The organism is Fulvimarina thalattae (genome assembly GCF_040239565.1).
Taxonomy (GTDB): domain Bacteria; phylum Pseudomonadota; class Alphaproteobacteria; order Rhizobiales; family Rhizobiaceae; genus Fulvimarina.
Genome location: NZ_JBEHWS010000004.1, coordinates 110,957 through 223,824, shown reverse-complemented (window position 1 = coordinate 223,824; position 112,868 = coordinate 110,957). Strand labels below are relative to the sequence as shown.

Annotated in this window: 112 protein-coding genes and 1 tRNA gene (2 of these 113 running past the window's edge); 64 read left to right on the top strand and 49 right to left on the bottom strand. The window is 60.1% G+C overall.

The annotated features are described in order from the left end of the window. Together ABRA89_RS07485 and ABRA89_RS07480 are read left to right on the top strand one after the other, a co-directional pair. Positions 1 to 454, top strand: partial view of a leucyl aminopeptidase gene (locus ABRA89_RS07485; RefSeq protein ID WP_349940824.1) — the end only. Its footprint begins 1,049 nt before the window's first position; the window shows 454 of its 1,503 coding nt (coding positions 1,050-1,503); the start codon falls outside the window, past its left edge; its stop codon occupies positions 452 to 454. Positions 455 to 472: 18 nt separating this feature from the next. Then, positions 473 to 925, top strand: a complete 453-nt coding sequence (locus tag ABRA89_RS07480; RefSeq protein ID WP_349940823.1) for a DNA polymerase III subunit chi — start codon at positions 473 to 475, stop codon at positions 923 to 925. Positions 926 to 994: 69 nt separating this feature from the next. Here the strand turns inward: ABRA89_RS07480 and ABRA89_RS07475 are convergent, their stop codons facing one another. The 6 genes from ABRA89_RS07475 to ABRA89_RS07450 all read right to left on the bottom strand — a co-directional run bounded on the left by ABRA89_RS07475 (position 995) and on the right by ABRA89_RS07450 (position 6,382). Next, positions 995 to 1,681, bottom strand: coding sequence for a hypothetical protein (locus ABRA89_RS07475; RefSeq protein ID WP_349940822.1), 687 nt, complete (start codon positions 1,679 to 1,681; stop codon positions 995 to 997). A 201-nt stretch (positions 1,682 to 1,882) separates the two neighbouring features. Further along, the gene (locus tag ABRA89_RS07470) at positions 1,883 to 3,802 is read right to left on the bottom strand and encodes an ABC-F family ATP-binding cassette domain-containing protein (protein WP_349940821.1); all 1,920 of its coding nucleotides are present in this window, start codon (positions 3,800 to 3,802) and stop codon (positions 1,883 to 1,885) included. A gap of 170 nt (positions 3,803 to 3,972) precedes the next feature. Then, a complete protein-coding gene (locus ABRA89_RS07465; RefSeq protein WP_349940820.1) occupies positions 3,973 to 4,878 on the bottom strand; it encodes a hypothetical protein in 906 nt (301 codons plus the stop codon). A gap of 66 nt (positions 4,879 to 4,944) precedes the next feature. Further along, positions 4,945 to 5,205 (bottom strand): hypothetical protein, encoded by a 261-nt coding sequence (locus tag ABRA89_RS07460; protein WP_349940819.1) that lies wholly within the window; start codon positions 5,203 to 5,205, stop codon positions 4,945 to 4,947. A gap of 104 nt (positions 5,206 to 5,309) precedes the next feature. Continuing rightward, complete coding sequence (locus ABRA89_RS07455) at positions 5,310 to 5,771, bottom strand: TIGR02301 family protein (RefSeq protein WP_349940818.1); 462 nt, start codon at positions 5,769 to 5,771, stop codon at positions 5,310 to 5,312. Positions 5,772 to 5,818: 47 nt separating this feature from the next. Beyond that, positions 5,819 to 6,382, bottom strand: coding sequence for an NUDIX domain-containing protein (locus ABRA89_RS07450; protein ID WP_349940817.1), 564 nt, complete (start codon positions 6,380 to 6,382; stop codon positions 5,819 to 5,821). Here ABRA89_RS07450 and ABRA89_RS07445 point away from each other — a divergent pair. Next, positions 6,352 to 7,128, top strand: coding sequence for an SOS response-associated peptidase (locus ABRA89_RS07445; protein ID WP_349940816.1), 777 nt, complete (start codon positions 6,352 to 6,354; stop codon positions 7,126 to 7,128). The two genes, ABRA89_RS07450 and ABRA89_RS07445, sit on opposite strands and share 31 nt — an antisense overlap. 83 nt (positions 7,129 to 7,211) lie before the next feature. Here the strand turns inward: ABRA89_RS07445 and ABRA89_RS07440 are convergent, their stop codons facing one another. After that, the gene (locus tag ABRA89_RS07440; RefSeq protein WP_349940815.1) at positions 7,212 to 7,394 is read right to left on the bottom strand and encodes a hypothetical protein; all 183 of its coding nucleotides are present in this window, start codon (positions 7,392 to 7,394) and stop codon (positions 7,212 to 7,214) included. A gap of 309 nt (positions 7,395 to 7,703) precedes the next feature. Here ABRA89_RS07440 and cysS point away from each other — a divergent pair, with 309 nt between their 5' ends. The 4 genes from cysS (at position 7,704) to rarD (ending at position 11,907) form a co-directional block, all read left to right on the top strand. Continuing rightward, complete coding sequence (cysS, locus tag ABRA89_RS07435) at positions 7,704 to 9,146, top strand: cysteine--tRNA ligase (protein ID WP_349940814.1); 1,443 nt, start codon at positions 7,704 to 7,706, stop codon at positions 9,144 to 9,146. Between the two features lie 220 nt (positions 9,147 to 9,366). Next, positions 9,367 to 10,329, top strand: coding sequence for a prolyl aminopeptidase (gene pip, locus ABRA89_RS07430; RefSeq protein WP_349940813.1), 963 nt, complete (start codon positions 9,367 to 9,369; stop codon positions 10,327 to 10,329). Positions 10,330 to 10,375: 46 nt separating this feature from the next. Further along, a complete protein-coding gene (locus ABRA89_RS07425) occupies positions 10,376 to 10,846 on the top strand; it encodes a GFA family protein (protein ID WP_349940919.1) in 471 nt (156 codons plus the stop codon). 113 nt (positions 10,847 to 10,959) lie between these two features. Continuing rightward, positions 10,960 to 11,907: an EamA family transporter RarD gene (gene rarD / locus ABRA89_RS07420; RefSeq protein ID WP_349940812.1), complete on the top strand. Its 948-nt coding sequence runs from the start codon at positions 10,960 to 10,962 to the stop codon at positions 11,905 to 11,907. Positions 11,908 to 11,914: 7 nt separating this feature from the next. Here rarD and ABRA89_RS07415 read toward each other — a convergent pair whose 3' ends face one another. After that, complete coding sequence (locus ABRA89_RS07415; RefSeq protein ID WP_349940811.1) at positions 11,915 to 13,465, bottom strand: carbon-nitrogen hydrolase family protein; 1,551 nt, start codon at positions 13,463 to 13,465, stop codon at positions 11,915 to 11,917. A 135-nt stretch (positions 13,466 to 13,600) separates the two neighbouring features. Beyond that, positions 13,601 to 14,206, bottom strand: a complete 606-nt coding sequence (locus tag ABRA89_RS07410) for an LOG family protein (protein WP_349940810.1) — start codon at positions 14,204 to 14,206, stop codon at positions 13,601 to 13,603. 598 nt (positions 14,207 to 14,804) lie between these two features. Between ABRA89_RS07410 and ABRA89_RS07405 the strand changes: the two genes are divergently transcribed. Further along, the gene (locus ABRA89_RS07405) at positions 14,805 to 15,209 is read left to right on the top strand and encodes a YbaN family protein (protein WP_349940809.1); all 405 of its coding nucleotides are present in this window, start codon (positions 14,805 to 14,807) and stop codon (positions 15,207 to 15,209) included. 124 nt (positions 15,210 to 15,333) lie between these two features. On the opposite strand, the gene ABRA89_RS07400 is transcribed toward ABRA89_RS07405, so the two are convergent. Together ABRA89_RS07400 and hemF are read right to left on the bottom strand one after the other, a co-directional pair. Then, positions 15,334 to 15,531 (bottom strand): DUF1059 domain-containing protein, encoded by a 198-nt coding sequence (locus tag ABRA89_RS07400; protein ID WP_349940808.1) that lies wholly within the window; start codon positions 15,529 to 15,531, stop codon positions 15,334 to 15,336. Between the two features lie 89 nt (positions 15,532 to 15,620). Further along, entirely contained in the window at positions 15,621 to 16,529 is a 909-nt protein-coding gene (hemF, locus tag ABRA89_RS07395; RefSeq protein WP_349940807.1) for an oxygen-dependent coproporphyrinogen oxidase, read from the bottom strand. Between the two features lie 247 nt (positions 16,530 to 16,776). On the opposite strand from hemF, the gene ABRA89_RS07390 reads away from it, so the two are divergent. Beyond that, positions 16,777 to 17,034, top strand: a complete 258-nt coding sequence (locus tag ABRA89_RS07390; protein ID WP_349940806.1) for a hypothetical protein — start codon at positions 16,777 to 16,779, stop codon at positions 17,032 to 17,034. A gap of 39 nt (positions 17,035 to 17,073) precedes the next feature. On the opposite strand, the gene ABRA89_RS07385 is transcribed toward ABRA89_RS07390, so the two are convergent. Further along, positions 17,074 to 18,405: an MFS transporter gene (locus ABRA89_RS07385; RefSeq protein ID WP_349940805.1), complete on the bottom strand. Its 1,332-nt coding sequence runs from the start codon at positions 18,403 to 18,405 to the stop codon at positions 17,074 to 17,076. Positions 18,406 to 18,735: 330 nt separating this feature from the next. Here ABRA89_RS07385 and ABRA89_RS07380 point away from each other — a divergent pair, with 330 nt between their 5' ends. Then, positions 18,736 to 20,928: an anthranilate synthase gene (locus tag ABRA89_RS07380; RefSeq protein ID WP_349940804.1), complete on the top strand. Its 2,193-nt coding sequence runs from the start codon at positions 18,736 to 18,738 to the stop codon at positions 20,926 to 20,928. A gap of 2 nt (positions 20,929 to 20,930) precedes the next feature. Further along, on the top strand, positions 20,931 to 21,848 hold the full coding sequence (locus ABRA89_RS07375; RefSeq protein WP_349940803.1) for a cation diffusion facilitator family transporter: 918 nt from the start codon (positions 20,931 to 20,933) through the stop codon (positions 21,846 to 21,848). Between the two features lie 27 nt (positions 21,849 to 21,875). Here the strand turns inward: ABRA89_RS07375 and ABRA89_RS07370 are convergent, their stop codons facing one another. Both ABRA89_RS07370 and ABRA89_RS07365 read right to left on the bottom strand, forming a co-directional pair. Next, a complete protein-coding gene (locus ABRA89_RS07370) occupies positions 21,876 to 22,436 on the bottom strand; it encodes an HNH endonuclease (RefSeq protein WP_349940802.1) in 561 nt (186 codons plus the stop codon). 230 nt (positions 22,437 to 22,666) lie between these two features. Then, positions 22,667 to 23,323, bottom strand: coding sequence for a DNA-3-methyladenine glycosylase family protein (locus ABRA89_RS07365; RefSeq protein WP_349940918.1), 657 nt, complete (start codon positions 23,321 to 23,323; stop codon positions 22,667 to 22,669). 74 nt (positions 23,324 to 23,397) lie between these two features. On the opposite strand from ABRA89_RS07365, the gene gluQRS reads away from it, so the two are divergent. Next, on the top strand, positions 23,398 to 24,318 hold the full coding sequence (gene gluQRS / locus ABRA89_RS07360; RefSeq protein WP_349940801.1) for a tRNA glutamyl-Q(34) synthetase GluQRS: 921 nt from the start codon (positions 23,398 to 23,400) through the stop codon (positions 24,316 to 24,318). A gap of 148 nt (positions 24,319 to 24,466) precedes the next feature. Continuing rightward, positions 24,467 to 24,904 (top strand): large conductance mechanosensitive channel protein MscL, encoded by a 438-nt coding sequence (gene mscL / locus ABRA89_RS07355; RefSeq protein WP_349940800.1) that lies wholly within the window; start codon positions 24,467 to 24,469, stop codon positions 24,902 to 24,904. An 88-nt stretch (positions 24,905 to 24,992) separates the two neighbouring features. Here mscL and fumC read toward each other — a convergent pair whose 3' ends face one another. Further along, positions 24,993 to 26,381 (bottom strand): class II fumarate hydratase, encoded by a 1,389-nt coding sequence (gene fumC, locus ABRA89_RS07350; RefSeq protein WP_349940799.1) that lies wholly within the window; start codon positions 26,379 to 26,381, stop codon positions 24,993 to 24,995. Positions 26,382 to 26,597: 216 nt separating this feature from the next. Between fumC and ABRA89_RS07345 the strand changes: the two genes are divergently transcribed. The 4 genes from ABRA89_RS07345 (at position 26,598) to ABRA89_RS07330 (ending at position 32,473) form a co-directional block, all read left to right on the top strand. Beyond that, complete coding sequence (locus tag ABRA89_RS07345) at positions 26,598 to 27,113, top strand: MarR family winged helix-turn-helix transcriptional regulator (protein ID WP_349940798.1); 516 nt, start codon at positions 26,598 to 26,600, stop codon at positions 27,111 to 27,113. A 44-nt stretch (positions 27,114 to 27,157) separates the two neighbouring features. Continuing rightward, positions 27,158 to 27,565, top strand: a complete 408-nt coding sequence (locus ABRA89_RS07340) for a group I truncated hemoglobin (RefSeq protein ID WP_349940797.1) — start codon at positions 27,158 to 27,160, stop codon at positions 27,563 to 27,565. Between the two features lie 199 nt (positions 27,566 to 27,764). Beyond that, positions 27,765 to 29,252: an efflux RND transporter periplasmic adaptor subunit gene (locus ABRA89_RS07335; RefSeq protein WP_349940796.1), complete on the top strand. Its 1,488-nt coding sequence runs from the start codon at positions 27,765 to 27,767 to the stop codon at positions 29,250 to 29,252. After that, positions 29,249 to 32,473 carry an efflux RND transporter permease subunit gene (locus ABRA89_RS07330; RefSeq protein ID WP_349940795.1) on the top strand — a complete coding sequence of 1,075 codons (3,225 nt, stop codon included), beginning with the start codon at positions 29,249 to 29,251 and terminating at the stop codon, positions 32,471 to 32,473. Before ABRA89_RS07335 ends, ABRA89_RS07330 begins: the two co-directional genes overlap by 4 nt. Before the next feature lie 82 nt (positions 32,474 to 32,555). On the opposite strand, the gene ABRA89_RS07325 is transcribed toward ABRA89_RS07330, so the two are convergent. Further along, positions 32,556 to 33,509, bottom strand: a complete 954-nt coding sequence (locus ABRA89_RS07325; protein ID WP_349940794.1) for a formate/nitrite transporter family protein — start codon at positions 33,507 to 33,509, stop codon at positions 32,556 to 32,558. A gap of 211 nt (positions 33,510 to 33,720) precedes the next feature. Here ABRA89_RS07325 and ABRA89_RS07320 point away from each other — a divergent pair, with 211 nt between their 5' ends. From ABRA89_RS07320 to ABRA89_RS07275, 10 genes are all read left to right on the top strand, one after another. Then, complete coding sequence (locus tag ABRA89_RS07320; protein ID WP_349940793.1) at positions 33,721 to 34,029, top strand: FtsB family cell division protein; 309 nt, start codon at positions 33,721 to 33,723, stop codon at positions 34,027 to 34,029. A gap of 382 nt (positions 34,030 to 34,411) precedes the next feature. Continuing rightward, the gene (gene pdhA, locus ABRA89_RS07315) at positions 34,412 to 35,437 is read left to right on the top strand and encodes a pyruvate dehydrogenase (acetyl-transferring) E1 component subunit alpha (RefSeq protein WP_349940917.1); all 1,026 of its coding nucleotides are present in this window, start codon (positions 34,412 to 34,414) and stop codon (positions 35,435 to 35,437) included. 12 nt (positions 35,438 to 35,449) lie between these two features. After that, entirely contained in the window at positions 35,450 to 36,901 is a 1,452-nt protein-coding gene (locus ABRA89_RS07310) for a pyruvate dehydrogenase complex E1 component subunit beta (RefSeq protein WP_349940792.1), read from the top strand. 5 nt (positions 36,902 to 36,906) lie between these two features. Further along, on the top strand, positions 36,907 to 37,407 hold the full coding sequence (locus ABRA89_RS07305) for an SRPBCC family protein (protein ID WP_349940791.1): 501 nt from the start codon (positions 36,907 to 36,909) through the stop codon (positions 37,405 to 37,407). Between the two features lie 118 nt (positions 37,408 to 37,525). Then, positions 37,526 to 38,965: a pyruvate dehydrogenase complex dihydrolipoamide acetyltransferase gene (locus ABRA89_RS07300; RefSeq protein WP_349940790.1), complete on the top strand. Its 1,440-nt coding sequence runs from the start codon at positions 37,526 to 37,528 to the stop codon at positions 38,963 to 38,965. A gap of 10 nt (positions 38,966 to 38,975) precedes the next feature. After that, the gene (locus ABRA89_RS07295) at positions 38,976 to 39,623 is read left to right on the top strand and encodes an SGNH/GDSL hydrolase family protein (protein WP_349940789.1); all 648 of its coding nucleotides are present in this window, start codon (positions 38,976 to 38,978) and stop codon (positions 39,621 to 39,623) included. Between the two features lie 74 nt (positions 39,624 to 39,697). Beyond that, on the top strand, positions 39,698 to 41,152 hold the full coding sequence (lpdA, locus tag ABRA89_RS07290; RefSeq protein ID WP_349940788.1) for a dihydrolipoyl dehydrogenase: 1,455 nt from the start codon (positions 39,698 to 39,700) through the stop codon (positions 41,150 to 41,152). Positions 41,153 to 41,255: 103 nt separating this feature from the next. After that, complete coding sequence (locus ABRA89_RS07285) at positions 41,256 to 41,504, top strand: GlsB/YeaQ/YmgE family stress response membrane protein (RefSeq protein WP_349940787.1); 249 nt, start codon at positions 41,256 to 41,258, stop codon at positions 41,502 to 41,504. Positions 41,505 to 41,556: 52 nt separating this feature from the next. Next, complete coding sequence (gene lipA, locus ABRA89_RS07280) at positions 41,557 to 42,531, top strand: lipoyl synthase (protein WP_349940786.1); 975 nt, start codon at positions 41,557 to 41,559, stop codon at positions 42,529 to 42,531. Between the two features lie 9 nt (positions 42,532 to 42,540). Then, positions 42,541 to 42,999 (top strand): type II toxin-antitoxin system RatA family toxin, encoded by a 459-nt coding sequence (locus tag ABRA89_RS07275; RefSeq protein ID WP_349940785.1) that lies wholly within the window; start codon positions 42,541 to 42,543, stop codon positions 42,997 to 42,999. Positions 43,000 to 43,006: 7 nt separating this feature from the next. On the opposite strand, the gene ABRA89_RS07270 is transcribed toward ABRA89_RS07275, so the two are convergent. Together ABRA89_RS07270 and ABRA89_RS07265 are read right to left on the bottom strand one after the other, a co-directional pair. Next, a complete protein-coding gene (locus tag ABRA89_RS07270) occupies positions 43,007 to 43,519 on the bottom strand; it encodes a CinA family protein (RefSeq protein ID WP_463671263.1) in 513 nt (170 codons plus the stop codon). Next, positions 43,516 to 44,712, bottom strand: a complete 1,197-nt coding sequence (locus ABRA89_RS07265; protein ID WP_349940784.1) for a bifunctional 2-C-methyl-D-erythritol 4-phosphate cytidylyltransferase/2-C-methyl-D-erythritol 2,4-cyclodiphosphate synthase — start codon at positions 44,710 to 44,712, stop codon at positions 43,516 to 43,518. Before ABRA89_RS07265 ends, ABRA89_RS07270 begins: the two co-directional genes overlap by 4 nt. Positions 44,713 to 44,931: 219 nt before the next feature. Between ABRA89_RS07265 and dusB the strand changes: the two genes are divergently transcribed. The 8 genes from dusB to hflX all read left to right on the top strand — a co-directional run bounded on the left by dusB (position 44,932) and on the right by hflX (position 55,779). Continuing rightward, positions 44,932 to 45,966: a tRNA dihydrouridine synthase DusB gene (gene dusB / locus ABRA89_RS07260; RefSeq protein WP_349940783.1), complete on the top strand. Its 1,035-nt coding sequence runs from the start codon at positions 44,932 to 44,934 to the stop codon at positions 45,964 to 45,966. A gap of 12 nt (positions 45,967 to 45,978) precedes the next feature. Then, positions 45,979 to 47,139, top strand: coding sequence for a two-component system sensor histidine kinase NtrB (locus ABRA89_RS07255; RefSeq protein WP_349940915.1), 1,161 nt, complete (start codon positions 45,979 to 45,981; stop codon positions 47,137 to 47,139). Positions 47,140 to 47,143: 4 nt separating this feature from the next. Continuing rightward, positions 47,144 to 48,589, top strand: coding sequence for a nitrogen regulation protein NR(I) (gene ntrC, locus ABRA89_RS07250; RefSeq protein ID WP_349940782.1), 1,446 nt, complete (start codon positions 47,144 to 47,146; stop codon positions 48,587 to 48,589). A gap of 237 nt (positions 48,590 to 48,826) precedes the next feature. Continuing rightward, positions 48,827 to 51,034, top strand: coding sequence for a sensor histidine kinase NtrY-like (locus tag ABRA89_RS07245; protein ID WP_349940781.1), 2,208 nt, complete (start codon positions 48,827 to 48,829; stop codon positions 51,032 to 51,034). Between the two features lie 16 nt (positions 51,035 to 51,050). After that, positions 51,051 to 52,415 (top strand): nitrogen assimilation response regulator NtrX, encoded by a 1,365-nt coding sequence (ntrX, locus tag ABRA89_RS07240; RefSeq protein WP_349940780.1) that lies wholly within the window; start codon positions 51,051 to 51,053, stop codon positions 52,413 to 52,415. A 103-nt stretch (positions 52,416 to 52,518) separates the two neighbouring features. Beyond that, a complete protein-coding gene (trkA, locus tag ABRA89_RS07235) occupies positions 52,519 to 53,895 on the top strand; it encodes a Trk system potassium transporter TrkA (protein ID WP_349940779.1) in 1,377 nt (458 codons plus the stop codon). Between the two features lie 261 nt (positions 53,896 to 54,156). Continuing rightward, positions 54,157 to 54,399 (top strand): RNA chaperone Hfq, encoded by a 243-nt coding sequence (gene hfq / locus ABRA89_RS07230; protein ID WP_349940778.1) that lies wholly within the window; start codon positions 54,157 to 54,159, stop codon positions 54,397 to 54,399. Continuing rightward, positions 54,400 to 55,779, top strand: coding sequence for a GTPase HflX (hflX, locus tag ABRA89_RS07225; RefSeq protein WP_349940777.1), 1,380 nt, complete (start codon positions 54,400 to 54,402; stop codon positions 55,777 to 55,779). A gap of 141 nt (positions 55,780 to 55,920) precedes the next feature. Here hflX and ABRA89_RS07220 read toward each other — a convergent pair whose 3' ends face one another. The 4 genes from ABRA89_RS07220 to ABRA89_RS07205 all read right to left on the bottom strand — a co-directional run bounded on the left by ABRA89_RS07220 (position 55,921) and on the right by ABRA89_RS07205 (position 60,909). After that, on the bottom strand, positions 55,921 to 57,450 hold the full coding sequence (locus ABRA89_RS07220) for a DEAD/DEAH box helicase (protein WP_349940776.1): 1,530 nt from the start codon (positions 57,448 to 57,450) through the stop codon (positions 55,921 to 55,923). A gap of 216 nt (positions 57,451 to 57,666) precedes the next feature. After that, complete coding sequence (locus tag ABRA89_RS07215; protein ID WP_349940775.1) at positions 57,667 to 58,296, bottom strand: hypothetical protein; 630 nt, start codon at positions 58,294 to 58,296, stop codon at positions 57,667 to 57,669. A gap of 93 nt (positions 58,297 to 58,389) precedes the next feature. Beyond that, positions 58,390 to 60,420, bottom strand: coding sequence for a DNA topoisomerase IV subunit B (gene parE / locus ABRA89_RS07210; protein WP_349940774.1), 2,031 nt, complete (start codon positions 60,418 to 60,420; stop codon positions 58,390 to 58,392). A gap of 297 nt (positions 60,421 to 60,717) precedes the next feature. Then, a complete protein-coding gene (locus ABRA89_RS07205) occupies positions 60,718 to 60,909 on the bottom strand; it encodes a DUF2735 domain-containing protein (RefSeq protein WP_349940773.1) in 192 nt (63 codons plus the stop codon). Positions 60,910 to 61,296: 387 nt separating this feature from the next. Between ABRA89_RS07205 and ABRA89_RS07200 the strand changes: the two genes are divergently transcribed. Beyond that, positions 61,297 to 62,343, top strand: coding sequence for a glutamine synthetase beta-grasp domain-containing protein (locus tag ABRA89_RS07200; RefSeq protein WP_349940772.1), 1,047 nt, complete (start codon positions 61,297 to 61,299; stop codon positions 62,341 to 62,343). 82 nt (positions 62,344 to 62,425) lie between these two features. Here ABRA89_RS07200 and ABRA89_RS07195 read toward each other — a convergent pair whose 3' ends face one another. The 3 genes from ABRA89_RS07195 to ABRA89_RS07185 form a co-directional block, all read right to left on the bottom strand. After that, positions 62,426 to 63,130: a DUF4760 domain-containing protein gene (locus tag ABRA89_RS07195; protein WP_349940771.1), complete on the bottom strand. Its 705-nt coding sequence runs from the start codon at positions 63,128 to 63,130 to the stop codon at positions 62,426 to 62,428. Positions 63,131 to 63,664: 534 nt separating this feature from the next. Further along, positions 63,665 to 65,074, bottom strand: coding sequence for a type I glutamate--ammonia ligase (gene glnA / locus ABRA89_RS07190; protein WP_349940770.1), 1,410 nt, complete (start codon positions 65,072 to 65,074; stop codon positions 63,665 to 63,667). Between the two features lie 64 nt (positions 65,075 to 65,138). Beyond that, on the bottom strand, positions 65,139 to 65,477 hold the full coding sequence (locus ABRA89_RS07185; RefSeq protein ID WP_349940769.1) for a P-II family nitrogen regulator: 339 nt from the start codon (positions 65,475 to 65,477) through the stop codon (positions 65,139 to 65,141). Between the two features lie 274 nt (positions 65,478 to 65,751). Between ABRA89_RS07185 and ABRA89_RS07180 the strand changes: the two genes are divergently transcribed. Both ABRA89_RS07180 and ABRA89_RS07175 read left to right on the top strand, forming a co-directional pair. Then, complete coding sequence (locus ABRA89_RS07180; RefSeq protein WP_349940768.1) at positions 65,752 to 67,296, top strand: NAD(P)H-hydrate dehydratase; 1,545 nt, start codon at positions 65,752 to 65,754, stop codon at positions 67,294 to 67,296. 108 nt (positions 67,297 to 67,404) lie between these two features. Beyond that, positions 67,405 to 68,589 carry a transporter substrate-binding domain-containing protein gene (locus tag ABRA89_RS07175; protein WP_349940767.1) on the top strand — a complete coding sequence of 395 codons (1,185 nt, stop codon included), beginning with the start codon at positions 67,405 to 67,407 and terminating at the stop codon, positions 68,587 to 68,589. A 28-nt stretch (positions 68,590 to 68,617) separates the two neighbouring features. Here ABRA89_RS07175 and ABRA89_RS07170 read toward each other — a convergent pair whose 3' ends face one another. Next, positions 68,618 to 68,890: a DUF7218 family protein gene (locus ABRA89_RS07170; RefSeq protein WP_349940766.1), complete on the bottom strand. Its 273-nt coding sequence runs from the start codon at positions 68,888 to 68,890 to the stop codon at positions 68,618 to 68,620. Between the two features lie 36 nt (positions 68,891 to 68,926). After that, a complete protein-coding gene (locus tag ABRA89_RS07165; RefSeq protein ID WP_349940765.1) occupies positions 68,927 to 69,325 on the bottom strand; it encodes a hypothetical protein in 399 nt (132 codons plus the stop codon). A gap of 58 nt (positions 69,326 to 69,383) precedes the next feature. Between ABRA89_RS07165 and ABRA89_RS07160 the strand changes: the two genes are divergently transcribed. After that, entirely contained in the window at positions 69,384 to 69,506 is a 123-nt protein-coding gene (locus ABRA89_RS07160; protein ID WP_349940764.1) for a hypothetical protein, read from the top strand. Between the two features lie 200 nt (positions 69,507 to 69,706). On the opposite strand, the gene ABRA89_RS07155 is transcribed toward ABRA89_RS07160, so the two are convergent. The 5 genes from ABRA89_RS07155 to ABRA89_RS07135 form a co-directional block, all read right to left on the bottom strand. After that, positions 69,707 to 70,159, bottom strand: coding sequence for a host attachment family protein (locus ABRA89_RS07155; RefSeq protein ID WP_349940763.1), 453 nt, complete (start codon positions 70,157 to 70,159; stop codon positions 69,707 to 69,709). 71 nt (positions 70,160 to 70,230) lie between these two features. Then, the gene (locus ABRA89_RS07150; RefSeq protein ID WP_349940762.1) at positions 70,231 to 70,596 is read right to left on the bottom strand and encodes a hypothetical protein; all 366 of its coding nucleotides are present in this window, start codon (positions 70,594 to 70,596) and stop codon (positions 70,231 to 70,233) included. 75 nt (positions 70,597 to 70,671) lie between these two features. Beyond that, a complete protein-coding gene (locus ABRA89_RS07145) occupies positions 70,672 to 71,085 on the bottom strand; it encodes an ElaB/YgaM/YqjD family protein (RefSeq protein ID WP_349940761.1) in 414 nt (137 codons plus the stop codon). Positions 71,086 to 71,336: 251 nt separating this feature from the next. Then, complete coding sequence (locus ABRA89_RS07140; protein WP_349940760.1) at positions 71,337 to 71,888, bottom strand: sigma-70 family RNA polymerase sigma factor; 552 nt, start codon at positions 71,886 to 71,888, stop codon at positions 71,337 to 71,339. Further along, a complete protein-coding gene (locus ABRA89_RS07135) occupies positions 71,885 to 72,118 on the bottom strand; it encodes a NepR family anti-sigma factor (RefSeq protein ID WP_349940759.1) in 234 nt (77 codons plus the stop codon). Before ABRA89_RS07135 ends, ABRA89_RS07140 begins: the two co-directional genes overlap by 4 nt. A gap of 379 nt (positions 72,119 to 72,497) precedes the next feature. Here ABRA89_RS07135 and ABRA89_RS07130 point away from each other — a divergent pair, with 379 nt between their 5' ends. The 4 genes from ABRA89_RS07130 to ABRA89_RS07115 all read left to right on the top strand — a co-directional run bounded on the left by ABRA89_RS07130 (position 72,498) and on the right by ABRA89_RS07115 (position 75,520). Beyond that, a complete protein-coding gene (locus ABRA89_RS07130; protein ID WP_349940758.1) occupies positions 72,498 to 73,292 on the top strand; it encodes a response regulator in 795 nt (264 codons plus the stop codon). Positions 73,293 to 73,409: 117 nt separating this feature from the next. Continuing rightward, on the top strand, positions 73,410 to 74,369 hold the full coding sequence (locus tag ABRA89_RS07125; RefSeq protein ID WP_349940757.1) for a PAS domain-containing sensor histidine kinase: 960 nt from the start codon (positions 73,410 to 73,412) through the stop codon (positions 74,367 to 74,369). Positions 74,370 to 74,716: 347 nt separating this feature from the next. Next, complete coding sequence (locus ABRA89_RS07120) at positions 74,717 to 75,007, top strand: hypothetical protein (RefSeq protein WP_349940756.1); 291 nt, start codon at positions 74,717 to 74,719, stop codon at positions 75,005 to 75,007. Positions 75,008 to 75,238: 231 nt separating this feature from the next. After that, positions 75,239 to 75,520, top strand: coding sequence for a YMGG-like glycine zipper-containing protein (locus ABRA89_RS07115; protein ID WP_349940755.1), 282 nt, complete (start codon positions 75,239 to 75,241; stop codon positions 75,518 to 75,520). Between the two features lie 486 nt (positions 75,521 to 76,006). On the opposite strand, the gene ABRA89_RS07110 is transcribed toward ABRA89_RS07115, so the two are convergent. After that, a complete protein-coding gene (locus tag ABRA89_RS07110) occupies positions 76,007 to 76,798 on the bottom strand; it encodes a HugZ family pyridoxamine 5'-phosphate oxidase (RefSeq protein ID WP_349940754.1) in 792 nt (263 codons plus the stop codon). A gap of 76 nt (positions 76,799 to 76,874) precedes the next feature. On the opposite strand from ABRA89_RS07110, the gene ABRA89_RS07105 reads away from it, so the two are divergent. From ABRA89_RS07105 to ABRA89_RS07070, 8 genes are all read left to right on the top strand, one after another. After that, positions 76,875 to 78,023: an Mrp/NBP35 family ATP-binding protein gene (locus ABRA89_RS07105; protein WP_349940753.1), complete on the top strand. Its 1,149-nt coding sequence runs from the start codon at positions 76,875 to 76,877 to the stop codon at positions 78,021 to 78,023. A 106-nt stretch (positions 78,024 to 78,129) separates the two neighbouring features. Next, complete coding sequence (locus ABRA89_RS07100) at positions 78,130 to 79,725, top strand: ABC transporter substrate-binding protein (RefSeq protein WP_349940752.1); 1,596 nt, start codon at positions 78,130 to 78,132, stop codon at positions 79,723 to 79,725. A 153-nt stretch (positions 79,726 to 79,878) separates the two neighbouring features. Then, on the top strand, positions 79,879 to 80,886 hold the full coding sequence (locus tag ABRA89_RS07095) for an ABC transporter permease subunit (protein ID WP_349940751.1): 1,008 nt from the start codon (positions 79,879 to 79,881) through the stop codon (positions 80,884 to 80,886). Between the two features lie 83 nt (positions 80,887 to 80,969). After that, positions 80,970 to 81,824 carry an ABC transporter permease subunit gene (locus ABRA89_RS07090; RefSeq protein WP_349940914.1) on the top strand — a complete coding sequence of 285 codons (855 nt, stop codon included), beginning with the start codon at positions 80,970 to 80,972 and terminating at the stop codon, positions 81,822 to 81,824. Between the two features lie 5 nt (positions 81,825 to 81,829). Continuing rightward, entirely contained in the window at positions 81,830 to 82,804 is a 975-nt protein-coding gene (locus ABRA89_RS07085; RefSeq protein WP_349940750.1) for an ABC transporter ATP-binding protein, read from the top strand. Further along, on the top strand, positions 82,801 to 83,772 hold the full coding sequence (locus tag ABRA89_RS07080) for a dipeptide ABC transporter ATP-binding protein (RefSeq protein WP_349940749.1): 972 nt from the start codon (positions 82,801 to 82,803) through the stop codon (positions 83,770 to 83,772). The genes ABRA89_RS07085 and ABRA89_RS07080 overlap by 4 nt, the downstream gene beginning before the upstream one ends. Positions 83,773 to 83,868: 96 nt before the next feature. Then, positions 83,869 to 84,723, top strand: coding sequence for an HAD family hydrolase (locus ABRA89_RS07075; RefSeq protein ID WP_349940748.1), 855 nt, complete (start codon positions 83,869 to 83,871; stop codon positions 84,721 to 84,723). Positions 84,724 to 84,908: 185 nt separating this feature from the next. Continuing rightward, a complete protein-coding gene (locus tag ABRA89_RS07070) occupies positions 84,909 to 86,138 on the top strand; it encodes a PLP-dependent aminotransferase family protein (protein WP_349940747.1) in 1,230 nt (409 codons plus the stop codon). A gap of 79 nt (positions 86,139 to 86,217) precedes the next feature. Here the strand turns inward: ABRA89_RS07070 and ABRA89_RS07065 are convergent, their stop codons facing one another. The 5 genes from ABRA89_RS07065 to ABRA89_RS07045 are packed head-to-tail and all read right to left on the bottom strand — an operon-like array spanning position 86,218 to position 90,141. Beyond that, entirely contained in the window at positions 86,218 to 87,375 is a 1,158-nt protein-coding gene (locus ABRA89_RS07065) for a glutathionylspermidine synthase family protein (RefSeq protein WP_349940746.1), read from the bottom strand. Positions 87,376 to 87,381: 6 nt separating this feature from the next. After that, positions 87,382 to 87,954 (bottom strand): DUF1190 domain-containing protein, encoded by a 573-nt coding sequence (locus ABRA89_RS07060; RefSeq protein WP_349940745.1) that lies wholly within the window; start codon positions 87,952 to 87,954, stop codon positions 87,382 to 87,384. A 13-nt stretch (positions 87,955 to 87,967) separates the two neighbouring features. Beyond that, on the bottom strand, positions 87,968 to 88,369 hold the full coding sequence (locus tag ABRA89_RS07055) for a DUF350 domain-containing protein (RefSeq protein WP_349940744.1): 402 nt from the start codon (positions 88,367 to 88,369) through the stop codon (positions 87,968 to 87,970). A gap of 54 nt (positions 88,370 to 88,423) precedes the next feature. Further along, complete coding sequence (locus ABRA89_RS07050; RefSeq protein ID WP_463671262.1) at positions 88,424 to 89,086, bottom strand: DUF2491 family protein; 663 nt, start codon at positions 89,084 to 89,086, stop codon at positions 88,424 to 88,426. Next, a complete protein-coding gene (locus ABRA89_RS07045; protein WP_349940743.1) occupies positions 89,083 to 90,141 on the bottom strand; it encodes a potassium channel family protein in 1,059 nt (352 codons plus the stop codon). Before ABRA89_RS07045 ends, ABRA89_RS07050 begins: the two co-directional genes overlap by 4 nt. A 134-nt stretch (positions 90,142 to 90,275) precedes the next feature. Here ABRA89_RS07045 and ABRA89_RS07040 point away from each other — a divergent pair, with 134 nt between their 5' ends. Both ABRA89_RS07040 and ABRA89_RS07035 read left to right on the top strand, forming a co-directional pair. Continuing rightward, positions 90,276 to 90,707 (top strand): DUF2170 family protein, encoded by a 432-nt coding sequence (locus ABRA89_RS07040; RefSeq protein ID WP_349940742.1) that lies wholly within the window; start codon positions 90,276 to 90,278, stop codon positions 90,705 to 90,707. Continuing rightward, positions 90,704 to 91,453: a PspA/IM30 family protein gene (locus tag ABRA89_RS07035; RefSeq protein WP_349940741.1), complete on the top strand. Its 750-nt coding sequence runs from the start codon at positions 90,704 to 90,706 to the stop codon at positions 91,451 to 91,453. The genes ABRA89_RS07040 and ABRA89_RS07035 overlap by 4 nt, the downstream gene beginning before the upstream one ends. A 37-nt stretch (positions 91,454 to 91,490) precedes the next feature. On the opposite strand, the gene ABRA89_RS07030 is transcribed toward ABRA89_RS07035, so the two are convergent. From ABRA89_RS07030 to ABRA89_RS07020, 3 genes are all read right to left on the bottom strand, one after another. After that, positions 91,491 to 92,270, bottom strand: coding sequence for a proteasome-type protease (locus ABRA89_RS07030; RefSeq protein ID WP_349940740.1), 780 nt, complete (start codon positions 92,268 to 92,270; stop codon positions 91,491 to 91,493). A 137-nt stretch (positions 92,271 to 92,407) separates the two neighbouring features. Continuing rightward, positions 92,408 to 93,403, bottom strand: a complete 996-nt coding sequence (locus ABRA89_RS07025; protein WP_349940739.1) for an alpha-E domain-containing protein — start codon at positions 93,401 to 93,403, stop codon at positions 92,408 to 92,410. Between the two features lie 84 nt (positions 93,404 to 93,487). Further along, positions 93,488 to 94,882, bottom strand: a complete 1,395-nt coding sequence (locus tag ABRA89_RS07020; protein WP_349940912.1) for a circularly permuted type 2 ATP-grasp protein — start codon at positions 94,880 to 94,882, stop codon at positions 93,488 to 93,490. 312 nt (positions 94,883 to 95,194) lie between these two features. On the opposite strand from ABRA89_RS07020, the gene ABRA89_RS07015 reads away from it, so the two are divergent. From ABRA89_RS07015 to ABRA89_RS06990, 6 genes are all read left to right on the top strand, one after another. Beyond that, a complete protein-coding gene (locus ABRA89_RS07015; RefSeq protein WP_349940738.1) occupies positions 95,195 to 95,692 on the top strand; it encodes a flavin reductase family protein in 498 nt (165 codons plus the stop codon). 89 nt (positions 95,693 to 95,781) lie between these two features. Continuing rightward, positions 95,782 to 96,645, top strand: coding sequence for an AAA family ATPase (locus ABRA89_RS07010; RefSeq protein ID WP_349940911.1), 864 nt, complete (start codon positions 95,782 to 95,784; stop codon positions 96,643 to 96,645). 16 nt (positions 96,646 to 96,661) lie between these two features. Next, the gene (locus ABRA89_RS07005; protein ID WP_349940737.1) at positions 96,662 to 97,915 is read left to right on the top strand and encodes a vWA domain-containing protein; all 1,254 of its coding nucleotides are present in this window, start codon (positions 96,662 to 96,664) and stop codon (positions 97,913 to 97,915) included. 201 nt (positions 97,916 to 98,116) lie between these two features. After that, a complete protein-coding gene (locus ABRA89_RS07000; protein WP_349940910.1) occupies positions 98,117 to 98,425 on the top strand; it encodes an XdhC family protein in 309 nt (102 codons plus the stop codon). Beyond that, positions 98,425 to 99,141 carry an XdhC family protein gene (locus ABRA89_RS06995; RefSeq protein WP_349940736.1) on the top strand — a complete coding sequence of 239 codons (717 nt, stop codon included), beginning with the start codon at positions 98,425 to 98,427 and terminating at the stop codon, positions 99,139 to 99,141. Before ABRA89_RS07000 ends, ABRA89_RS06995 begins: the two co-directional genes overlap by 1 nt. After that, positions 99,138 to 100,766: a molybdopterin-binding/glycosyltransferase family 2 protein gene (locus tag ABRA89_RS06990; protein ID WP_349940735.1), complete on the top strand. Its 1,629-nt coding sequence runs from the start codon at positions 99,138 to 99,140 to the stop codon at positions 100,764 to 100,766. The genes ABRA89_RS06995 and ABRA89_RS06990 overlap by 4 nt, the downstream gene beginning before the upstream one ends. Before the next feature lie 119 nt (positions 100,767 to 100,885). Here ABRA89_RS06990 and ABRA89_RS06985 read toward each other — a convergent pair whose 3' ends face one another. From ABRA89_RS06985 to ABRA89_RS06955, 7 genes are all read right to left on the bottom strand, one after another. After that, on the bottom strand, positions 100,886 to 101,239 hold the full coding sequence (locus ABRA89_RS06985) for a helix-turn-helix domain-containing protein (protein ID WP_346218631.1): 354 nt from the start codon (positions 101,237 to 101,239) through the stop codon (positions 100,886 to 100,888). Positions 101,240 to 102,093: 854 nt separating this feature from the next. After that, positions 102,094 to 102,168 (bottom strand) — tRNA-Gly (locus tag ABRA89_RS06980). A 72-nt stretch (positions 102,169 to 102,240) separates the two neighbouring features. Continuing rightward, positions 102,241 to 102,882, bottom strand: coding sequence for a 2-dehydro-3-deoxy-phosphogluconate aldolase (locus ABRA89_RS06975; RefSeq protein ID WP_349940734.1), 642 nt, complete (start codon positions 102,880 to 102,882; stop codon positions 102,241 to 102,243). A 184-nt stretch (positions 102,883 to 103,066) separates the two neighbouring features. Then, on the bottom strand, positions 103,067 to 104,194 hold the full coding sequence (locus ABRA89_RS06970; protein WP_349940733.1) for a cell wall hydrolase: 1,128 nt from the start codon (positions 104,192 to 104,194) through the stop codon (positions 103,067 to 103,069). 146 nt (positions 104,195 to 104,340) lie between these two features. Further along, positions 104,341 to 105,753: a ribosome biogenesis GTPase Der gene (der, locus tag ABRA89_RS06965; protein WP_349940732.1), complete on the bottom strand. Its 1,413-nt coding sequence runs from the start codon at positions 105,751 to 105,753 to the stop codon at positions 104,341 to 104,343. Positions 105,754 to 105,800: 47 nt separating this feature from the next. After that, on the bottom strand, positions 105,801 to 106,991 hold the full coding sequence (locus ABRA89_RS06960; protein WP_349940731.1) for a tetratricopeptide repeat protein: 1,191 nt from the start codon (positions 106,989 to 106,991) through the stop codon (positions 105,801 to 105,803). 107 nt (positions 106,992 to 107,098) lie between these two features. Next, positions 107,099 to 107,674 carry an NnrU family protein gene (locus ABRA89_RS06955; RefSeq protein ID WP_349940730.1) on the bottom strand — a complete coding sequence of 192 codons (576 nt, stop codon included), beginning with the start codon at positions 107,672 to 107,674 and terminating at the stop codon, positions 107,099 to 107,101. Positions 107,675 to 107,857: 183 nt separating this feature from the next. Between ABRA89_RS06955 and ABRA89_RS06950 the strand changes: the two genes are divergently transcribed. From ABRA89_RS06950 to ABRA89_RS06930, 5 genes are all read left to right on the top strand, one after another. Further along, positions 107,858 to 108,265, top strand: a complete 408-nt coding sequence (locus tag ABRA89_RS06950; RefSeq protein ID WP_349940729.1) for an MAPEG family protein — start codon at positions 107,858 to 107,860, stop codon at positions 108,263 to 108,265. A gap of 95 nt (positions 108,266 to 108,360) precedes the next feature. Then, positions 108,361 to 108,681, top strand: coding sequence for an I78 family peptidase inhibitor (locus ABRA89_RS06945; protein WP_349940728.1), 321 nt, complete (start codon positions 108,361 to 108,363; stop codon positions 108,679 to 108,681). Between the two features lie 97 nt (positions 108,682 to 108,778). After that, positions 108,779 to 109,939 (top strand): DNA recombination protein RmuC, encoded by a 1,161-nt coding sequence (locus tag ABRA89_RS06940; RefSeq protein ID WP_349940727.1) that lies wholly within the window; start codon positions 108,779 to 108,781, stop codon positions 109,937 to 109,939. Between the two features lie 271 nt (positions 109,940 to 110,210). After that, positions 110,211 to 111,668 (top strand): serine protease, encoded by a 1,458-nt coding sequence (locus ABRA89_RS06935; protein WP_349940726.1) that lies wholly within the window; start codon positions 110,211 to 110,213, stop codon positions 111,666 to 111,668. Between the two features lie 176 nt (positions 111,669 to 111,844). Continuing rightward, positions 111,845 to 112,162, top strand: coding sequence for a hypothetical protein (locus ABRA89_RS06930; protein WP_349940725.1), 318 nt, complete (start codon positions 111,845 to 111,847; stop codon positions 112,160 to 112,162). 67 nt (positions 112,163 to 112,229) lie between these two features. On the opposite strand, the gene ABRA89_RS06925 is transcribed toward ABRA89_RS06930, so the two are convergent. Next, positions 112,230 to 112,868 carry the 3' portion of a pyrimidine 5'-nucleotidase gene (locus ABRA89_RS06925; protein WP_349940724.1) on the bottom strand. It continues 81 nt past the right edge of the window, so the window shows 639 of its 720 coding nt (coding positions 82-720); the start codon falls outside the window, past its right edge; it ends in the stop codon at positions 112,230 to 112,232.

Here is a 112,868-nt window from a genome sequence, read left to right as displayed (position 1 = left end):
TCTCGTTCTCGCGGACGCCCTCTGGTACTGCCAGGATCGTTTCAGGCCGAAATTCATGGTCAATCTCGCGACCCTGACTGGTGCGATCGTTGTCGCGCTCGGCAATCATCAGGCCGGGCTGTTCTCAAACAACGATGAGCTGGCCGATCGCCTGTTCTCGGCGGGAACGGTGAGCGGTGAGAAGGTTTGGCGCCTGCCGCTCGCGCCTGAATACGACAAGATGATCGAGGGCAAGTTCGCCGACATCAAGAATATCGGCGGCGGACGCGCCGCGGGCTCGATTACGGCGGCACAGTTCTTGCAGCGCTTCGTCAACGATGTGCCATGGGCCCATCTCGACATTGCGGGTACGGCAATGGGCTCTCCGTCCAACGCCTACAACCAGTCCTGGGCTTCGGGATTTGGCGTGCGTCTGCTCGAGCGCCTGGTCCGCGACCACTACGAAGCCCGCTGAGGCGGAGGGGCATTTCAGGTGGCGGAAGTCCTCTTCTATCACCTCACCGAAAGCCGCTTGGAGGAGGCCCTGCCGGACCTCCTCCAGCGCTCGCTCTCGCGTGGATGGCGCGTGGTCGTTCAGTGTGCGAGTGACGAGCGGCGGGACGGTCTCGACAACGTCCTCTGGACTTTTCGTGACGACAGTTTCCTTCCGCACGGGACGGATGTGGAAGGCCATCCGGAAAGCCAGCCGATCCTGCTGACGACATCTACGGAGCAGGAAGCGAACAGGCCTGATGTGCGTTTCATGGTCGACGGCGCGACGCCCGGCGATCTCGACGGGTATGTCCGCGGCATCTATATGTTCGATGCGTTTGACAACGATCAGATGTCTCATGCCCGCGAGCGCTGGAAGGCCGAAAAGGCTGCCGGCCATGACCTGACTTACTGGCAGCAGACCGAAGATAGACGCTGGGTCAAAAAAGGCTGATTCCGAACATCGGTCTGTCGGCGACTGTTTTTTAAGATCAGTTGAGGAGGCGGTAGTCGGTCAGTGAGATCAATCGCCGGAATGCTCATCGCTCGCGGCGATGAACCATTTGGGCCATATGCTCACAGCCACTGCGAGTCCGAGCAGATTGAGGTAGGCTGCGAACTCCAGAGTTTCCTCGGCCCAGACATAGACGAGCTTTCCAAATATCTCAGAGCCGATCAGCATGGAGACACTGAAGGCCGCAGGAACCGCGTAGAAGAAGGTCAATTCGCGCCACGCTTTGGCCACCGGAACACGGCGAATGGCGAGAATGGCGATGACCACTGCGATTGCAATGCTGACTGTAAGCACTTTGCCGTCCTCGGTCAGGCAGGCGCCGCCGTCATAGTAGTGCGAGCCGCAACGCGGGGTCTCGCGGACCATGGCGAGCGGAAGCAGCATGGCAAGGCCCGCCGAGAAGTAGAAGATCTCGTGCCAGCTGATCACGAGCAGACGCAAGACAATGAGTGTGGTCAGTCCGAGCACTACGGTTTGTGCGCTTTCGTACCACCCGTTCTCAACCGGGCCGATCTCCAGCGTATCGATTGGATAGAGCAGCACTGCCGCGATGGCCGCGATGCCAAGACACAGCAACGCAAAGGCTAGAAAGAGGGCGATCTCGCGAAAGGAGCGGCGCCCTATGATTGTTGCCAAGCCTTCGAACACGAAGGTGCCGACGCGATTCGCCGACGGGCATTTGTCTGTGAGTGCCAAGATATGCCGATCCGGAGAGATTTCATTTCAGTGCTGGTGAAGAGTCTGAGCCCCAGCGTCGGGCGACAATGGGCGGAGAAGCTGGCCCATGTCATGCTGAACGCAGCGTTTTCAAAGCGCTAGCCGGCAAACAGAATGCAATTGTTGCAAAGTTATGACAGCGTGGCAGATAATGACCTAAGGTCAAAAAGGTTCGCTATTTCAGCTGGCAAGTGCGGTTTCATATTCGCCGGATAGGGCAAGCCACTCCTCTTCAGCGGCCCGGAGCGACTTCTCTGCATCCGCGCGCTTCTGATTGAGTTCGGTGACCTTCGCCGGATCTTTTTGATAGAGCGCCGGATCGGCGAGCTTGCCGTCGGCTTCTGCAACCGCTTTTTGAAGCTTCGCCATATCGGCTTCGAGCTTGTCGATCTTGCGCTTCATCGGCTTCAGCCGATCGCGCTTCTCCGCCGACTGACGGCGCATCTCGGACTTCGGCGCTGCGGGCTCGGCGGGTTTGGCCGAGACGGGCTCCGGGACCTTTTCGGCTTCGATCTTCGTCGCCTTGGACTTCTTGTTTCCCGATAGAACCAGACGCTTGTATTCCGTGAGATCGCCCTCGAAGCGTTTCACCGAACCGCCCTCGACGAGCCAGAGCCGGTCGACCGTCGCTTCTACGATATGCCGGTCGTGGCTGATCAGCACGACCGCGCCCGGATATTCGTTCAATGCGTGAATCAGACTGTCGCGCGCCTCGATGTCGAGATGGTTTGTTGGCTCGTCGAGGATGAGCAGGTGAGGGGCGTGCAGTGTCGCGAGGCCCAGAAGCAGTCGCGCCTTCTCTCCGCCCGAGAGCTTGTCGGCGACGGTCTCCATCTTTTCCCGGGGCAGACCCATCTGCGCGACCCGCGCGCGCACCTTCGGCTCCGGCGCATCCGGCATCAGCCGACGCACGTGCTCGATCGCGTTCTCCTGTGGTCTCAGATCGTCGATCTGATGCTGGGCAAAATAGGCGACCTTCAGTCCTGGCGCCTTGGTCAGCTTGCCGTCTTCGGCGTCGAGCCGTTCGGCAAGAAGCTTTGCGAAAGTCGATTTGCCGTTACCGTTCTGGCCGAGGAGAGCGATCCGGTCGTCCGTATCGATCCGAAGGTCGAGCGAGGAGAGGATGGGCTGGCCGGGCGCATAACCGACGCTCACGTCCTCCATCGCGATGATCGGCGAGGCGGGCTGCTTCTCCGGAGCGGGAAAACCGATCGGCGTCACGCTTTCTTCGACGATCGCCTGGAGAGGCTCAAGCTTTTCCAGCGCCTTCAGTCGTGACTGGGCCTGTTTCGCTTTCGAGGCCTTGGCGCGGAAGCGCGCGACAAAGGCCTCCATATGCTTGCGCTTTTCGGTCTGCTTGGCCGTCTGCTTCTGGAGAAGCTCGATTTTCTCGGCCCGCTGCCGCGCGAAGGAATCGAAATCGCCGCGATAGAAGACGAGCTTCTTCTGATCGAGGTGAACGATAGACGACACGGCATTGTTGAGAACGTCGCGATCATGGCTGATCAGGAGAACCGTGTGCGGGTAGCGCGATACGAAGTTCTCCAGCCAGAGTGTGCCTTCCAGGTCGAGATAGTTCGTCGGCTCGTCGAGAAGCAGGAGGTCCGGGCTCGAAAAGAGAACCGAGGCGAGGGCGACGCGCATGCGCCAGCCTCCAGAGAAGGACGAGGCCGGCCGGGCCTGCGCTACATCGTCAAAGCCGAGGCCGGCAAGAATCGATGCGGCGCGCGCCTCAGCCGAATGGGCGTCGATATCGAAGAGACGCGTATGGATGTCGGCGATCTTGTGCGGGTCGGTCTCGGTCTCGGCGGCGGCCATGAGGTGCGCCCGCTCGGTATCGGCGGCGAGCACGATGTCGATCAGCGAATCCTCGGTGCCCGGTGCCTCCTGCGCGACCTGGCCGACCGACATGCCTGAGGGCATGCTTACCGATCCGCTTTCGGAGGCAAGATCGCCCGTGATCACTCGGAAGAGCGTCGACTTGCCGGCGCCATTGCGCCCGACGAGTCCAGCCTTGGTGCCGGTCGGCAGCGTCAGGCTCGCATGGTCGATGAGAAGGCGTCCGGCGACGCGCGCGGATAGGTCGTTGATCTGCAGCATGGGTGCCTTTTGCCATGGCTATGCAGCGGCGTGAAGAAGGGCTTTGAAAAACGTCGGAAGTCTCGCCGAGACAGTGATCGCGTCCTGGCAGCGACGGCAGGTTCCGCTCTCATCAGTGAGCGTTGTTCGGAGGGGGCAGGCACGGAAGCCGCTGCCCTAGATGAGCCGGTTCAGTCGCCGGCGACGAAATATGCGAGCTTGCCTTCCGGCGTGATTCCAAGCCGGTAGAAATTATAGGCCCCGAAATCGAGCATGTTCTGATAGTCGCCTGCGGTGACGATCTCGAAAAGCTCCACCTTCTGCGGCTTTGTCAGCGTATCGAGCCGCGCCTGCGCGAAGTAGGGCCAGATATAAATCGCGTTCTCTGTGTCGGGCTCAAGCACCACATGGCCGGCCTGCAAAAGCTCCAGAAGGATGGCCAGCATCTCGATGCCGTCTTCGTCGCCGGACGATGCTTTGAGGAATTCGATCGGGTCTTCGACGCTGCCCCCGAAGGAAAGCACCGTCTCTTCCGCACCGGTCTCGATGTAAGGCCTCAACTTTTCGATCTCGCCGCCTCGGGAAATGTCGATCAGTCTTGCCCGTAGATCTCGGACCGGCCTCGGCAGGCTTTCGGCGTCATAACTGACGCGCGAAGCCGGCAGCGGTTCCGCTTTGACCTTTTCAGCGGCTGCCGATGGCGAGCCTTCAGAGCTTTTTGCATCCGCGTCTGGCTCCGCAGCCGGTTCCTCGACAGGTAATTCCGGCTCTTCGCCTTCCGGCTCTTCCGTGGGAGGAGTCTCGTCCGTGGCCGGACCTATAGCAGGTGTTTCAGTTTCATCAGCGGATGCGGGAACATCATCTTCGCCCGACTCGCCGGGATCGAGCGTTTCGCCTTCTTCAACGGCCGGCGTTCCTTCGCCGCCTACCTCGGTTCCCGGAAGAGGCGGTAAGGGCACCGCGACGATGCCATCGCGGATTTCGCCGGTCGCGTTCCCGTCGTCATCGACGATTTGAGACAGCGCTATAGCGGACCCGGAGGCAAGGAGCCCCGTGCAAAACGCCAGAATGGGCAGTGCTTTGATGGAAGGCGGCATCGTCTTCCTTGGCGGGTTTTGAGGATTCGTTTGCCACCCTTGTGGGACGGCTGTCGAATGAAAATTTTACTGAAAGGTCCGGTTCGCCCGGAACTCGCCGAACTCGACGCGCTGGCGTAGATCGTCCAGCATTTCGATGGCATGGGCTTCGCCATAGAGGCGCACGAGTTCGATCATCGCCGTCGAAAGAGCCGTTTCCGCAAGGATCTCCGATTCGATGCCTTCGCTGATGCCGTCGGCCCACGCCTCGTTGTGGTACTCGAGAGCGACCTGTTTCTTCTCGGCCTGGATGATCTCGTCGAGTTCGGATTTTGGCAGTTCGAGCATGACGGCATCCCTTTTGTCGTTTCGGATCGTTCGATCCGTTTAAGATTTATTACCACGAACGTGACGATTGTCGCGGGTGCAGTGCGAAGATCGTTTACGTTTGATTAATTCCCGTAGCGAGTGAGGATGTCCCGCGACAGGCTCGCACCTTCTTTTTGGTAGCGGTTGTGGGCGACACGCGCCGCCTCTGTGCAGTGGCGATAAGTCGATTCGTAGGCCCGATACCCACTGTTGAAGCTCGCGATCAGCCGGCGACGGTCAGCATCGTTGGGAGACTGCGCCTGGAGCAGCGCGGTCATCTCATCGCGCCAGATCGACTTCTCCTCGTCTCCGCAAAGCTCGCGAAGGAAGTGCATCGAGCCGAGAACGGTGGAAAGCCGGCTCATTGCTTCGATGAACGGACCATCGCTTGGCCGAGCCGCATTGTCAGGTGTCTCGGCTTCGCCTTCTTCGGTCGTCTCTTCCTGCGGCGCTTCCTGCGCGATGCCAGGCGCGATCGGCAGAATCAGGATCAGCAGAGCGGCGGTCAGGAGCCAGGGAAGAGAGAACCTTAAGATTTTGTGCATTGGCGAACAGTCGAGACCCGGTCCGGCGATTTCAAGACGGCCCCCGACTAGGAAGCATTTTCGACAGAACTGTGCTTTTGCCGCAACAAATTCGAAGCCTGTTGGGAGATCGGTGCGAGTTTCGGCGTCGTCCGTCCGTTCTCTTCGAGGCCTTCAACTAAATTTCTGTGGATAAACGTAACCGCAGCAGCGTCGCTGCCGGCAACGGGCTCCGAATCCACGCCGATTTCGGCGGCGAAAACGACGATGACGAAGTGGAAATCATCATAGATCGCTTCATGATTCGTCACGAAAACGAGGCCCGACTCATCGAGATCGAGTCCGACTTCCTCCAAAACTTCACGGGCAACTGCCTGTTTCAGCGTTTCGCCGAAGCCGACGCGACCGCCAGGAAAGGACAGCAGGCCTTCCAGCGTCTGGCCCTTCTGCCGTTCGATCAGGAGAAGATCATCGCCTCGGAAGAGAGCGGCGGAGACGGCGATCTGGGGATGTTGGTTCAATATCCGGACTCCAGCATGCGCAAGCTGTGTTCTGGGATAATCTGCTTGACGGCATCCTGCAGCCGCTGTTCCCTCATGGAATGTGCGGACGCTTTGCCCTTCATGCTTCACCCGAAATTGTCGCGGAATTTCTGTCGCTCGAAGAGATCGACCATTTCCCGCCACGCTACAATATCGCGCCGACGCAGCCCATCGTCATCGCGATCGGCGGGCGCGAGGATAGGCCCGATGCCAACCGGGCGAACCGCTCCGCTCAGCTTGTGCGATGGGGTTTGGTCCCGTCCTGGGTGAAGGATACTTCGAAATTCCCGTTGCTGATCAATGCCCGCGGTGAGACGGCGGCGACAAAGAACTCTTTCCGGGCCGCCATGAAGTATCGGCGATGCCTGATCCCCGCGACCGAATTTTACGAGTGGCGCAGCACGGACAGCCGGCTGTCCCAGCCATTCCTGTTTCGTCCGAAGAGCGGCAGGCCATTTGCCTTCGCCGGACTCATGGAGACCGCAATCGATCCGGACGGCGGTGAGATCGATACAGCTGCGATCGTAACCTCAGCCGCAGCCGGCCCGCCAAAAGAGGTTCACGACCGGATGCCAGTCGCGCTGGAGGAGGGCGAATTCGAGAGATGGTTGAATTGTCGGGAGTACGACTCGTCGGACGTGGCCGATCTGATCGCCAGCTCGATCGTACAAGACTTCGAGATCGTGCCGATCGGAACGGCGGTCAACAAGGTCGCCAATTCGAATCCAGCGATTCAAGAACCGATCGAAAAGCCCATAGACGACACACAGGATAGAAAGAAAAAAGAAGCGTCCGCCGATGGCGGAGATGGCGGGGCACAGCTGAAATTGATCTAGACCGCGACGCCTCCAATATCCGACGCGCAGAATATGAAGAGCGGGGCTTTCCGCCGCTTGCTGTCAGCCCCGCTCGAAAGCTGTCACTCGCCGGCCATCAGTTGGACGGGTTGAACCTTGGTCTGGATCGCCGATTCGCGGCCCGTGCCGCAATACCGGGCCGCCGTGAGAAGCCCGGGATTGCCGAGCTGGCGGTAGTTGTTTTCCAGGTGAATTTCGCGTTCGCGCTCGCGCCGCGAACGGAACTGGATCTCGATCTTCTTCATGGCCTTCATGCCTGCTTGTTTCGGTGCCCTGTTTAGCCGCTCCCAAAATGAGACGCTTTGAGGGCAAAACCTTCCTACCCGATAGGAATACCTGTTCGATGACAGGTGATGGGCCAGTGGCGTGGCAATAGAGCCACGGCGCCCGCTATTAGGGTAACCGTTTGGTTAACGACAGCGGCGTTCTCTCCTGCCCGACGAACAATCTCTCTCATACGAGGTTCCACGCGATCGGCGTTTGAAATCGGCGCCGTTTGCGCTTACCCAAATCCCGATCCAATCCGGCAAGCATGTTTCACGGGATAAAGGCCAATGAGCGAAGGCTTTCGCGGTCTCCGACTGACCAATACGATGACGCGGCAGAAAGAAGATTTTTCTCCGCGCGACTGGCGTGAAGATACGATTCCAGAGGCCGATAAGCGGGTTCGCATGTATGTCTGCGGGCCGACCGTCTACGATTACGCCCATATCGGCAATGCGCGTCCGATCATCGTGTTTGATGTGCTTTTTCGGCTGCTGCGGCACCTCTACGGGGAGGATCACGTCGTCTACGCGCGGAACATCACCGACGTCGACGACAAGATCAACGCGCGTGCTGCGCGTGACTTCCCGAACATGCCGCTCAACGAGGCGATTAAACGCGTGACCACGCGGACGACGGAGCAGTTTCACGCCGACATCGCGGCGCTCGGTTGCCTGCCGCCGACGGTCGAACCACGGGCGACCGACTTCGTTTCGGACCATGCGGACGGTCACGACATGGTCTCGATGATCAAGACGCTGATCAAAAAGGGCCATGCCTATGAGGCGGGTGGCGAAGTGCTGTTCGATGTCACCTCCATGCCCGACTATGGCAGTCTGTCGAAGCGCAAGCTCGACGAGCAGCAGGCGGGCGCGCGTGTCGCCGTGGAAAGCCACAAGCGCAATCCGGGCGATTTCGTGCTCTGGAAGCTGTCGGACGAAAATGAGCCCGGCTGGGACTCGCCTTGGGGAAGGGGCAGGCCTGGCTGGCATATCGAATGCTCTGTGATGAGCGAGGCCCATCTCGGCCGGACCTTCGATATCCACGGCGGCGGCCTCGACCTCATCTTCCCGCACCACGAGAACGAGATCGCCCAGTCCCGCTGCGCCCGTGGCTCGGAGAAGATGGCCGAGGTCTGGATGCACAACGGCTATGTGCAGGTCGAAGGGAGGAAGATGTCCAAATCGGAGGGCAACTTCATCACGATCCACGACCTCCTGCACACCGAGAAATTCGGCGGACGCAAATGGCCCGGCGAAGTCCTACGCCTTGCAATGCTGATGACCCATTATCGGGAGCCGATCGATTTTTCGGTGAAGCGGCTTGAGGAGGCGGAGGCACGTCTTTCTTCTCTTCGTCGGATAGCAAGCGAAGCTAGTTCCGTTGAAGATGAGGGGATGCTGCCGCAGTCAGTCGAGACCGCGCTCTGGGACGATCTCAACATCTCGGCGGCAATGGCCGCGTTGAACGAACATCTTCGAGACAGTGGGAACGATCGGAGAGCGGCCGGAGACTTCCTTCGTTTGATTGGTATTGATCTGTCCGTGGCATCACAGTCGCTCACGGATGTTCAGAAAAAGCTGATCGAGGAACGCCTTGCCTTCATCCGCGACAAGAACTGGTCCAACGCCGATCGCATTCGCGACGAGTTGTTGGAGCAGGGCATCCAGCTGAAGGACGGCAAAGACCCGGAAACCGGAGAGCGGGTCACCACCTGGGAGCTCAAGCGCTGATTTTCCGGTCCATCGTTGAAGGCAAGGCGTGCATCCAAGGCGTGTTCTACGGCGTAAATGTATAGCCATCCCGGCCTAAAGTCCGGGCTACAGATAAAATGCGCTTGAGGCCAATCGAGAACGCTTGAAGTTTCATGCAGATAGCCGACCTTTGGTTATGAAGGTGACGGAGGCGCGCAAAGGGACCCGGCCGATCAACACTGACACGATCTGACGCTTCATGGATTCACACACGCAGCGCAAGGCATATCCGGCAATCGACCCGTATGAGACGGGCCGGCTTGCAGTGGGTGATGGCCATGAGATCTACTACGAGCTCTGCGGCAATCCGGACGGAAAGCCGATCGTCTTCCTGCATGGCGGACCGGGCAGCGGTTCCTCTACGCAGCATCGCAGGCTCTTCGACCCGGCTCGCTACCGTATCATCCTCCTAGACCAGCGCGGTTGCGGCCGGTCCTCGCCGCTCGGCGAGCTCGAGGCCAACACGACATGGCACCTTGTCGAGGACCTTGCACTGCTGCGCAAGAAACTCGGTATCGAGCGCTGGGTGCTGTTCGGCGGTTCCTGGGGCGCGACGCTGGCACTCGCCTATGCGGAAAGATACCCTGAGACGGTTTCGGCCATGATTCTGCGGGGCGTCTTCTCAGGGCGTCCATCCGAACTTGCCTGGTTCTACGAGACGGGCGCCAACCGCTTGTTCCCGGATCAGTGGGAGAGTTTCGTTGCTCAGGTGCCGCAATCTGAGCAGGACGATATCATCGGTGCCTACCGGCGGCGGCTCACGGACCCCGATCGGTCGGTCCGCGCGGCGGCAGCCGCGAGCTGGACGCAATGGGAGTCGGCAACTGTGATGATGCGCTCCGGTGCGGTGCCGCGCAGCACACCTTCCGTTTCGGACGCCACGATCGCCTTCGCGCGCATCGAGAATCACTATTTCTACCATGGCCTCTGGTTGGAAGAGGGCCAGCTGATTCGAGACGCGGTGCGGCTATCGAAAATACCCGGCGTCATTGTGCAGGGTCGCTACGATGTCGTGACCCCCGCAATCACCTCATGGCAGCTGGCCGAGGTCTGGACGCGGGCCGATTATCGGATGGTGGAAGGCGCGGGGCACGCTTTCGCCGAACCCGGAATACTACAGGAACTGCTGGCTGCCTCGGACCGGTTTGCAGCGGCTTCCTGAGCCGATACAATCCAGTCCCTCCTCTGATGTCTCTGGATGTAAAACCATGAAAATGAGCGGCGGGTGCCAATGCGGCGCGGTGCGATTTAGGTGCGAGCCTGATCCATCGAGCGCCCATATTTGTCATTGTCGTATGTGTCAGAAGGCCGTTGGAAACATTTTCGCTGCTCTGGTGCGTGTGGATGCCGGCGGCCTGAGATGGACGAAGGCCGAGCCGAAGCGTTTCGCATCGTCCAACATCGCTCGGCGCGGCTTTTGCCCCGATTGCGGGACGCCGCTGAGCTACGAAGCTCCGGACGGTGTATTCCTGACCATCGGTGCATTCGATGATCCGGCATCCCTTCCGCCCCTTAAGCAGCATGGTGTGGAAGCGCGATGCGACTTCGTCTCGACCCTTGGGACGCTGCCCGAAAGCCGGACGGACGAGGACGCGGAAAACCAGCCGTTTCTGGCGGAAATCGTTTCCTACCAGCACCCGGACCAGCCGGATTACGAAAATGAGAAGGATTCTGCCTGAGGGCCGGAATCATCACTTTATGTGATCGCACCGATCACCAAAACCGAGGCGCGCGACCTCGTTCCGGCTGATAAGGCTCCGTCGAACTTACGATTTCCGATAAGGCCGATCCGATGCAAGACACCGAGACCGATATGCGCCGCGGGCTCTTCCTCGCCCTCGGTGCCTACGCCATCTGGGGACTCGTCCTTCCGCTCTACATGAAGACCCTGAACCACGTTTCGCCCTTCGAGATCGTGGCGCACCGCATCCTGTGGGCTGTACCCTTCGCCGCGCTCCTCTTGGTCTATCAAGGCCGCCTCAAGCCTACGATCGGCTATCTCGGGGATCTGAAGACCTTCGCTCTGGCGGCAACGACGGCGACACTGATTTCGGTGAACTGGGGTGTTTACGTCTATGCGATCATCTCGAACCAGGCGATCGATGCGGCTCTCGGCTATTACATCAACCCGCTGATCAACGTCGCGCTTGGCGCGATCGTTCTCAGGGAGCGGCCGACCAGGCTGCAAGGTGTCGCGATCGGTCTCGCAATCGTCGGCGTGGCGATCATGACCTTCAAGGCCGGCGGGCTGCCCTGGATCGCGCTCGTTCTTGCGTGCTCGTTCGGCACTTACGGCCTTTTACGAAAAACGGTGAAGGTCGATGCAACGGAGGGCTTCTTCCTCGAAGTCGCGATCCTGACACCGGTAGCGATTGCCGCATTGTTTCTTGTGCCGGAGCTTCATTTCGGTGGCGACCCGACGGAAACAATTCTGCTTGTCCTTGCCGGGATCATCACCGCCGTGCCACTGATCCTCTTCGCGGCCGGCGCTCGCCTCCTGCACTTCGCCACCATCGGCGTCCTGCAATACACGGTGCCGACGCTGCTCTTCCTCACCGCCGTCTTCCTGTTCGACGAACCCTTCAGCCTCTGGCAGCTGGTCGCCTTCGCCTTCATCTGGGCGGCTCTGATCCTCTACACAATTACGCTTTTCCGGCAGGCGAGGGCGGAAAGCCGTCGCCGCCGGGGAGCGAGTACGCAAGGCGGCGCGCCCATGCGGGAGAGGCGGTCAGACGCCTGATGCGATCTTAGCCGCCGTCCGACCAAGTCGTGCGGTAAAGATCGAGCCGGCGGTCGCGCAGGTTCTTCACCGAACCCTCGTAGCGCGCCCATGAGAGCGTCGCGAGGTTAAGGTCGGCGACCGTCACCATCTCGACGTTCTCGGACGCTTCCGCCGCGATGCCGTCGCGGGCGAAAGGGAAGTCGCAGGGCGTAAAGATGCCGGACTGGGCGTATTCGATGTCGAGATTATCGACATTGCCGAGATTGCCCGTCATGCCGCTGGTGACGACGTAGCACTGGTTTTCGACGGCTCGCGCCTGACAGCAGTAGCGGACGCGCAGATAGCCGTGGCGGGTATCCGTGTTGAACGGCACGAACAGGATACGCGCCCCCTGATCGGCGAGACGACGTCCGATCTCCGGAAACTCCGAATCGTAGCAGATCATGATGCCGATCGGGCCGCAGTCGGTCTCGATCACATCGATCGGATCGCCGCCCTGGATTTGCCAGTAGGTCTGCTCGTTCGGTGTCGGATGGATCTTCTCGCGGGCGTGCACGGAGCCGTCGCGCAGGAAGGCATAACCGACATTCTGGATGTCGCCGTCGTCCGTCTTTGTCGCGTGGCTGCCGCCGATGATGTTGATGTTTCGCCGGATCGCCATCTCGGTGAGCTTCTCGACGAATTCCGGTGTGTGCTCGGTGAGGCGCTGGATCGCAGCCTCCGGGTCGAGCTCTTCCGGTTCGCAGGAGATCAGCATCAGCGTGAAGAGCTCGGGGAAGACGACGAAATCTCCGCCATATTCCGACGCGACTTCGACGAAATATTCGACCGCATCATAAAATTCCTGCGGCTTGCTGATAGTGCGGGCTTTCATCTGGACGGTCGCTACGCGCACGACGTCGGGATTGCCACGATTGACCGGCTGCTCCTCGCGCTGGGGATCGTAATACGGGTTCCGCCAGACCATGAGGACGCCGTAGCCAGCGGACTCTTTGTCTGAGGGATAATAGCCCTTGAGGAGCCGGATCGGCTCGAACCCGGCATTGATATGGAACGTCGCAACCGGGTCCTTCACCTCGTTGCTCTTAACGGCTTCGAGGTAATTCTCGGCCGTGTCGTATTTCTTCTGGTTCCGCCGGTAGCCGGGAATGCGCCCGCCGAAGGCGATGCCCTTGAGATGCAAATCCGTCGCCAGGCGCCTGCGCGCGTCGTAGAGCCGCTTGCCGATGCGCAGACGCCGCCGGTCCGGATCGACGCAAACCTCCATCCCGTAGAGCCATTCACCCTTTCGGTCGTGCATGGCCGCGTAGCCGCCGCCGGTGACTTCCGCCCAGGTGTGCTGGCCAAGCGCCTTCTTCTCGGGCAGCATCATGGTCGCCGCATAGCCAACGACCTCGCCCTCGTAGACGACGACGAACTGCCCTTCGGCGAAAGCGGACATCTGGCCGAGGATCATGCCGCGCGTATAGGGTGTCTCGTTGCGAAAGACCTTGGCCGACAGTTCGATGATCGCATCGACGTCCTCTTTTTCCGCAACGCGGACTTCGATTTTCGGGCTCGCTCGTTTTTCGGCCATGGCTTGTCGGTGGTCCTGCTTGAAATGATGTCGTTTGCCGGGATCTAGGTGCGCGATCGGCCGCGCAAAGGCGTGAGGCGACGGTGATTCAGTCGCAAAGTGCGTTTGCGGTGCAGGTTCGGCTTCGCTGCCAGCCTATAACTTTTCGATGATCTGGCTTCGCCCTTCGCTCGACGCCCGGTCGAGCGCGCCTTCGATCTCCGGGATCACCGATGCGATATCAGCGGTCATGATAGGCCGCACGTGCTGGGCTCGGTGTATGAAGCCTTCGCTGTCCATGTGATCGAGGAGGCTCTTCAGCGGGTTCCAGAAGCCGTTGAGATTGGCGATCACGATCGGTTTCTCGTGCCGCCCGAGCTGCCCCCAGGTGAGGATCTCGATCAGTTCCTCCAGCGTTCCAATACCGCCGGGCAATGCGACGAAGGCATCCGATCGCTGAAACATCAGATGTTTGCGCTCGTGCATGTCTTCCGTGACGACGAGTTCGTCCAGCCGTTTTAGTTCCCGGTCGGTCGCTTCCATGTCGATGAGAAAGCGTGGGATGATACCAGTGACCTTTCCGCCGCCCGCGATCACGCCCTCCGAAACGGCACCCATGATGCCGCGCGTTCCACCGCCATAGACGAGGCGGATTCCGGCTTCGGCTATCGCCATACCGAGATCGCGCGCCGCGCTGATGAAAGCTGGGTCGTGTCCTGCGGAGGATCCGCAATAAACGCAGATGGATCGAATCGTTGTCATGGATTTGGAAGGTCGTTTGTGCCGGTCCCGCCGTCAAGCTGCTTTGAGCGGAATCCGAGAAAGGTGGACGGGCTCGATGGTTGACGGCTTTATATTCGAAAAGCTTGTCAGTATCACGAATATTCCCGATCATTTGAGAGTAGAAATTTATCAGGTTCCCCCTGGTTGCAATGCAAATCAATAAAAATGAAATAAAATATTGCGTGTCTCTTAAGTTTTGTTGCGCTACTCTGGTTTAGAGAGAGGGGTGTCTCGAGCTAGAGCATCAAGCATGAAACATGACCAGTTCGCCGATGTCATCGATCTCTTCATCGCCTGTTTGGGGCATGAGCGCGATTCGTATGACGGCGAAACAAATGGCCAAGCCGACCCACCGATGCTTCGTCTCTCCGACGTTACTCAGCCAGATGGCGGACATCTGAGAAGCGCAAGCGTTAAGCGGCGACGAAGAACGAACGGAGTCCACTGACGACCTCATCGATACGATCTTTTGTTTAACCAAGCGTACAAAAGAGGCTCGGTTCGCTGGTTCGATCATACCTGGCAACCAAGCCGACACGCCAGCGTTCCATATGCTATATCTCCAAGGTCGAAACCGGTGGCGCGGGTCGTGATGAATGCTGCTCGTCTGTTCTGGCTCAGTGTCGGAGGATCGTCGCTCGTGCTCGGGGCGATCGGTGCGGTCCTGCCGTTGCTGCCCACCACGCCTTTCCTCATCCTTGGCGCGTTCGCCTTTTCAAAAAGTTCCCCCCGGCTCGAAGCGTGGTTGCTGGATCATCCCCGCTTCGGCCCCGCGATCCATAATTGGCGAACCGAGCGCGCCATCGCGCGCAAGGCGAAATGGCTGGCGACCCTGGTCATGGTCGTAACGGTCCTGATCGGTGGATTTGCCGGGCTTTCGATCGCGATCCTCGGAACTCAGATCGCCATCTTCGCGATGGTTCTCGCTTTTCTCTGGACCCGGCCGGAACCACGCCCCCGCTTATCGTTGAAAGACAAGTGAAGCGCCGCTTCTGGGTTCGAAAGGAATACGGCCGACGGACTGTGCCGAAGCCGTGTGCTGCTTGATTCAAACGTATAACGGCCCGCCGCGAACGACGAGCCGTTTTTGAGACATAGAGGCTTATTCAGCCCGCAGCCCTGACAGAACTTTCGGAAATTTCCGTCATGTTCTGACGAAAGCTATCGAGCATCGTCGCCGGAAGTCGATCATAGCCCATCCGGCGAGCCTGCATGACAGCGCGGCTGAAGACTTCTGACTCGGTTTCCGCACGGATCACGCGAGCACATCCCGGAATTACACCGGTGCAATCAAGTTCGTACATTGGTTTCCTCCCGCATCGACTCTTAGTACATTCATAACGCAGGAGAAAACAAAAGGTTCTATTAGAATATCTAACCAACTATTTCATATCTAAGGCCATTTCACCACCGGCGGCATGGAGGAGAGGATCGACTGGACATTGCCGCCGGTCTTCAGGCCGAACAGCGTGCCGCGGTCATAGAGCAGGTTGTATTCGACATATCGCCCGCGTTTGATCAGCTGTTCTTCGCGATCAGCCTCGGTGAAAGGCTGCTCCACATTCTGCTTCACGATATGGGGATAGACGACGATGAACGCCTTGCCGACATCGCGTGTGAAGGCGAAGTCGGCATCCCACCCTCCGGCCTCGTCTGAGGAATGGAGATAATCGTAGAAGATGCCGCCGACTCCGCGGGTCTCCTTGCGGTGGGGTAGGTAGAAATATTCGTCACACCACTCTTTGTAGCGTTTGTAGTCGGCGACTTTCGAATGGCGATCGCAGACGAATTGCAGCGCTTTGTGAAAGGCGCGGGTATCGGCATCGTCCTGGGTGCGGCGGCGATCGAGTGTCGGCGTGAGGTCGGCACCGCCGCCAAACCACTGGCGGGTCGTCACAACCATGCGCGTGTTCATGTGAACGGCGGGCACGTTGGGATTGCGCAGGTGGGCGATCAGCGAAATGCCGGAAGCCCAAAATCGGGGATCTTCGTCGGCGCCCGGAATATTCTTGCGGAATTCTTCGGAGAATTCGCCGTGCACGGTCGAGGTGTGGACGCCCACTTTCTCGAAAACCCGCCCATGCATCATCGACATGACACCGCCGCCGCCATCGTTGTCGCGGCTCCATTCGGTGCGCTCGAACTGCCCCGGCTCCAGGCCCGTTTCCGCGCCGTGCGCCTTTTCGAGATCCTCGAACACGGCGCAAATGCGGTCTCTGAGCGCTTCGAACCAGGCGCGGGCGGTGGCCTTTTTCGTCTCGATGTTGTCCGGCAGCCCCTCCGGCAGGTTCTCCCGTTCCATATGCTCTCCGGTCCGCGCTTGAATGCGGTCCGCTCAAGCGGACCCGTTCTCGGGGTATGGCGGTAGCATGTCGCTCTGGCAATGAAAACTTGATTGAAATTCACCGCTTCCAGCCGTCGCAAGGCGATCGGATCGACGATTACCAGCTAGGAGTTCACCGATTCGCAATCATGATTGGCGCACGCTAGATTGCATGCAGCAAACGATCCCAAGTCTCATAATCGATCAGCCGAGGACACAGAGCGCCATGACCGCCGGCCAATTCGATCCACCCTTGAGCGGACTGCGCCGGCAGCTGCGCCGGAACCGGCAGGCGGGCACGGACCCAGCCGCGCATTTCGTGCGCGAGACCTTCACGCTTCCGCGCGACGAGGCCCGCACCAAGGCGCGCGAGTGGTTCGAGCGCTATCCAAAGGCGGCATACTGGACCCAGGTCGAGAGCTGGCGGCTGGTCGACGACGGTGCCGTGGAATTCACGATGCGCCGGTTGCCGACCGCCGATTGAGCTTAACAGCTTCGCTCGGTTCTCGCAGCCAGTAGAAGGCTAGTTTGCGTCTTTCGTAGCGGTGCTGTCGGTGTCTCCAGCGCTTCTTTCCTCGGTCTCAGAGCCCTCGGAACTTTCCTCCGCTTCCCGCTCGGCTTCCGCCTGTTCTGCCGCCCACACACCAGCTGCCTCGATCGCCACCGGTGAAGCCGTCGGGATCACGCCGATATAGCTGTCAGTCTGGCTGACCGGGACCGTCGCACGCTGGGTCATGCGATAGAGCGCATAGATCGCGATGCACCCGAACGTCCCACTCAGCACAAGCCAGAAAGCGTAGGGACTGATCCCTTCCATCGCCCAACCGGTCGCGAGCGGGCCGAGGATTGCGCCCAGGCCGAAGGTGAAGACCAGACCGCCCGAAGCCGCCGGCATGTTCTCTGCATCGAGGAAGTCGTTCGTATAGGCCAGAAAGAGCGCGTATAGCGGTGTCGTCATGCCGCCGGCGATGAAGGCTGACGCCATCAAAGGCCACAGACTGTCTCCGCTGATCCAGCCGATGGCACAGAACCCCGCGCCGATGGCGGAGGCTCCGAAGATCAGGGCGCGTCGGTCCACCCGGTCCGAAAGCCAGCCGATCGGATATTGCAGCAGCAGCGCGCCCCCGAACAGCATCGCAACGAAGAGGGCGATCTGCGCCGCCGTCATGCCGATCAGGGTGCCGAAAACCGCGCCCATGCCCGATTGTGTCGCGTAAACGCTGCCGAGCAGAAAGATGCCGACAGTGCCGAGCGGCGAACTGGAGAACAATTTGGCGAGCGACATCGGCCGCGTGATTTCGGTCTTCGGCGCTGGTGCAGCCGTCAGTAGAATGGGCGCAAACGAAATCGAGACGAGGATCGAGGCGCCAATGAACAAAACCGAGGTCGCCGCATCGCCCAGCGTAAGCAGGTACTGGGCACCGATGATGCCGAGCGTCTGCGCGATCATATAGGCCGAAAGCACCTTGCCGCGCGTCTCGTTCGTCGAGGCTTCGTTCAGCCAGCTTTCGGCCGCGACATAGATGCCGGACATGCAAAAGCCGAGGAGCACGCGCAGCAATGTCCAGGCCCAGGGTTCGGTAAGCAGCGGAAACGCGATCAGTCCCGCCGACATGAAGCTGCCAAGCGCGGCGAAGACGCGTACATGCCCCACGCGGCGGATGAGCGAAGGGGTATACTGTGCGCCCGAAAGAAAGCCGACGTAGTAGCCTGATGTTACGATAGCGAGTTCGGCCGCTGAAAAGCCCTCGATGCCGCCGCGCAGACCGATCAGCGTGAAATGCATGCCGTTGCCCAGCATGATGAACACGATACCGATCAAAAGGGCCCAGACACCGGACAACACTTTCAGCATGGAACCACCTTATCGAAGTTTCGTGCTTGCCTGAAGAGCAGCGTTGCAACCGGTGCTGCATCCGTCTCGACGTCATACCATGACAATGAGCGCTGGAAAGCATGTCTCATCCCTCCTGACTTCGGACGCGATCTTGCCGATCGGGCCAAGCTCGGCTATCGATGCGGCATGGAAACGAACACGATCATCACGAAGGTCTGGTGGCGTCCGCTCTAAGGCGGCCGATCGACCTCGTGCGGGATCTTTGTCGAAGGCTGCTGCGGAAACGCCGGCGGCCTTTTTCTTATGGCGCCGGTCTGGGCCGCAGGTGCGATACGAAGGACAAATGCAATGGCGACCAAGCTGACGGCAGACGGCGAGACGTTCTCGACCGAGGGCGGTGTCGAGATCACGCGGCGCTCGCGAGACGTGCCCTATGCCGATGCGATCGAGCCCTATTTCGACAAGCTCGACAAGCGTCGCGGCGCGGTCCTTTTCTCCAATTACGAATACCCCGGCCGCTATACCAAGCAGGATATCGCCTTCGTCGATCCGCCGCTGGTGCTGACCTCCGCCGGCCGCCGCATGGTGATCGAGGCGCTGAACGGGAAGGGCGAAATCCTCCTGGCGATGATCGGCGAGGCCCTCGAAGGCCATGCCGATATCGCGAAGTTCGAACTTTCGGACGATAGCCGCTCGATCACGCTCAAGATCAAGGAGCCGTCAGGCGCCGTGACCGAGGAAGAGCGTTCGCGCATGCCGACGGTGTTCTCGGTGCTGCGCGCGATCGTCGCTCTCTTCAAGACCGATCAGGACGCGCGCTTCGGGCTCTACGGCGCCTTCGGATACGATCTCGCCTTCCAGTTCGACCCGATCGAGCAGAGCCTCGAACGGCCCACCGATCAGCGCGATCTCGTTCTCTACCTGCCCGACGAGGTATTGGAGGTCGACCACTATTCAGCTTCGGCTGTGCTCTCGACTTATGATTTCGCGAAGGGCTCGCTCTCTACGGCCAACGCAAAGGGTGGCGGAACCGACGACGGGTTCGAGCCGGCCAAGCGGATTCCGGGCCGCGGCGATCACGAGCCGGGCGAATATGCCGATCTGGTCAGCTCGGCCAAGGAGCGGTTCCGGCGCGGCGACCTTTTCGAGGTGGTGCCGGGCCAGGTCTTCTACGAGCGGGCCGAGCACAAGCCGTCGGAGATTTCGCGTCGGCTGAAGGCGGTGAATCCATCTCCGTACTCCTTCTTCGTCAATCTCGGCTCGAATGAATTCCTGGTTGGCGCTTCGCCGGAAATGTTCGTTCGTGTCGCCGGTAAGCGCGTCGAAACCTGCCCGATCTCTGGCACGGTGCCGCGCGGGCAGGACGCGATCGGCGATGCCGAACAGGTGCTGAAGCTTCTCAATTCGAAAAAGGACGAGTCGGAGCTGACCATGTGCTCCGATGTCGATCGCAACGACAAGAGCCGGGTCTGCGATCCGGGTTCCGTCAAGGTCATCGGCCGCCGGCAGATCGAGATGTATTCGCGTCTGATCCATACGGTCGACCATATCACCGGCGTTTTGCGCGACGGCATGGATGCTTTCGACGCATTTCTCTCCCATGCCTGGGCCGTGACCGTGACCGGCGCGCCGAAACTCTGGGCGATGCGCTTCATCGAAAAGCATGAGAAAAGCCCGCGCGCCTGGTATGGCGGCGCCGTCGGCATGGTGCATTTCAACGGAGACCTCAACACGGGGCTGACGCTGCGCACCATCCGCCTCAAGGATGGGATCGCCGAAGTGCGGGCCGGCGCGACGCTGCTCTTCGATTCCGATCCCGACGCAGAAGAGGCCGAGACCGAGCTGAAAGCTTCTGCCCTGCTGGGCGCGATTCGCGATGCCGGTAAGGTGAACGAGGGCGCGTCAAAGCTGACAGCCGCAAAGGTTGGGGAGGGGTTGAAGATTCTCCTCGTCGACCACGAAGACTCCTTCGTCCATACGCTGGCGAACTATTTCCGCCAGACAGGCGCGGAGGTTTCGACGGTCCGCACGCCGGTGCCGCAGGAAATCTTCGATCGCATCGATCCCGATCTGGTGGTTCTGTCACCGGGCCCCGGCAAGCCGTCCGATTTCGACTGTGCTGCGACGATCCGGCGGGCTCGCGATCACGGCGCCGCGGTGTTCGGCGTCTGCCTTGGGCTTCAGGCGCTCGCGGAAGCCTATGGCGGAGAGCTGCGCACGCTGCATGTTCCCTATCACGGCAAACCGTCGCGCATTCGCGTGTCCAATCCCGGAATCATCTTCTCGGGCCTGCCGGGCGAGGTAACGATCGGGCGCTATCACTCGATCTTTGCCGATCCTGTGCGTCTGCCGCGTGACTTCGAGGTCACCGCCGAGAGCGAGGATGGCATCGTGATGGCTTTCGAGCACCGCTCCGAGCCGATCGCCGCTGTGCAGTTCCATCCCGAGAGCATAATGAGCCTCGGCGGCGAAGCCGGACTGCGCATGATCGAGAACGTCGTCGCGCATTTGCCACGCCGTGCCAGGGAGCAGGCTGCCTAGGAATGTCGGAAACAAGACCGATCGAAGAAGGCGGTTCGCTGGCAAAGCGGATCGCGATGGCTTCGGTTGCCATCGCGATCGTCGTGCTGGCGATCAAATACGCCGCATACCATGTCACTGGATCGGTGGCGCTGTTCTCCGATGCGATGGAGTCAATCGTCAACGTGGTCGCAGGACTGGTCGCGCTCTGGGCGATCACGATCTCCTACAAGCCTGCGGACGACGACCACCACTTCGGTCACAGCAAGGCAGAATATTTCTCGGCCGTGATCGAGGGCGTTCTGATCGCGCTTGCAGCGATCCTCATTCTCGTCGAGTCCTGGGATGCCTTCCAGGAGCCGCGAGCGCTCGACATGCCGGCAATCGGACTTGCCATCAACGGTGTCGCGACGGTCATCAATTTTGGCTGGGCGATCTATCTTCTGCGCCTCGCGCGCCGACGACGCTCACCGGCGTTCGCAGCGGACGGCAAGCATCTGATGACCGATGTCGTGACATCCGTCGGCGTCTTGGCAGGCCTCGTCATTGCGACCTGGACCAATATTCCGTTGCTCGACCCGGTACTCGCGGCGTTCGTCGCGCTCAATATCCTGCGCGAGGGCTATGCGGTCGTCTCCAACTCGCTGTCCGGCCTGATGGATCAGGCGATGGCGCCGGAAGAAGAGGTGCGGGTTCGTGAAGTCGTCTCGACCAACGCCGATGGCGCGATCGAAGTGCACGATTTGCGCACGCGCCTTTCGGGCCGCATAATCTTTATCGAGTTTCACCTCGTCGTGCCGAGCAAGATGACCGTGGGCGACTCGCATGTCATCTGCGACCGGATCGAGGATGCATTGGCCGAGGCATTTCCGACGGCGCGTATTCAGATTCACGTGGAACCGGAAGAAGAAGCCCAGATTACCGGCGTTCCAGTCGTCTGAAGGCTTCTCGCGCCGGGTAACAAGGACTCATTCCGGATCGAGTTCGGAATCCCAATAGAGATAGTCGAGCCAGCTCTCGTGCAGATAGTTCGGCGGGAACAGGCGACCGTTGTTGTGGAGATCGTGCACCGTCGGCTGGTAGGGCTTTTGCGAAGGAAACATCCCCGCTGCCTTCGGCATCACGCCGCCCTTTTTGAGGTTGCACGGTGAGCAGGCCGCGACAACGTTTTCCCAGGTCGTCAGACCGCCTTTCGAGCGCGGGATCACGTGATCGAAGGTGAGGTCGTTGTGCGAGCCGCAATACTGGCACTGGAAACGGTCGCGCAGGAACACGTTGAACCGGGTGAAAGCCGGGTTGCGCGCTGGCTTCACGTAGCTTTTTAGGCAAACCACCGAGGGCAGCCGCATGGATGCTGTCGGGCTGTGAACCGCGCGGTCGTATTCCGCTACGATGGTCACCCGATCCAGAAACACCGCCTTGATCGCGTCCTGCCACGACCAGAGCGAAAGCGGATAATAGCTCAGTGGTCGGTAGTCTGCGTTAAGGACGAGCGCCGGAGATAAATCGTTAGGGACGCCGATCGTCACCGACAAACTCCTCTTCTCATCGAGGCCCAGTGGCGGGCCACTGTCGTTTATCGTGCGCCAACACGACAGCTTTGTGAAGCCTTATGCACGGGCAGTGCGGCGGTTTGGCCGAAGGTCCAAGACGAAGCTGGCCGGCGCGATTGCCAAAAGGGTCCGTTGAGAAGCTGTGGATAACCGGTGAGCGAGCCGTTCAGCGGCTGTGGAAAGACGTTGCAACAGGGCCTGAAACGTCATGCCGCAGGCGCCGCGTCTCGCCTCGTGCAAGCCGCGTAATAGGCCCAGAAGAGCCTGGCCGCCGTCGAGCGATGTGGCACCCAGACCTTCGCGATCTCTGCGAGATGCTTCGGCTTCGGTCGCTCCTCCATGCCGAATGCCAAAGCGACAGCGACCTGAAGCGCGAGGTCGCCGGCGGGAAAGATGTCACGATGGCCGACCGAAAAGAGCAGGTAGCATTCCGCCGTCCAGACACCGATGCCTTTGAGCTTTACGAGTTCTGCGATCGCATCTTCGCCATTGGCTGAAGCAAGGCGCGAGAAATCGAGTTCGCCTTCATTCCGGGCACGGGCGAGTTCTCTGATCGTCGCCTGCTTGGGCCGCGAAAGACCGGCTCGTCTATAGGCTTCGTCGTCTAGCGCGAGGATGGCCTGATGATCGTCGAGATCGGCCTCGTTCTCAAACCTCGAGAAGATCGCCTCGGCGCTTGCCTTCGACACCTGCTGGGCGACGACGATGGCGCAGAGACCGCGCAGGCCTTCGGTCTGTCGTCTAAGCGGAACTTCGCCAGCAGCCTCTATGATCGGTACTAGTCGCGGATCGAGCGAAGCCAGCGCTTCAAGTTCGCGGGCAATGTCATCCTCGGTGGCGATGGGGGCGACAGAACTGTCCATCACGTCCATTCCTTCGCTTGCGATCCTTCGTTATGAGGGGCTGACGAGCGGCGACAAGAGAATCGAACCACGGCATGGATATCGGGGCGGGAGCATGGGAGTTGGATCATTCGACCCCCGTTTTTCGCTTCGCGCCGAGCCCCAATGGTGAGCTTCATCTTGGCCATGCCTATTCCGCGCTGATCAATCACCGGATGGCCCGGGAAAACCACGGCAAGTTCCTTCTGCGTCTCGAAGACATCGATCTAACCCGCTGTAGTCTGGCCTATGAGGAACAGATCGTCGAGGATTTGCACTTTCTCGGTGTCGACTGGGATGAAAGCCGCAGGCGGCAGTCGGATCATTTTAACGAATATGCCGCCGCGCTCGAAACACTGCGCGATGCCTCGCTGATTTATCCCGCCTTCATGACACGCGGCGAAATTCGTCGCCACGCGGAGCGATATAGAGAGGAAGAAGGTAGCGACTGGCCGCGTGATCCAGATGGTGCGCCGCTCTATCCCGGCCTTGATCGAGCGATGCCGGAAGAGGAGCGCCAAAGACGAATGGCCGCCGGTGAACGCTACGCTTGGAGGCTCGATATGGAGGCCGCCATGGCGCATGTCGCGGACCTCGACTGGCTTGAATGGGGCGAGGGACCGGACGCGGAATGCGGTGTGATACCGGCCGATCCGAAGATCTGGGGCGATGTCATTTTGGCGCGCCGAGACGTTCCCACCAGCTATCATCTCGCGGTCACCGTCGACGATGCGCTTCAGCAGGTGACGGACGTGGTGCGGGGGCGCGATCTCTTTCATTCCACGAGTGTTCACCGACTGCTTCAGACGCTGCTCGGCTTTCCGGCGCCGCGCTATCATCACCACGACCTGATCTTCGGTGAGGACGGGCGGAAGCTCTCGAAGAGTGCTGGCGATACTTCCATCCGTGCGCTTCGGGCAGCCGGCTGCAAGCGGGAAGATATCGTGAAAATGATCGGTCTCGAAGGCGTCGTCTGACGAGCCCGCCACACCGTTTTTCAGACCGGGCGATCCTCTCGAATGCCTTCTTTGACCGGCGTCGAAAGCCCGTAGTGACCGTGCCATGGGAACAGGCTAAATCGGACATCTCGATAAGCTTGTTCAAACAACGATATGGACGAAGGCGGTGCTCAAGGAGTTCAAGGAATTCGCCCTCAAGGGCAATATGGTCGATCTGGCGATCGGTATCATCATCGGCGCGGCGTTCTCCGGCTTGGTCAATTCCGTCGTGCAGGACCTCTTCATGCCGATCGTTGCGACGATCACCGGCGGCGTCGACTTCACCAATAAGTTCGTCGCGCTCGAATCAGGTGTCACGGCGACCGCTCTCGATGCGGCACGCGAACAAGGGCCGGTGCTTGCCTATGGCAACTTCATAACCCTTGCCATCAACTTCCTCATCGTCGCTTTCATCCTGTTCATGGTGGTCAAAGGCATGAACAGGATGAAGCGTAAGGAAGAAGCAAAGCCGGCGGAGGTCGCGGAAGTGCCGCGCAACGAGGCGCTTCTCGAAGAGATCCGCGACCTCCTGGCAAAGCAATCGAGTTCGAGCCCTAAGGTTTGAAGTTCGGTCCAGCCGAGCCGCCTGAAAAGGCGATCGTCAAAAAGCGGGCAGGGCAAGAGCCCTGTCCGTCCTTTTTAGTCGTAGAGCTTCAGCGCGGCGAGATCATCGTCGAGGGATCGACGATCCGGTCGTAATCCTCGGCCGAGACGAGCCCGGAGGCGATCGCTTCGTCGCGCAGGGTGGTGCCGTTCTTGTGCGCGGTCTTGGCGATGTTCGCGGCGTTGTCGTAGCCGATCGTGGGCGCAAGTGCCGTCACGAGCATCAGCGACTGCTCCATCAGGCTCTTGATGCGCTCTTCATTCGCTTCGATGCCGTCGACGCAATGCTCGGCGAAGCTCTCCATGCCGTCGGCGAGAAGCCGGATCGAGGAAAGGACGGCATTCGCGATCACCGGTTTGAAGACATTGAGCTCGAAATGGCCCTGGCTCGCTGCGACAGTCACGGTCGTCTCGTGGCCGAAGACTTCCGTCGCGACCATGGTCAGGGCTTCCGCCTGTGTCGGATTGACCTTGCCCGGCATGATCGAGGAGCCCGGCTCGTTTGCCGGCAGGCTCAGCTCACCGAGACCCGAACGCGGACCCGAGCCGAGGAACCGGATGTCGTTCGCGATTTTCATGAGATCGGCGGCGAGCGTATTCAGCGAACCGTGGAAGAAGGTAAGGGCGCCATGCGAGGCGAGCGCCTCGAACTTGTTTTCGGCCGTGCGGAATGGATGGCCGGTGAGATTGGCCACCTCTTCGGCGATCGCGGTGTCGAAGCCGACCGGCGCGTTGAGCCCGGTGCCGACCGCCGTGCCGCCTTGGGCAAGCGCCAGAACGCCGTCGAGAGCATCGGATACGCGTTTTTTCGCAAGCTCAAGCGCCATCGCATAGCCGGAGAATTCCTGGCCGAGCGTGACCGGCGTTGCATCCTGCGTATGGGTGCGGCCGATCTTGATGATGTCCTTGTATTTCTCGGCCTTCTTGGCAAGGGAGGTATGCAGCCGGTCGAGCGCAGGCATGAGCCGTGCCTTGGTCTCGACAACGGTCGCGACATGCATGGCCGTCGGGAACACATCGTTCGAGGATTGGCTCATATTGACGTGGTCGTTCGGATGGACCGGCTTCTTGGAGCCCATCGTGCCGCCGGCCATCTCGATCGCCCGGTTCGAGATCACCTCGTTGACGTTCATGTTGGTCTGCGTGCCCGAGCCCGTCTGCCAGACGACGAGCGGAAAATGCTCGTCGAGCTTGCCGGCAATGATCTCGTCCGCCGCTTTGTCGATCAGATCGGCGAGTTCTTTGTCGAGCTTGCCCTTGGCGTTATTGACGCGCGCCGCCGCCTTCTTGACGGTCGCGAGCGCGACGATGAGCGGCATTGGTTGCCGGTCACCCCCGATCTTGAAATTGTTGCGCGAACGCTCGGTCTGGGCGCCCCAATAGCGATCGGATTCAACTTCGATCGCGCCGATCGAGTCGGTTTCTGTCCTGGTGCTCATCGGTTATCTTTCCTGTCTCGCCGGCTTTTCGCCGTCATTCATCCGGTCTGCCATAACGCTGCCATGGCCTGCGGAAAAGAGCCCAAGTCCCGTCGGCCTGCCGAGAATGGCGGCCGGTTCCTTTACTGCGAGGCAAAAATAGGTCTAAGCGCACGAACGCATGAGTTTTTTGTGAGCTACGTCGACTAGCCTCACGCATGGCGTATATGGATTACTATGATCGATACTGCGGCTTCTCCATTCGACGATGATCAGTCCGACAAGGAATTCGCGGATCGCATCCGGCTCGATGATGCGCTCTGTTTCGCCTTGTACAATGCGACCAATGCGATCATTCGGTCATACCGTCCGCTTCTCCAGAAGATCGGACTCACCTATCCACAATACCTGGTCATGATGGCGCTATGGGACGAAGGCGCGATGCGTATCGTCGATGTCGCACGGCGACTCGATCTTGCTCCCAACGCGATCACGCCGCTCGTCGATCGCCTAGAAAAGATCGAACTCGTTTCGCGTGTGCCGTCCGAAACGGACCGTCGGACTTCGATGATCCATCTGACCGATCGCGGTGCCGAAATGGAAAAGGAGGCCTCGATCATTCAGCAGGCGGTCGCGTGCAATATCGTGCTCGATTCCGAGCGCCATGGCCCCCTCCTTCATGACCTCAAGCGAATTGTCGCGGGCATGGAAAAGGGCGATTTGTTGCATGGCCCCGACAAGAAAGAAGACTAGAAAAGAGCCGGCAGTTCAAGATTTCGACGACAGGGGAGGAGATCATGTCGAATACGAATGAGAACAAGTCGCTCTTCGAGCGTCTTGGCGGCATCTATGGAATTTCCGGAGCGGTCGACGATCTGGTAAACCGGCTCTACACCAACGAAAGCGCCAACAAGAATCCGGCGGTTCGTCACTTTCACGAACAGGGTGGCGAGGCTGGCTTCAAGTTTCTCGTGACGGCTTGGTCTATCCAGGAAACCGGTGGCCCGAAGATCTATCCGGGCCGTGACATGCGCGAAAGCCATGCCCACCTGAAGGTCGATCAGGACGAATTCGACAACGTCTACACCACGATCAAGCAGACGCTCTACCAGGTCGGCGTTCCCAAACAGGAGCGCGAGGAGTTCATGGCGATCATCGAAAGTTATCGCTCCATGGTTGTCGCTCCCGAAAATCAGGCTGCCTGAGTAAGCGCGACATTTCGACATGGTGAGAACCCGCGCCATCCCATGAAGGCGCGGGTTTTTCATGAGTATGAGCGCGAAATGGACTTCCAGCTCACCGTAAACACGGGGTTTTGTGTTCTGAGCGCGGTGCACGGACATATCCCATGCCCTACCATCCCGCTACCGGAAGGTCGTGCGCGGATGGAAAAGGGACGATAATATGCGGAAAATCGGTGGTGCCGCCGAAGCCAGAAGAACGCAAGTCCGGCGCGCTGTTGCCATCGCCTTTCTGATATTGGCCGTTGCCGCCGGTTTTCAGGAATCCGCTATTGCCCAGTCCGGTGGAGGTCAGGGCGGAGGATCGAACACCGAAAGCCAGCGCTCGACCCTCGACCTGCCTTTGATCGGCGAGATCGAACTCCCGGACTGGCTTTCGTTTCTTGGATCGTCTTCGGAACAATCCGGGCAGTCGGCATCGGGCGGCGGAAGCGGCGGTGGCGGACCCGGCGACGGGCAGGGATCGCAGCCGCCTCCAGCCGTCGTGGTGACGCGGGCCGAGCTTCAATCGGTCGGCGATGAATTTGAATTCATCGGCCGGATCGAGGCGATCGAAAACGTGACGCTGCAGGCTCGCGTCAACGGCTTCATAGAAGAGGTTTTCTTCGAGGGCGGCGACGAGGTCTCGGTCGGGGACCGGCTTTTCAAGATCGAGGATGACCAGTATCAGGCCTCGCTCGATTCCGCCGAGGCGCAACTTGCCGGCGCGGAGGCCCAACTCGCGGAAGCGGAGCGGGCTTTGCAACGCGCCGAAGAACTGATTGATTCCGGAACCATCCCGCAAGCAGAACTCGACAATGCGCGCGCGACGTTCGAATCGGCTGAGGCTTCACGCCTTCAGGCCCAGGCGGATGTGAGGCAAGCACAGCTCAATCTCGATTACACCTCAATCGAAGCCCCGATCGACGGCGTCATCTCCGCACCCATGATCACCAAGGGCAATTTTGTCTCTGCCGCCAGCGGCACGCTTGCAAACATCGTTCAGCTCGATCCGATCTGGGGTACGTTTCCGATCGGCGAGGAGCGCATCTCGACGCTCCGCCGTGTTGGAGGAGGAGAGGGCGATGCTGGCGATTCCGCGGACAATTACCGCCTCAGCCTCAAGCTTCCGAACGATGAGCAGCTGCAGGGCGACGGCGATTTCGCTTTCGTCAGCAACACGGTTGACGAGTCGACCGGCACGATCGAAGTGCGCGTTCGCTTCCCCAACCCGGACGGGCGGCTTCTTCCGAACGAGAACGTGACGCTTCTCGCCACCGAGCGCGAGCCGCCTCGTCTTCCGGTCGCTCCCATGACTGCCCTGCAGCTCAGCCGGGAGGGTCGCTATCTTTTCCTTCTTGACGACGAAGACGACACGGTTCGTCGTCAGCCGGTGCAGATAGGCAAGCAGATGCGGGGAAGTGCCGCTATTTCGAGCGGCGTCGAGGCCGGCGATCTGGTTGTCGTGCAGGGCGTTCAGAACCTCGAAGATTGGGCGAAGGTCACGCCGAATTTCGAGGATGGATCAACCGGCTCTGGCGGGTCTGCAGGCGTGGCCGGATCGGAAGGGGGTGAAGCCGCGTCTTCTGGTGGAGAAGGGGAAGACGAAAGCGAAAGCGAAAGCGCTTCGGCTTCGAACGGCTCAGGCTCCGAGGCGGATAACAGCCAATGATCTCCGACACGTTTATCCGTCGCCCGCGTCTCGCGACGGTGGTCTCCGTCGTTCTCGTCATCGCGGGCGCTCTGTCGACCTTCGTCATGCCGGTCACGCAGTTTCCGAACGTCGCGCCGCCGACGGTCAGCGTTTCGGCGAGCTATCCCGGTGCTTCGGCGCAGACCGTGGCCGACTCTATAGCCGCCCCTTTGGAGGAGGCGATCAACGGCGTCGAGAACATGATCTACATGTCCTCGACCTCCACCAATGCCGGCCAGTATAATCTCTCGATCACCTTCGAGATCGGCACCGATCCCGACATCGCGCAAGTGAACGTCTCGAACCGTGTGCAGCTCGCGACCTCGCAATTGCCGACCGATGTGGCGCGCCAGGGCGTGACGGTGCAGGCGCAGTCGCCGAACTTCCTGCTGGCGATGAGCTTCTTTTCCTCGAACCCGGAAGCGCTGAGTTCGATCGAACTCGGCGCATATGTCTCGACGAACATCACACCTGCGCTCTCGCGTGTGCAGGGCGTCGGAAATGCCTCGCCGTTGGGGCCGGCCGATTACGCCATGCGGATATGGACGGATCCGGACAAGATGGCTGCGCTGGACATCTCGCCCTCCGATATCACGGCGGCGATTCAGGCGGCGAACACCGTTGCTTCGGTGGGCATCGTCGGTGGCTCTCCCGCACCCGAGGGACAGGCGACGGTCTACACCGTGACCTCTGAGGGCCGTCTCTCCGAGGCGGAAGACTTTGCCGATATCGTGATCCGCGCCCAATCCAACGGTGCGCTGGTGAGGGTCAGAGACGTCGCACGGGTGGAGCTCGGCGCGCAGAACTATTCGGTCAACTCGTATTCGGCGGAGGGCCTTCCATCCCAACTCGTGCAGGTGAACCAGGCGCCTGGCGCAAACGCGCTCGCGACCGTCACCGCCGTGCAGGAAGAGCTCGACCGGCTGTCCCAATCCTTCCCGGATGGCCTCGAATACGACATTGTCTACGACTCAACGGAATATGTGAGTGCGACGATCGAAGAGATCATCTTCTCGCTTTTCCTCGTCGCGGCGATCGTGGTCGTGGTGGTCTACGTTTTTCTTCAGGACTGGCGTGCGACGCTGGTTCCTGCGCTGGCGATACCGGTATCGCTCGTCGGGACGTTCGCGTTTCTTCTGGCCGTAGGTTTTACCGTCAACGTCATCACGCTGCTCGCGCTGATCCTGGCGATCGGCCTCGTCGTCGACGACGCCATTCTGGTCGTAGAGAACTGCCAGCGCGTGATGGTCCAGGAAAAGCTTGGGCCGAGGGAAGCAGCTCATAAAGCCATGAGCGAGGTCACGGGGCCGATCATCTCCACGACACTCGTTCTCCTCGCGGTGTTCCTGCCGACGACGTTCCTGCCGGGTCTGTCCGGTCAGCTTTACAAGCAATTCGGCGTCACCCTCTCGATCTCGCTTCTGTTGTCGTCTCTGGTCGCGCTGACATTGACGCCAGCGCTTGCCGCAATTTTCCTGCGACCGCCGCGAAAGAGCTGGGCGCCCTTGCGGCTGTTCTCTCGAGGGCTGGAGGCGGTGACGCGGTTCTATGCGTCTGTCGTCGGTTTTCTTGTGCGGCGGGTTCTCCTTGCTCTTGCTATCCTCGCAGGAGCGGTGGGGCTTGCCGCATTCTCCTTCCTCAGTCTGCCGAGTGCTCTCATTCCAACGGAAGATCAGGGCGCGATCCTGTTCGACGTTTCGCTTCCCGATGCGGCGTCCTTGCAGCGAACCGACGAAGTGCTCGATCAGGTTTCCGAGATCATCCGCAACACGGAAGGTGTGGAGACCTTCACGACGGCAGCCGGCTACAGCTTGCTGCAATCGGCGCAGCGGCCGGCGGGTGGTGTCGGGATCATCGGCCTGAAGGTTTGGGGCGAGCGGCGCGACCTCTTCACGATCCTCGGCGAATTGTCGGGCAAGTTCTCGCAGATCCCCGGCGCGACGATCGCTGCCTTTCCGCCACCGCCTATACCTGGGATCGGTTCCGTCGGCGGCTTCACCTTTGAACTTCTGGCGCAACAGGGGCAGGACCCGGCCGAGATGGCGCAGGTCGCCCGAGCCTTCGTCGGCGCCGCCAACCAGCGGCCGGAGATTGCCGGCGCGCGAACCACCTTCTCGGCCAACGTGCCGAGCCTCTTTCTCGAGATCGACCGCGACCGCGCCGAAACGCTCGGACTAACGGTTGCCTCGATCTACGAGGCTGTTGGCGGCACGCTCGGAGAGGTGTTCGTCAACCAGTTCAACTATAACGGTCGCGTCTTCCAGGTTCGGCTCCAGGCCGAGGCGGAAGCAAGGGCGGACGAGGACGACATCCTCGACATCTACGCCAAGAACCGCGCCGGGGAGATGGTGCCGATCCGCACGGTCGTAACCGTCCGAAACGAGTTCGGGCCCTATGCCGTACCGCGGTTCAATCTCTATCTGGCCGCTGAAGTGTCAGGAAACCCCTCGCCAGGATTCTCTTCAGGCGCCGCGCTTCAGGCGCTGGAGCAGGTCGCGGCCGAAACTCTGCCCGATGGCTACAGCTATCAGTTCGCCGGCACCTCCTATCAGGAGCAGCAGGCGGGGAACGTGACCTACCTCGCCTTCACGCTGGCTTTCGTTTTCGCCTATCTCTTCCTCGTCGGTCAGTATGAGAGCTGGCTGCTGCCCCTGGCGGTGATGATGTCGCTGTTCATTGCAGCGGCGGGAGCGGCGGCATCGCTCTTCTTCTTCGGCTACACCTCGAACATCTACTCGCAAATCGGGATCGTGATGCTGATCGGTCTGGCGTCCAAGAACGCGATCCTGATCGTCGAATTCGCGCGATTCCAACAGGATGATGGCCTGCCGATCACCGAAGCGGCTATCAAGGGCGCGCGCCTGCGTCTGCGTGCCGTGCTGATGACGGCACTCGCTTTCATTCTCGGCATTATTCCGCTTGCGCTCGCGACCGGGGCAGGGGCGGCTGGCCGCAATGCCATCGGAGTCACGGCGATCGGCGGGATGCTGGCGGCCACCTTCCTCGGCATCTTTATCGTCCCGGCGCTTTATGCGCTGGTGCAGCGGATTTCAGAAGGCCGGAGCGGCAAGCTTTGGGGGCGAGAGGGCAAAGACGACGTGGAAGAGGGCGGAGCTGTCGGACAGGCTTCGATGCCCTGGCATCGAAGATCGAACAAGTCGGATGCGGGGCAAAGCGGAGAACCACAACCTGCCGAATAAGGCTCTCTCATCGAAAACGAAAAAGCCGCCGTTCTCGCGATCGAGAGCGGCGGCTTTTTAAATTTTCTCCGTTGTGGCCCGTTCAGGCGCTACGAACCTTCGAGGTGCTTTTGCTCCCGAAAATCCAGTCCTTGTAGCTCAGAGGCTCGCCATAGGGCTCGAACAGTTTCGACTCCCTGTGCTCTGCGAACTGTGCGTAGTTGAGGACTGCGACGAAGATCACACCGCCAACTGTGTTTCCGATCAGCACGGGCGCCACGAAGTTCGGGAACAACGCGAAGAACGAGATATCTGTCCGGAAGGCCAGGAAGAATACCTCGACCGAGGACGTGATGACGTGGAAGAAGCCGCAGATCCCGAGGAAATACATGAGGATGAAGACGACCATCATCCGGGAGACCGTGTCCCGTGCGGCATGGACAAGCCAGACCATGGCTGCGACGATCCAACCCGCGATGAGTGCACGGGCCGCGATCGTCAGCCATTCGGTTTCATAGGCATGCCGCCCGATCTCGATCGCCTTCGCAACGCGCTGGACCGTGAGAACGTCCACATATGCGATGAGCGCGGCGACGGCCAATGCGCCCACGAGATTGCCCAGGAGCACGATGATCCAAAGCCGCAAAAGGCTCGCGATGCTGGTCAGTTTTGTCAGGACCAGAACCACAGGGGTTAGCGTGTTTTCCGTGAACAGCTGATAGCGGCCGAGCACGATGATCAGGAAGCCGACCGGATACATGAGATTGCCGAGGAACCCTGGGGTTTCCTCGCCGGCCGTTTCAGTAAGGATTACGCGCGCGAGAAAGGTGAGGCCAATCGCGCCGCCTGCGCCGAGCGCGCTCCAGAACAGATAGCGGTTGCTGACATCGAGCTCATGATCGGCCGAAGACAGCACGCGTGCGAAGACTTCTTCGAAGGAAAAATAGTCGCGGAGCGTCCGCCCCTCGTCGGGCGCATTGAGAAGAGATTCGTCAGGGTCTCTCTTGAGTAGTTCCTCATCGTCCCTGTCACGATTCGTCCTGTTGTTTTCGCTCATCCCAAGTCCCTGAATTCAGCGGCGGTTCCGACGGTTGTTCTCTCAAGGTTAAGTAGCGCCGGAAGACCAGGCATCACGTCGCTGCCGAAAACGTGATCGTCGCGCGATGAGAGCGATGAGAGCGATCATCGCGCGAGCAGGCCGGACGGTTTGCATCTGAACCGTCTGTTAACGCAGTTCGTGCGATTTGATCGGTTCGAGGAGAGTTTCGATGCGCACGATTCAGACCAAGCGAAGCCGGCTGATCCGGCTGATCATTCCCTCACTTTCCGCTGCCGTGCTCGCTTATTTTGCGATTCACGTGCAGACCGGTGAATACGGCCTGACCTCCAAGGCCGAGCTGGAGCGGCGGCTCAATGTGAAGAAGGCGGAGCTTGCGAGCCTCGAACGGGAGCGGACGGCTCTCGCGCAGCGAGTCGAGCTTTTGAGCCCCGGAACACTTGAACGCGACATGCTGGACGAACGTGCGCGGTGGGCGCTGAACATGGTTGCCGAAGACGAAATCGTCATTCTGAAATAAGATTTTGCGCTGCAAAACTAGTCCTGCCACACGGGCCGGTCTTCAAACCTTCCAGCACGATGCTGTCGTTCCGCTCTCTTAAGCAAATAAGACAGCGTCGCATGTTTAACCCGTTTTTAGTTCAATTATTGCTGCATTGCAGCGTAAACCTTTATACGGTTAAAGAAAATTCGTCCGCTTGAAGCGGCCTTCAACCTGTCTATAGTCAGCCGTACACCGAGTGATCGGCTCAGCGTATGGAGGCACCATGGCGGCTCGTAAAAGTACGTCCTCGTCCCGCTCGTCCAAATCGGCGTCGTCGACCAAGTCGGCATCGTCCAGAACGAGCAGGGCGAAATCGACCGACAATCAGAAAACGGTCGACACCGAGTCCGGCAAGGAAATCGTCCGCACGCTGGAGGAGTTCTCGACACCGGAACCGTCGGACTTCTCCAAAGACGAAGAACTTCGCGCCTATCGCGACATGCTGCTGATCCGCCGCTTCGAGGAGAAGGCCGGCCAGCTCTATGGCATGGGCTTTATCGGTGGTTTCTGCCATCTCTATATCGGTCAGGAAGCGGTGGTCGTCGGCATGCAGATGTCGATGAAGGAGGGCGATCAGGTCGTCACCGGCTATCGCGACCACGGGCACATGCTGGCGACCGGAATGGAAGCGCGCGGTGTCATGGCCGAGCTTACGGGGCGCCGTTCGGGCTACTCGAAGGGCAAGGGCGGCTCGATGCACATGTTCTCGAAAGAGAAGAAGTTCTACGGCGGTCATGGCATTGTCGGAGCTCAGGTGCCAATCGGCTCGGGTCTCGCCTTCGCCAACAAATACAACGGCACGGATGCTGTCTCGATCACCTATTTCGGCGATGGCGCCGCGAATCAGGGGCAGGTCTACGAGAGCTTCAACATGGCCTCGCTCTGGAAGCTGCCGGCGATCTACGTAATCGAAAACAACCGCTACGCCATGGGTACGTCCGTCTCCCGCGCATCCGCCGAGACGGATTTCTCCCACCGCGGCCTGTCCTTCAAGATCCCCGGCATCCAGGTCGACGGCATGGATGTGCGCGCCGTGAAGGCGGCTGGTGACATGGCTGTCGAGCACTGCCGCTCGGGCGAGGGGCCGATCATCCTTGAAATGATGACCTATCGCTATCGCGGCCACTCCATGTCCGATCCAGCGAAATACCGCTCGCGCGACGAAGTGCAGAAAATGCGCTCCGAGTCCGATCCGATCGAGCAGGTGAAGAAGCGGCTGACTGAAAACCACAACATGTCGGAAGACGAGGTCAAGGAGATCGACAAGGAAGTTCGGGAGATCGTCGCCGACGCGGCCGACTTCGCCCAGAACGAACCCGAGCCGGATCCGAGCGAGCTCTGGACCGATGTCTATGCCGAGGAAATTCCCCAGGCTGCCGAATAAGGGAGGACGGCGATGCCGACCGAAATTTTGATGCCCGCCCTCTCCCCCACCATGGAAGAGGGCACCCTCGCCAAGTGGGTGAAGAACGTCGGCGATATGGTCGAGGCCGGCGATATCATCGCCGAAATTGAGACCGACAAGGCGACCATGGAGGTCGAGGCGGTCGATGAGGGCAAGCTCGGCAAGATCCTCGTGGATGCCGGTACTGAAAACGTGAAGGTGAACGCGCCGATCGCCATTCTGCTCGGCGAAGGCGAAGACGAGAGCGACCTGGACAAAGCTGGCTCCGGCGGTGGCGACAAGAAGGAAGAAGTCGCCACGAAAATCGACGACGAGCCTGTTGCGGAAAGCGGGTCGCAGGATCGCAGCGCCAAGAAGATCACTCCGCTGGAAGAGCGGCGGGTTCCGGCCGAAGGCAAGACCCATCCCGATATCGAAGATGATGGACCGTTCGGGCAAAAAGTGCCGGACGATGTTGAAATCGTCTCGACGACGGTTCGCGAAGCTCTGCGCGACGCGATGGCCGAGGAGCTCCGCCGTGACGAGGCCGTCTTCGTCATGGGCGAGGAGGTTGCCGAGTATCAGGGCGCCTACAAGATCACGCAGGGCCTACTCGACGAGTTCGGCGCACGCCGGATCGTCGATACGCCGATCACCGAACATGGTTTCGCAGGCCTTGGAGTCGGCGCGGCCTTCGGTGGCCTGCGCCCGATCGTGGAGTTCATGACCTTCAACTTCGCCATGCAGGCGATCGACCAGATCATCAATTCGGCGGCGAAGACACTCTATATGGCCGGTGGTCAGATGGGTTGCCCCATCGTCTTCCGCGGCCCGAACGGCGCGGCGGCCCGTGTCGCTGCACAGCACAGCCAGGACTATGCGGCTTGGTACAGCCATGTACCCGGACTTAAGGTGGTCCAGCCTTACACGGCCGCTGACTACAAGGGGCTTCTGAAGTCTGCGATCCGCGATCCGAATCCGGTCGTCTTCCTGGAAAACGAGATCCTCTACGGCCAGTCCTTCGACCTGCCGAAGATGGACGACTGGACCGTCCCGATCGGCAAGGCGCGTGTTCACCGCAAGGGATCGGATGTCACGATCGTTTCCTGGTCGATCGGCATGACCTATGCCATCAAGGCGGCCGAGGAGCTGGCCAAGGATGGAATCGAAGCCGAGATTATCGATCTTCGCACGATCCGCCCGATGGATATGCCCGCCGTGGTCAAGTCGGTGAAGAAGACCAATCGCTGCGTCATCGTCGAGGAAGGCTTCCCGCAGTGTTCGGTGAGCGGGCACATCGCGTCCGAACTCATGGTGCAGGCCTTCGACTACCTCGATGCGCCGGTTCTGAAGGTCAACGGCAAGGATGTGCCGATGCCCTACGCCGCTAATCTCGAAAAGCTTGCGCTGCCATCGGTTCAGGATGTGATCGATGCCGTGAAGGCTGTCTGCTACCGGGATTGATCGCCATGAGCGCGCTTCCGTCGAACGAAAAAGAGACCGTCACGCGGGGCGATGGGCGGATTGAAATCCGCAAGGAGATCGCCGCTCCCCGCAACACGGTTTGGCGTTGCCTGACGGAGCCGAACTGCCTGAAGTCCTGGTGGCACGACAATATCGAGTTCGAGCCGAAAGAGGGCGGGCGTTTTGTCGAGCCCTGGGTCGATCCAACCGGGAAGAACCGGATGACCAAGGCGCAGGTGACATCGTTTCATCCGCCCCACGGTTTCGTGATGGTTTGGGCCGACGAGGACTGGACCTTCGACACCGTGGTCTCCGTCAGTCTCGACGATACCGAGGCCGGCACCAAGGTGACGATCGAGCATCAAGGCTGGGAAAAGGCGCCCGAGGTCGATCGCTCGACACTGCTGCTCGACCATTCCGCAGGCTGGACCGCGCATCTCGGCAATCTCGCGACACATGCGGAAGGCCATGGCGACGGACCGGACGGTTCCGGCGGAAGGCACTGATCCGATGGAGAGCGCGACGCCCGAAAAGACCAGCGCGCTTCCACTCGAAATTCTCTGGCCGCTGAAATCTGCGGCCGAGGTTCAAAAAGACGACGTATAAGACCCTTCGGAGACGACCATGCCGATCAATGTGACGATGCCAGCCCTGTCTCCGACCATGGAAGAGGGCAATCTCGCCAAATGGCTGATCGCCGAGGGCGACAGCGTTTCGGCCGGCGACATCATCGCCGAGATCGAGACCGATAAGGCGACCATGGAAGTCGAGGCGGTCGACGAAGGCACGCTTGCCAAGATCGTCGTGCCCGGCGGCACCGAAGGTGTGAAGGTCAACGACGTCATCGCGATCCTCGCGGCAGAGGGCGAAGATGTCGACGAGGCCGCCAAGTCTGGTGGGGGTTCAGATCCCGCGCCCTCCGGCGACGATAAGGAAGGCGCGATGGCCGCCGACCCAGAAGCCGACAACGCCGCGAAAGGCAGCGAGGAAGACGCAAAGGACACCTCGAAGCGTGGCGATGCACGGCCCGAAGGTGGCACCGGCGGCGGCGAGATCAAGGAAGCGACGGAATCTGCCGGTCCTGCTCCGAAGACGGAGGATGGCGACCGCGTGTTCTCATCGCCGCTGGCCCGCCGTCTTGCCAAGGAAGCGGGGATCGATCTCGCGCAGGTCAAGGGCTCGGGTCCGCACGGCCGTGTGATAAAGGCCGATATCGAGAAGGCTGAAGAAAAGGGTGTCGGCAAGGCGGCGAGCGCCGACAAGCCGAAGGATGCACCCTCCGCCAAGCCCGAGGCCGCGCCGGCCGCCAAAGGTCCGAGCGACGACGCTATCCTCAAGATGTTCGAGGAAGGCTCCTACGAGAAAATCCCGCACGACGGCATGCGCAAGACGATCGCCAAGCGGCTCGTCGAATCCAAGCAGACCGTTCCGCACTTCTATCTCTCGGTTGACTGCGAACTCGATGCGCTGCTCGCGCTTCGCAAGCAGCTCAACGACGCCGCGCCAAAGACCAAGACCGATGACGGTGAGAAGCCGGCTTACAAGCTGTCGGTCAACGACATGGTCATCAAGGCGATGGCGCTGGCTCTGAAAGCTGTCCCGACCGCCAACGTTTCCTGGACGGACACGGCGATGCTCAAGCACAAGCACGCGGATGTCGGCGTCGCTGTCTCCATCGACGGCGGATTGATCACACCCATCATTCGCCGCGCCGAGGAGAAGACGCTGTCTACCATCTCGAACGAGATGAAGGACCTCGCAAAGCGCGCCCGTTCTCGTAAGCTCCAGCCGCAGGAATATCAGGGCGGCACCACGGCGGTCTCGAACCTCGGCATGTTCGGCATCAACAACTTCTCGGCGGTTATCAACCCGCCGCATGCGACGATCCTGGCGGTAGGCGCGGGTGAGGAGCGGGCGATCGTGAAGAATGGCGAGATAAAGGTCGCGACCCTGATGACCGTGACGCTTTCGACCGACCACCGCGCCGTGGACGGCGCGCTCGGTGCGGAACTGATTGCGGCATTCAAGCAGTACATCGAAAATCCGATGGGAATGCTGGTCTGACGGTAGCGTGATGAAAACGGTCCTCGCCTTCGGCGATTCCCTCACCTGGGGCTACGACCCGGAAACGATGCTGCGGCATGACTTCTTCGACCGGTGGCCCAATGTCGTCGGCAAGGCGCTTGGCCATAAGGTCCGGGTGATCAGCGAGGGCCTCAACGGGCGTACGACGGCGTTCGATGATCATCTTGTTCCGGCAGAACGCAACGGCGTGAAGATTCTGCCGACGCTGCTCGCCAGCCATCAGCCGCTCGACGTTGTCGTCATCATGCTTGGAACCAACGACCTCAAACGGAATACCGGCGGCGGACGCGTCTTTGAATCCCGGCAGGGGCTCGAACGGCTGATCGAGATCTGCCAGACCTTCCCCTATCAGCGGGGATACGTGCCGCCGAAGCTGCTGCTCGTCGCCCCGCCGCCGTTCTGCAGCACGACCGAGCCGGACTTCTCGCTGCTCTTCGGCCATGCGGTCGAGGAGTCGATACACTTCCGCTCCGCGATCACGAAGGTCGCGGAGGAATACGGGATCGCCATGTTCGACGCCGGCGAAGTCTGTGAGACTTCTCCTGTCGACGGGGTTCATCTCGATGCCCAGAACACCCGCCGGCTCGGTGAGGCGCTGATCGAGCCGATCAAGACACTGCTTGAACTCGAGGACTGAGTTTCGGCAGGCATGCCAATCAAAGGGCGGCTCTTCGATCGCCCGCAGAGACAAACGATCCGGGGAGACGACCCATGGCTGATACTTACGACGTTCTCGTCATCGGCGGCGGGCCTGGCGGCTATGTCGCCGCGATCCGCGCCGCGCAGCTCGGCTTCAAGACGGCGGTCGTCGAGCGTGAGCACCTCGGTGGCATCTGCCTCAACTGGGGCTGCATCCCCACCAAGGCTCTACTGCGGACGGCCGAGATCTTCCACTACGCCGAGAACGGCAAGAATTACGGTCTTCAGATCGACAAGCCGAAATTCGACATCGAGGCAGTGGTGAAACGCTCCCGCGGGGTTTCTGCGCAGCTCAACGGCGGCGTCGGCTATCTTATGAAGAAGAACAAGATCGACGTCATCTGGGGGCAGGCCAAAATCAAGAAGGCCGGAAAGAGCGGACCCGTCGAGGTCGAGGTCGGCAAGATGGAAAAGCCGATCGTCGAACCGCAGCATCCGGTGCCGAAGGGCACATTGGGCGAGGGCACTTACAAGGCCAAGCACGTCATCGTGGCGACAGGCGCTCGACCGCGCGTGCTGCCGGGAATTGAGCCCGATGGCGATCGCATCTGGACATATTTCGAGGCGATGAAACCGAAATCCATGCCCAAGAGCCTCATCGTCATGGGCTCGGGGGCAATCGGTATCGAGTTCGCGAGTTTCTACCGCACCATGGGCGCGGAGGTGACCGTCATCGAGCTTCTGCCGCAGATCCTGCCTGTCGAGGATGCCGAGGTTGCCAAGCTCGCCCGCAAGCAGTTCGAAAAGCAGGGCATGAAGATCATGACCGACGCGAAGGTCGCGAAGGTCGAAAAGGGCAAGGACGGTGTTACCGTCACGGTCGAGACCAAGGGCGGCAAGTCGGAAACGCTCAAGGCAGAGCGCCTGATCTCGGCGGTCGGCGTTCAAGGCAATATCGAAGGTCTCGGGCTCGAAGAGGCCGGAGTGAAGATCGAGAAGGGCATCGTCCAGACGGACGGTCTCGGCAAGACGGACGCGCCCGGCATCTATGCGATCGGCGATGTCGCCGGCCCGCCGATGCTCGCCCACAAGGCTGAGCATGAGGGCACGATCTGCGTCGAAGCCATCAAGGGGATGCATCCGCACCCGATGAAGAAAACCGAGATCCCGGGCTGCACCTACTGCCATCCGCAGATTGCCTCGGTCGGTCTGACAGAGGCGAAGGCCAAGGAAGCCGGACGCGAGGTGAAGGTCGGCAAGTTCAACTTCACCGGAAACGGCAAGGCCATCGCACTCGGCGAGCCGGACGGCATGGTGAAAACGGTATTCGACGCCAACACCGGCGAGCTTCTCGGAGCCCATATGGTGGGCGCGGAAGTGACCGAACTCATCCAGGGCTTCGTGATCGCGATCGGGCTGGAGACGACGGAAGAAGAGCTCTTCCACACCTGTTTCCCGCATCCAACCCTATCGGAAATGATGCACGAGGCTTCGCTCGACGCTTACGGCCGCGTCATCCACCAGTAGGCGGTAAACCAAGCTGTTTGGAAATTGTGGTGGATGTCTTGTCTCACGCCACAATTACCTATCTGCCTTGCGGGACAGTAACAGCAGTATAAGGAGCTTACCAATGGGTTGGTTAGCAGCAATTATCGTCGGCGGTCTTGCCGGATGGCTCGCCGAAAAAGTCATGGGCAGCGACATGGGGCTGGTCATGAACATCATCCTCGGCATTGTCGGGGCGATCGTTCTCAGCCTCCTGCTTCAGTTGACGGGCCTCGGGGTCGGCGCAGGCGCATCTTTCTCGTTCGCCTACCTCATCACCGGCTTCGTCGGTGCCTGCCTTCTCATCTTCATTTTCCGTCTGGTTCGCCGCTGACGCGACCGGTTGGCCGATTGCGCCGAGCGCTGGCAGAGCTTAGATATCAAGCATGGTTACGGTGCTCGACAATCGCGCCGAGATCGAGGCGAAACCTCGGTTGAGGCATCCCGAAAAGGCTCATCGGCCGGATACGGCCGCGAGCCCCCCGAAGCCGGACTGGATCCGGGTTCGGGCACCCGTCGGTAAGGGATTCCAGGAAACCCGCGACATCGCCCGCTCGAACGGTCTCGTGACCGTCTGCGAGGAAGCAGGTTGCCCGAATATCGGCGAGTGCTGGGACAAGAAGCACGCGACGTTTATGATCATGGGCGGGATCTGCACCCGCGCCTGTTCGTTCTGCAACGTCGCCACCGGCATGCCTCACAAGCTGGATGACAACGAACCCGAAAGCGTCGGTCGCGCCGTCGCGAAGATGGGGCTGAACCACGTCGTTATTACCTCGGTTGATCGGGACGATCTCGACGATGGCGGCGCGGAGCATTTCGTGCGGACAATCCAGGCGATCCGCGCGGCAGCGCCGGGGACGACGATCGAAATTCTGACGCCGGATTTCCTGCGCAAGCCGGGCGCGCTGGAAACGGTGGTTGCGGCCAAGCCCGACGTCTTCAACCATAATCTCGAAACCGTGCCCTCGAAGTATCTGACCGTGAGGCCGGGCGCGCGATATTTCCATTCGATCCGCCTTTTGCAGCGGGTGAAGGAGCTTGATCCGGAAATCTTCACCAAGTCCGGCATCATGGTCGGCCTTGGCGAAGAGCGGAACGAGGTCATTCAGCTGATGGACGATCTGCGCAGCGCCGATGTCGATTTCCTCACCATCGGCCAGTACCTTCAGCCGACGAAGAAGCACCACGCAGTGATCCGCTACGTGACGCCCGACGAGTTCCGCTCTTTCGAGACGATCGCGCTCGCCAAGGGTTTTTACGTGGTCTCGGCGAGCCCGCTGACGCGTTCCTCGCATCATGCCGGGGAGGACTTCGAGCGGCTGAAAGCCGCGCGGCTGGCGAAATCGAACGCAGCATGATCGGGTCCGATGCCGCAATTTGAATCGACACGCCGTGTCGGCCATAGCGCCGACGAAATGTTCGACCTGGTCGCCGACGTCGAGAAATATCCGCAGTTCCTGCCGCTCTGCAAAAGCCTGAACGTCCGCACGCGGCGCGAAAAGGAGGGTAAGACCCTGCTCGTCGCCGACATGACCGTCGCCTACAAGATGGTGCGCGAGACCTTTACGAGTCAGGTTCTTCTGAAGCCGGAAGAGCGGCGGATCGACGTGAAATATGTCGATGGGCCGTTCCGCTATCTCGACAATCGCTGGACTTTCGAGCCGATCGGCGAGAACGAATGCGACGTGCACTTTTTCATCGACTACGAATTCAAGAGCCGAACCTTGAGTATGCTCATGGGCTCGATGTTCGACTATGCCTTCCGGCGTTTTGCCAAAGCGTTCGAGGAGCGGGCGGACGAGGTTTACGGCACGCGGTCGTCGTGATCCGCCGCTATCGCGCCGCCTGAGCTTCTTCTGCCGCGTCGAGCAGCATTCGTAGCGCTGTTTCGACGCTTCTCGATCGGATTTGGACGCGGCCGATATCTCCGAAGCGCTGTTCTCTGTGTGTCGTTCCGCCTGGCGAAGCGCAGGCGAAGTGGACAAGGCCTACAGGTTTGGCTTCGCTTCCGCCGCCCGGTCCCGCAATGCCGGTGATGGAAACGGCGACTTTTCCCATCGAACGCCGGACGCCGCCTTCCGCCATCTGCCGCGCGACAGGTTCCGAAACGGCGCCATGGGTTTCTAGGGTCGAGAGATCGACGCCGACAAGCTCGATCTTGGCCTCGTTGGAGTAGGTGACAAAGCCGCGGTCGAGCACCGCGGAGGAGCCCGCTACATCGGTGATCGCTGCAGCGACCATGCCGCCGGTACAGGACTCCACCGTCGCGAGCTTCAGCCCAGCTGCCGCATATCTTTCGACTACCTCTCTCGCGAGACTTTCGATTGCGTCCCGCTCTGCGCTCACGACTTTTCTCCGTAGACGACCGACGCTGTCGCAATCGCTGCGATCCCCTCCCTGCGCCCAACAAAGCCGATCGTCTCGTTCGTGGTCGCCTTCACGGAGACGCGGTCCATCTCGATCGCCAGACAATCGGCGATCGCCTTGCGCATTGCGTCACGGTGTGGCGCGATCTTCGGCGCTTCGCAGATCAGCGAGATGTCTGCATTCATGATGCGTCCGCCGTTGCCGTCGACGATGTCGCGCGCGGCAGAAAGAAAGATGTGCGAGGCGGCGCCCTTCCATTGCGGATCGCTTGGCGGGAAATGGTCGCCGATATCACCGGCGCCACAGGTTGCGAGCAGCGCATCCGTCAGGGCGTGAAAACCGACATCGGCATCCGAATGACCGGATAGCGTCTGATCATGGGGAATTCTCACGCCGCAAAGCGTGACATGATCGCCTTCGACCAGCTTGTGGACGTCGTAGCCGTTGCCGGTCCTTACATCGATCATCCGGTTTTCTCCCTTCAAACGCCTGTCCGCGAGTTCGAGATCGCGTGCGCTGGTGAGTTTCACGTTATCGGGTTCGCCTTCGACCATCGCAACAGGAATTCCCGCCCATTCGGCGATTGAGGCGTCGTCGGTGAATTCAACGCCCGTTTCGACGGCCGCTCTGTCGTGGGCGTCCATGATCAGCCGGTAGGGAAAGCCTTGTGGTGTCTGGGCGGCATAGATTTCGGAGCGGTCCACTGTGGTGACTACGTGTCCGTCAGTGCCTTTCTTCAGCGTATCCGCGACGGCGACGACGGGAAGAGACCCGACTCCACCGCTTATCGCTTCCGCGACCCGCGTAAGCAGGTTTGCTGATGCGAATGGGCGCACCGCGTCATGGATCATCACTTTCTCGACTGTGCTTTCCGCCAGTGCCAGAAGGCCAGCGCGAACCGATGCCTGTCGTGTCGCCCCTCCGTTGACGATGCGGACGTCCTCGACCCCATTGAGCTTCGCGGTAATTTCCGCAACACGCTCGCTATCGTCGGGATTTGCGACGAGCACGACGGACCCGACAGCAGGATGTTGGAGAAAAAGTTCGAGCGTTCTTTCCAGAACCGGCTTACCGCCGATGCGGCGAAACTGTTTCGCTCCGTCTGGATGGCCGCCCGCGCGAACACCCCGCCCGCTCGCGACGATAATTGCTGCCAGTCTTGGGGCGGTCATGAACTCAAGCCTGCCTCTTATGGAAGTAAGGAACGAAAGCGTCGTCCGACACCGAACCGAATGCCCACGAAATAGCCATGCGTCAACGGAATGGCAGGTCTTCTGAATTTCTGGGCGGTTTCAAAGGTTGTCATTTGATATTCGGCGTTCTACGACGATCTGAGTGATCAAAAACGCGACAGATTCGTTGTGTGCGACTTTAATGGGCTTCAGGAAAGCATGACTCCCGATATTCGCTCTCCGATCCTTGTCGACCGTTTGGAACTTCCCAACCGGGCTTTTGCCGCTCCGCTTTCTGGGATTTCAGACGTGCCGTTCCGCCGGCTGGCCAGACGGTTCGGCGCCGGCCTCGTCGTGTCGGAAATGGTCGCGAGCGGCGAGTTCGTCAAAGGCGCCGAGGAGGGCAAGCTCCGCGCACTTCGCGACGGCCCCGGCATTCACACCGTCCAGCTCGCAGGTCGTGATCCGGTGTGGATGGAAGAGGCGGCCCGCAAGCTGGCCGACGAAGGCGTAGACCTCATCGACATCAATATGGGCTGCCCGGCCAAGAAGGTCGTTGGTGGTCTTTCAGGTTCGGCACTGATGCGTGAGCCCGAGCTTGCTTTGAGGATCGTCGAGGCAACGGTTCGTGGCGCCGGCAACGTGCCGGTGTCGTTGAAGATGCGGCTCGGCTGGTGCCGTGACACACTGAATGCGGCCGAGATCGCCGGGAAGGCCGAGGCCGCGGGCGTGAAGATGGTGACGGTACACGGCCGCACCCGCGCCGATTTCTACGACGGCATCGCCGACTGGCGGGCGATTCGTGAAGTGAAGGCACAGGTGACGATTCCTGTGGTCGCCAATGGCGATCTCACCCGCGGCAGTCAGCTCCCCGAAATGCTCTCTCAGAGCGCCGCCGATGCCGTCATGACTGGGCGTGGTATGCAAGGCCGACCCTGGCTTGCCGGGCTCCTCGGCGGATGTGTGACGATCGACCAGCTTGCGGCGATCGACGCCGCATCCTTTGTCGGCGAGCACTATGAGGCGATGCTCTCGCATTACGGTTTGGCGACGGGCGTTCGCCACGCGCGCAAGCACCTTGGCTGGTATTTCGACCGCACTGTCTCTCCGTCAAATCTGAAGGCAAAGCTGATGCGTGACACCGATCCACGCGCGGTGATCGAACAGATCAAATCGGTCTTTTCCGGGCTCTCGCTGGCCGATCTCGAAGCCCGCGCACTCACCGACCAAAAGACCTATGCGAAGGCGGCCTGACCCGTGAGCAATATGTCGAGCCGCAAGCCCGCACCCGATGCCCTGAGCATTCTTGGAGGACTGCCCCATCCGGTGATCGTCTGTGACGACCGCGGATATTTCCATTATGCCAATTCGGACGCCGAACAGTTCTTCTCGGCGAGCCTTCCCTATCTTGTGCGCCGCCGGCTCCAGGATTTCGTCCCGATAGACAGCCCGCTGTTCTCGCTGATTCAGAAGGCGCTCGACGAGCAGGCGCGCTTCAGCGAATACCGGGTCGATCTCTCGTCACCGCGCCTCGGAGACGAGAGGGTGGTCGACCTCTATGTCTCGACCGTTCCCGATCATCCCGAGCTTGTCGTGGTTATGATCCAGCTGAGGTCGATCGCCGAGAAGATGGATCGCCAGCTGACGCATCGTTCGGCAGCGCGCACGGTGACCGGCCTTGCGGCGATGTTGGCGCACGAAATCCGCAATCCGATCTCCGGCATCAAGGGCGCGGCGCAGCTATTGGCGAGCGACGCCTCGGACGAGGACCGGGCGCTGACGCGTATCATCCAGGAAGAGAGCGACCGCATCGTGAAGCTTGTGGACCGGATGGAGGTGTTCTCCGATCAGCGTCCGATCGAGCGCTCGGCGGTCAACATCCATTCCGTGCTCGAATATGTGAAGACGATCGCGGCGAATGGCGTCGCGCGCGATATTCCGATTGTCGAACTCTATGATCCTTCGCTGCCGCCGGTCTTTGCCAATCGCGACCAGCTGGTGCAGGTGTTCCTGAACCTTTTGAAGAACGCCGCTGAGGCGGTGTCTCAAAACGAATCGCCGGAGATCAAGCTGACGACAGCCTTCCGCCCGGGCGTGAGGCTGACGATTCCCGGAACGCGCGATCGGGTTTCTCTGCCTCTGGAGTTTACGGTCGAGGACAACGGCCCCGGCGTTCCGGACGACATCCGCCAGAACATCTTCGACCCGTTCGTGACGACCAAGCCGTCCGGCTCCGGTCTCGGGCTTGCACTTGTCGCCAAGATCATCGGCGACCACGGCGGTGTCATCGAATGCGATTCCCAGCCCGGCCAGACGATCTTTCGTGTCTTGATGCCGGCCTGGAAGAAGCAGTTCGAGGACGCCAACCCATCTGAATACCCGCGCGCGATGACGCGGCCCGCCTCCACCGAGGCGAAAACGGAATAAGCCCATGGTTCAGCAAATTCTCATCGCCGACGACGACGCCGCGATCCGCACAGTGGTTTCCCAGGCCATGATGCGCGCAGGGTTCGAGGTGCGCGCCACATCGAACATCGCAACCCTCTGGCGCTGGATTTCGAGCGGCGAGGGCGATCTCGTCGTTACCGACGTCCTCATGCCGGACGGCAACGTCTTCGATTCCATGCCGAAGATGAAGAACTCGCGGCCCGATCTGCCGATCATCGTTATGAGCGCGCAGAACACGTTCATGACCGCGGTCAAGGCATCGGAGAAGGGTGCCTACGACTACGTCCCGAAGCCGTTCGATCTTGCAGAACTCGTTGGCGTCGTACGCCGCGCTCTTTCGGAGCCCAAGAAGGATGCCGCGCGTCTCGCCCAGGAGGAGAACGGCGAGTCGATGCCGCTCGTCGGGCGCTCGCCGGCCATGCAGGACATCTATCGCGCGCTGGCGCGGATGATGCAGACCGACCTGACGGTGACGATCACCGGCGAGTCGGGCACCGGCAAGGAGCTGGTTGCGCGCGCACTGCATGACTATGGCCGGCGCAAGAAGGGGCCATTCGTCGCGATCAACATGGCCGCGATCCCGCGCGAACTGATCGAATCTGAACTCTTCGGCCACGAGAAGGGCGCGTTCACTGGCGCCCAAGCCCGCTCGACCGGGCGCTTCGAGCAGGCCGAGGGCGGAACGCTCTTTCTCGACGAGATCGGCGACATGCCGATGGAAGCCCAGACGCGGCTCCTGCGTGTCCTGCAGCAGGGCGAATATACGACCGTGGGCGGCAGAACCCCGATTGCCTCGGATGTTCGCATCGTCGCTGCGACGAACAAGGATCTGCGGCAGTCGATATCGCGCGGTCTATTCCGCGAGGACCTGTTCTATCGCCTCAACGTCGTGCCTCTGCGGCTTCCGCCCCTGCGCGAGCGTCTTGAGGACCTGCCTGATCTGGCGGCGCATTTCTTCGCCCAGGCGGCGAAAGAGGGTCTGCCGCGCAAGATGTTGACGACGGGCGCGCTCGAAGTCATGCGCCAGTACAATTGGCCGGGTAACGTGCGCGAACTGGAAAATCTGATCCGGCGGTTCTGCGCGCTTTACCCGCAGGACGAAATCACGGCAGAACTGGTCGAAAGCGAACTTGCTAACGACGTCATGCAGTTCGGGAGCTCCGATGATAACGGGTCGGGGCCGGTTGATCTCAGCCAGGCGACAGAGCGCTATCTGGCGGATTACTTTTCCAGCTTCGGCGATGCGCTTCCCCCTCCGGGACTGCACGCCCGCATCGTGCGGGAGGTTGAATATCCGTTGATCGCCGCTGCCCTCGCGGCGACCCGCGGCAATCAGGTGAAGGCGGCAGACCTTCTCGGTCTCAACCGCAATACCCTGCGAAAGAAGATCCGCGATCTCGATATCTCGATCGTTCGCTCGATCCGCTGATCGCGATTGCGACTGGCAGACTTAATGGCGAACAGCCGGGTTTCTCCTGCCTAGCTGCGAATTGAATTCGCCACGTATTGCTCGAACGCACTTCGGAGCATTGCGGTCCACTGACGCGGGCCTCATGAACCTCTGATTTTGCAGGCCTTCCGCTCCGCTTCCCTAACGGAAAAATTTTTGAGTTGCATTTTTGACACAATGCGTATCTCTACAGAGCCGAGAGGTACCTAGCGAGTCATGACAAGCGAACCCATCGATACGGCTCAGAGCGGCCCGTTCCTACTGGAACGGCGCCGGTTCATGCTCGTGCCCGGTCTGCTTGCCGTCTGCGGTGCTCTCGTCTGCGGCGGTATTTCCTTCGTCGTCTTGATGGGACTGACGCCGATTGCGCCGACGGATGCGGTCGTCACTGTCGCGACGGCGGTCAACGGTGTCTTCGTCCTACTGCTCGCCGGTCTCATTTGGCGAGAGGCCGCGCGCATGTTCCGCGCCCGCCGCCAGGGCAGGGCCGCCTCGCGGCTTCACGTGCGCATCGTGCTTCTGTTTTCGATTGTCGCGGCGATCCCCGCGATCCTTGTCGCGATCGTCGCTTCCATCACCCTCGATCTTGGTCTCGACCGCTGGTTCGAGATGCGGACCCGGGCCATCGTCGACTCCTCGATCAACGTTGCCCGCGCTTACGTCAACGAAAACGCCCGGAACCTGCAGGGCTCGACGCTTTCGATGGCGTACGATCTCGATCAGCAACGGCGGCTCTACGATCTCGATCCGCGCGGCTTCGAGAATTTCATGACCGAGCAGGCGCGGGGCCGTTCGCTTCTCGGCGCCCAGCTGATCGGCGAGGACAAGGAGCCGTTCCTGACGGCTGATGTCGAGACAGACCAGCCGCTTCCCGTGCCGCCAAACGATGCCATGCAGCAGGCGATCGACGGCAATCTCGTCTTCATCCCGCCGGGCGTTACCAACCTCGTGGGAGCGATCATCAAGCTGAGGCATCTACCGAACGCCTATCTCTACACCGTGAGAGCCGTCGATCCGCAGGTTCTGGCCGCGCTTCGGCTGATGGAAGAGCGTTCGGCAGAATATCAGAGCCTGCAGGATAACCGTTTTGGCCTTCAGCTAGCGTTCGCACTTCTCTATCTCGGGATTGCGCTCATCGTACTGCTTTCTGCGATCTGGACAGGTATCGGCGTTGCGGACCGGCTGGTGCGCCCGATCCGGCTGCTGATGAGCGCCGCCGACGAGGTTTCCCGCGGCAATCTTTCCGTATCGGTGCCGGTGCGGGCATCCGACGGCGATGTCGGCTCTCTGTCGAGCACCTTCAACAACATGACGCGGCAGCTGCAGAGCCAGCGTTCCGAACTGGTGAATGCGCGCGATACGATCGATGAGCGTCGGCGCTTCATCGAGGCGGTGCTCTCCGGCGTGACTGTCGGCGTCATCGGCGTTTCGCCGGAGGGGGCGGTCTCGATGTTGAATCCGTCCGCGGAGCGTATCCTCGGCACGGATTCCCGCTCCATTGTGGGCGTCCAACTCCGTACGGCCTTCCCGGCCTTCGCAGCCATTCACGACGCGGCTGCTGCCTCGCATCGCTCCGAATATCAGGAAGAGATTCGCCTCCGCATCCGGGATCGCGAGCGCACCCTTGCTGTGCGGATCACGAGCGCAGAGAAGAGCGGGGATGCCCAGTCGAGCGTTGTCACCATCGACGACATCACCGATCTCGTCGACGCACAGCGCTCTTCCGCCTGGGCCGATGTCGCGCGCCGCATTGCGCACGAGATCAAGAACCCGCTGACGCCGATCCAGCTTTCCGCCGAACGCATCCGTCGGCGCTACGGCAAGCGGATCGAGGATGATCGTGAAGTGTTCGATCGCTGCGTCGATACGATCGTGCGGCAGGTCTCCGATATCGGTCGCATGGTTGACGAGTTCTCGAACTTCGCGCGCATGCCGAAGCCGACCATGGAACCCACCGATCTACGCGACGTGATCAAGGAAGCGATCTTCACGCGGGAGATGGGTGACCACGGAGTGACCTTCGAGAAAGACATTCCCGACAAGCCGCTGACGGGCTCTTACGATACACGGCTTCTTGGTCAGGCCTTCGGAAATCTGGTGAAGAACGCCGTGGAAGCCCTTGAAGGGGCTGGTATAACTGACGGGCGGATCATCGTGCGGGCTCGCCCCGGCGAGCGCCATCACGAGGTTTCTATCATCGATAACGGACATGGTTTTCCGCATGATGATCGAGATCGCTTGTTGGAGCCCTATATGACGACGCGCGAAAAAGGCACGGGGTTGGGGCTCGCCATCGTTCGCAAGATTATCGAAGAACACGGCGGCACGATCGCGCTCGAGGACGCGCCCGATCAGCCGTCGGGCGCGATGGTGCGGGTTACCCTGCCAGCGGGCAACAAAGACATTGACGACCTGAACGGTTAGAGAGGCGACATACGCTATGGCATCGGACATTCTGATCGTCGACGACGAAGCCGATATTCGCGATCTGGTTGCGGGCATTCTGGAGGACGAGGGGCACGAAACCCGCACGGCCGGCAATGCCGACCTTGCGCTTCAATCGATCGCCGATCGCGCGCCGCAGCTGATTTTTCTCGACATCTGGCTTCAGGGAAGCCGGATCGACGGGCTCGATCTTCTGGACATGATCAAGTCGCAGCATCCCGAAGTGCCGGTGGTCATGATTTCGGGTCACGGCAATATCGAGACAGCGGTCTCGGCCATTCGGCGGGGCGCTTACGACTATATCGAAAAACCCTTCAAGGCCGACCGGCTCGTGCTCATCGCCGAGCGCGCGCTGGAGACCTCCAAGCTGAAACGCGAGGTCGTCGAATTGCGCCGCAAGTCGACCGACTTCACCGAGCTTCTCGGCAAGTCCCAGCCGATGAACCAGCTGCGCACGGTCATCGAACGTGTTGCGCCGACAAACAGCCGCATCATGATTCTCGGGCCGTCCGGCTCGGGTAAGGAGATGGTTGCCCGTGCGATCCATACGGCGTCGCACCGCTCAGACGGGCCCTTCATCGCCATCAATGCCGCCGCGATCACACCGGAGCGGATGGAGATCGAGCTCTTCGGCAACGAAACGCCGCCTGGCGTCGAGCGAAAGATCGGCGCACTGGAGCAGGCCCATCGCGGCACGCTTTATCTCGACGAAATCGCCGACATGCCGCGTGAGACACAGAACAAGATCCTGCGTGTCCTTACCGAGCAGTCCTTCGAGCGAGTCGACGGCACCAAGAAAGTGAAGGTCGATGTGAGGATCATTTCCTCGACGGCGCAGAACCTGGAATCATCAATTGCCGAGGGTGTCTTCCGCGAGGATCTCTACCATCGCCTCGCAGTCGTCCCGATCAGCGTGCCGCCGCTCTCGCAGCGCCGTCAGGATATTCCGCTGCTGATAGAGGCCTTCATGAAGCAACTGAGCGAGCAGACCGGCATCAAGCCGAAACAGCTGAGCCCCGAGGCGCTGGCCGTGCTGCAATCCTCAGAGTGGCCGGGCAATATCCGCCAGCTGCGCAACAATATCGAGCGCCTGATGATCCTGTCGCGGGAAGGCGACGATGAGGATACGATCTCGGCCGATATGCTGCCCTCCGAGGTTGGCGACATGTTGCCCCAGACGCCGAGCCAGTCGAACGGCCAGATTCTGGCGTTGCCGCTTCGTGATGCGCGCGAGGTTTTCGAGAAGGAATATCTCGTCGCGCAGATCAGCAGGTTCGGCGGCAATATCTCGCGCACGGCCGAATTCGTCGGCATGGAGCGCTCGGCACTGCATCGTAAGCTGAAATCGCTTGGAATCTGACACCTGAAATGGCGTCGCAGAGCGAAGCGTTTCGGTGCCTTTGCGCTCGACCTTCGGAGAGGATAGAGCAAGGCCGGAACTTGAGTTTTGAGGGCGTGCGCAAATGCGAGTCGTAATCTGCGGGGCCGGGCAGGTCGGCTACGGTATCGCCGAACGTCTCGCCTCCGAGCGCAATGATGTCTCCGTCATCGACACGTCGCCGACGCTGGTTCAGGCTATCCGCGACAATCTGGATGCACGGGGCTTCGTCGGCCATGGCGCCCACCCGGACGTTCTCGCTGAGGCCGGGGCCGAACAGGCGGACATGATCATCGCCGTGACGCTGCACGACGAGGTCAACATGGTGGCCTGCCAGGTCGCCCATTCGCTCTTCAACATCCCGACGAAACTCGCTCGTATTCGCGCCCAGAGTTACCTCCAGTCTCACTGGCAGGACCTTTTCTCGACCGACAACATGCCAATCGACGTGATCATCTCGCCGGAGATCGAGGTTGGCGAGATGGTGCTGCGCCGTATTGCACTGCCGGGCGCCATGGATGCCGTGCGCTTTGCCGATAATTCGATTGCCATGATCGCGATCGAATGCCGCGAGGACTGTCCGGTGGTGAATACGCCGCTGGGACAGTTGACCGACCTTTTCCCTGACCTCAACGCAACTGTCGTCGGTATCCTTCGAGGGAACGGTCTCTTCATTCCGTCCTCGACCGACCAGATGGTTGCCGGCGACGTCGCATACGTCGTGGTCGAACGTGCCCACGTGAAACGTACCCTCGGCCTGTTCGGCCATGTGGAGCCGGAGGCGACGCGGATCGTGATCGTCGGCGGCGGCAATATCGGCCTTTATGTCGCCGGCGAGATGGAGCGGCGGAACCTGCGTGCCAAGCTCCGCGTGATTGAAGCGAACCGCGACCGCGCCGTGACGATCGCCGATCAGCTGAAGCGGACGATCGTCCTGCATGGCTCGGGCCTTGACCAGAACCTCTTGCGCGAAGCGGATATCGAGGAAAGCGATCTCATCGTGTCCCTCACCAATGACGACAAGGTGAACGTGCTCGCCAGCGTCATGGGCAAACGTCTCGGCTGTCACGGCAATCTCGCGCTGCTCAACGATGCTGACTTCCAGGGGCTAACCCGGCCGCTGGAGATAGACGCTTTCATCAACCCGAAATCCGTGACCATTTCGCGCGTCCTCCAGCATGTGCGACGAGGCCGCATCCGCGCTGTTCATTCGATCCAGAACGGCCTAGCCGAGGCGATTGAGGCCGAGGCGCTGGAAACATCTCCGATCGTCGGCGTGCCCTTGCGCGAGCTGGACCTGCCGGAAAACCTGCGGATCGGCTCGATTTATCGCGGTGGCAGCTACGTCAAACCGACTGGCTCGACCAAAATCCGCGCAAAAGACCGCGTCGTGATCTTCGCCAAATCCGGTGCCGTGCGCAAAGTCGAGCAGATGTTCCGAGTGAGTCTCGAATTCTTCTGATGCCGAATGGCCGAATTCTAAGGGATGCACAGCCCTTCCCGTAATGCTGGTCGGCGGAAAATGCCGGTCGAGTTCTCAACTCGCAGGATAGCCCTTCTGGCGTGTTTCCGCGTTCGCTCTTATTTGCGAAAACTCCGTTCTCATGTACTCAAGAATGAGGCCGCACGCCGTTGATCCACAGGTGGTAGCGTGTAAGCTGGACGAACGCCCGGGGCCGAGAAGCCTTCAACGAACGATAACAAAAGGATGGCGCACCAAGTCATGGCCGAACGCACTCAAAATTTGCAGGACCTTTTTCTCAATACCGTTCGCAAACAGAAGATTTCCCTGACCATCTTTCTGGTAAACGGCGTCAAGCTGACAGGTGTCGTGACTTCCTTTGACAATTTCTGCGTGCTCTTGCGTCGAGACGGGCATTCGCAACTCGTCTACAAGCACGCTATATCCACGATTATGCCGGCGCAGCCGGTCTCACTCTACGACGGCGACGACGGGAAGGCCTGATTGGCGGAACATGACGGTATCGGTCCGAAAGGCCCGATCGAACACAAGGCGGATCCGACACGGAGCGCGGTCTACGTCCCGGTTTTCAAGGATACCGGTCACAGGGAGGCCGGATCGACGCTTGAAGTGCGCCGCACGCCGGATGCCAAGCTCGAGGAGGCGCTCGGCCTCGCGGCGGCAATCCAGCTCGAAATCGTCGATAGCGGCATCATCTCACAGCGAGCGCCGCGGCCTGCAACTCTGATCGGGCAGGGTAAGGTCGAAGAGCTCAAGGGTGTCGTCGCCGCCGAAGAAATCGGTCTCGTCATCATCGACCACCCGCTGACGCCGGTGCAGCAGCGCAATCTCGAACGCGAGCTCAACGCCAAGGTTCTCGACCGAACGGCGCTGATCCTCGAAATTTTCGGCGAGCGCGCGCGGACCAAGGAAGGGCGCCTCCAGGTCGAGCTCGCCCATCTCAATTATCAGCGCGGCCGTCTCGTGCGGTCTTGGACCCATCTGGAGCGCCAGCGCGGCGGTGCAGGTTTCCTTGGCGGTCCGGGCGAGACCCAGATCGAGGCCGACCGTCGTCAGCTGCAGTCGAAGATCAAGGCGCTCGAAGTCGAACTCGAAAAAGTGCGCAGCACGCGCCAGCTTCACCGTGCCAAGCGCCGCAAGCGGCCGCATCCGATCGTGGCGCTCGTCGGCTATACGAATGCCGGCAAGTCGACGCTGTTCAACCGGATGACGGGAGCCGACGTCTTCGCCAAGAATCTGCTCTTCGCGACTCTTGATCCGACCATGCGTCGAACAACGCTGGCCCATGGCACCGAAATTCTCTTCTCCGATACGGTCGGCTTCATCTCCGAACTGCCAACCCATCTCGTTGCCGCCTTCCGCGCAACGCTCGAAGAGGTGATCGAGGCGGATATCATCCTTCATATCCGCGATGTCTCGGACCCCGACAGCCTCGCCCAGGCCGAGGACGTTCGCCAGATCCTGCGCGATCTGGAGATCGACGCCGACGATGCCGAGCATGTGGTGGAAGTCTGGAACAAGATCGATCGCGTCGACGCATCAGAGCGCGAGCGTATCGAGACGCTTGCCGCCAACGAGGCGGAGAAGGAGCGGCCGCATATCGTCTCCGCCTGGACGGGCGAGGGCATAGAGGCGTTGCTTGCCGATATCGAGCGCCGCATCGCGGGCAAGATTGCCGAACTCGATGTCACGCTCGATCCGGACGGCATGCGCCATCTATCCTGGATTTACGAGAATGCCTCCGTTCTCGATCGTAAGGATCTGGAAGACGGGTCAATCCATCTTCAGATCCAGGTGACGGAGCAGGGCGCAAGCGAACTCGTGCGCCTCAAGGCAGCCGGCGAGGGCATCCAGTTCGGTTGAGGATGCCTGATAAGCCGACGAGCGCACGGCTTTGGTCCGTGCGATCTCGCCGCTGCGAACTGACCGAATTTCCAAATAAAAAAGCGCCGATCGAATGAGATCGGCGCCAAAAGTCAACCAATCGGACGGAACCCCGTTGGATCAGGTGCCTGTCGCGATCAGCATGAAGGCGGGGATATCGTCGCCGAAGCCAACCATTGTGTTGTTGTTGTCGTCGCGCGAGGATCTGCCACGGCCACCGCGTCCACCACGCTCGCTCGAACGCGAACGTGAATTGCTGGCCTGTGGCTTCGGCTTGCGGAAATTCTCGTTATCCTGAGCTGCGACGGCTTGCACGGCTTCCTCGTTCTGCGTTTCGACTTCGTCGGTCTTAGGATCATCAGCCTTCGCGGCGACTTCGTCCTGCTGTTTCTGTTCGTCCTTGTCCGAACCGCCGCGCGAACGCCCCTTGCGATTACGGCTGCCGCGCCCGGAGCCATTGCGCGAACGAGACCGGCGATCGTCCTCACCACCTTCTTCGCTTTCACTCGCTTTGACGGTGGAAAGGTCGCCATCAAGCCATTCGATCTCGGTGCCGATCAGCTTCTTGATAGCGTCGAGATGTTTGGACTCGGACTTGGTGACAAGTGTGAACGCCTTGCCCGACCGGCCTGCGCGGCCGGTGCGGCCGATACGGTGAACGTAGTCCTCGGCATGGATCGGGACGTCGAAATTGAAGACATGGCTGACGGCGGGAATATCGAGCCCGCGCGCCGCGACATCCGAGGCGACGAGGAGCTGCAGCTTGTCCTCTCGAAAATTATGCAGCATCGTCATGCGAGCCCGCTGGTCCATGTCGCCATGGAGTGCGCCGGCCGAGAAGCCGTGCTTCTCGAGGCTGCGGAAGAGCGTCGAGACATCCCGCTTGCGATTGCAGAAGATGATGGCGTTGGTGACGTCTTCGTTGGCGCGCAGGAGTTCACGCAGACGCGCGCGCTTGTCGTAGTCCTTGGCGCCGGAGGCGACGAGACGCTGCTGAACCGTGAGTGCTGCCGAAGCAGGCTTGGCCACCTCGACGCGGACCGGGTTCTGCAGGAACTGTTCGGTGAGCTTGGTGATCTCGGGCGGCATCGTCGCCGAGAAAAAGAGCGTCTGACGAGTAAAGGGCAGTAGCTTGCAGATACGTTCGATGTCCGGGATGAAACCCATGTCGAGCATGCGGTCGGCTTCGTCGATGACCAGAACTTCGACGCCTGTCAAAAGCAGCTTGCCGCGCTCGAAATGGTCGAGAAGGCGGCCCGGCGTCGCGATCAGAACATCGCAGCCCCGGTCGAGTTTCTTGTCCTGTTCATCGAAGGACATACCGCCGATGAGGAGCGCGACATTGAGCTTCTGTTCCTTCCCGTAGCGCGAGAAGCTTTCTTCCACCTGCGCCGCGAGTTCCCGAGTCGGCTCGATGATGAGCGTGCGCGGCATGCGCGCGCGTGCGCGACCTTTCTCCAGCATGGTCAACATCGGGAGGACGAAAGACGCTGTCTTGCCCGTACCGGTCTGCGCGATCCCAAGGACATCCCGACGCTCCAGGGCGTGGGGAATGGCTTCCGCCTGGATCGGCGTCGGCTCCGTATAGCCGGTGGCTTCCACGGCGGCTAATACTTTCGCACTCAAACCGAGTTCGGAAAAGGTGGTCAAATCGACAATACTCTCAATGTGTTTGGGAATTACGGAAAACATCGCGCTTTCACGCCGCGCGATAGAGCGCGTGCGGGATCAAGTCAACCGCAAGCGGGATATAAAGCTCCTAAGAAGGATTTTGTAGTGGCGAAATCCAAAAGAATCCCACCACTGCGTTTACGGTTTGATAGCTCGGTCGTCGGAATTATTCGCAATTTGAAGGAAGACATCCTGTCAGTTCGAAGCGAAACCAAAATCGTATGAGCCGTCAGGCTGCACACGCAGCTCGTATGTTTCGGCGATTTCGCCATCCAATGGTACGATCTCGAAGAACAGGGTAAGCGAGCCTTCCTGTCCTTCCGCTGGCTCGTCGGCGCTGTAACCAACAACCGCGCCGCCCAGCGCCGCCACCTCATCGACCTTGATCGAGCGGGCGATCTGCGCGCCGGTGGGCGAGGGCGCGATCTGCTGAATGAAGAACTGCGATTTGGCCGGATCGGCCGGGTCGCGCGCCATGACGGCCCGCCAGATACCGGTCCGGTCGCCCTCCTGCCACGGTCCGACCACCTGTACATCCTCGACGAGTGGCGAGAGCGTGCCGACGACCTGCGAAACGCCGTCGGAGCCGATGGACTGAGACTGCGCGTAGGCGTTCGGTGCAGCTGGTGCTGCTTCCGCGGGCTCGGCGCTTTCGGCCTGCGGCGCCGCATCTGAAGTGGGAGCTTCTGCTTCCGGTTCAGCTACTGGGGCGGTCTCTTCCGGTGCTGCCGGCTCAGCTGGGGGCGCGTCGGTTTGGGCAAATGTCGGTAGCGACCAAAGGGTGAGGCTCGAAGCGAGCAAAAGTTTCGCGGATGCGTTTCGCATGGCTATCCTTCGGAGGAACGCGTGTTGGGCGATGATTCACGCATCATGTAATGCGCTGACGCAAATCTTCGACCGGCTGTGCTCGACACGAGCTCAGATATCGAGATCGTCGACGAAGGCGGAGCGCTCCTGAATGAAGCGGAATCGCAGATCGGCCTTGTTGCCCATCAAGGCGTCGACCGCGCCGGATGTGCCGGCTTCGGGAGTTTCATCCATGATGACCTGAAGCAGCGTGCGCTTCTTCGGGTCCATGGTGGTTTCCTTGAGCTGGGCGGGCAGCATTTCGCCTAGGCCTTTGAAGCGCGATACTTCGACCTTGCCCTTACCCTTGAACTCCTTCTCGACGAGGCGTTCACGGTGGCGATCATCGCGGGCATAGGCGGTCTTTCCGCCCTGCGTGAGCTTATAGAGCGGCGGGACCGCCAGATAGAGATGGCCGCCGCGAATGAGCTCAGGCATCTCCCGATAGAAGAAGGTGATAAGAAGGGATGCAATGTGCGCCCCGTCCACATCGGCGTCAGTCATGACGATCACGCGCTCGTAGCGCAGGTCTGCGTCGCGATATTTCGATCCCGTTCCGCAGCCGAGCGCCTGAATCAAATCCGCGAGCTGCTGGTTCGCGCCAAGCTTCTCTCGGCCCGCGCTCGCGACATTGAGGATCTTACCGCGCAAGGGAAGAATTGCCTGAATCTTCCGATCGCGCGCCTGCTTGGCAGACCCACCCGCCGAGTCGCCCTCGACGATAAAAAGTTCCGCCCCCGCCGCGCCGGATTGGGAGCAGTCGGCGAGCTTGCCGGGAAGGCGCAGCTTTCGGGTCGCGCTCTTGCGGCTGACTTCCTTTTCCTGGCGCCGCCGAAGTCGCTCGTCGGCCCGGTCTAGTACCCAATCGATCAGTCGGGCGGCATCCTGAGGAGACGAGGCGAGCCAGATATCGAAGGAATCGCGGATCGACTGCTCGACGATCCGCTGGGCTTCGGATGTCGCGAGGCGATCCTTGGTCTGCCCGACGAATTCCGGCTCGCGGATAAAGACCGAGAGCATCCCCGATGCCGTCGACATCACGTCGTCACCGGTGATGACGGAGGCCCGCTTGTTACCCGAGAGTTCGGCGAACGCCTTGAGGCCGCGCAGCAGGACTGCGCGAAGACCGTTCTCGTGCGTGCCGCCTTCGGGAGTCGGGATCGTGTTGCAGTAGGAGCGGATAGAACCGTCGTCCGGCGTCCACGCGACTGCCCATTCGACCGCGCCGTGTCCGGACACTTTCTCGGTGCGCCCCGCAAAAATCTGCGAGGTGATACGGTCCTTGCCGATCGAGGCGTCGAGGTAATCCTTGAGGCCCCCTGGGAAGTGGAACGTATCGCGGGCGGGAATCGGGCTGTCTTCCCCGAGAAGCGCTGGATCGCATTGCCAGCGAATCTCGACGCCGCCAAACAGATAGGCCTTCGAGCGCGCCATGCGGAACAGCCGCGTCGGCTCGAACTTGGCATGTTCGCCAAAAATCTGCGGATCGGGCCGGAAGCGAACCCGCGTTCCCCTGCGGTTCTGGGTTTCACCGACCGCTTCGAGCTTCGTCACAGCTTTGCCGCGCGCATATTCCTGACGGTACAACTTGCGATTTCGCGCGACTTCGACTTCGAGCTTTTCCGACAGCGCGTTGACGACGGATACGCCGACGCCGTGGAGGCCGCCCGAGGTTTCGTAGACCTTGGAGTCGAATTTGCCGCCCGCATGCAGCGTCGTCAGGATGACTTCGAGGGCGGACTTATCCTTGAAGCGTGGATGCGGATCGATCGGAATGCCGCGGCCATTGTCGCTGACTGTGCAGAAGCCGTCCGCGTCCAGCGATACGTCAATGAAATTGGCATGCCCAGCAGTCGCCTCGTCCATCGAATTGTCGATGACCTCAGCGAAGAGATGGTGCAGCGCTTTCGCATCCGTGCCGCCGACATACATGCCGGGCCGGCGCCGAACCGGTTCGAGGCCCTCAAGAACCTCGATGTCCGCCGCAGTATAATCGCCGCCGAACTGCTGTGGTTCGGCCTCGGCCTCGGCTTTGCGTGGCTTGGCGGTCCGCTGAGGCGGCATTTTGCGGGCGGCATTGCCGGAGAACAGATCGTCGCTCATGCCTGGACACCCGCACGAGTCAACTCGCTTCGCGCCTGATGAGAGGCGGCGAGCGGCACAAAAGTCCTGTCGAGGCGGGCGTCAACCATGCCTCAGGGGTACACTTTCACGTATTGTTCTTCAAGCGCCGCAGGGCAACAGCCAAGCCCGGATGTTAGATCGCGGAAAGATTTCCACCGCTTTCGGAGAAGGCGGGCGAGGACTTGTCGGCTCGACGGCTTGGCATTTTCACTCCCCGCCGAGCTTTATTGTGCTTTCCGACGAGGTGCGCGGGGTCAGATGCGTACCGTGTCGGAGTCAATTTCGTCCCGTGTCTTCGGCGATCGCCTCGTCGTGATAGGCCGCGCGCCAATCGACATGATTTGCAGTCTCGAATGGTTTTGTGGCGCGGTCATCGGACCAGGCATGGGAGTGCTTCTTGTAGCCGGCGCGTCCGCCGACCGGGAACTGATAGATCCTCGCCGACTGCGTTTCGATGCCCATGGTCATGAACCTGTCTCCTCATTTCGTCATGATATTTTCAGCCGCCCGGAGCGGCTCATTTTTTTGCTTTATCCTGCTTATATAATGATCATTTTGCACGAAAAAAATGCAAAGAAGATTGGGCTCGTTTCACAAAGCCTAGCCTATCGAGCTTTCGCGGCCATCTATCACGACAATGTGAATTTTTGAGCGCGCTAATCGATCCGCATGCGGATCGCCGAGATTTCCTCAATCCGAATGATGTTTTGCCGATAATCGGCACGCGAGCGCTTCGAAGCGGTTCTTGGTTTGGCATGGATGTTGCACGTGCGAACGCAAGACGGAAAGCTATCGCATCCGGTCGCTCCCAGCACGGCGGCTTTCCTTCCCAACGCCCCTCTCAGGAGATCATCGATGACAAAGTACAAGCTCGAATATATCTGGCTCGACGGTTACACTCCGGTTCCGAACCTCCGCGGCAAGACCCAGATCAAGAGCTTCGACGAGTTCCCCACCCTCGAACAGCTTCCGCTCTGGGGCTTCGATGGATCGTCCACAAAACAGGCCGAAGGTTCCAGCTCCGACTGCGTGTTGAAGCCCGTTTCCGTCTATCCCGATCCGGCCCGCAAGGACGGCGTTCTCGTGATGTGCGAAGTCATGATGCCGGATGGCACGACGCCGCATGAATCGAACAAGCGCGCGACTATCCTCGACGACGAGGGTGCCTGGTTCGGCTTCGAGCAGGAATATTTCTTCTATAAGGACGGTCGTCCGCTCGGTTTCCCCGAGCAGGGTTATCCGGAGCCGCAGGGTAAGTACTACACCGGTGTCGGCTATTCGGCCGTCGGCGACATCGCCCGCGAGATCGTCGAGGAGCATCTCGACCTCTGCCTCGAGGCTGGTATCAACCACGAGGGTATCAACGCGGAAGTCGCCAAGGGCCAGTGGGAATTCCAGATCTTCGGCAAGGGCTCCAAGAAGGCCGCCGACGAGATGTGGATGGCCCGCTACCTGCTGCAGCGCCTGACCGAGAAGTACGGCATTGACATCGAGTACCACTGCAAGCCGCTCGGCGACACCGATTGGAACGGCTCGGGCATGCATGCCAACTTCTCGACCAAGTACATGCGCGAAGTCGGCGGTAAGGAATATTTCGAAAGCCTGATGGCCGCCTTCAAGAAGAACCTCGAAGAGCACATCGCCGTCTACGGCCCGGACAACCACATGCGCCTCACCGGCAAGCATGAGACGGCTCCGTGGAACGAGTTCAGCTATGGTGTAGCCGATCGCGGTGCATCGGTCCGCGTGCCGCATTCTTTCGTGAAGAACGACTACAAGGGCTATCTCGAGGATCGCCGCCCGAACTCCCAGGGCGATCCCTACCAGATCGCTTCGCAGATCCTGAAGACGATCGCGGAGGTCGAGGAAAGCAAGGAAGGCGGCATCTCCGTAGCTGCCTGACTATTACCCATCGATTATTGAAAATTACAAAGCCGGGCGCTTCGAATGACGTGCCCGGCGATAAGATTTGGGCTTAAGGCCGCTAGCCATAGTACGAGCCTTCTGCACTTTTCTTCAGAATTTCAGTTTTCTCCACGATGACCCGCCGGCACTTCGAGTTGCCATAATCACGTACTGACATTCGCTTGATGACGTTGCAGCATCGACCCCAAAATTCTTCCATGCGGACGGGTCTCATAACCCACCATTCCAAAGCGATTTGTAAAGTAGATCGAGGGCCTCTGGTTTGATCCCATCTTCTCGAGATTCGGGTCAAATTTGACCACACTGAAGGCGTGTTGTTGCTGCCTTCACCGAGGATGGTGGACCGTTTGATAGCGATAAGATCGTCGAAATTTTGCACTATGGCTATAAATCTCGATCGTTCTGACTGGAACATCAGCTTTTCATCTAGATCGCCACACCAAACTGCTGACGATACATATTCGTAGTGATTGAGTAGATATTCGACGCCTTTTATCACATCCTCTGGCATAGGACCGTGACACTTATGTTTGTAAAATTCGATGTATATGCGCGCCTCAGCGAATGCACCTGAAAGCTGTGCGCTATCTTCGTGCTTGAGAATCATTTCGAAGGCGCGGCGTTGCTTCTCCAGTTTTCGCGAAGCTCTCTGAGTAAATACGACGCCGAGGGTAGCGAACGCGGCGCCAATCAAAATTGCCGTACCTGAGCTAATCAAATCAACTGGCTTATCGGAAAACGAAATGGATATGCTGATTGCCATCTGGTCAATTACCTAAAACGAAAAAGGGAGGCCAATCTCTTGGCCTCCCTATCGTTTTACCACCGCAGGTTAAAAACCTGTAGTGCCATCAATGATTTTTATCATGTTTTCTCCTACGTTATTCCGGCGAGACTGAATCTCGCACCGGAATCGTTTATGATTAGGATATAGGAGCCTAGGAGCGTTCTGCTACAGGGAAAATTTCCGGATATCCAACCAAAACGAGCGTCGTTGATGCGTGTTAATAAGCCGTAACCTCGCTCATCGGACTTCGCGATAACGACTCTTAGTTTGAGCAGTCCCAGCCTGCGACAGCAAGAAACGAGTGTCAATCATAATGGCTCAGGGCAGAGCAGCTTTGGCGTCATGACCAGAGGTTCTAAACTCAAATTGGCGACCACGAGAAGCTGTTTAGTTATGGCGCTCACTGATGCAAAACGGCATGCTCGAAAATTGGCTACAAAAATCAGATGGGACATCAGAAGACGTCCCATCTAAGATGCGTTAACTTCCGCAATTGCAGAAGACCAGCGATCAGACCGAGTAGTACATCTCGAATTCGACCGGATGCGGGGTCATTTCGAAACGCTCGACTTCTTCCATCTTTAGCTCGACATAGGCGTCGATCTGGTCGTCGTCGAAGACACCGCCGGCTTTCAAGAAGTCGCGGTCGCTGTCGAGGCTTTCGAGCGCTTCGCGCAAGGAGCGACAGACGGTGGGGATTTCCTTCAGTTCTTCCGGCGGAAGATCATAGAGATCCTTGTCCATGGCAGCGCCCGGATGGATCTTGTTCTTGATGCCGTCGAGGCCCGCCATCAGCATGGCCGAAAAGGCGAGATAAGGGTTCGCCGTCGGGTCCGGGAAGCGGACTTCGACGCGCTTGGCCTTCGGCGACTGGCCGAACGGAATACGGCAGGAGGCCGAACGGTTGCGCGCCGAATAGGCGAGCAGCACCGGTGCCTCATAACCCGGAACCAGACGCTTATAGGAGTTGGTCGACGGGTTGGTGAAGGCGTTCAGCGTGCGCGCATGCTTGATGATGCCGCCGATGTAATGGAGGCAGCTCTCGGACAGGCCGGCGTATTCGTCGCCCGCAAAGGTGGGCTTTGAGTCCTTCCAGATCGACTGGTGGACGTGCATGCCCGTGCCGTTGTCGCCATAGACCGGCTTCGGCATGAAGGTCGCCGTCTTGCCGTAGGCGTTCGCGACCTGATGGATCACGTATTTGTAGATCTGCAGCTTGTCGGCGTTGCGCGTGAGCGTGTCGAACTTGATGCCGAGCTCATGCTGAGCGGCCGCCACCTCGTGGTGATGCTTTTCCACCGAAACGCCCATCTCGGCCATCACGGTCAGCATTTCGGAGCGCATGTCCTGGGCGCTGTCGATCGGCGGAACCGGGAAATAACCGCCCTTGGTGCGCGGACGATGGCCAAGATTGCCGGTCTCGTATTCCGTGTCGTCATTCGACGGCAGTTCGGTGCAGTCGAGCTTGAAGCCGGTGTTGTAGGGATCGGTCTTGTAGCGCACGTCGTCGAAGACGAAGAACTCGGCCTCGGGGCCGAAGAATGCGGTGTCGCCGATGCCGGACTGGGAGAGATAGGCTTCGGCCTTTTTGGCCGTCGTGCGCGGATCGCGGTTATAGGCCTCGCCGGAGATCGGATCGAGGATATCGCAGGTGATCGCCATGGTCGACTGGGCGAAGAACGGGTCCATGTGAGCCGTTTCCGGGTCGGGCATCATGACCATGTCGGACTCGTTGATCGCCTTCCAGCCGGAGATCGAGGAACCGTCGAACATCGTACCTTCGGAGAACAGGTCCTCGTCGACCTGTGACACGTCCATGGTGACGTGCTGCATCTTACCCTTCGGATCGGAGAAGCGGAGGTCGACGAATTTTACGTCGTTGTCCTTGATCTGCTTCAGAATTTCGTTTGCGTCAGTCATGACGGTCCTTCCCAGTTGAAAAGCAGTTTTTTGGTTGGATCGAAGCCGGGGTTGGGGCTTCGGGTCAGATTGCGTCCGTACCGGCTTCACCGGTCCGGATGCGAATGGCTTCTTCGATATTCGACACGAAGATCTTGCCGTCGCCGATCCGCCCGGTCTGTGCGGCCTTGCGGATCGCCTCTACGGCTGTGGAGACGACGTCGTCGCCGAGGACGAGTTCGACCTTTACCTTCGGCAGGAAGTCGACGACGTATTCGGCTCCGCGATAGAGTTCGGTATGCCCCTTCTGCCGGCCGAAACCTTTGGCTTCGGTCACGGTGATGCCCTGGAGGCCGACCTCCTGGAGGGCTTCCTTGACCTCATCGAGCTTGAACGGCTTGATGATTGCCTCGACCTTCTTCATCGAACATCCCCTATATCTCTGGTCCCCGACGCGGGCGTTGGGCCCGACGATCCGCTGCGATGCAGGCTGCGTGCCATGACGGACCATGGAAACCTGCCGGCGTGCAAATAGTTTTCAAAGCGCGGAGTGCCAGCTTCGTTTTTTCAATTCTCACGCCGTTATGGGTCCCGACTCAGGGCTTGGCAAACCATGACGACCACGCTTCGATCATTCTGGCCCGATTCCGCGCCGTTGGGCCCGGTTCTTTCTGACCTCGGATTAGGCATTTTGACCAATGAATGAGCAAAACAGCCACCAAAACGCGTCAGAGTTGGCATTGCTGACTCCTGACGAGATGGGGTGGGCAGACCGCATGACGATCGATGGCGGGATTGCCGGTTTCGAGCTGATGAAAGCGGCCGGTGCTCAGGTTGCCGATGCGGCGCTCGCACTGATTGGTGAACCCGGCACGGTAGGAGCGGGCAGGATCGCCTGTCTTGCCGGTCCTGGCAACAATGGCGGCGATGCCTTCGTGGCCGCAGAATTTCTGAGGCGAGGCGATTTTCCTGTCATAGTCTATTCGCTCACGGATCGAGATCGACTTTCGGGAGATGCAAGGCTCGCCGCTGACTTCTTTCGCGGTGAAGTGGGGCCTCTCGATGGGTTCGATCCTGACGGCTGCGAACTCGTTATCGACGGGGTGTTCGGGGCCGGGCTCTCGCGCCCGCTTGAAGGAAAGATCGCGGAGCTCGTCGAGCGGACAAACGCATCGCAAGCGAAGCTGCTTGCAATCGATCTGCCCTCGGGCGTTTCCGGCGAGAGTGGCGCGATCCTCGGAACCGCTTTTCGAGCTGATCGGACAGTATCGTTCTTTCGAGCCAAGCCAGGGCATTACCTCGATCCCGGCCGCTCGCAATGCGGCTCGGTCGATATTCGCCAGATCGGGATCGACCTTTCCGCTCTGGACACCATTCGGCCGAAAGCGTTTCTCAACGCGCCCGGTCTTTGGCGGGAGAGCCTGAACCTTCCAGCCGACACCGGCCATAAGTACGACCGTGGGCATGCGGTCATCTTTTCGGGTTCTGCCTCGAAGACCGGTGCTGCGCGCCTTTCCGCCAACGCAGCGCTCAGGGCGGGAGCTGGACTTGTGACGGTCTTCTCGCCGGCTGGGGCGATCCTGGTTAACGCTGCGCATTTGACCGCCGTGATGTTGAAGCGCTGCGAGGGAGCGGACGACCTTGCCGAGCTGCTCGTCGACAAACGGTTCAACGCATTCGTTTTAGGACCAGGGTTCGGGGTAGGGGCGCTTGCCCGCGACTGTGTACGCATTGTCCTCGATGCGAACCGGTCGCTCGTTCTCGACGCAGATGGAATCACGTCTTTCGCGGACGAACCGGATACGCTTTTCGATCAGGCGCGCAAAGCCGTTCGAGAGAGTGACTCAAATCCGGTTCTGACACCTCATGCCGGCGAATTCTCGCGGCTCTTTCCCGATCTCGCGGCCGATGGCTCGCTCTCGAAGCTGGATCGCGCTCGGAAGGCTGCGGATCGTTCTGGAGCTGTCATCGTTTTCAAAGGCCGCGATACGGTCATCGCCTCGCCGGATGGCCGCGCGGCGATCAATGCAAACGGTACTCCTTGGCTCGCGACAGCGGGAACCGGCGACGTTCTCACCGGCATCATCGTTGCGCTACTTGCGCAAGCCATGCCCGCTTTCGAAGCTGCAGCGGCCGCCGTCTGGATGCACGGCCGGTCAGCGGAGCTCTTCGGAGCAGGGCTGATCGCCGAAGACCTGGCAGGGCAGCTTCCTCGCGTATTGGGAGAGTTGGTGGGCGACTGACGCAGGATGCGACGGCCTTAGTGACCGCGAAGCCGTGATTGGAAATGCCGCACCCCGGCCCAGTGGGGATAGCGTTGCGACCGGTTCTCTTTGTGCTACGCTCAAACCATGATCAACCAGACTTCTCCGCTTTGCCGGCCTCTGGGATCACTGCTCCGGTCCCTTTTGCTGACGATCGGCCTCGGCTTTTCGACCGGCTTCGCTCTTGCCCAGGATGCCGCCACGTCCGAGCGCGTCGTGCCAGCCAACCCATCGGAAAACAGCGCCCAAGGTGGCGGTGCAGTCAGCGACATCCCACAACCCTTTATCGTCGCGACGCGCGAAGCGCCGCCTTTCGCGATGAAAAGCGAAAACGGTGAATGGACCGGTCTCTCAATCTGGCTGTGGGAGCGGATCGCTGCCGATCTCGACATCGAATATCGACTTGAGGAAACCGACCTAACCTCGATGATCGAAGGCGTCGCGGATGGGCGATACGCGGCATCGGTCGCCGCCATGACCATTACGCCGAGCCGTGAGCAAGTCGTCGACTTCTCCCATCCGTTCTATTCGACAGGCTTCGGCATTGCCGTCGAACGTGGAGGCGGCTCGTGGATTTCGAGCCTCGCCGCGATCTTCACCTGGGGTTTCATCCAGGCGGTCCTCGCTCTCGCGGGGCTTCTTGCCGGAATCGGCGTCCTCTTCTGGCTTGCCGAGCGTCGGGCCAACCCGGAGGAGTTTGGCGGAAATCCGATCAAGGGTATCGGATCGGGCTTCTGGTTCTCGGCAGTCACTATGACGACGGTCGGCTATGGCGACAAGGCACCGAAGACGATCGCCGGGCGCATCATCGCGCTCGTCTGGATGTTCGGGGCGATCCTGATCATCTCGACCTTTACCGGCATGATCGCATCGGCGCTGACGACCAATCGGCTGGCGACGACGGTGGAAGGTCCTGACGATCTTGCAGGCGTGTCGGTCGGTTCGATCGGCGGCTCGTCCAGCGACGAGTGGCTGGGCGAATCGCGTGTTCCATTTACCGGTTATGAGTCCGTCGAGTCAGGTCTTGCTGCCTTGGCGCGAGGCCGAATAGACGCCTTCGTTTACGACAAGCCGCTGCTTCAGTATCGCATCAAGAACGATTTTGCGTCCGATCTGGAAGTGCTGCCCAGCGCCTATGGAAGACAGGACTATGGGATCACTCTGCCGCAAGGATCGACCCTGCGTGAGCCTGTGAACCAGGCACTTCTCAACGTGATTGAGGGCGAGGAATGGTCCGATAGGGTCTTCGCAGAACTCGGCACGATGGAATGACCGGGACGTGGCCGTTCAGCGCGGATAATCAGCCGTTGCGCAATACCTCGATCAACTCATCCTCGATCATGTCGGAGCGGCCTTCGATATCGAGTTCCTGAGCGCGGCTGTAAAGCTCTTCCTTGGTCCATTCCTCGTAGGGCGGCGACTTGCCGCCCTTTTTGCCGGGGCTCATGTCGGGATTGGCCTGCGCATTCGAGATCGCCGCTGCCTTGCCCTTTGAATAGCCCTGATCGCGAAGTTCTTCGTAAACATCCGGCGCTTTGAGCGAAGGATTGTTTTCGTTCTCTTTCCGCGCCATGTATCGAACTCCCGTTTTTCCGCTGTGGCGATCCGATTATTCTGGCTCGCGCGTGCCAACTGCATCCGGGCGGCCAAGGCTGCGTTCGTCGTCTGGCGAACGCGCATCGGCGCGTCCGGCCGGATCCATTCCCACACCCTCCGCGGTGGAATAGGTGTGTCCGCCGTCGGCAAGCAGGCCTAGCGCTTCGCTAAGCTGCATTTCGATGGCCGACATGTCGTCGCCGCGATCGGCGTTTTCACGAGTGCCTATGCGGGAGCGCAGTTCTTCAAGCCGCATCTGGCGCTCTTCGATCGGCATCGTCTGATTGTTCAGGATGTCGTCGATCTCGTCTTGAGTGACCGGCTGTGTGATGCCTGGGTTATCGGCGTCGCCGCCGACGGCCTGATCGACAGGGACGATATCGGCTTCGGTGCGGGTCGGTTGATCTGACATGGGTTGGGTCCTTTCGGTGGAAGCTGGTACGGAAACGCGTTTCGGAAGGGGGAAGTTCATGAACGCCCTTATCGGATACGGTTTGCCGCACGATCACTCGGTTCCGGTCTGGGTCCTGTCGTCCAGGGTCATGACCTCTCGGGCGCCTGCCGGTTCGCTCTCGGCGGGCGTCGTATTCTGAGCTGCTAGGCCGGGCGCCACATTCGGATGTGACGATCGGAAACCGCCGTTAAAAATCGCGAACAAGGCAGCCATCGATAGCGCAACGATCAGAACGATGAGAACAGGTGTTCCGGAAGTCCCCGGGCGAGCGCCTTCCGGATCATGCTGAGACATGGCTTTCGTGTTGCCCTGTTTGCGGAGTCGATCGCCTGATGCCGATCAGTGCGTGAGGATGTCCTCTATTTTTCCAAGCGGATGATTGGTGAGATCCTTCGGGATTTCGCCGATGACGCGGTCCTCGACCTCCTTGTGCAGGTGCTCTCTCAGCTCCCCGAGGGTCGATGGGGAAGCGACGAGCGCGATCCGTTCGAACCGGTGCTTGATCGCCATCTTGTAGAGAATATCGGCGAGGTCCGAAGCGAAGCGCTCCTTGGCTAGCTCGTGCCAGTCGGTGTCGTCGAAGGCGGAACTATGGGGGTTCGAGGCACCGCCATCGCTGGCCCGGCCGCGCTTGTTCGCGCTTTGCTCGCCGTCCGACGGGTTGTCCTGTTCTTCGACGCGCTGGATTTCGAAGTTTGGTAGCTCCGCATCGCCGAGATTCTTCAGGAAAAGAGCCTTCTCTCCATCGGCGACGAGGACCCAAGTTTGATAGCCGATCTCAACGGAACTCATGATTTATCTCCGCTCTGGAATGAAAAAGGGCGCGTTCGCAACGCGCCCTGCATTTGGTAACTGGCAAAGACCTATTCGTCGTCGCCCTGAAGCATTCGCCAAACGCTGAAGCCGACAATGGCGACGATTGGCGTCATGATCGCCGCCGCCTTTCTCTTTCGCGCCATGGCGAAGATTTTCGGCAGGTTGGCGAGTGCGGTCGTTCCTGCCACAGATGCGATATCCCGCTTCATCCGATCCTGAACGCGTTTTTCAGGTTTCCGCCGTACCTTGATCGTCATCAACCAAATGGCCAAGATAATCGCGAGGCAAAGGCCGGAAGCGATCAGAGCTGCGTTCAAGGCACCGATTTGCGCGGCGACGAATACGAACAGCGCCGTGAGCAGGAATGCGAGCAGCAGCAGTATGAAAACGCTCATGATCGCGTAGAGCGTCACGAGCCGCTTATACCTCGCGATATAAGTACCGAGTTCGCCTTGGAATATCTTCGCTACGAGGAACCACATGGACGCTTAGTGGAAAATGCGTGCGTAGAGATAGCCGACAGCCGCAGCGATGAGGACGCTCTTGATCGGCTCGTCGCGAATGCGGTCGCTGATCTGGTCTTCAAGATCGTCCGCTGCCTCCTGCGCCTGCTGGAGATACCGCTCGCCCTTCGCTTTGTATTCGTCCCGCATCGCGGTTGCCTGGGTCCGAGCGCTATTGGACCGGTTCGTTGCCATGCTCTTCAAAGACTCAGCAACACCGGAGACGTCTTCGCGGAGCTTCTGGATCTGTGCTTCCAGCTCTTCGCGATCACCGCGCGTCGCGGTCGAGCCGGAATAGGACGAGCCGGGCGTCGTCGAGCCTGCCGTGGTGGACGAAGATGCCGACCCCGAAGCGGTGCCAGCGCCGACGGTCGAGGATGAGGTGGTGTCCGATGCCATGGGATGCCTTTCTGGTCTTAAATGCCGCACGGATGCTGCGCGGCGGTGTCCTTTGTTTCAAACAGCGCACTTGCGAGAATGTTCCAGCCTCGAGAGCCAGCCATCCGCCTTATCTGCGGATGTTTCTTCGGATGTGGTTTTCAATGAGAAAGCGAAACCCCGACACTGGAAGACCCGGCGCTTCGAGCGTTGCGACAGTGATTGCCGTCGTCATCCGAAGCGTCGGGTCTTATAAGGGGCTGAGCCTATGATCAGGCCGCGGGAGCGACGCCAATGATTTGCGAAGCGATGGAGTCCGGCCCGTACTCGCCGTCGCCTTCGATCTCCAAAATCTGGCCGATGCGGGTTCGGGCGCGCGAAACACGGCTCTTTATAGTACCAACGGCACAATGACAGATTTCAGCCGCTTCCTCATACGAAAACCCGGACGCTCCAATCAGCACCAGCGCCTCGCGTTGGTCATCGGGTAGCATATCGAGTGCTTTGCGAAAGTCCTGCAGGTCGAGATGACCCTGCTGTTCCGGATGGCCGGCGAGCTGCATGGCATGGATGCCATCGACATCCTGAACTTCGCGGCCCTTCTTGCGCATCTGGGTATAGAACTCGTTGCGAAGGATTGTGAAAAGCCACGCCTTAAGATTGGTGCCCGGTTGGAACGTGTGCTGTTTGTCCCAGGCTTTCACAAGGGTTTCCTGAACGAGGTCGTCCGCTCGATCAAACGATCCGGCGAGCGAAGCTGCAAAGGCACGCAAATTCGGGATGACTTCGATCAGCTCTTTACGAAAATCGGTTTCCGCGGTCATTCGACCTCCTCTTTATCCGATTTACGTTTTTGCTCCCCTTCGGCCTGATCCAGCTGTTCGAGAAGTGACAGAAAGCGATCCGGTACAGGTTCGCTAGCGACGTCATTGTAGTAGGCTTTGAGGCGGTCGCCTATCGCACTTGGAAGCGCAAAGCTCATTTTGGAATCCTGCTTATTCTCCGCAGCCCGATCGGCACTCGGCGCGTCCTTTTCGGCTTTGCTTGTGTCCATGTCTGGTCCCGGCATGTCTCTCATATGGTCAATCTCGTCGTTGACTTCGAGGTCGGCTCTTGCCTTAGGCTTGCGCTGACCCGAATTTGCGGTTGCGACGAGGGCTGCAAGTCGAATGGCCCGAGGCTTAGCCGTATTCTCGTCGGGACATATGGGGGCGTGAGGATAGCTCAAGGGGCGAACGCATTCTTCAGTCATTTCTCCCACATAGCGAAAGTCGAGTCTCGTCCGCCACTTCACAACGGATTTTCAGACACCATAACTATGCCGGACCGACTTGAACCCTTCCGAGGGAACTTCGGCAAGATCGGCGCATTGTCGGCGTACCGCCGGGACGCGGTCGATCGATCAAAATCCAATCGACACGAGGGGAGTATTCATGTCGATGTCATCCCGCATAGCGCCGCACATTCCGTATCTGCGGCGTTATTCCCGGGCTCTTACTGGGTCGCAGTCCAGCGGTGACGCCTATGTTGCTGCAGTACTGGAAGCGCTTATTGCCGATCCGGAGATCTTTCCGGACGATCAGTCGCCCCGTATTTCGCTCTACAAGCTGTTTTCGTCGCTTTGGCAGTCCCTGGATGTGAACATTCAGGACGATGGACAGACTGGCGGCTGGGAAGAAAAGGCCTCGCGCAATCTGAAGGCGATCTCGCCGTTGCCGCGTCAGGCTTTCCTGCTTGTAGCGGTCGAAGGCTTCACCACGGACGAGGCTGCGGACATCCTGTCGAAGGATGAGACGGAGTTTTCGAACCTGATCAGCCAAGCAAGCGCCGATATCGGCCGTCAGGTTTCGACGGACATCATGATCATCGAGGACGAACCGTTGATCGCGATGGATATCGAGCAGATGGTCGAAGGTCTCGGTCATTCGGTGACGGGCGTTGCGCGTACCCACAAGGAAGCGATCGCTCTTTTCGAGCAGCAGCAGCCGGGCATGGTTCTCGCGGATATCCAGCTCGCTGACGGCAGCTCGGGCATCGATGCGGTGAACGACATCCTGTCCCATGTTTCGGTACCGGTGATCTTCATCACGGCGTTCCCGGAACGCCTGCTGACGGGCGAGCGGCCCGAGCCGACCTTCCTCGTGACCAAACCGTTCAATCCGGACATGGTGAAGGCTCTGATCAGCCAGGCGCTGTTCTTTGAAAGCGATCGCAAGGTCGCAGCGTAATCCGATCGGCGTTTATCGCCGATCGCTGACGAAGGTGGAGCCGTTGACGGGCGAGCATCGGCTTTCCGACCTGATGTGCAAAGGTTCAAGCGTGGTCTAATGCTGGCAGCAAAGGTCATGAAAGCTGTTGAGAATACGGACATGTCCGTATTCCGGCAGGACCACGATCTTCGCTATTCCTGGGTTTGCAATCCCGGCCGATCCTGGCTCTCAGAAGTTCGGGAGGGCATGTCCGATGGGGATATTCTCAACGATTCATCGTTGCAGCATGCCCTCGATGTGAGGAAGAAAGTGTTGAGCACCGGCTCGCCCGTGCGCTTTGAGTTTCTCCATGAGACGCCCCGCGCCACGCGATGGTACGACATACAGCTTGATGTCGATCGGGATGAGAACGGCTCGGTATCAGGGCTCCTTGGTACCTCGGTCGAGATCACCGAGCGCAAGCGCCGCGAGGATACGCTGAAAACGCTTCTTCGCGAGCTTTCTCACCGCTCCAAGAACCTTCTCGCCATCATTCAAAGCCTTGCGAGTCAGACAGCACGTCATTCTCTGACGGTCCCGGAATTCCTCGTGCGGTTCCGCGGACGGATCCAGTCGCTGTCTTATTCCCAGGACATCGTCACGGATACGAACTGGCGCGGTGCTCAGCTGAACGAGCTGATCACTCTTCAGGTCGAGCGCTACGCACCGGACGGCAATCAGCAGATCAGGTCGTCCGTCGCCTCGGTTTACCTCTCGCCGACGGCTTCGCTGCATGTCGGCCTTGCCCTGCACGAATTGGCGGTCAACGCGGCCTCTTATGGCTCGCTTTCCGTCCCCGGGGGCAACGTGGAGATTTCGACGCATTTAGAGGCGGTCGAGGATCACCAGGACCTCGTGCTGCTTTGGAAAGAGCATAATGGGCCGCGGGTTCGTCAGAACCGCGATCCGCGCTTTGGAACGGCGACACTTGAGCGAATCGTCCCGAATGCGGTCGGCGGGTCGGCAAAGCTGACGCATGAGCCTGACGGAGTGCTTTATCGGTTGCTCATACCAGACGCGCAGTTCGAACTGACGAACGAGCCAAACGTTATCTGAGCAGCATGGGCCGAGTTGCTGCGGCCAAGATATGAATTTCATCACGTAATTGTGAGGCGGGCGCCGCACTGCGCACTCAGAGCGTTTTGCATTGGCAGATCGTGAGATGGCCTGCGTCCGCTAGGGCGATATTTTTGCCTGTTCCTCATTGGCGCCAAGCGCCATCGAACAAGCGATTGTGTCTATACCGCTTTACGATTTGCCCAAAGGCACCGACGAAGCTTTTGCGCCAATGTTCGCTGGCCGACAATGCGGATCTATTACCTAACGTAAACGTGACTTTCTTGCCCTTCGACCGGGAACGAAAACGGCTACACTTTGTTTTACCGGCAATATGGAGAGGTTCAATGGAACACATCGCTGCTTTGATGCTGCTGGTTGGCTGTTCGTCGGACGTTACGACTTGCCGAGAGGTTCCGGTCGCAGCGCCAGCCTACGAAACGATTGATGAATGCCGTAACGATCTTGGGGTACAGGTTCGCCTCGCCGAGACGCGGATGCCAAAGCTTTACGGTGCCTGTAAAGCGGTCGATCCCGCTTCGTTCGAACAGTCTGCATCGCTCGAATGGTCGGTGACGCGGGATGGACGACTCAACATCGATCTCGTGGAAGACCAACAGCTTGTTGCATCGAGATAACTCTCGGTTCATCTGCCGTTCATTTGACGAATGCATTCAATACGCCTCGCGGAAAGCGGGGCGTTTTTTGTGGGCAAAATCTTGTGCTGCGTTTACGACGTCCACGAAGGCAGTGCCGCGCTTATCGAAAGCCGTTCATAATTCGTTTGACGAACAGTCAACGGACTATTGAACAACGCCGGAGACGCGGTATTGTCTGCGTAACGGGACACACAGGAGAGGACCCAATCAATGAAAAAGATGATCGCGATCGCGGCTTTGACGCTGACCGTCGCTGCAACGGGCTGCACGACCGAAGATCGCTACACCGGCGGCGGTGCACTTGCTGGTGGTGCAGTCGGCGCGCTGGCTGGTCAAGCAATCGGCGGTAACACGGAATCGACCCTCATTGGTGCCGCAGTCGGCGCAGCCGGCGGTGCGGTCGCAGGTAACGTTATCGGCCGCTCGCAGCAGCGCCCTGGCTACTGCCGCTATTCCGACGGCAACGTCTATCGGTGCCCGCAGGGCTACTGATCAAAGGTCGGAACTTCTGTTTCAGAAAGCCGTCGGTTCGCCCGGCGGCTTTTCTGTTTCTGGATGATGTGACCCATGCTAAAGGGTTGCTGGAACAGGCAGGCTCATGCCCTTGAAGGGCGGAGCGTTCAGTGGAGCGGGGGCGAAGAGACTCTTGAGACGTGTTTCGGCACCTAGACGCCGCCTTGCGACCGGCCTGCTCGTGATTGCCTCGCTCGGTCTCGGAGCTTGTACCGGACGTGACGGATCGCCCGTATTCGGCGCCGTGTTTGGACTCGAAGACGCTACTGTGAAGCCCTACCGTCAGGGCACGATCCCGGCGCCGGAAATGAGACCTGGCGACAATTTGATCGGTACAGCGGCAAACGCGCCGGGACAATGCATATGGCGCAGGGCCGGATCGACGCGCCGTTTCGAAGCCGACTGCCCCGAGGGTTACGAACTCTGATCAGATCGAGACGGGTTTAGCGTCGGCGCATTCGAAACCTATCCCTTGACCAGCTCGACGAAGGCCTTCCGGTAACCGCCTTCGGCGGCAGGGTCGGACCTGAACTCGATGCGTTTCAGCCGGTCGGATCGGGCAAGCTCGAATCCGTGACGATCAGCCGTCGCAATTCGCCATCCGGTATCCTTCTCGCCCGCTCTTTGCGCAATGTCGTCGATTGCGTCGGAATGATCATCGTTCATGTGATTGATCGCGCGAACGGCTGATGCTTCAAGGTCTGCGACGTGCTCGTCCGTTATGTCGTCTGCCGCCAGCTCATAGGCTTTTGCGAAGCCGCCGTTGAGACTGCCTTCGATCGGATCGAGCACGGCGAAGCGGAAGTCGGGAAAATCGATATAAAGTTCAGCCTTCGGATGCCGCGCGAGAAAACGCGATCGTAGCTGCTCACGCTCCTCCTCATTCAATTCGACAAGCCGGGCCATGGCGAAGATCGCCAGCCGTGGATGGGCGAGGGGATCGCCCTTCGATGGCTCTCCAACCAAGAGCGAGCAGCGCGCGTCCTCTGTCAACGCCTTGGCATGGTGCGAAAGTCCGGAGACCAGAAGGACCGGTCGGCCGATGAAATCGTTCGCCGTCAGGACGCGGCTCACGGATGGGAAGCCATCGCCCGGTCTCAAGACACTCAATGCTCCGAAACGGGCAGACCGGGTAATTTGCCTCGTCAGCTTTCGGACATCGCCGTCGACCGGCTGCGTGAGGGACTTTTTGGCCTCGGCGTTGTTTGGCATGAAGGCACCGAAATTGTTGATGACTGGCTCCATGTTTTCGAACACGGATCAAGAGCTGTTTGCGTTCCCGAATTGACGGCATATCTGCGCAGGCAGGCGCAGTTGGAAACAAGGATACTCCGTGGCTGAAGAACTCAAGAGGACGATAAAGGCAATCCTTGGCGACATGAAAGCGCCCGACGGCGGCGCGGACGTCGTCTCGCGTGGAATGGTGTCGGATATCTTTGTCGCGGATGGAAAGGCGTTCTTCTCGCTCACGGTGCCGGCGACGGACGCGGACAAGTTCGAGCCGTTCCGGAAGGAGGCCGAACGCCATATCGAGCAACTCGACGGTATCACCAAGGCGATGGTCGCACTGACGGCTGAGAAGCAGGCGGGCGAGCCCGCCGCGAAGCCCGCGCCCATCCCCGCCCAGCAATCGAACCCACCCGCCGGACGCGGTGCCGAGCCAAGAGCGACGAAGCCGGGCATTCCGAACGTCGACAAGATCGTCGCCGTCGCCTCCGGCAAGGGCGGTGTCGGCAAGTCGACTACAGCCGTCAATCTGGCGCTCGGTTTCCGTGATCTCGGGCTCAAGGTCGGCATTCTCGATGCCGATATCTACGGTCCCTCGATACCGCGCCTGCTCGATCTGAAAGACAAGAAGCCGCAATCTGCTGGCGGTCGTCTGCTGAAGCCGCTGGAAGCCTACGGCATGAAGGTCATGTCGATCGGCCTTCTCGTTGCCGAGGAGACCGCCATGGTCTGGCGCGGGCCGATGGTCGTCTCTGCGCTCAATCAGATGATGCGCGAGGTCGAATGGGGCCATCTTGATATTCTCGTCGTGGACATGCCGCCCGGCACGGGAGACGCCCAGCTGACGATGGCCCAGCAGGTGCCTCTCGCAGGTGCGGTCATCGTCTCGACGCCGCAGGACCTCTCCCTCGTCGATGCACGCAGGGGCATCACCATGTTCCGCAAGGTGGACATCCCGATCCTCGGAATTGTGGAAAACATGAGCTATTTCATCGCCCCGGATACAGGCGCCCGATACGACATTTTCGGCCATGGAGGTGCCGAAGCGGAAGCCGTCAAACAATCCGTGCCGTTTCTGGGTGCGATGCCCCTCGACATGCACATCCGAGTCCGGTCCGACGAGGGGGTTCCGATCGTTCAGGCCGAACCCGACGGGCCGCATGCGGAGATCTATCGGGACATGGCCTCGCGGGCGCTCGCAGGTCTGGAATTGAGCGAGCAGGCTGCAGAAACCCCGAGTATCGTTTTCGAGTGATGCCTAATTAACCTCTTGCGCGATTTGCATAAAAGCTGTCCGATACGGGACTGAAGAGCGGGCGAAAAGATCCGCTCCTTGATCCTGACAGGAGGCATGACACCCCATGCGGCTTACCACACGGCTCCTTGCCGCCACCGCCCTGACACTCGCTCTCGGCACCGCGGCATCCGCGAAAACGCTGGTCTATTGTTCCGAGGGCTCGCCGGAAGGCTTCGATCCGGCCCTCTACACCGCCGGCACCACGTTCGACGCCTCGTCCAAGACGATCTACAACCGTCTCGTCGAGTTCGAACTCGGCACCACCAACATCAAGCCCGGTCTTGCCGAAAGCTGGGAAGTCTCTGACGACGGCCTCGAATACACCTTCAAGCTGCGCCCGGATGCTCAGTTTCACACGACGGATTTCTTCACGCCGACGCGGCCGATGACCGCCGACGACGTGGTGTTCTCCTTCGACCGCCAGAACAATTCTGAGAATTCCTACAACGAATACGTGACCGGCGCGGCCTGGGAATATTGGAATTCCATGTCCATGCCGAGCATCCTGAACTCGATCGAGAAGGTCGACGATCAGACCGTCAAGTTCACGCTGAACGAGCCCTATGCGCCGTTCCTCGCCAACCTCGCCATGGATTTCGCTTCGATCGCCTCGAAGGAATATGCTGATCAGCTCGCCGAAGCGGGCAACGAGGCGCAGCTCAACCAGCAGCCAATCGGCACCGGCCCCTTCCAGTTTGTTGCCTACCAGCCGGACGCTGTCATCCGCTATAAGGCCCATCCCGACTACTGGAATGGCAAGGAAGCGATCGACGATCTGGTCTTCGCCATCACGACCGATGCCTCGGTCCGCCAGCAGCGCCTGCTCGCCAACGAATGCCAGGTGATGCCCTATCCGAATCCTGCGGATGTCGAGAGCCTGAAGGGCAACGATAATCTCACCGTCATGGAGCAGGAAGGCCTGAACGTAGGTTATCTCGCCTACAACACGCAGGTCGCGCCATTCGACAAAGCCGAGGTCCGCAAGGCCCTCAACATGGCGATCAACAAGCAGGCGATCATCGACGTCGTCTTCCAGGGCTCAGGCGAGATCGCAAAGAATCCGATCCCGCCGACGATGTGGTCTTATCGCGAGGAGACGGAGGACGACGCATACGATCCGGAAGCCGCGCAGAAGATGCTCGAAGAGGCCGGTGTGACGGACCTTTCGATGGAAGTTTGGGCGATGCCGGTGCAGCGTCCCTATAATCCGAATGCCCGCCGCATGGCCGAGCTGATCCAGGCCGATTTCTCCAAGATCGGCGTCGATGTCGAGATCGTGTCCTACGAATGGGGCGAGTATCTCGAGCGCTCCAAGGCTGAAGATCGCGAAGGTGCGGTTCTCCTCGGCTGGACCGGCGACAACGGCGACCCGGACAACTTCCTCGCCGTCCTTCTCGGCTGCGATGCCGTTGGCAACGCCAACCGCGCCCAGTGGTGCAACGAAGAGTTCGACGCCAAGGTGAGCGAGGCCAAGCGTCTCGATACCCAGGAAGAGCGCGCCGCCCTTTACAAGGAAGCGCAAGCGATCTTCAAGGAAGAGGCGCCCTGGGCGACGATCGCCCACTCTGTGACCTTCATGCCTATGCAGTCTAGCGTAACCGGCTATGTTCAGGATCCGCTCGGCGGCCACTGGTTCACGGGCGTCGACATCGAAGAATAAGAGCGAAACGACGGGGCCGCTGTGATGCGGCCCCGCTTGCTCTTCAAAGCTCTCTTTTCATGCGAATGTCGATTTTCGATTGCCTCCACTTCGGTCGGAAGCGCGATCGTTTCGCATGACGTCTCGACTTCAACTCATTGATCGGCGGCCTTCATGCTCCGCTTCATTCTTTCGCGTATCGGCGTCCTGATTCCGACCTTTGTTGGCGTTGCGATCGTCGCTTTCGCGTTCATCCGTCTGCTGCCCGGCGATCCGATCATCCTGATGAGCGGCGAGCGCGGAATTTCCCAAGAGCGCTATGAGCAGCTCCAGGCGATGCTGGGATACGACCGCTCACTGCCGGTCCAGTTCTGGGATTATCTGACCGGGCTGCTGCGGGGCGATTTCGGCAATTCCATCGTCACGAACCGCCCGGTCCTTGAAGAGTTCATCACGCTGTTTCCGGCGACGATCGAGCTCTCCCTCGTCGCCATCACGCTCGCCGTGCTCATCGGCATTCCCGCCGGCATTCTGGCGGCGATCAAGCGCGGTTCGTGGTTCGATCAGGTGACCATGGGCGCGGCGCTGACCGGCTATTCCATGCCGATCTTCTGGTGGGGTCTGCTCCTCATCATCTTCTTCTCGGGCTATCTGCAATGGACGCCCGTTTCGGGGCGCATGTCACTGATGTTCTATTTCGATCAGCCGACCGGCTTCATGCTGATCGACAGCCTGCTTTCCGGTCAGGCCGGCGCGTTCCGGTCCGCCGTCTCCCATCTTATACTGCCAGGCGTCGTGCTCGCGACGATCCCGCTCGCCGTCATTGCACGCCAGACCCGCTCGGCGATGCTGGAAGTGCTGGGCGAGGATTATGTTCGCACCGCCCGTGCTAAAGGTCTCAGCGCCTTCCGCGTCGTCTCGGTGCATGCGCTCCGCAACGCGCTGATTCCGGTGGTGACGACGATCGGCCTTCAGATCGGCGTGCTCATGGCCGGTGCGATTCTCACCGAAACGATCTTTTCCTGGCCGGGTATCGGCAAGTGGATGGTCGATAGCGTTTACAGACGCGACTACCCGGTCGTGCAGGGCGGGCTGATCCTGATCGCAATGGTCGTCATGATCGTCAATCTCATCGTCGACGTCCTCTACGGACTGATCAATCCGAGGGTGCGCACGCGATGAGCCATGTGGAAGCGGAGGAGGCCCGCGAGGGCGTCGGAGCCGGTGTCGAGGATCGCGAGGCAAAGGTCAGCCCGCGCCGCCAGATGCTCAAGGAGTTCTGGTTCTATTTCTCCGAGAACAAGGGCGCCGTCATGGGGCTCTATGTCTTCATCGCGATCATCCTGATCGCGATCTTCGCGCCCGTTCTCGCGCCCTATGATGCGACGGCGCAGAACCGCAGTGCTCTTCTGGTGCCGCCGGTCTGGGCCGACAACGGAAGCTGGGCCTATATCCTCGGCACCGATGCGGTGGGCCGAGACATGCTTTCGCGGCTCATCTACGGCGCGCGCTATTCCCTGACGATCGGCCTTGTCGTCGTCACCCTGGCGGTGACCGTCGGCATCTCTGTCGGCCTCGTTGCCGGTTATGTCCGAGGCTGGGTCGACATCGTCATCATGCGGCTGATGGACATCATCCTTGCCTTCCCATCGCTGCTTCTCGCGCTTGTTCTCGTCGCCGTACTCGGGCCGGGGCTCCTCAACGCGATGATCGCCATCGCGTTGGTGCTTCAACCGCATTTCGTCCGTCTGACCCGCGCTTCGGTGATGGCCGAAAAGCAGCGGGAATACGTGACCGCTGCCAAGGTCGTCGGCGCCAGCCCGCTGCGCCTGATGGTGGTGACCATCCTGCCGAATTGCCTCGGCCCGCTGATCGTCCAGGCGACGCTCTCCTTTTCCTCCGCGATCCTCGATGCGGCGGCCCTCGGCTTTCTTGGCCTCGGCGCCCAGCCGCCGACGCCCGAATGGGGCACAATGCTGGCCGATGCGCAGGAATTCGTGCTGCGCGCCTGGTGGGTGGTGACCTTTCCCGGCCTTGCAATCCTCGTCACGGTGCTTGCCATCAATCTCGTCGGCGACGGCCTCCGCGACGCGCTCGACCCAAAGATGAAGCGGAGTTGATAGTCATGTCTCTCCTCACGATCCGCAATCTCACAGTCACTTTCGATACGGCGTCCGGACCGTTCAAAGCGGTCGATGGTTTCGATCTCGCCGTGGACAAAGGCGAGATCCTCGGCATCGTCGGCGAATCCGGGTCCGGCAAATCGGTCGCGATGCTGGCGCTGATGGGGCTCCTGCCGCCGAGCGCGACCGTGACAGCCGACGAGCTCTCCTTCGAAAACCATGATCTTCGAAAGATGAGCGGGCGCGAGCGGCGCAAGCTGATCGGTGCGGAGATGTCGATGATCTTCCAGGAGCCGATGAGTTCCCTCAATCCGTGCTTCACCGTCGGCTTTCAGATCAAGGAAACGCTGCGCATCCATCTCGGCTTAGATCGCAAGGCGCGGCAAAAGCGGGCGATCGAACTGCTCGAATCGGTCGGCTTGCCGGAACCGGAACGCAGGCTCTCGGCCTTCCCACACCAGCTATCCGGCGGCATGAGCCAGCGCGTGATGATCGCGATGGCGACAGCCTGCCAGCCGAAACTCCTCATCGCCGACGAGCCTACGACGGCGCTGGACGTCACCATCCAGGCTCAGATCCTCGATCTGCTCGTCGATCTCCAGAAAGACCACGGCATGGCGATGGTGCTGATCACCCATGATATGGGCGTCGTCGCCGAAACCGCTCATCGCGTCGTCGTGCAATATGCCGGCCAGCAGGTGGAACGCCAGCCGGTCGAGACCCTCTTCGACGAACCGCATCATCCCTATACTGCAGCGCTCCTGTCGGCCATTCCGGAGAGGGCGACCGGAGACCGTCTGCCGACGATCCCCGGCGTCGTGCCGGGGCAGGGGGATCGTCCTAACGGCTGCCTCTTCAATCCGCGCTGTTCACGCGCGGATGACAAGTGCCGCAACGTCGAGCCGCCGCATCAGAGCAAGGCGCTGGGACAAGCGCTCTGCCACTATCCTCTGAACACCGAGGAGAAAGCGGCATGAGCGCGATCGTCTCCGCCGACGGCGTCAGCCAGGTTTACGAGGTCAAGCGCGGGCTCTTCGCGAAAGCGGCCGGCCTGAAAGCTGTTAAGGACGCTAGCTTTACGGTCGAGGAGGGCGAGACCCTCGCAATCGTTGGCGAGTCCGGCTGTGGGAAGTCGACGCTTGCCCGCATCCTGACCATGATCGAGGAGCCGACCGAGGGCCATCTCACGATTGACGGCATCAATGTTTCGGCCGGCCGTTCAAGCGATGTCAAACGCCTGCGCTCTACGGTTCAGATCGTCTTCCAGAACCCCTATGGCGCGCTCAACCCGCGCCAGAAGGTTGGCGCCATCATCGAGGAGCCGCTCAAGATCAACACCAAGCTTTCGCGGGCGGAGCGGCGCGAGAAGGCGGAGGATATGCTGGCACAGGTAGGCCTCCGTCCGGAGCACTACGACCGCTATCCGCATATGTTCTCCGGGGGTCAGCGCCAACGCATCGCGATCGCACGGGCGCTGATCCTCGACCCGAAGATCCTCGTCCTCGACGAGCCGGTCTCGGCGCTCGACGTCTCGATCCAGGCCTCGGTTCTCAACCTCTTGGCCGATCTGCAGGACCGGCTGAAGCTCACCTACATCTTCATCAGCCACGATCTTTCGGTGGTGAAGCATGTGGCGGACCGGGTGCTAGTCATGTATCTCGGCCGCCCGGTCGAGATCGCGCCAAAAGCCGCGCTCTATTCGGAGCCGAAGCACCCCTATACGAAGGCGCTTCTCTCGGCGACGCCGGCGACGAACCCTGACGATCGCGGCGAGCGCATCCGTCTAACCGGCGAACTGCCGTCGCCTTTCGATCCGCCGCCCGGCTGCTCCTTCAATCCGCGCTGCCCGCACGCCAATGAGCGCTGCCGGACAGAGCGCCCGGTGCTTACTGAGCATGGCCCGACGCGGGTCGCATGTTTCGCCGTGGACGAAGGTCGCATCTGACCCCAAGCTCCGTGCCTGCGGCATTTGCGCGCTTGCCGATCTTCCCGGTGACCCTCTTTTGATACCGAACCGATGTTCGGAACCGAAGGGCCATCCATGCAAGTCACAAGACCGCTCCACAACCGCATCGCGCTCGCCTTCGATTTCGACGAAACGCTGGCGGAGTCGTCGATCGAGGTTCTCGTGAAGGCGATGGGCCTGGATGCCGACGACTGGTATGGCAACTATCGGGACCCGCTCGACGACGACACCTGGGACACGATCAACGCCCGCGCCTATGCGCTGATCAAGGCCGGGCGCGAGCGCGGCAAGCCGCTGACACGCGATGTGTTGCGGCAAGCGGCCGCGCAAATCGAACTCTACGACGAGGTCACCTCGATGCCCGAGCGTATCCGGGCGGCGGCTCGGGAGGTTGCACCCGGCGTGGAGGTCGATTTCACGGTCATCTCGTCGGGTTATGTCGACATCATCGAACACACGGCCATCAAGGGCTGCTTCGAACGCATCTGGGGTTCGTCGCTTCATTTCGATGAAAACGGCGAGGCGGTCTTCATCAAGCGGGCGCTCACCCATCCGGAAAAGGCGCGATACATGGAAGCCCTGTCCAAGGGCTTCAGCATCCATGGTTCGAACGCACCGGAGTCGACGACGAAGGCAGTCTCGGACGAGGACAAGGCCGTCCCTCCCAACCAGATGATCTTCGTCGGCGACGGCGCTTCCGATCTTCAGGCCTTTCAGTATGTGGAAGCCAATGGCGGCATCGCGATCGCCGTGCGGCAAAATGGCGGCTTCGCAGGCGCGAAATCCATGCATGCCCGCCAGCGCCCGACCAATCTCGCACCCGCGAGCTATGCGGAAGGCGGGGAGATGATGCAGTCGCTGACCTATGCGGTGCAGTCGATCGCCTCGCGCATTGCGCTTTCGAGGCTCGGCCAGAAAGACGGCGAGTAGCCGTTTTCCTTTTGAGCCCTGCCAGTGCGGGTAGGTTTTTTGTCGTCGTTCGGGTGTGGGCCGGAATTTCGCGTCTGCCCTATATCCGGAGGCAATGGCGCTGGGATCAGGTGTGGGAGAGTACACGCCGCGGATCGCGCAGATTCGTCCAGCATCGTGTTGAACCGAATGGGAGGAGCCTCATCATGAATGCACCAGTTTTTCCGGAACTGAAGATTCCCGATACGATCGCGGCCGGTCCCGGGCCGGGCAACACGGCGCAGCGCGTTCTTGATGCCTATCACGACCAGGGCGTCGCCGATCACATGAACCCGGACGTGCTGCGGGGCATGATCGAGTCGAAGAAGATGCTCCGCGAAATCTGGGGTACGAACAACGTTCACACCTTCGCCTGCGCCGGTACGGGCTGGTCCGCGCTCGACATGATGTTCAGCGTCGTTCATCCAGGCGAAAAGATCGTACTCTTCGTCAACGGCACATTCTCCGGGATTGACGAGCTTTCAGTGCGCATGAAGGGCGCGACCGCCGAGGAACTCGCGGCGAACTCGCTCGATCCGAAGGCGGCTTCGGTCATCACGATCAAGGTTCCGCACGGCGAGTCCGTGACCGGCGAGATCGTCGACAAGGCGCTCGGCGAGCACAAGCCGAAATGGGCGGCAATGGCCCATTGGGAAACCGGATCCGGCCGCGTCAATGATATCAAAGGGTTCAGTGATGCCTGCGAAAAGCACGGCGTCATGGGCCTCGTCGATGCCGTATCCTCCCTCGGTATCGCCGAGTTCAGGGCCGACGACTATCCCGGCATTCATGGTTGGGCTTCGTGCCCGCAAAAAGGCGTCATGGCCCTGCCGCTGACCTATGCGCCGGTCACCTTCTCGGACAAATATATCGAGGAGCTGAAGAAAGTCGGTGGCCGATGCTTCGTGCATCACCCGATCATGGAAGCGCGCCATTGGGCAATCATCGACGGGCAAGACGTCGAAAAAGGCAGCTATCACCGCACTCATTCTCCCTATGCAGTCGCGAGCTTCCACGAAGCGCTCCGTATGGTTCTGGAAGACGGCATGCTGCAGCGCGCGGAGAAGTATCGGAGGGCGGAAAAGGCGCTTAACGCTGCTCTTACCAAAATGGGCTGCAACGTTACGTCCAACATGACGAGCCTTCTCGTCCTCGATCTGCCGGATCAGCTGAAGGGCCAGGAGAAGGATTTCGTCAACAAGTGCCGCGCTGAGAACTTCTGCATCTGGCCGACGCTCTCGGAACCGACCCAGATCCGCGTCGGTATCCTGAACCTTCTTTCGGAAGCCCAGTTGACCGAGATCGTCAGCCGCTTTGGCGACATGCTGAACCGCTTCGACTGCAAGACGGACGTCGATGCAGCCGTTGCCGAACTGAAGAGCACTCTCAACGGATAAGCGGTCCGCTCAGTCAAACCAAACCGAGGCCGGTGCCTTTCGAAGGCGCCGGCCTTTTGCGTTTCTGTGCCAGCCGTCGCTATCCGACGATCGCGTGCGGAATGAAACGTGACAGGTTGCGGGTGATGCGGCTCCGGTCCTCGCGCATGCCAAGGCCGCAGCAGGTGTCGCCGACAATCCAGGTGCCGAGAACGGCATAATTGCCATCCTTCTCGAACAGCCGTGTCATCTCCTGGACGATAAAGCCTCCCTCGCCATAGCTGCCGTCCGAGACTTCCGTCTCTACGCCCGCTTCGATGAAGGTAATGTTTTCGCCTTCGCGCGAATGGAGCGGTTTCTTGACGGCGTTCTTCATCTCTGCCGCGCGCGGATCATCGGAGAAATAAGCCGGCAGCAGATTGGGATGGCCGGGGAACCGCTCCCAGAGGAGTGGCAGCAGGCCCTTGTTGGAGAGAATCGCCTTCCAGGGCGGCTCGACGAACTGCGTCTGCGAGTGCGGCAGATGCTCGGCGAAGGGCTCGCGCAGCATGTCTTCCCAAGGATAAAGCTTGAAGCAGAGCTCGATCGTCCGGTCCTGCATGTCCGTGTAGCGGCCCTGCTCGTCGACGCCGATTTCGCGCATGTCGAGAAGTTCGGTGCGATGGCCAGCCTGGATGGCGCAGTCCATCAGATAGGCAGCGGTGCCGCGATCCTCGTCGCTTTCGGTATAGGCGGCGAAGTGGAATATCGGTTCGTTCGAGAATTTCCGGAAAGCCTCGATCAGCGTTTCCTGAATGGCGTTGAACTGGTCGGCGTCCTCAGGCAGCACGCCCCGTTCAACATTGTCGGTCAGCCAGTTGTACTGGAAATAGGCCGACTCGAATATCGAGGTCGGTGTGTCCGCATTGTATTCAAGAAGCTTGGCGGGGCCCGTCCCGTCATAGGCGAGATCGAACCGGCCGTAGAGATGGCGCTCCCGATCCTCGAAGGAGCGGCGGACGAGGTCCTGCATCGGCTCGGGGATCGCGAGCTTCGTCATCATTGCCGTATCGCGGATGACGTCGGCGGCGACCTCCATGCACATCTGATGGAGTTCCGCGCTCGGATCTTCGATCGCTTCCTCGATCTCCGCCAGCGTGAAGACGTAGGCAGCATCGTCGAGCCAATAGGGCTCGCCGTACATCTCGTGAAAGCCGAAGCCCACGGCTTCGGCTTTTTCGCGCCAGTTCTCGCGTTCCGGCAGACTGATCCGCTGCACTTGCGGTCAGCTTCCGAAGAAGCCGCGCGAGGACGAACGTCCGCCGAAGCCAGAGCGCGAGACGGTGCGCGTGTTGACGTTGACCGGACGCGACACTCGCTGGCCGCCCTGAACCGAACTTGTCACCGTCTGTCCGCCGCGCGTGCGGTAGATCGGCGGCGAATATGTGTAGGACGGCGAAGCGCGATAATTCCGGTAGGCAGCGTAGCTCGCCAGATTTCCGATGGCCGAGGATACGAGATAGCCCGTCATGAACGGAATGAAGAACGAGCCCGTGCCGTCGCTGGTCTGCTGGCCCGTGACGTTGCTTGACGACAGACACCGCCCTTCACCGTATTCCGCTTCGCACGCGGCCTGACCATCGAAGCGGGGTGCGTTCTGCAGATGCGCCTGCAGGGCCTGCTGGTATTCGGCCTCACAGATCTGAAGGTCTACGCCCGATTGGGCGCATTCCGTCGGTGTCGAGTACAAGGCTTCGCTGGGCGGGTCCTCACCGCATCCTGAGAGAACCATGCCGGTGGCGGCGATTGTGCCGAGGGTGAGGAGAGGGGGGCGAGCCCCGATCTTCCGCTGTCTCATCGCTCTATCCTCCTCAGTAGGTCATGCAGGCTGCGTTGAGCAGGCCGATCGCGAGCGAGTTTCCGGCACTCCAGACACCTGCCGCGATTTCGCCCTTTGTGATCCGCTCATGCAGCTTCGTCATGGTCATGGAGGCGATGAAAAAGGCGAGGATTTGAACGAGAACGCCGATGATCGCCCAGATGATAAAATCGACGATCGCAATCGAATTCTCGGCCGCCGAAGAGAGAACGATTCCGAAGCCGATGATCGCGCCGAGGTAAGCGACCACCGCGGCCATGTTGCCTTCGCGGATCAGCGTCACTTCCTTGTGCGGCGTGAGCGCGGTGTAGATCGCGGCAAAGAGACCGTAGAGCACGAGTCCCAGAATGAAATACGCCAGAAAACTCGGCAGCCCCGAAACGTAACCGAACATCGTCTCTCCAGTCTCTTTTCCTGATTGCGGCTTTGTCTGCCGCCGTAAGTGTGCCTAGACGCGTCTCACATCGGCGGCGCCGAGGCCATAGCCGAGAAGAAATTCGATAGAACCGCCTTGGCGGGACGCGCCTGCCGATAACTCGCGCTCGACATTGATCAGGAGCATTTCCTGAGTTCGACCAAGTGGTCGGGCATAGAGCATGCATGTCTGGTGAATCGCCCGCTTGCGATGTCCGTCATCGATATCCTCGACGAACTCCACCAGATCGGCCCGCTCCTCGCCCGCTCCCCAGAAACGCTCGAAGAGAACGCCGTCGGCATCGTAGCGGCTTTCGCCCACCATGCCGCGCGGTCCGATCCAGCGGTCCCATTCGCTCTGCCCGGCAGGCACGACGCTGTCCCAGGGATGGTAGATGCTGATGTCGTCGATCGTATCGCCGTAGCGCCCGCTGGCGGACAGCACCTGAAGCAGGCGATCATCGTCGTCGTAATAGCGAGATAGGACGGTGTTGGCGTCGAGCTTCGCCTCGCCGTAGGCGACACAGACGAAGGTGCCGCCTTCGGGGAGCGCCATGCCGGGCTGGCCGGTCGAGGCATCGGCTTCGAGCGACAGAAGATCGAGTTCGAGCGCGCCACCGATCGGGATGCCCAAAGGACCGAGTTCATCCGGAAGATCGGCGTCCGAGTCCTTCTTGCCGAATATTGAAAATATCACCGGCCGGCTCCTTCCATTGCAGCCCAGTCGATCGCGCCGGCATCGAGGCGATGATCGCTGATGTAGTAGATTGTGTCGCCAGACGAGATCGCGGTTTCAGCCGGGCAGTTGAGATCCACCTTGCCGTTCCGCCCTATACCGACGAGCGTGGCGCTCGAACTGCGGCGCAGGCCGATCAGCGCATCGCCGTAACGAATCGGAGCAGGACCTTTCGGCATCTCCATGGAAAATGCCGTGTCGGCCGTGCTTGCCGAAAGTAGCAGTTTCGCGACCTGAGAGGAGCCGGGATCGCGCGCTGCGCGCACCAGAAGCTCTGGCGATAGCGAGGTGATCGTCTCGATTCGCGCGGTCTGCCGCGCGGCGATGTCTGCCGTTCGCTGGAATTCGAAATGCGCGACGACATGAATGTGGTCGTTGAGCGTGGCCGCGACCAAAGCCGCAGCCAGCGTCTCGTCGTCGTTTTCTCCGCGCACCACGACACCGCGCGCTCCCGCCAAGCCGGCGCGTTCCAGCGCATCGGGGTCGGCGAGACGCTCGCTGCGAACGAAATCGATCTCGCCGGACATCGGATTTTCCGTCAGGCTGCGCGAGACGAGAACGGGATAGGCCTCGTCCTTGGTTCGTTCGCCGGAGAGCATGGTGAGGAGCTGCTGGGTGGAGCCGTCCTGCCAGCCGAGAACGATCATGTGGCCGCTTCTGGAGCTGAAATCGCCTGCGCCCTGCATTCTTTTCCTCCAAAAGCCGCTGATCTCCGAGAGCAGCTTGCCGAGAACGGCGGTGAAGATCGCGATCGCGCCGGGAATGACGAAGACGGTCGCGATCAGTCGTCCCGACGTCTCCACCGGTGACAGATCACCATAGCCGACCGTCGTGGCGGTGACACCGTAATAGTAGATGTAGGTCGCGGCGTCACCGGTCAGTCCCTCCTCTCCGACGAGCGCGAGCAGGATGTAGGACAGGAAGAGGTGAGCGACGAACAGGAAGACGACCGCGCCCCATGTCAGCTCGGCGATCGCGATATAGGCGCGGCGCGCAAACTTCAGGAACAGTGGCATCTCGCATCCTTCGTTCCGCCACCCCATCTAGGCGGGGCCGCGATGGCTGTCCTAGGGAGAGCTCCGATTGAACAAGCCCTCGCGGCTGATGTAAAACCGGTCTCGAAACCGATTGCAAGAAAGGCCGTCCTGACGTGGAACCCTGGAATCTCGCGAGCCTCACCGAGCTCTTCGCCTCTGACCCGGACGAGTTGGGCGATGTCGACGTCTCCGTCGTCGAAGGAACCGACGTGCTTCGCGTCACGCTCAAGGAGAAAGGCGATCTCGACATCCTTGTCACTGCGAGCGGCGACCAGGTTTTGGCGAGCGTCGCGCTCGTGAAAGCCAGTGATCTGCCGCGCCGCGAGGAGTTCGACCGGATGATCCTGTCGACCCACAAGCTCGTGCCGCTGTCGACCTTCGGCATCGTCTCGTTCGATGGGGAGGAGTGGTACGAACTGTTCGGCTCCCTCTCTGCGATGTCGAGCGAACATGCGATGATCGAGGAAGTTGCGGTGCTCGCGGAAAATGCGGTCGATGCGGCCAATATGATCGAAGAATGGAAGAACGGGGACTTCGGCCAATGAGCGTCTGGGGCAAACTATTCACCGCTGTGCGCGGCGGAGCCAACGAAGCGGCCGAGTCGGTTGCGGACAAGCAGGCGTTGCGAATCCTCGATCAGGAGATTCGCGACGCCGAGAACTCGCTCCGCAAAGCACGTTCAGACCTTGCCGGCATCATGGCGTCCAACAAGCGGCTCTCGCGGAAGATTGAAGAGGCTCGCGAGAAGGAACAGCGCGATACCGAAAGCGCACGGGCCGCGCTTCAGGCCGGTCGGGAAGACCTCGCCCGAGGTCTTGCGGACCGCATCTCCGGTTTGCGCCAGGAAATCCATCGCGACGAGGGTGAACTGGAGCGCATGCAGGCGAGCCAGAGCCAGATGATGCGGGCGATTCAGGATACCGAACACCGGCTGCAGCAGATGCGCCGCGAGGTGGAGAACGTGAAGGCCAACGAGTCGCTGATCAAGGCGCAGTCGGCTATCGCGCATTCGCAATCGGGCGTTAATTCCAAGCTCGGCAATGCGATGGATTCGCTGGAGCGCATTCGCAAACGCCAGGACGAGACGCGCGGGCGGATCGAGGCGGGAGAGGAACTGGCTGCTCTCGAATCAGGCACCGATCTCGACCGCCAGCTTGCGGAAGCCGGCATCGGCGGCAAAAGCTCGTCTTCGGCCGATGACGTGCTGGCCCAGATCATGGGTGAGTCGAGACCGACACCCGCGATCGGTCAGTCCAGCGATCCGCTCGGCATCGAACGCAAGGACGGTTGAGACTTGGGTTCGGCTCCTCGGGAGCCGGACAATCAGCTCAGCTCACGCTGGCCAGTTCGGCCTTTTCATGCACGCGCCATGCATCCGGATTGAAATCCGGTAAGGCATCAAAGGCTGATTTGAGTGCATCCGACCATCCGGCGGAGACCGTCTTGTAATAGGGGTCTTCGCCGGTGATGCGCGTTCGCAGTCCCGCTTCGTAACTGTCCCGCTCGTAGAACTGCAGATCCAGCGGCAGCCCAACGGAGAGATTCGAGCGAAGCGTCGAATCGAAAGACACCATCAGAAGCTTGGCGCATTCCGCCATGGACATCCGTCGATCGTAAGTCCTGATAATGATCGGCCGGCCGTATTTGTGCTCGCCGATCTGGAAGAAGGGATTGTCTTCGCCGGCTTCGACGAAATTTCCTTCGGCATAGATGTTGAAGAGACGCGGCGGCGTACCCTTGATCTGGCCCCCGAAAATGAAAGAGCCGGAGAACATCGGATCGGGCGATTGAGCCTGGGGACCCGACGAGCCACTGATCACTTCGCGCAGGGTTTCGCCAACGAGTTTTGCCGTCTGAAACATCGTCGGCTGCGAGAGGATTGCCGGCTGCCGCTCGGAAGGCGCTACCGTCCGCTCATCAAGCAATGAGACTGCCGCCTGAGTCGTCGCCAGATTGCCGGCAGACAAAAGACAGAGGAAGCGCTCGCCCGGCACCTCCCAGGTCTTCATCTTCACGACGGTCGATATGTTGTCGATGCCCGCATTGGTTCGGGTATCGGACATGAAGACGAGACCTGCATCCACAAGCAGGCCGACGCAATATGTCATGGCAGGTCTCCGCGAAGGGCGCATTCACGACCGATTTTAGAATGGCTTAGAACGAGCCACCCGGACGCCGCAATTGCACCATCATCACGTAGACAGATTTATTATTGCCGGCACAGCCTCAAGTCAGCTTGCGCTTCTCAAGCGCTCTGGCTCTGAGACTGCGACTGGTTTGCCGCGTCCATATCCGGATAGAACCGATAGTTCTCTGCGATCAGGCCCGATACGGCGTTGTTATCGATGATGAAATTCTCGAGGAATTCGTGCAGCCCGCTCGCCAGAACTTCGCGGACGGTGAGGTTCGACAGGCGCTCGTAGATTTCGTTGACCCGGGCCGCGCTCTGGTTCGGCGTTTCCGCGCCGCGATCGAGATAGGACATCGAATCGCGCATCATGCCATAGCAATGGCTCAAGGAGCGCGGCATGCGCCGGTTCAGCATCAGGAAGTCGATGATGTTCGTCGCGGTTTGGTTCGCGTCGTATTCCCAAATGTAGGAGCGGTGCGCGGATACCGATCTGAGAATCGACGACCACTGGAAATTATCGAGAGACGAGCCGATCGAGGAGTGCTCTGGCAGGAGCACCCAGTATTTCACGTCGAGAATACGAGCGGTGTTGTCGGCCCGCTCCAGAAACGCACCGAGCTGACAGAAATCGAAGACCTCGTTGCGCAGCATGGTACCGTAAAAAGCACCGCGGATCAGCGCGCATCGGGTTTTTACCAGATCTAGCGTCTTCGGCAGCGTGCGATGATTGATCGGTCCTGCGAGCGCCGTCTTGATGGTGAGATAAGTGTCGTTCGTCGCTTCCCAGAGCTCTCGAGTCAGCGCGGTACGGACCATGCGACCATTCATTCGGGCCGTGTCGATCGATGAGCGGATCGAGGACGGATTGTCCTGATCGCGGATCATGAAATCGATGATCTTGGCCTCGTCGAGGGCGCCGTGCTTTGCCTTGTAGTGGTCCTCGACACCGGCTGAGACTAGGACCGACTCCCACTCGTCTCGCTCCTCGACGGACAGGTTGGTCAGTGAGATCCTGAGACCGGCGTCCACGAGACGGGCCATGTTCTCCGCCCGCTCGATATACCGGAACATCCAGAAAAGCCCGTTTGCCGTCCGTCCGAGAAGTGCCATCGTTCGTCCTTTCGTGTCGCGCGGCGATTGGAAATCCGTGTCCGGTCGCCGTCTGTCGTCCTGCCGTTTGGAATGAAGTCGCCGCTAGTCGCGTAGCACCCAAGTATCCTTGGTGCCGCCGCCTTGGCTCGAATTCACGACCAGCGACCCCTCCTTCAGCGCAACGCGCGTCAGCCCGCCAGGAATGATCCGGATCTTGTCGGAGACCAGGACGAACGGTCGAAGGTCGACGTGACGCGGCGCGAGTTGTCCATTCGACAGGATTGGTACGGTCGAAAGTGCGAGTGTCGGCTGAGCTATGTAATTCTGTGGGTCTTCCCTCAGCTTCGCAGCGAAAGCTTCGCATTCCGCCTTTGTGGACGTCGGTCCAACCAGCATTCCATAGCCGCCCGAGCCGTGGACCTCTTTCACGACGAGATCGGAAAGGTTGTCGAGGACGTATTTGAGGCTGTCCTCTTCGGCGCAGCGCCACGTAGGCACGTTTTCCAGCATGGCCGGCTTGCCGGTGAAGAACTCCACGATCTCCGGCATGTAGGAGTAGATCGCCTTGTCGTCGGAAATGCCGGTGCCTGGGGCGTTGGCGATCGTGACTGCACCGCGCTTGTAGGCGTCCATGATACCGGGAATGCCGAGCATGGAATCGGGGTTGAAAGCCTTCGGATCGAGGAAAGCATCGTCGATGCGCCGGTAGATGACGTCGATCGGCACATAGCCTTCGGTGGTGCGCATCTGGATGCGACCGTCGATCTCGGCGACATCGGAGCCCTCGATCAGTTCGACGCCCATCTGATCGGCGAGGAACGAGTGCTCGAAATAGGCTGAATTGAAGATGCCCGGCGTCAGGACAGCGACGCGTGGCTTGCCTTCGCACATGGGCGGCGCGACGGCTTCGAGCGAGCGTCGCAGATGATGAGGGTAGGTCTCGACGGGCCGAACGCGGTTCTGGGCGAACAGCTCCGGGAACATCTGCATCATCGTCTCGCGGTTCTCGATCATGTACGAGACGCCGGAAGGCGTGCGTGCATTGTCTTCGAGAACATAGAACTGGTCTTCGCCTGTGCGCACGATGTCCGTGCCGATGATGTGGGTGTAGACTTTGCCCGGTGGCGTGAAGCCGACCATCTGCGGCAGGAAGGCGTCGTTGTTTTCGAGAAGCCGCGCCGGAAGAATGCCGGCTTTCACGACCTCCTGGTCGTGATAGATGTCATGCAGAAAGAGGTTCAGCGCATCGACGCGCTGCTCGATGCCTTCGGCGAGCTTGTCCCATTCGTTCTTCGCCATGATGCGCGGCACCATGTCGAACGGTATGAGCCGCTCGGCGGCTTCTTGCTGACCGTAGACGTTGAAGGTGATGCCCGTGCGTCGGAAGAAGGTTTCTGCTTCGGTGGATTTTGCTGCCAGTTCGCGGGCGTCCTGATCCTTGAACCAGCCATGGAAGCTTTCATAGGGCTGCCGGACTTCGTCTTGGCTCAGTAGCATCTCGTCGAATGGTGGCACGGCCGGCTCCCTCAGTGATTAATTTCACCTCACTATAGAAAGCGCGTTTCCGTACGAACAAGCCCGGACGACGATGGTTTTTTAAGCAAGGCCCTCTGAACGTTGGACCTGCGAGCCAAGAATTTTTTACTTCGAATGGTAGTCTGAACCGTCAAATTCGAGAATGTTGGACGTTAAATTCGCGGTCTTGAACGCGAGAAATCCGTGGTTGAGACAGTCGACCCCCGTGCCATTTGGCGCAATAAGCCTTATTTGGCGGGTTCGTAACCGATGCCATCCGCTGGAGCTTATCCGTTGCTGCAAGCGACTTCCCGGATCGACCCCGCCGATTATCGCGCCGCCATGCGCCGTTTCGCGGCGGGCGTCTGCCTCGTCACCACTGACGGAGAGGCCGGACAACGCGGCCTGACCGTGACCGCAACCTGTTCTGTCTCGTCCGATCCGCCGACACTGCTCGTCTGTCTCAACACCGCAAGCCCGCTCAACCAGCGATTCGAGGCGAACGGCTGCTTTGCGCTCAGTGTGCTGAGTGCTGAAGATCAAAATCTCGCGCGGGCGTTTGCTGGCGAAGGCGGTCTCGAACCTGAAGAAAGATTTGCGCTGGGGGATTGGGCGACGCTCGAAACCGGAGCACCAATCCTGAGAAGCGCCGCGACGGCCTTTGACTGCCGCTTGACCGATACCAAGGTCGTCGCCACTCACCGCATCATCATCGGTGAGGTTGTCGGAATAGCAGCGGAGGCAGGAACGTCTTCTTTGGTCTACCTCGACCGCACATGGCATTCGCTCTAGCCTCCCGGCTCTGAGGAACAATCCAAGCGAAAGACAGGCACTCCAACGTGACGAAACCGCTTCCGGACACGATCGACGCGACCGCGAAAATGCTGGAAAGCGAAGGTTACGTGGCCGATCGCTCTCTCGCGACGGTCCTGTTTCTGGCGCTCACAATGAAGCGGCCGATCTTCCTTGAAGGGGAGGCTGGTGTCGGCAAGACCGAGATCGCAAAGGTGCTGGCGCAAGGGCTCGACCGACCGCTGATCCGCCTCCAATGCTATGAGGGGCTCGATGTTTCGTCCGCTCTCTACGAGTGGAACTACGCTGCCCAGATGATCGAGATCCGTCTCCGAGAGTCATCCGGCGACACATCGCGCGATGCGGCTCGATCGGAAATATTCTCCGATGATTTCCTTATCCGTCGGCCGATCCTGAAGGCGATGGAAGGCGAGCCGGGTCGGGCGCCCGTCCTTCTCATCGACGAACTGGATCGTACGGACGAGGCCTTCGAGGCTTTCCTGCTCGAAGTGCTCGCCGACAACCAGGTTACAATTCCCGAGCTCGGCACGATCCGCGCGCCGGAACCGCCGATCGTAGTCATCACCACCAACAGGACTCGCGAAATTCACGACGCCCTGAAGCGTCGCTGCCTTTATCACTGGGTCGACTATCCCGATGCCGATCGCGAACTTGAGATCGTCCGCCGAAAGGCGCCGAACGCCAACGAGGACCTAGCGAAAGAACTCGTCGCCTTTGTCCAACGGTTGCGGGACACGGACCTCTTCAAGGCACCGGGCGTTGCTGAAACCATCGACTGGGCCAACGCGCTGACCGAGCTCAACGCCGTCGCCCTCGATCCGCGCTATGTCTCGGATACTCTGGGCGTACTGCTCAAATACCAGGATGATATTCAGCGGCTTCAGCAGGGTGAGAGCACGCGCATCCTCGACGAGGTCAAACGCGATCTCTAGAAACAGTCCTGAACCGATGGTGACAGACGGTCTCGATCTCGGCGAGCAACAGGTTCTAAAAGCAGATCCGGACGGGCGGCTTGCCGACAACATCACCTATTTCGCACGCGCTCTCAGACGCGCGGGGCTCAAGCTCGGACCTTCCGCGACTTTGGATGCCATTGAGGCCGTGAAGGCCTCGGGCTTTGGCTCGCGCGAGGATTTCTACTGGACTCTTCACGCAACCCTCGTCACCCGGCATGAAGACACGGCCGTCTTCGACGAAGCCTTTCGGCTTTTCTGGCGCTCGCGGGAATTGATCGAGAAGATGATCGCGATGTTCTCGCCGAAGGCGCCGCCGCGCGAGTCCGAAAAGCAAAAGCCGAAGGCGGGCTCTCAGCGCGCTTCGGATTCGCTCTTTGAAGGGCAGGAGGAGCGTGTCATTAAGCAGGAAAAGCCGGAGATCGAAATCGATGCATCGATGACGATGTCGGGCAACGAGGTTCTGCGGAGCATGGACTTCGCCCAAATGTCGGCGGCAGAACTTGCCGCAGCCCAACGCGCGATCGCCAATTTGCGGCTTCCCCGCGATCACGTCGAGACGCGCCGGTTCAAGGTCGATCCACGTGGCCGCAAGATCGATGCCCGCGCGACCATGCGTGGCGCTATGCGCACCGGCGGCGATCTGATCCTGCCACGCTTTCGATCGCGACGGGTTGTCCAACCGCCTCTGATCGTACTGGCCGATATCTCAGGTTCGATGAGCCAGTACAGCCGCATCTTTCTGCACTTCCTCCACGCGATCATGGAAAAGCGCCGCCATGTGCATGCGTTTCTGTTCGGCACGCGCCTCACAAACGTCACGCGTCAGCTTCGCCGCAAGGACCCGGATCAGGCCTTTGCAGAATGCGCGGACAGTGTGAAGGACTGGTCCGGCGGCACCCGCATCGCCGAGGCGCTGCATCGCTTTAATCGCGACTGGTCCCGCCGGGTGCTGGGCCATGGCGCGATCGTTCTTCTCATCACCGACGGGCTCGAACGCGATAGCGCGATGAGCCTCGATGCGGAGATGGAACGACTGCATCTCTCCTGCGACCGGCTGATCTGGCTCAACCCGTTGCTGCGTTTCGAGGGCTTTTCGGCGAAGGCGAGGGGGGTGCGCACGATGCTCGACCATGTCGACGAATTCCGGGCCGTTCATTCGCTCGATGCCATGGCCGAGCTTTGCGCGGTGCTCTCCGCCGACAACCGTCAGGCCAACGACCCGAAGGCTTGGCTTCGAGCGGCTTGAGCGTTGCCGTGAGAGGCCACGAAGATGCTTCGTTGGAAGCGCTCGACGATTGGACCATTTCAATCGGCCGATCGCGGACTTAAGTCTAGCCTCAGGCGTAAGAAAACGGGATCGCTTCCGGCTTCCCCAATAACGATTCGAGGTGGTGAAATGAGCACCGCGACACAACAAGCCGGCGCATCCGATGCCGTCGCTCTGAATATGGATGTCCTCCGCACTGCCGCGGACTGGGCTGCCAGCGGCCGCAAGCTGGCTCTGGCAACCGTTGTCGAAACCTGGGGTTCGGCGCCGCGACCGACCGGAAGTCATCTGGTGATCGACACCAAGGGCAATTTTGAAGGATCTGTTTCGGGCGGCTGCGTCGAGGGCGCGGTCATCGCCGAAGCGATTGACGTGATCGAGAGCGGTACAGGCAAAATGCTGGAATTTGGCGTTGCCGACGAAACAGCCTGGCGGGTCGGACTCTCCTGTGGCGGGCGTATTCGCGTCTATGTCGAGCCGGTGGTCTGATGCGACACGATATCCTTCAGGCAGTCAATGCGGAGCGCGCCGCGCGGCGGGCTGTCGTCACGATCACCGATATCGATACCGGCAATCAGCGCGTCCTTCGCGAAGCTGAGATTGGTGCGGACCCGATGGCGGACGTTGTCGAGAAGGCAGTTCGGACCGGCAAGTCCGGCATGGTCGAGACCGAAGGCGGTCAGAGTTTTATCAACGTCTACCTCCCGCCGGTGCGTATCGTGCTGATCGGCGCCGTCCATATCTCGCAGGCGCTCGCGCCCATCGCCCGAATTGCTGGCTATGATGTCGAGATCATCGATCCGCGCACGGCCTTCGCGACGCCGGATCGTTTCGCAGGTTTTCAACTCGATGCCGAATGGCCCGATGTGGTTCTCAAGCAGCGCCCACTCGATCCATACACTGCGGTCGCGCTGATTACACATGATCCGAAGATCGACGACGGTCCGCTCATCGAGGCGCTGAAGACCGGCTGCTTCTACATCGGCGCGTTGGGAAGCCGAAAGACCCATGCTCGGCGGCTGGAAAGGCTGAGCGAGGCCGGCATCGCCGATCACCTGATGGAGCGGATCGACGCACCGATCGGCGCCGATATCGGCGCGGCGACGCCCGGCGAGATCGCAGTTGCCATCATGGCGTCGATCGTCGAAGCCTTTCGCAAGCGCAAGATGTTCGCCGAACAAAGGGGCGAGCAGGCGCCGCAATGAGGTTCGGTGAGATCGCCATCGACGAAGCGGACGGCGCGATCCTCGCCCATGCGGCGAAATCCGGAACGCTCGATCTCAAGAAGGGAACGCGGCTGACGGCGGCGGACATCGCGGCGCTCCGTGATGCCGGTATGACCAGCGTAATCGCAGCGCAGCTCGACGCGGGCGATGTGGGAGAAGACGAGGCCGCCGCGCGAATCGCCAAGGCGATGAGTGCGCCGCATCTGGAGATCGGGCCGGCAGCCACGGGCCGGGTCAATATTCATGCTCAAAGGGCCGGCGTCTTCCGACCGGATAAGACGATGATCGACGCATTGAACGCAGTCGATCCGGGGATCACGCTCGCAACGCTCGGCGAAAATAGCGCAATACAATCCGGCCAGATGGTCGCGACGATCAAGATCATTCCCTTGGCGGTCTCGGGGGCGGCTCTGGACAGGGCTCTGAGTGTTCTTGAGCGCGGCACGGCGATCATGATTTCGCCCTTCGTCTCGCGCGATGTCGCGATGATCCAGACGACGTTGCCTGCTACACAGACCAAGATGCTGGAAAAAACGCGGCGCGTGACGGAGGATCGACTTGCGATGTCCGGCTCGCGAATTGTCAGCGAGATGCGCGTTCCCCATCGCTCTGCCGAACTGAGTGCAGCCATTGCTGAGGCAGCGAGCAATAGCAATCTCGTACTCGTCTTTGGCGCCTCGGCCGTCATAGATCGCGCCGACGTCATCCCAGCGGCGATCGAAAGCGCGGGCGGCTCGGTCGATTATTTCGGGATGCCGGTCGATCCCGGCAATCTTCTGCTGGTTGGCCGGATCGGCGATACGCCTGTCTTCGGCGCGCCGGGGTGCGCGAGAAGCCCCAAAGAGAACGGTTTTGACTGGGTGGTGGACCGGATCATGGCCGGCATGGACGTCACGCCTGCTCTGCTTCAATCCTGGGGTGTCGGAGGACTTCTGGCCGAAATCGAGACCCGACCCAGGCCTCGGCAGAACGCCGCGCGATCGAAATCATGTGCGCTCGACGCCGTAGTGCTTGCCGCAGGACGATCGACGCGCATGGGCGAACAGAACAAGCTTCTCGCCGAAATTTCGCCAGGCAAGCCGATGGTGCGTCATGCAGTGGAGACGGCTCTTAGCGCGAAGCTTATCAGCAAGGTCCATGTCGTTCTGGGGCATCAGGCTGACGAGGTTCGGGCAGCTCTCCAAGGTCTCGCCGTAGAGTTCGTGACGAATGCCAGTTTCGCGGACGGGATTTCGACGTCCTTGCGTGCCGGTTTTGCTGCGGCGAGGGATGCAGCCGGCGTGCTCGTGCTCTTAGCCGATCAGCCATTGTTGGAGCCAAGTGACCTCGACCGTCTAGCCAGCGAATTCAAGCAGCTTAATGGGCGTTCAATTGTGGCGGCGGCTGATGGTGCAAAGCGCCGGAATCCCGTCATCCTTCCGGTCAGGTGCCGCGAAGCGGTCGAGCAGCTTATCGGAGACAGGGGAGCTGCACCGATCATAGAGGCTATGGCGGAAGCTCCAGTGCTGATCGATATAGGTGATGCGGCCAGCCTCGATACGGACACGCCGGAACGCTTTCGAGAAGCAAAAAACAGAATGTCCGAGAAAGAACGACGCGCCTGAATGCAATGCTCGCCGCTCTGCGATCCAACGCAAGCGGCGATTTCCAGTCATTTCGTCGTGTCAGTCAAAGCGATTTCCGGCGGGGCGAACCGGAAACACTGTATCAGACGAAACGGCGGTCAGGGCCGAGCCATCTCGTCGATAAGAGCTTCGAGCGCTTTTTTACGATCGGAAGCCAGCTTGTTGAACTTGCGCGCCATGCCGATGTCACGCGGGCTCGGCCCGATGTCGCTTGGCTCGTTGTCCGCCTCGTCGAAGAACCACTGGATCTCCCGGCCGAGGATGTGTGCGATCTGATGCAGTCGACCCGCTGAAACGCGATTGGCGCCGGACTCATATTTCTGAATCTGCTGCCAGCTGATACCCAATTGGACGCCGAGCTTTTCGCGAGACAGACCAGCCATGAGGCGACCGAGCTTGATCTTTGCCCCCACGCTTTTGTCTATATGAGAGGCCGCTTTTGTGTCGTACATTTCCATTTCCTTTTTTTAATTACAGTCCGTCGGTTCCACTTCTACAGCGACCATCCCTCTGCCGACCGAACTGAGACATCCCTATGTATGAGATCCGTAACACCTTTAATGGTTTGGGAGTAGAACGATCGTTCTGCAATGGCTAAGAGCGCGACAGTTCGACTGCCCGCAAACCCTCTCCAATCATAGTAACGTTTACGACAACGTAAAGCCGCTAATCCTCATGTGGCTTTTACAATGGGGCGGAAAAATTGTTAGCCACTTCAAGTTTATCGCCGTTACAAAACAAGAAGCCTCCCTATGCGGTTCCATATGCTTCCTTTTAAATTTCTGAAATAAAAAGCTGTTTTCAAACCTTTCAAGAGTTACTTTAAATCCTGATTTGAATTGTCGTGTTCTCGATTTCTCTCTCCAGGCGAGATAAAATAAATCCAAATGTTGAAAGTTCTCCACAACTATAGCGCGGAAACCCCTACCAAACGTTCGTTTGTTAAGGGTGAAAATGAATTTATGCGCGGTCTTAATACTGCAAGATGAAGTAAACGTGATCGGTCATAACGCGCGATAAAGTTTCTGAAGCTGCATGACTTGGCTGAATTAGGGTCGAATCCTGGAAGGTCCGTTCCTAACACTTTTTGCACGTGATGCGAACCGCCAATGACTGCGGTGGGGCTTCGACATACCTTGGCATACTTGCGATCGAATTGGTCGAAACCGGTCGCCGCCGCGATGGGAAGATCGGAGCAACGTCATCTGTTACCGCGTCGGCAAGGCTATCTCGTAATATAGCGAACATCCGCGCGATGTCTGCTCTGCATCTGGTCAAGACGGAACACGCTAACAGTCTTGAAAACTGGAGCGGGCGATGGGGATCGAACCCACGACATCAAGCTTGGGAAGCTTGCGTTCTACCGCTGAACTACGCCCGCCCGCGGTGGAGAGAATGATAGGTTGGCGGGTGACCGTCAAGCTGAATTCAGCCGACATTTAGCGCCGAGAAATCAGCCCGCCGAGAGCTTTGCCGCCTCTTCCGCAAGCGCGGTGATTTCATCCCACGCTCCGTCCTTGATCAGTCCCTTCGGTGCAACCCAGGACCCGCCCACGCAGACGACATTGGGCAGAGCCAGATAGTCGGCCGCATTATGCGGTGAAACGCCGCCGGTGGGGCAGAATTTGACGCTCTGAAACACCGGTGCGAGCGATTTCAGGTAAGCAATACCGCCGCTTTGCTCGGCCGGAAAGAATTTGAGGACTTCGTAGCCCTCCTGAATCATCGCCAGGAGCTCGCTTGGTGTCGCGGAGCCGGGCAGGAACGGAATGTCGCTCTTCTTGGCGGTGTCGAGCAACTCGACTGTCGCGCCGGGCGAGACGATGAACTTTGCGCCGACGTTCACCGAGTTCGTGTAGTCTGCCGGCTTGAGGATCGTACCCGCGCCGCAGATGGCTTCGGGTACATCGGCCGAAATTGCCTCGATCGCTTCGAGCGCAGCCGGTGTGCGGAGCGTGACCTCGATCGCTTTCAAGCCGCCTTTCGCGAGCGCGCGAGCCAGTTTCACACCGTCCTCGACACTGTCTACGGCGACGACCGGTATGACGGGCTGGCCGGTCAGGATGGGAAGCAGGCGATCGGTCTTCTGCATCATTTACTCGAATGCTGGGTGTGGGAATTCAAGGCTGCTTATGCGCGTCTAACTGGTGTTCTGGCAAGGCTCGAAGCGATAGAGTCTTCCGCCAAAGTTCGTTCGTTGGTCGATAAAAGAAAGGACCGGCTGCGATGATCGCGGCCGGTCCTGATCCGTAATCGATGTCTTCGGCCGAAAAGGCGTCTTACCAACCGCCGTTATAGGTGCGGTAGAAGATGTGCTTGCCGATGCGGTCGACCTTTTCCATAGCGCTGGCCCAGCGCGGATTGACATAGTTCGCGTGGTAATGGGTCGAGGAACCGACGGCGGTCAGCCAGGTCTCGCCGTAGGTCACGTCGTGCGCGACCTTTTCAGCCCGTGCGTAGGACTTCTTGTCCGCAATGCGATCCTTGATGCCGTCGCAGGCAAAGGAGAACTGGCAACGATTGCGCCAATTCTGGTTCTGGTAGACGACACCGCAGATCGTGTCGGGGAAGGAAGGGTTGCGAACGCGGTTCAGCATGACCTGAGCAACGGCAGCCTGGCCTTCGCTGCTTTCGCCGCGGGCTTCGAAATAGATGCCGCGAGCGAGACAGGCCTGTTCCTTCTTGGAGAAGGATGATTTAGGCAGCACCTTTGCAGCCCATTCGTGGTCGTCTTCGCCGATCGGCGGGACGAAGGCTTCAGGCTGGTCTTTCAGAACTTTTTCGAAGAGCGAGGCGGCGCGGCCGTTCTTGGGGCCTTCGTCCGAGGGCGCATAGCCGAGGGCGAGGCCCTGGCTTGGTTGAAGGGCCGCAAGCAGCAGCTTGTCGTTCGTGTTCGAAGAGGACTCAATCTTCGGCGGACCGCTCAGACGGTAGCTCGCCGCAAGGCGGGTCGCCTCGTCGGCAGTCTGGGATGGCTGGGCAAAAGCGGTACGGATGCGGGCGCCACCGCCGGCAACACGCGAACCCATGATGGGCGCATCGGTGAAGGAGCCTGAATTGGCAACGGTCGCCAGGTAGGTATCACGAACCGATTTTTCGAAGACGCGACCGCTCTTGCCAGAAGACTCGACCCGGTCGGAGTCGCTCATCAGGGCGAGTTCCTGAGCGATCGCTTCCTTTGCGAGGCGCAGCGGATCGTTGACCGCCGTTCCGATGTCGGAAGACGCCACCGCCGCAATCTCCCGGATGGTTTCCGCGTCGACTGGAATATCGTTGAGCACGGCCTGCCAGCCGGAACCCGTAATGGTGCCACCCTTGATCGCGGTTACATCCTGCAGACCGGCTGTCGCCGGAGCAATCAGTAGAGCCGCAACTGAAGCGACTGCGAACATCGCGGTCTTGGACATTAGCGAAGCGTTCCCCCGAACGCTGCGCGTGCCTTCCACGCCCCCAAAATTCATTACGCCCCCGTAACTTCCCGGTTACACCCTACCAGATGTTTTCAAACATCCCCCAGTGATCTTGTTCTTTGGTTAACAGAACGTGGCGATTTTCAGGACGGGCGCTTCTTTTTTGAAGCGTAGGGATTGTGAGGCTTGCGCAAACCTAACCGAATTGGCACGCCTTTTAGATCAAAAGAATCCCGTAACCCATTGATAATATAGCGGGAATAGGAAGCGCCGATCGCGTCTGGCCGGGTTGTCGACAACATGAAGGTCGGTGGCCGAGTCTTTACCTGGGTCATGAATTTTATTGAGACGCGACGACCCGATACCGCTGGCGGCGGATGATGCGAAGTCGTTCTCTCAAGCCATTGATTCAGTTTCGCTGTCGAGACGCGGCTGTTCCATGTGCGATGCGTCTCCACCACTGCTTTCATCAGGCGATCGAGGCCCTCGCCGGTTTCACCGGAGATCATGACGGTGCGCACGCCGCGAATCTGCGGCAAGAGGCGCTCCGTCTTCTCTCGCAGCTCCTTTGCGAGTTCCTGCCGGTCTTCAGCAATATCCCATTTGTTGAAGGCGATGACCGGTGCGCGGCCTTCGCGCGCGATCAGATCGACAATCGTCAGATCCTGGCGCTCGAAGGGGATGGTAACATCGAGGACGATCACCACCACTTCCGCGAATTTCAGCGCCCGCAGGGCGTCGGCGACAGAGAGCTTTTCCAGCTTCTCCTGCACCCGCGCTTTCCGCCTCAGGCCCGCGGTATCGAAGATCTTGAACTGTCGGTCCCGCCATTCCCAGTCGACGGAGATCGAGTCGCGGGTAATCCCGGCTTCCGGCCCCGTGAGCAGGCGCTCTTGGCCCAGCATTTGATTGATCAGCGTCGACTTTCCGGCATTCGGCCGCCCGACGATCGCCATGCGGAGCGGCTTCGTCTCGTCATAGGGCAGGGGCGTGTCGTCGTCCTCGGGAACCGGGACATCCGTGATCGCTTCATCAGGGTGCTTCGCCTCGCGATCGAATGCCTCTGTACCAAGGGCTTCTACAAGCGCGTCGCGCAGATCGCCCATGCCTTCGCCATGCTCGGCTGAAATTGCGACTGGGTCACCGAGACCGAGTGCATAGGCATCCAGATAGCCACTGTCGGAATCCCGCGCCTCGGCCTTGTTGGCGACAAGCACAATCTTGCGTCCCGAACGCCGTGCGACCTCTGCAAAATCCTGGTCCTCCGGCGTAATTCCGGTTTTGACGTCGACCATGAAAAGCGAGAGGTCTGCAAGCCGGATCGCTTCCTCGGTTTGCTCGCGCATGCGCCCGGAGAGGCTTTCGCTATGGGAATTCTCGAGGCCGGCGGTGTCGACGATCTCGAAGGCGAGGTCCATCAGACGCGCTTCACCGGGCCGTCGGTCGCGGGTCACGCCCGGCTGATCATCGACGAGCGCCAGGCGTTTGCCGACGAGGCGATTGAAGAGCGTCGATTTCCCGACATTGGGGCGCCCGATGATGGCGATCGACACCATGGATTATATCTCCGATTGCCGCGCGCCTTCGTTCCGGCGGCGGCATACTATTGGTTGGGTTCAGCGTCCTGATCGGCCTCAGGCTCCGGCAGGATGACCGTTTCCGGATCATCTACCGGCTCGGCTTCAGCTTCGCCGCCACTATCGGAAAGCTGAGCCGCACCGGTTTCGTTCGCTGCGGGTTCGGATGCGGAGTTTTCGTTCTGCGGGGATGTATCGTCAGTCGCTGCCGGTTCCTCGGCCTGCGTCGATGAAGTTTCCGCATCCGCAGGTGCGGGAGTGATTTCCTCGGCGCTTGATGCCGCCTCCGGCGCTGGTGCGCTTTCTGTGGTCTCGCTTGGAGCAGTCTCTGCACCATCGGCCGCGTCTTCGGACAAGGTCGCGTCCGGGGAGGCTGCGCTTGTGTTCTCCGGGGTCGCAGCCGTGCCTGCTTCAGTGTCTGCATCGGTCTCGGGCGACATTTCCTGCCCGCTCGCTTCGGGTGCGGGCTGCTGCTCATCGGCAGCCTGATCGCTTGTGGAAGCCGGCTCTCCGGCTGACATATCCGCCGTCTCTTCTGCCTGCGCCGAGCCCGCTTCGTAAGGTTCGTTTGCCGTGAGAAGGCCGATGATGAGGCCGGCGCGCTGTGTGATCCCACTTGGGGCATCGCCGGACTCGACGATCGACTGGTAAAGATCGCGCGCTGTCTCGGTTTCCCCCGCTTTCCAGGCGGCAAGGCCGATCGCGTCGCGGGCGGCATAACGCAGCGGATTGTCGTCCCCAGTCAGCCGCTCCGCCCGCGCACGAACATCGGCGAGACTGCCGTGGTCGATGAGCAGATAGGCGGCGCGGAGATCGGCCATCTCGCGCATGCTCTCGGGGACGGAACTGTCCGAGGCGACTTCGCCGTAGGAGGCGATGGCATCCTGGTTGCGACCGGCTTCAGCCTCGGCATTGGCGATCGACATGCGTGCAAGGTCCGGATAGGAGCCCCAGCCGTCTTCAGCGATCGCACGGAATGCCTCGATCGCGCCGTCTATATCGCCGTCGCCCACGAGATCCTGTGCGGCGAGATAGCGATCACCGCTCGCGTTGGCCTGCGCGATCGAATAGCGGTCCCATCCGACATAGCCGACGGTCACAAGGATGATGACGACAATCACCGCAATGATCGCCGTGCCGAAGCGCGTCCAGATCGACTTCAGCCGATCCTGCCGCAATTCCTCGCTAACCTCGCGAAAGAAACTCTCGTCGCTCATCGCCCCACGCTCTTGTCGTTTCGCCGAAATTCCTCCAGTCGCGGCGGCTTCGGCTTGTCGAGGCGTCTTCTAACAAGTTTTGTGGCTCAAGGAAGGGCCAAGCGGCCTTATCCGACGGGAGCGACGCCGAAGAGCCATTGGTGAAGCCACAGAACGAAGACGATTGTGGAGACAAGACCGACCACGACAGCAATGACGTCGCCCGTCACCGAAACTTCCGAGGACGCGACCGGACGCGGATTGCGGCGGATCGCAGCGGTGAAATCGAGGATGGCCCATGCGAAAAGAGAGCCGAACAGGACAACGTCCGCGACCATGCCGTTTGCAAGGAGATGGCCCGCAGCCCAGAAACCGACGCCGAGCACCATTGGATGACGGGCCAGGCGCTTGATGTTGCCGGCGGGAACATAGGCTGCTGCCGCGAGGACGAAGCCGACGGGCACGAGGATGAGTGCGAGATGGGAAAGGCCAGCCGGGGGAGCATAGAGCGCACCCGCGGCAGCCTGGGCCTCACGATAGCCCTGGCCGATCAGGAACAGACCGACGAGTGATACGAGGCCATAGGTCCCTTTATATGGCATTTCGCCGATCCGGCCGATCAGCGCGTTCCTCGCACCTTCCCCTACGATGCGGATCGAATGCATGCCGATGAAGATAACGAGGCCTGCGATCAGCCAACTCATCTGGATGTCCCTTCAAGCTCGTGAGCAGGCGCAGCATAGCACGTCTCGGAGCTTCACGGTGCCCGGGCGACAAATTTGCGATGGCGCGGTATGGCTCACATCGGCGGCGCGGGGCCGGGCGATTGTCCAGTGACCGTTCCGTCGGCATTGTCGGGCATCGAACAATTCTTGGGGAGGGTCTTTATGGCCGATACGACAGCGCTCGGCGCGGTGGCGATCTACTGCGGTCTGAACATCGCAATTCTATTCTGGCTTTCCTTTGCGATCGGGCGCATCCGCATCCGCCACCAGATCATGATCGGCGATGGCGGTAATGCGCATCTCGCCAAGGCGATGCGCGGCCATGCCAACGCCGTCGAGATCATGCCGATGACCCTGTTGGCCATGACGCTTGCAGGCTTGCTCGGCGCTTGGCCGTTGGTGATCCACGTTCTGGGCCTTGCCTTAACGATCGGACGCCTGCTGCATGGGCTCCATTTCACACAAATGGATGCTCCGCTCTGGCAGCGCATGGTCGGGTTCGGCCTTTCGATGGCCTCGATGCTCGCTTCAGCGGCAACTGCTGTCTTTCTGGGTTTGTCGGCTCTCTGAGATGGCGGCCTGAACTTCCTCTATGTGTGTTGAGAGCGGCCCGTCAGAGCAAGACGTGCGTTCGTGACGGGACGCCATTCAAGGGAGGCAGACGGATGAAACGCTTTCCCACTATTCTCGCCGGGCTTATCCTCGGACTCGGTGCGGCATGTACCTCCGAACCAGAATTCGCGCTTCCGCCCGTCGCCGGTGACGCTTCAGCCAGCGGTGGAGCCGAGTGCAATGCAGCGGCTGCACAGGATCTGCTGGGCATTGGCATGAACGAGCGGGCGCGGGCGCGGGCACGCAAACTGTCTCGAGCCGAGAGCGTGCGGGTCGCGGGACCCGACACAATGGTGACGCAGGACTTCGTTCCGACCCGGCTGACGATACGCACCGACGACGCTGGTCAGATCATCTCTATCGATTGCGGCTGAGCCATTAAGACGGGTCGTATCGAGAACCCAGAGAATGAAACAAAATCGTTCATGATTTGATCTCTTTCGTTAACCGGGTTCTGCTACTGTTTCAGTCATGGAGGCGAATCAGATCATCCAGTGGCTTTCGGCCGATCATCTGACGATCGGCCCGATCGCGCTCACCGGCTTCGCTCTCGTCGTCGCCGGATTGGCCGCGTTCTTCTTCATTTTATGGGTGAGGGCGCTTCGCCGTATCCGGTGGCTGAAGGCCGAACTCGGTGTTTCGGGGCACGGCACCGAAGGCTTGAACGCCGTGCTGCGCGCCCAATCCGAGCTCTCCGGTCGGTTGCAGACCATGACAGACGTACTCGGGACGCGGCAGGCAGAGCTTACCTCGACCCTCGCAGGCCGGCTCGACGGGCTGACAAGTTCCGTTGGCCGTTCCATCATGGCGACCGGCTCGCAGACGAAGGACTCGCTTTCAGCGCTCGGCGAGCGCCTTGCGGTCATCGACGACGCGCAGAACCGGATCGGCCAGCTGGCCAGCGGCATCTCGAAACTTCAGGACATTCTCGGCGACAAGCAAAGTCGCGGCGCGTTCGGCGAGTTGCGGATGCAGACCATCGTCGCCGACGCACTGCCCGCAAACGGCTATCGCATGCAGGCGACGCTATCCAACGGCAAACGTCCCGACTGTCTGATCGAGATGCCGAATGGCGCACCGCCCCTCGTCATCGACGCCAAGTTCCCGCTCGACGCCTATGCCGCTCTGACCACGGCTGAGACACCAGAGGCGAAGCAGTTCGCCATGAGCCGAATGCGCCGGGACATGGATGTTCATATTCGCGCGATTTCGGCGAAATATCTGATTGCGAACGAGACCCTCGATACTGCGCTGATGTTCGTGCCGTCCGAGACTGTCTTCGCGCTTTTGGGTGAGCGCTTTCCCGACATCGTCCAGAAGGCGTTCCGCGCCAAGGTGGTGATCGTTTCGCCGACACTACTGATGCTGTCGGTCCAGGTCATCCAGAACCTCCTCAAGGATGCACGTGTGCGCGAGGAGGCAGGGCGCATCCAGAAAGAGACGCAGCTCCTTGCCGAGGACATTGCGCGTCTCGACGAGCGGGTGAACGCTCTCAAGACTCACTTCGGCCGGTCGGCGCGGGACATCGATCAAATTCTGGTTTCGACCGAGAAGATTGTACGGCGTGTCGATCGGATCGGGGAAATGCCGCTTCAGGACGAAGCGATTGCCGGAAAGGATGCGGCCGAATAATTATCACAGTTTTGTGATGACAGGTAAGCGAACTGCGAAAACAGGCGGATATTCTGGGTGTTGACAGCTATTATTGGGAAGCAAAGCAGCTTATCCTTACCGAGAGGTTAATTTTTCCGGGATCGAAATGGCGATCTGCGTCGTTGCTAAGTCAACTATCCGATCCTGAGGGGGATAAAAAATGCGACGCGCAGCGCGGACACTGTTGACGGCGGTAAGCTTGGCCCTAGTGCCGACTGTCGCATTCACGGCTCCTGCACACGCCGTTGGCTTGGCTGAGGCCTATAATTCCCAAACCGATATCGATTTCCGCCAGGGTCTCCAGATTCGTCTTGCCTGGACCGGCGACTACGAGGGTTCCTTCGACGGCGTCATCGGGCCCCGCTCGCTCCGCGCTATTCGTGATTTTCAGGCGCGTCACGGCATGAACCCGAACGGCGTGATCTCGGACGACATGCTCGCTCAGCTCGTCGACAAATCTGATTCGATCCAGAATAGCCTCGGTGTTGCTTTCGCGGATGACGCACTCACCGGCTCGCGGATGCTCATTCCGTTTAATCGTGTCGTCGATTCCGGCACGACCGACGTCGGAAATCTCTGGCGCTCAGAAGATGGTCGTCTCGAAGTCGAGACCGTGCGTGTCGCCGACACCGGGCAGACGCTCAAGGGTCTCTACGACGTACTGACGACCGAAACCGACACCCGCAGCGTTTCTGACTCCGAATTCACGCCGAACTGGTTCCGCGTGGCGGGCGAAGATGCCGGCCGCAGTTACCTTATGCGTTTCGAAGTCAGTTCGAAGAGTGAATTCGATCTTCGCGGATTTTCCGTGTCTTTCGATCCTGCGATCGAAGAAGAAGTCGAGCCATTCCTGTTCGTTGCCTCGGAACTCTTCGAGCCCTTCGCGCTGGAGCCACGTCAGCCGCTTCTCGCAAGCCGCGATGATCGCCCGTTCAGCGCGATGATGGAACGCCGTCGTTCCACCAACGAGACGCGCGACGGTCGCTATGCACTGGCCTATGCCGATCCCTCTCAGCCCAATATGTTCGCAATGCCGCCCGCCGACAATGGAATGGCGGTTGGCGAGCGTAAGCCGGGCGACGTCGACTTCGATATGGCCGGCTCGGGCTTCGCCGTCTCCAAGGATGGATGGGTTCTCACCAACGCGCATGTCGTCAACGCGTGCAACGCTGTGCTCGTGAGCGGTTATGGTCGCATCACGGATCGTGTGGTCGATAGCGAAAACGATCTCGCGTTGGTTAAGGTTGAAGGTCATTTCGAGCAACCTCTGAAGGTTGCGGTTGATAAGCCGCGCTTGGGCGAAGACATCCTTGCGCTTGGCTTCCCGCTGCGCTCAATCCTCGCCGACTCGCTCAATGTGACGCGCGGCAACGTATCCTCGCTGCTCGGTCTGATGAATGATCCGCGTTACATGCAGATTTCGGCGCCGGTACAGCCCGGTAACTCAGGCGGACCGCTGGTCGATCTGTCTGGCCGCGTTGTTGGTGTCGTCACGGCCAAGCTGAATGCAGTGGCAATCGCCGACGCGACGGGTGATATTCCGCAGTCGATTAACTTCGCGATCCAGCCGAATGCCGTCTCGAAGTTCCTCGACGCCAATGCGGTCGATTACGAGGCTGCGGACCCGGAAGCTTCATTCCAGAGCGTTCCAGATGCCGTCGCAGGCGTGAAAGACTCGGTCCTTCCGGTTCTCTGCCTCGACGAATAATCGACCCCCCTCCTCCAACCGACCATCCTCACTGAGCCGCGCGGGATATCTCGTGCGGCTCTTTTGTTGTGGCCGTCTGCCTTAGAAAACAGGTGCACATAAATAGTCGAACGGAACAGGTGCACGCTTCTTCGTGTTCCGGACTGGAGACGTCCAACCACGCTAGGAAGCAAACCATGCCAGACCTCAGCACCGAACCCAAAATGATGCGTTCGCAGCAGGACAAGGACACGCCGGAAAAGCTTTCCGATGATGAGACCCGGAATGCCGAAGCGCGCAGTGATGCCGATAGTGGCAGCAAGAAGGATCGCGAAGAGTCCAAGGCCGGCACGGCAGAGCATCGGTCTGAACAGCAGACCGCCATCTTCGAGGAAAACAAGCGCGGCAAAAGTGACGGCGCTGGCGACGGCGAAGAGAACACCGCCGCGGGCAATGCGGATGATGCTGACGACGGGCAGGTGGGCGTTGCCAGCCGAGGCCGGTCACGCCTCTGAAGACCGGAAATTCCAAAGGTCTACGCGTGCCTCTAAACGCGTCACATCTTCAGGCGACCTGCCGGATTCAGCGGATTTTCTGCAGGAAGGATGTGAGGTCGTCGGTGACGAAGTCGATGTGACTCCCGTCCCGTCCCTCATGTTCCCAATAATCTCCGAAGGTCGTCTCGAAATTGCGGGGCACGACGAGAATCGTCTTCATACCCAGCATCTTCGGAACCGTGAGGTTCTTCGCCAGATCCTCGAACATTGCCGAATGCTCGACCTCGATTTCATGGAGACCGACGAATTTATCGTAGGTTTCGGCGGCGGGCTTCGGTACGAGGTCCGAAGCGACGATGTCGAAAATATCCTCGAAATGATCGAGAACTCCGAGCTGTTTCGCCGCGCGCTCCGCGTGCCCCCGATCGCCATTGGTGAAGATGAACTTGCGACCGGGTAGAGCTGCAATCGCTTCGCCGAGATGCGGATTTGGCTCCAGCCACGAGTAGTCGATGTCGTGCACGAAGCTCAGGAAGGCATCAGGGTCGATCTCACGCTCGGCCATCAGGCCGCGCAATGTCGTCCCATAGCGGCGGTACAGATCTTTCTGAAGGGTGCGAGCCTCATCTCTCGGCAGTGTCATCAGTTCGGCGATATAGGTCGTCATCCGCTGGTCGATCTGAGAGAAGAGATCGGAGTGGCGCGGATAGAGGGTATTGTCGAG

Bases quoted from the DNA above. Each gene is read 5' to 3' on its own strand.
- ABRA89_RS07470 (WP_349940821.1), bottom strand. From the start codon at position 3,802: ATGCTGCAGATCAACGACCTATCCGCGCGCGTCGCCGGACGCCTTCTC.
- ABRA89_RS07465 (WP_349940820.1), bottom strand. From the start codon at position 4,878: ATGCCGCCTTCCATCAAAGCACTGCCCATTCTGGCGTTTTGCACGGGG.
- ABRA89_RS07460 (WP_349940819.1), bottom strand. From the start codon at position 5,205: ATGCTCGAACTGCCAAAATCCGAACTCGACGAGATCATCCAGGCCGAG.
- ABRA89_RS07455 (WP_349940818.1), bottom strand. From the start codon at position 5,771: ATGCACAAAATCTTAAGGTTCTCTCTTCCCTGGCTCCTGACCGCCGCT.
- ABRA89_RS07445 (WP_349940816.1), top strand. From the start codon at position 6,352: ATGTGCGGACGCTTTGCCCTTCATGCTTCACCCGAAATTGTCGCGGAA.
- ABRA89_RS07440 (WP_349940815.1), bottom strand. From the start codon at position 7,394: ATGAAGAAGATCGAGATCCAGTTCCGTTCGCGGCGCGAGCGCGAACGC.
- cysS (WP_349940814.1), top strand. From the start codon at position 7,704: ATGAGCGAAGGCTTTCGCGGTCTCCGACTGACCAATACGATGACGCGG.
- pip (WP_349940813.1), top strand. From the start codon at position 9,367: ATGGATTCACACACGCAGCGCAAGGCATATCCGGCAATCGACCCGTAT.
- ABRA89_RS07425 (WP_349940919.1), top strand. From the start codon at position 10,376: ATGAAAATGAGCGGCGGGTGCCAATGCGGCGCGGTGCGATTTAGGTGC.
- rarD (WP_349940812.1), top strand. From the start codon at position 10,960: ATGCAAGACACCGAGACCGATATGCGCCGCGGGCTCTTCCTCGCCCTC.
- ABRA89_RS07415 (WP_349940811.1), bottom strand. From the start codon at position 13,465: ATGGCCGAAAAACGAGCGAGCCCGAAAATCGAAGTCCGCGTTGCGGAA.
- ABRA89_RS07410 (WP_349940810.1), bottom strand. From the start codon at position 14,206: ATGACAACGATTCGATCCATCTGCGTTTATTGCGGATCCTCCGCAGGA.
- ABRA89_RS07400 (WP_349940808.1), bottom strand. From the start codon at position 15,531: ATGTACGAACTTGATTGCACCGGTGTAATTCCGGGATGTGCTCGCGTG.
- hemF (WP_349940807.1), bottom strand. From the start codon at position 16,529: ATGGAACGGGAGAACCTGCCGGAGGGGCTGCCGGACAACATCGAGACG.
- ABRA89_RS07390 (WP_349940806.1), top strand. From the start codon at position 16,777: ATGACCGCCGGCCAATTCGATCCACCCTTGAGCGGACTGCGCCGGCAG.
- ABRA89_RS07385 (WP_349940805.1), bottom strand. From the start codon at position 18,405: ATGCTGAAAGTGTTGTCCGGTGTCTGGGCCCTTTTGATCGGTATCGTG.
- ABRA89_RS07380 (WP_349940804.1), top strand. From the start codon at position 18,736: ATGGCGACCAAGCTGACGGCAGACGGCGAGACGTTCTCGACCGAGGGC.
- ABRA89_RS07375 (WP_349940803.1), top strand. From the start codon at position 20,931: ATGTCGGAAACAAGACCGATCGAAGAAGGCGGTTCGCTGGCAAAGCGG.
- ABRA89_RS07365 (WP_349940918.1), bottom strand. From the start codon at position 23,323: ATGGACAGTTCTGTCGCCCCCATCGCCACCGAGGATGACATTGCCCGC.
- gluQRS (WP_349940801.1), top strand. From the start codon at position 23,398: ATGGATATCGGGGCGGGAGCATGGGAGTTGGATCATTCGACCCCCGTT.
- fumC (WP_349940799.1), bottom strand. From the start codon at position 26,381: ATGAGCACCAGGACAGAAACCGACTCGATCGGCGCGATCGAAGTTGAA.
- ABRA89_RS07345 (WP_349940798.1), top strand. From the start codon at position 26,598: ATGATCGATACTGCGGCTTCTCCATTCGACGATGATCAGTCCGACAAG.
- ABRA89_RS07340 (WP_349940797.1), top strand. From the start codon at position 27,158: ATGTCGAATACGAATGAGAACAAGTCGCTCTTCGAGCGTCTTGGCGGC.
- ABRA89_RS07335 (WP_349940796.1), top strand. From the start codon at position 27,765: ATGCGGAAAATCGGTGGTGCCGCCGAAGCCAGAAGAACGCAAGTCCGG.
- ABRA89_RS07330 (WP_349940795.1), top strand. From the start codon at position 29,249: ATGATCTCCGACACGTTTATCCGTCGCCCGCGTCTCGCGACGGTGGTC.
- ABRA89_RS07325 (WP_349940794.1), bottom strand. From the start codon at position 33,509: ATGAGCGAAAACAACAGGACGAATCGTGACAGGGACGATGAGGAACTA.
- ABRA89_RS07320 (WP_349940793.1), top strand. From the start codon at position 33,721: ATGCGCACGATTCAGACCAAGCGAAGCCGGCTGATCCGGCTGATCATT.
- ABRA89_RS07310 (WP_349940792.1), top strand. From the start codon at position 35,450: ATGCCGACCGAAATTTTGATGCCCGCCCTCTCCCCCACCATGGAAGAG.
- ABRA89_RS07305 (WP_349940791.1), top strand. From the start codon at position 36,907: ATGAGCGCGCTTCCGTCGAACGAAAAAGAGACCGTCACGCGGGGCGAT.
- ABRA89_RS07300 (WP_349940790.1), top strand. From the start codon at position 37,526: ATGCCGATCAATGTGACGATGCCAGCCCTGTCTCCGACCATGGAAGAG.
- ABRA89_RS07295 (WP_349940789.1), top strand. From the start codon at position 38,976: ATGAAAACGGTCCTCGCCTTCGGCGATTCCCTCACCTGGGGCTACGAC.
- lpdA (WP_349940788.1), top strand. From the start codon at position 39,698: ATGGCTGATACTTACGACGTTCTCGTCATCGGCGGCGGGCCTGGCGGC.
- ABRA89_RS07285 (WP_349940787.1), top strand. From the start codon at position 41,256: ATGGGTTGGTTAGCAGCAATTATCGTCGGCGGTCTTGCCGGATGGCTC.
- lipA (WP_349940786.1), top strand. From the start codon at position 41,557: ATGGTTACGGTGCTCGACAATCGCGCCGAGATCGAGGCGAAACCTCGG.
- ABRA89_RS07275 (WP_349940785.1), top strand. From the start codon at position 42,541: ATGCCGCAATTTGAATCGACACGCCGTGTCGGCCATAGCGCCGACGAA.
- ABRA89_RS07265 (WP_349940784.1), bottom strand. From the start codon at position 44,712: ATGACCGCCCCAAGACTGGCAGCAATTATCGTCGCGAGCGGGCGGGGT.
- dusB (WP_349940783.1), top strand. From the start codon at position 44,932: ATGACTCCCGATATTCGCTCTCCGATCCTTGTCGACCGTTTGGAACTT.
- ABRA89_RS07255 (WP_349940915.1), top strand. From the start codon at position 45,979: ATGTCGAGCCGCAAGCCCGCACCCGATGCCCTGAGCATTCTTGGAGGA.
- ntrC (WP_349940782.1), top strand. From the start codon at position 47,144: ATGGTTCAGCAAATTCTCATCGCCGACGACGACGCCGCGATCCGCACA.
- ABRA89_RS07245 (WP_349940781.1), top strand. From the start codon at position 48,827: ATGACAAGCGAACCCATCGATACGGCTCAGAGCGGCCCGTTCCTACTG.
- ntrX (WP_349940780.1), top strand. From the start codon at position 51,051: ATGGCATCGGACATTCTGATCGTCGACGACGAAGCCGATATTCGCGAT.
- trkA (WP_349940779.1), top strand. From the start codon at position 52,519: ATGCGAGTCGTAATCTGCGGGGCCGGGCAGGTCGGCTACGGTATCGCC.
- hfq (WP_349940778.1), top strand. From the start codon at position 54,157: ATGGCCGAACGCACTCAAAATTTGCAGGACCTTTTTCTCAATACCGTT.
- ABRA89_RS07215 (WP_349940775.1), bottom strand. From the start codon at position 58,296: ATGCGAAACGCATCCGCGAAACTTTTGCTCGCTTCGAGCCTCACCCTT.
- parE (WP_349940774.1), bottom strand. From the start codon at position 60,420: ATGAGCGACGATCTGTTCTCCGGCAATGCCGCCCGCAAAATGCCGCCT.
- ABRA89_RS07205 (WP_349940773.1), bottom strand. From the start codon at position 60,909: ATGACCATGGGCATCGAAACGCAGTCGGCGAGGATCTATCAGTTCCCG.
- ABRA89_RS07200 (WP_349940772.1), top strand. From the start codon at position 61,297: ATGACAAAGTACAAGCTCGAATATATCTGGCTCGACGGTTACACTCCG.
- ABRA89_RS07195 (WP_349940771.1), bottom strand. From the start codon at position 63,130: ATGGCAATCAGCATATCCATTTCGTTTTCCGATAAGCCAGTTGATTTG.
- glnA (WP_349940770.1), bottom strand. From the start codon at position 65,074: ATGACTGACGCAAACGAAATTCTGAAGCAGATCAAGGACAACGACGTA.
- ABRA89_RS07185 (WP_349940769.1), bottom strand. From the start codon at position 65,477: ATGAAGAAGGTCGAGGCAATCATCAAGCCGTTCAAGCTCGATGAGGTC.
- ABRA89_RS07180 (WP_349940768.1), top strand. From the start codon at position 65,752: ATGAATGAGCAAAACAGCCACCAAAACGCGTCAGAGTTGGCATTGCTG.
- ABRA89_RS07175 (WP_349940767.1), top strand. From the start codon at position 67,405: ATGATCAACCAGACTTCTCCGCTTTGCCGGCCTCTGGGATCACTGCTC.
- ABRA89_RS07170 (WP_349940766.1), bottom strand. From the start codon at position 68,890: ATGGCGCGGAAAGAGAACGAAAACAATCCTTCGCTCAAAGCGCCGGAT.
- ABRA89_RS07165 (WP_349940765.1), bottom strand. From the start codon at position 69,325: ATGTCAGATCAACCGACCCGCACCGAAGCCGATATCGTCCCTGTCGAT.
- ABRA89_RS07160 (WP_349940764.1), top strand. From the start codon at position 69,384: ATGAACGCCCTTATCGGATACGGTTTGCCGCACGATCACTCGGTTCCG.
- ABRA89_RS07155 (WP_349940763.1), bottom strand. From the start codon at position 70,159: ATGAGTTCCGTTGAGATCGGCTATCAAACTTGGGTCCTCGTCGCCGAT.
- ABRA89_RS07145 (WP_349940761.1), bottom strand. From the start codon at position 71,085: ATGGCATCGGACACCACCTCATCCTCGACCGTCGGCGCTGGCACCGCT.
- ABRA89_RS07140 (WP_349940760.1), bottom strand. From the start codon at position 71,888: ATGACCGCGGAAACCGATTTTCGTAAAGAGCTGATCGAAGTCATCCCG.
- ABRA89_RS07135 (WP_349940759.1), bottom strand. From the start codon at position 72,118: ATGGACACAAGCAAAGCCGAAAAGGACGCGCCGAGTGCCGATCGGGCT.
- ABRA89_RS07130 (WP_349940758.1), top strand. From the start codon at position 72,498: ATGTCGATGTCATCCCGCATAGCGCCGCACATTCCGTATCTGCGGCGT.
- ABRA89_RS07125 (WP_349940757.1), top strand. From the start codon at position 73,410: ATGAAAGCTGTTGAGAATACGGACATGTCCGTATTCCGGCAGGACCAC.
- ABRA89_RS07120 (WP_349940756.1), top strand. From the start codon at position 74,717: ATGGAACACATCGCTGCTTTGATGCTGCTGGTTGGCTGTTCGTCGGAC.
- ABRA89_RS07115 (WP_349940755.1), top strand. From the start codon at position 75,239: ATGAAAAAGATGATCGCGATCGCGGCTTTGACGCTGACCGTCGCTGCA.
- ABRA89_RS07100 (WP_349940752.1), top strand. From the start codon at position 78,130: ATGCGGCTTACCACACGGCTCCTTGCCGCCACCGCCCTGACACTCGCT.
- ABRA89_RS07095 (WP_349940751.1), top strand. From the start codon at position 79,879: ATGCTCCGCTTCATTCTTTCGCGTATCGGCGTCCTGATTCCGACCTTT.
- ABRA89_RS07090 (WP_349940914.1), top strand. From the start codon at position 80,970: ATGCTCAAGGAGTTCTGGTTCTATTTCTCCGAGAACAAGGGCGCCGTC.
- ABRA89_RS07085 (WP_349940750.1), top strand. From the start codon at position 81,830: ATGTCTCTCCTCACGATCCGCAATCTCACAGTCACTTTCGATACGGCG.
- ABRA89_RS07080 (WP_349940749.1), top strand. From the start codon at position 82,801: ATGAGCGCGATCGTCTCCGCCGACGGCGTCAGCCAGGTTTACGAGGTC.
- ABRA89_RS07075 (WP_349940748.1), top strand. From the start codon at position 83,869: ATGCAAGTCACAAGACCGCTCCACAACCGCATCGCGCTCGCCTTCGAT.
- ABRA89_RS07070 (WP_349940747.1), top strand. From the start codon at position 84,909: ATGAATGCACCAGTTTTTCCGGAACTGAAGATTCCCGATACGATCGCG.
- ABRA89_RS07060 (WP_349940745.1), bottom strand. From the start codon at position 87,954: ATGAGACAGCGGAAGATCGGGGCTCGCCCCCCTCTCCTCACCCTCGGC.
- ABRA89_RS07055 (WP_349940744.1), bottom strand. From the start codon at position 88,369: ATGTTCGGTTACGTTTCGGGGCTGCCGAGTTTTCTGGCGTATTTCATT.
- ABRA89_RS07045 (WP_349940743.1), bottom strand. From the start codon at position 90,141: ATGCCACTGTTCCTGAAGTTTGCGCGCCGCGCCTATATCGCGATCGCC.
- ABRA89_RS07035 (WP_349940741.1), top strand. From the start codon at position 90,704: ATGAGCGTCTGGGGCAAACTATTCACCGCTGTGCGCGGCGGAGCCAAC.
- ABRA89_RS07030 (WP_349940740.1), bottom strand. From the start codon at position 92,270: ATGACATATTGCGTCGGCCTGCTTGTGGATGCAGGTCTCGTCTTCATG.
- ABRA89_RS07025 (WP_349940739.1), bottom strand. From the start codon at position 93,403: ATGGCACTTCTCGGACGGACGGCAAACGGGCTTTTCTGGATGTTCCGG.
- ABRA89_RS07020 (WP_349940912.1), bottom strand. From the start codon at position 94,882: ATGCTACTGAGCCAAGACGAAGTCCGGCAGCCCTATGAAAGCTTCCAT.
- ABRA89_RS07010 (WP_349940911.1), top strand. From the start codon at position 95,782: ATGCTGGAAAGCGAAGGTTACGTGGCCGATCGCTCTCTCGCGACGGTC.
- ABRA89_RS07005 (WP_349940737.1), top strand. From the start codon at position 96,662: ATGGTGACAGACGGTCTCGATCTCGGCGAGCAACAGGTTCTAAAAGCA.
- ABRA89_RS07000 (WP_349940910.1), top strand. From the start codon at position 98,117: ATGGATGTCCTCCGCACTGCCGCGGACTGGGCTGCCAGCGGCCGCAAG.
- ABRA89_RS06995 (WP_349940736.1), top strand. From the start codon at position 98,425: ATGCGACACGATATCCTTCAGGCAGTCAATGCGGAGCGCGCCGCGCGG.
- ABRA89_RS06990 (WP_349940735.1), top strand. From the start codon at position 99,138: ATGAGGTTCGGTGAGATCGCCATCGACGAAGCGGACGGCGCGATCCTC.
- ABRA89_RS06985 (WP_346218631.1), bottom strand. From the start codon at position 101,239: ATGTACGACACAAAAGCGGCCTCTCATATAGACAAAAGCGTGGGGGCA.
- ABRA89_RS06975 (WP_349940734.1), bottom strand. From the start codon at position 102,882: ATGATGCAGAAGACCGATCGCCTGCTTCCCATCCTGACCGGCCAGCCC.
- ABRA89_RS06970 (WP_349940733.1), bottom strand. From the start codon at position 104,194: ATGTCCAAGACCGCGATGTTCGCAGTCGCTTCAGTTGCGGCTCTACTG.
- der (WP_349940732.1), bottom strand. From the start codon at position 105,753: ATGGTGTCGATCGCCATCATCGGGCGCCCCAATGTCGGGAAATCGACG.
- ABRA89_RS06960 (WP_349940731.1), bottom strand. From the start codon at position 106,991: ATGAGCGACGAGAGTTTCTTTCGCGAGGTTAGCGAGGAATTGCGGCAG.
- ABRA89_RS06955 (WP_349940730.1), bottom strand. From the start codon at position 107,674: ATGAGTTGGCTGATCGCAGGCCTCGTTATCTTCATCGGCATGCATTCG.
- ABRA89_RS06950 (WP_349940729.1), top strand. From the start codon at position 107,858: ATGGCCGATACGACAGCGCTCGGCGCGGTGGCGATCTACTGCGGTCTG.
- ABRA89_RS06945 (WP_349940728.1), top strand. From the start codon at position 108,361: ATGAAACGCTTTCCCACTATTCTCGCCGGGCTTATCCTCGGACTCGGT.
- ABRA89_RS06940 (WP_349940727.1), top strand. From the start codon at position 108,779: ATGGAGGCGAATCAGATCATCCAGTGGCTTTCGGCCGATCATCTGACG.
- ABRA89_RS06930 (WP_349940725.1), top strand. From the start codon at position 111,845: ATGCCAGACCTCAGCACCGAACCCAAAATGATGCGTTCGCAGCAGGAC.